The organism is Klebsiella sp. JN_Kp127, assembly GCF_040062505.1.
Taxonomy (GTDB): Bacteria; Pseudomonadota; Gammaproteobacteria; order Enterobacterales; family Enterobacteriaceae; genus Klebsiella; species Klebsiella quasipneumoniae.
This window is the reverse complement of record NZ_JBEAHS010000051.1, coordinates 55,834-166,746: the sequence shown is the minus strand read 5'-3', so window position 1 is coordinate 166,746 and position 110,913 is coordinate 55,834. Positions and strand designations below refer to the sequence as shown.

Genomic DNA, 110,913 nt, shown 5'->3' with positions numbered 1-110,913 from the left:
GGGCCGTTCGCGAAGCGCGGGTGCGCGAACTGCTGGAGCTGGTGGATCTCAGCGACAAGGCCGCCGCCTTCCCGTCTCAGCTTTCCGGCGGGCAAAAACAGCGCGTCGGCATCGCCCGGGCGCTGGCCGCCCGACCGGAGGTGCTGCTGTGCGATGAGGCGACCAGCGCGCTGGATCCCGAGACCACCGCCTCGGTGCTGGCTCTGCTGGCGGATATAAACCAGCGGCTCAATCTGACCATTGTGCTGATAACGCACCAGCTGGAGGTGGTGAAAACCATTTGTGACCACGCGGCGCTGCTGGAACAGGGCGAAATTGTCGAAAGCGGCAAACTCGCCGACCTGCTGGTGACCCCGTGGTCGCGGCTGCGTCAGTCGCTGCTGCACGACCCGCAGGCTGAACAGGATTTTCTTACCCGTCACGGCGTTCAGGGGAGGCCATTATGCGGAGTAGCATGAGCTGGGAAGATTTGTGGCCGTTATTACTCGACGGCACGCTGGATACGCTCTATATGGTGGGCCTGGCGGCCCTGTTTACCGTACTGATCGGGCTGCCCACCGGTGTGTTGTTATTTATTTCCCGCGCCAACGGCCTCGCGCCGATGCCGAAACTGAACGCGCTGCTGGGGGCGGTGATCAACATCGGCAGATCGTTACCGTTTATCGTGCTGCTGATCGCGCTGATCCCTTTTACCCGCCTGATCGTCGGCACCACGCTGGGCAGCACCGCCGCTATCGTGCCGGTGACCATCGGCGCCTTTCCGTTCTTTGCCCGCCTGACGGAAAACGCGCTCGACGAGGTGGATTACGGGAGAATCGAAGCCATTCTGTCGATGGGCGGCAACGTCTGGCACGTGATTTTTAAATCTCTGCTGCCGGAAGCCCTGCCGACGCTGCTGGCCGGGATTACGCTGACCATCGTGATGCTGATTGGCTTTTCGTCGATGGCCGGGGTGATCGGCGGCGGCGGACTCGGCGACCTCGCCATCCGCTACGGCTATCAGCGGTTCAATAATGAGGTGATGTTTGGCACGGTGCTGATCCTGGTGGCGATGGTTCAGGGCGTACAAATGGCCGGCGATCGGCTGGTGCGCCGCCTGGCACACCGCCGCTAACCGTCAGACATTAATTCCAGCCGCACTCTGCCGCCAGCTGGCGGACCAGACTGGCGGCGTCACACTCGCGGATCAACCCCACACCCTGCCCGGCCCAGTGCGCGCCATACTCATGGACGCCCTGGGCTTTCGCGGCGGCGGCCAGCGCTTTGCCGATATCATATGCCAGCGGATAATCCGGCACAGCGCTCGCCGGACAGGCTTCCCCCACTGCGCAGAAGGTATTCGCCAGACAACGTGCCGGACGCCCGGATATCGCTGAGGTCAGTACCGTACGCCCGTCAATGCTGTTAGCGATCGCCGCGCGGTAGCCGGCGTCGGCGGCCGATTCCGGACAGAGTAAAAACGCCGTGCCGAGCTGAGCGCCCTGCGCCCCCAGCTGCATCACGCTGGCGATCCCCGCGCCGTCCATGATGCCCCCGGCGGCGACCACCGGGATGGTCAGCCGACGCCGCAGATGTTGCACCAGAGTAAAGGTGCTCATCTGCGCATCTGGCTCCTGCGGGTCGAAGATCCCCCGGTGCCCGCCCGCCTCAAAGCCCTGAGCGACCACCACGTCAATCCCCTGCTGCTCAATGACCTGCGCCTCCTTAAGCGACGTCGCCGTGGCCAGAGTGACGATCCCCTGCTGTCGCAGGCGCTGGATCGCCTCGCGCTCAGGAAGGCCGAAATGAAAGCTCACCACCGCGGGTGAGAGATCGAGAAGCAGCTCCAGCATGGCGGTGTGGCCGATAAACGTCTGGTATATCTCCCTAAGCGACGCCGGAGGGAGACTGCCAAAGCGGGTAAAATGGGGGCGCAGCGTCTCAGCCCAGTCCGCCTCCCGTCGGGCGTCGCGCCGGGGCGGCGCATGGCAAAACAGATTGACATTGAACGGCCGGTCCGTCAGCTGGCGGGTGGCGACGATCATCGCTTCCGCCTGGGCAACGGTTGAAGCGCCCAGCCCCAGCGAACCCAGCGCCCCGGCATGACTCACCGCGGCAGCCAGCGCGGGGGTGGAGACGCCCGCCATCGGGGCCTGGATCAGGGGGTAGTCAATATCAAGAAGCGAAAGCAGTGAATTTTGCATGGGTTCCTCGTACATGAGCGATGCCGGAGGCTTACCATCTCTTTTAAAGATGATAAGATCAACATCATTATCATATTGAGAATAAAAATATGAACCACAGCACACTGCAGATTTTTATCCAAGTGGCCGACATGCAAAGCGTCACTCTGGCAGCAAAACGACTTGGCCGCGCCCAGTCCAATATCACCACCCGTATTCAGCAACTGGAGGAGGAGCTTGCCGTGGAACTCTTTGTCCGCGGCAACAAAAAAATGGTGCTGTCGCCGGCAGGCGTTCAGTTTCTCAGCTATGCCAGTCGGATCCTGAGCCTGGCGGAAGAGGCAAAGCAGAGCCTGCATCCAACCACGCCCGGCGGCAGCCTGCGGCTGGGCGCGATGGAGGCGACCGCCGCCAGCCGTCTGCCGCCGCTGCTCACCCGCTTCCAACAGCGGTGCCCGCAGGTGGATGTCACGCTCAGCACCCGGCCGACCCGCCAGTTAACCGAGGGGGTATTAACCGCCGCCCTTGATGCCGCGCTGGTCTGCCTGCCGCCAGGGACGGATGGCCAACCGGCATGCCCGCCAGGCCTGGGATCTGTCCCGGTGTTTCAGGAAACCCTGATGCTGGTCCGTCCGCAGAGCGCTGGCCCGCTGCGGTTCGCGGCATTTGCCAGCGGCTGCAGCTATCGGGCGCTGGGAGAGCGCTGGCTGGCGGAACAACAGGCGGCCGTCGAGGTGCATGAGGTGAGCTCCTATCACAGCATGCTGGCCTGCGTGGCCTCCGGGCGCTACGCCTGCCTGTTGCCGCAGAGCGTGCTGGCGCTGATGACGCTTCCCGAAAACAGCTTAAGCGAACCGCTGTGCGAGGCGACCACCCAGCTTATCTGGCGCCAGGGGTTCAGCACCTCCGCCCTCAGCGAGTGGCGCATCCTGTTGCAAAGCGCCGCGAACGGCTAAGCTAAAAGAGGAAACCGCGACGCACTCGCCGGAGGCGAACCTGAGCTCTTACCGACAAACGCAGAGGCGTTTTGCCGCTACAGTATCCACCCGAGCGACAAAATCGTTTTCGCCAGGTCGCGGCCATGATGCCGCTTTTTTGCCGGGTGGCGGCTGCGCCTGACCCGGCCTACTGGCGGCGCTTAGCCGGCTAAGGGCGCCTCCGCTCCTTAGGCCCGCGCAAGCGCAGCGCCGCCGGGCGACGGGTCGCGGCCATGATGTCGCTTTTTGCCGGGTGGCGGCCGCGCCTGACCCGGCCTACGCCTTTTGGGAGTCATTATGTCGTTCTGCCACATGCGCATCGCCAGACCGGTCAGCGAACTGGAGAGCACCGCCAGCATGTATTGCGCCGGGCTGGGGCTGCAGCAACTTGGGAGCTTTACCGATCATGAAGGATTCAGCGGGATGATGATCGGTTCGCCGGATGCCAGCTGGCATCTGGAATTCACCCACTGCCGCCACCATCCCGTTACCCCCTCGCCAGGAGATGAAGATCTGCTGGTGCTGTACTATCCGCAGCCTGAGGCCTGGAAGGCACAATGCAGCGCCATGGACGCCGCCGGGTTTCTGCGCGTCACGGCATTCAACCCCTACTGGGAGGTCAACGGCGTCACTTTCGTCGACCGCGACGGCTATCGCACCGTGCTGCAAAACCGCGCCTGGGGGGAAGTGCGAAACGTTTCACATCACGAGGAGCCTCAATAACCTCCCTGAGGTGACCCGCACCGCGCCCGGCGGGGGCGTTAAGCCTGTTCCGCCCGCAGCCACGGCGTCACGGTAAGCCCGGCCAGCAGACCTTCCGGACTGAGCAGACGGGTGACGGTCTGCCCCCACGGCTCGTCGCGCGCGGCAACAAGGAGGTGGTACCCCTGCTGCTGCAGCCGCGCCGTCGCCGCGGCAAGGTCGCGGACCTCAAATTCAATCCACGCCTGCGGCACCGGCTCCGTCTCCGGCCACTGCTCCTGACCAAAACAGGACTGCGCCGCCTGCGCCAGCGGCCACAGCGCAAAATGCTTCACCCCGCCGATGGCATCCTGCTCGCTGAGCAGATACGCCTCGTTACCCGGCATCGGCTTCAGCGGCAATCCCAATGCCTGACAATAGAAATCACGGCTTTGCGCGGTGCTTTGGGTAATAGGGCCGAAGCCCGCAATGAACATAACGTCAATATCGGCGAATTCCTGGGACATATTCTCTCCTCAAGGCGGCGGCAAGATACCGTCATCATGCCCCGAAGCCGGCGTCAGCGGCAACACCGTTAATGACGGCGGCGAGGCCATCGATCACGGATAAAACGCCCTCGCCACTCGCCAGCCTCTTCGCGGCGCGTTATGCTAAACATCCCTATGTATTAACCCTTTATCCCTATGAGCACTTCCGTCAGCACCACGCAACTTAATCTGCGCATCATTTCGATCGTTGTTTTTACCTGTATCTGTTATCTCTCTATTGGTCTGCCGCTGGCCGTTCTGCCGGGTTATATTCACTATCAGCTGGGCTACAGCACCTTTGTCGCCGGGATCGTGATCAGCCTGCAGTACATCTCGACGCTGATAAGCCGGCCGCACGCCGGGCGCTACACCGATATCTGGGGCCCGAAAAAAGTGGTTAGCCTCGGGATCGTCTGCTGTCTGCTCAGCGGTGCCTTCACGCTGCTGGCGGTAATGTTGCAGGCGATGCCGATGCTGGCGATTGCCGCGCTGTTGGCGGGCCGGGTGTTTCTTGGCGTCGGCGAAAGCTTTACCGCCACCGGCGCCACGCTATGGGGGATCAAAACCGTCGGCGCGATCCATACGTCGCGGGTGATCTCCTGGAACGGCGTGGCAACCTATGTGGCGATGGCGGTCGGCGCGCCGCTGGGGGTCACCCTTAACCAGTATTTCGGCATCAGCGGCTTTGCCACGGTGGTGGTGCTGGTCGCCGCCATCGGACTGCTGTTCGCCCGCACGCGGCAGGACGTCAGCGTGACCGCCGGCGTCAGAGCGCCCTTTCACGCGGTGGTGCGCAAAATCTGGCCTTATGGGCTGGGGCTGGCCTTTGGCACCGTCGGTTTCGGCGTTATTGCCACCTTTATCACCCTCTACTTTGCCGCGCACAGCTGGCAGGGCGCCGCGTTTACCCTCTCGCTGTTCAGCGTCGGCTTTATCTGTGTTCGCCTGGTGCTGGGGAACACCATCACTCGCTATGGCGGGGTCCCGGTATCCCTGGCCTGCTTCGTCATCGAATGTCTCGGCCTGCTGCTTATCTGGCTGGCGCCGTCGGCCTGGGTGGCGGGGATCGGCGCCTTTCTCACCGGCTCGGGTTTTTCGCTGGTCTTCCCGGCGTTGGGGGTTGAGGCGGTAAAACAGGTGGAAGAGCAAAACCAGGGGACCGCCCTTGGCACCTACTCGGCGTTCCTTGATCTCGCGCTGGGGCTGACCGGGCCGCTGGCCGGCTGGGTCGCCGGGTACTACGATCTCGCCACCCTGTATCTGCTGGCGGCAATCGTCGTAGTGTTCGCTTTCCTGCTGATTTTACGCGTATATCTGCAACAGCGGGCCGCGGTCAGGACGTAGCCAGGCCTGGCTCGCGGAACGCCGCGGGCCGCCGACACCGGCAAAAAACGAATCGGCAATTGACGACGATTCGGCTTCCGTGCCAACATCCCCTTCAGCGTCTGGCGACAGATGCAAGGACGGTGGCGGAAAACAACAGAGATCGCGCAACGATCCGGCCCGCCGCCGTAGTCCAATCCGAATCACTGACCCACACGGTGAATTCCTGATTCTGGCGGGAAACACAGACATGCACCAAAGTTTTAATCAGCGCGTTCATTTCTATTACTGCGTCCTGGTCGCGCTGAAGATGCACGGAAAGTCGAAAAAGTCGGGCGGTATCAGAGGAAAGAACAACTTTCTGCTGAAATGGCTGCGCCGGGCGCAGGATAACAACATTTTCCCTCCCGATATCACCAGTGAAATCGAATGGCTGCGCGGGAAGATTATTCAGGCCGGCTACGATACCGATCTCGAGCCGATGCTGGATTTTGTTTACGCCACCGCCAGCCGCGCCGAAGCGCTCAAGAACGCCGAATAAGCCACTGCGCCCGCTGCGGGCGCAGATGCTGCCCAATCCGCTTACTCCCTGACAATGTGCCCATTACGCACGGGATAGCCTGCTGAGGTTATTTTATCGGTGACACTGTCACGCAAGGCAGATGCTGCAGTGGATCATTTCCCCCTGACAGGCGGCCCCGGGCGTTCTATGCTTTGCCCTGTCTCCCTTACACAGGACAACGCCCGATGGCCGACTGGAACCCCACGCTGTATCTGCAGTTTGACGCTGAGCGCACCCGCCCGGCGGCTGACCTGCTTTCCCGTATCGCTCACCTGCAGGTCGAGAGCGTCGTTGACCTTGGCTGCGGGCCGGCCAACAGTACCCGCCTGCTGCGTGCCGCCTGGCCGCTGGCGGCGATCGTCGGTATCGATAACTCCCCGGCCATGCTGGACCAGGCGACGCAGGCCTTACCTGACTGTGAGTTTATCGAGGCCGATATCGCCAGCTGGCGGCCTGCGCAACCGCCAGACGTGATCTATGCCAACGCCTCGCTGCAGTGGCTGGCGGATCATGAGACGCTGTTTCCGCATCTGGTGAACCAGCTGACGGAGAACGGTACGCTGGCGGTGCAGATGCCGGATAACTGGCAGGAGCCCTCCCATACTCTGATGCGTCAGGTCGCCAGCGAGCTGGGATTACCGGACCGTGGTCGCCAGCCCTTGCTTCCGCCGGACGCCTGGTACGATCTGCTCACCCGTCAGGGCTGTGAAGTTGATATCTGGCGCACCACCTATTTTCATCCGCTCGCTTCCCATCAGGCGATCGTCGACTGGCTGCAGGGCACCGGACTGCGACCTTATCTGACGGGCCTCGATGAACCGGCCAGGAGCGCCTTTCTGACCCGCTATTTGGCATTGCTGGCCGACCACTATCCGTTACAGTGTAACGGAATGGTGCTTCTGCGCTTCCCGCGTCTGTTTATCGTGGTGCGAAAAAGAGCCGCCTGACGGTTGGCCTGAGCAAGTCGTAAAACATAACCAACACAAAAATAAGAGCGGGCCAGCTGACCATCCTGATTTTCAGGATTAACTATCCTGAACATTGCGATATTCAACATATTCCTCAGAGTGCGACAGTGACGACCACTTCAACCTGTAACGGGAATCACTATGCATACCCCCCCTGTCGATCGCCACACGCTGGCAGCCATTGCGCCAAAACTGGCCGAACTGACCGAAACGGTGCTGTTTGGCGATATCTGGGCGCGCAGCGAGCTGTCGCTCCGCGAACGCAGCTTAATCACCCTCTCCGCCCTGACGGCGCTGGGCAAAACGGAGCAACTGCCCTGGCATATCGCCTACGGCTATCAAAATGGCCTGAGCCAGGAGGAGATGGTCGAAATGTTTACCCACCTGGCGTTTTACGCCGGCTGGCCGGCGGCGGCCAGCGCCCTGACCTGCCTGAACGCGCAGGAGGCGCCATGCCTCTGACGCGTATTTCGCTTGGCGCGGCCTGGCGCCCCGCGGAGTTTGCTCAACTGTCGGCGCTATTCCATGAATGCCTGGTGGCGGAGTTTGACGTGCCGCCGGCGGACAAATTTCAGTTTATCGAGCAGACCGCCGACGGACAGCGCATTTACGACCCGCATTATCTCAGCGGCGGGCGCAGCGCCCGCTTCGTGCTGTTTCATATTTTCGCCGGGAAGCCGCGCCGCCGGGCGCAGAAACAGGGGCTCTACCGTCGGCTGTGCGCGCGGTTAGCCGATGAGATGGCGGTCAGCCCGCAGGACGTGATGGTGGTGATCCAGTTTAACCAGCTGGAGGACTGGAGTTTCAGCGCCGGCATAATGGCGGGTGAATAAGACAGGCGGCGCCTGCAGGGCGCCGCGATTCAGGCTATTTTGTTGCTACCAGGCGAGATGATGCACCAGTGACAGATCCCAGGCCGTCGCCAAGAGCGAAAGAAACATTATCAGATTGACCACTGTTTCGAGACGTTTTTCCATCGTTGCTTCTCCTGAGCCTGTTTCCCCTGTTATAGCGGGAAAAGCTTAACAACATCTTATCGCTTCAGGAGTCGAGGGTGATCCTGTAGCGCACATAATCGTCAGCCGGGGTGAATTCATCATACAGGTGGCGGGCGGGATTATCACGGCGAGTATGCCAGTACAGACGTGACCAGCCTTTCTCAGCCCCTTCGGTTTGCAGCGACTTAATCAGCGTTCTGGCAATGCCTTGTCCGCGGAAGGCAGGATCGACGAACAGATCCTCCAGATAGCAGATCGGCGTGGTAACCCAGGTGCCTTCGTGCAGAATGCAGATAGCGAACCCCACCACGGTATCATCCACCACCGCGACTCTGCCCAGCACGGATGAGTTCACCTCCAGCATCCGCTGCCAGGTGTATTCGGTCACCTCTTCCGGCTGCGGGCTGCCGTAGAAGCGGGTATAGCCTTCCCAGAGCTGAAGCCATTCGGCTTTGTCATGCGGCCGAACTTCCCGGATATCGATGACCATGCGAGTTTCCTTACAGATGAATGAATTAGCCTGCGAACATTGGCAGGAAATATGTGATATGTGTTAAGGCCATTATTTTCCTGCGCAGGTATTTGTTCAAGCGGCTTAACCACAATTCTCCCCCTGCGCAGGGCGATTTGGCACTAAAAAGCCTTTTGCAGCGAGGCTGCCGACCGGCTAAATCTGGTTAATAAAAAAGTATGTTGTAACTAATTCGATTGCGATTAAACCCGGCCGCAGCCGGGTGAATAGACTCCGCTATCAGCAGAGCGGCCTGACGGCGTCGCGCATACCGCGGGTCAGGATAGCGTCAAGGTCAGCGGCGACCTGCTCCACCAGGCCGGGGATCTGGCTGAGATCCTGCTCCCAGTGGGACTCCACGCTGAGCACAGCGGACACCAGCTCGCGGTTGCATATCTGGCCGTCACGATGGCGCGCCCAGAGCGTCTGGTAGCGCGTCAACCATTCCGCATCATCCTGTACCGGATAGCTTGTCCCCTCCCGCTCTCCCCGGTAGAAGGCGATCAGCGCCGCCAGGGCGAAGGTCAGGCGCGGCGGCAGCGCGCCATGCGCCTTCTGCCCTGCCAGCAGCTGCGGCAGAATACGGGTGCGGTATTTGGTCATGCCGTTGAGAGCGATCGAGAGCAGCTGATGTTTGATATAGGGATTACGGAAGCGCCCGGTCACGGCGCTGGCGAATGACACCAGCTCATCGCGCGGCAGATCCAGCACCGGAATTATCTCGTCATAAATCGCCTTTTCGACAAACGCGCAAATTTCCGCATCGTTCATCGCCTCGCCGACGGTGTCGATCCCGGCCTGGAAGGCCACCGGCACCAGGGCGGTGTGCGCCCCGTTGAGGATCGCCACTTTGCGCTCTTTATAGGGCTTGATATCGTCCACGATGCGCACATTGAGCGGCAGCTTATCGAGTCGCAGCTCGCTGGCTAATGAGGCGGGCCCCTGAATAACGAACAGATAAAAGTGCTCGGCAGTATCGAGGAAAGCGTCCTGATAGCCGGTTTGCGCCTCCAGAGCCGCCACTTCATCGCGCGGGTAGCCGGTCACTATGCGATCCACCAGCGTGGAACAGAAGGTATTTGCCGACGTCAGCCAGTTGATAAAGGCCTGCGGCAGCTGCCACTCGGAGGCATAGCGCAGCACCAGCGTCTGCAATGCCTCGCCGTTATAATCGATCAGTTCGCAGGGGATGATCACCCATCCCTTATCGGCTGCGCCGGCAAAATGCTGGTAGCGTTCAAACAGCAGGCGGGTCAGTTTTGCCGGATAGCTTACCGGCGGCGCGTCATCAAACCGATCCCCGGCATGGTAGCTGATGCCCGCCTCAGTGGTATTGGAAAAGACAAACCGCATCTGGGGGTTATGCGCCAGACGTAAAAAAGCGTCGTAGTCAGCGTAAGCGCTGATTTCCCGATTGACCGAGCGGATCAGCCGCGCGTCGCTCACCGCTTCGCCCTGCTCGTTGAGACCGCGAATGATGGTGGTATAGAGGCCGTCCTGGGTATTCAGGGAGGGGGGGAAATCGGTGGCGATAGGACGTACGACCACGATGCCAGCATTCAGGTCGGTATGCGTGTTGAGCAGGTCAATCTGCCAGTCAACGAATGCGCGCAGGAAGTTACCTTCTCCAAACTGGATGATACGGTCAGGGTACTGCGCGCCGGGGAAATCACGACGGTTTAACGTTTTCACAATGGGTTCCCTCTAAGAGTAGTCATACAACCTGAGTAATTGGTCCAATAACTTATCAGGTTTTACTACCAGTGAAACCCTGTTTTGATCAAAGGATTCTGTAATAACCGCCGTCAGGGAAGAAACTTATAGAACAGTGAAGTGGCGGTCATCGCACCGTCAGGCATCAGCGCATAGCGCGGAATTTCGCCCACTTTTTCCCAGCCACAGCGGACATAGAACTGTTCCGCCCCGCTGCCGGTCGCCGTGTCCAGCACCAGCACCGTCTTACCTACCCGCCGCGCGGTTTGCTCCAGCTCCGCCATCAGCGCGTTGGCAATCCCCAGGCGGCGGGCATTTTGGTGAACCAAAAGTTTGGCCACGTCCGCACGATGGGGCTGGTTTTCCGGTTGGCTGGTGATAAGTTGCACGGTGCCGACGGGACGTTCCTCAGCGTCAAGGGCGGCCAGCACGATGCGCTCCCCGGCCGCCACGCTGTTGGCGACATGTTGCCAGAAGGTCGTCGCCGTCTGCTGACTGAAAGGCAGCATAAAGCTCACCGAGGCGCCGCCGTTCACGCAGCTCGCCAGGATATCGCTTAATGCCGGAAGGTGATGAAGAATATCGTCGCGCGATAACGTGCGCAGTGAAAATGATGTGATCATAAAAGCTCCTTGTTTTTGACCACATCACTATATTTTAACCAAGCATTAACACAAGCATAACACCTATAGGATTTTCTTATGGTGCGCTTTCCGTCAGCGTCGGCATACAGATGCGGTTACGGCCTGTCTGTTTGGCTTTGACCATTTCATCGTCCGCCGCCAGCAGCAGCTGGTTAAACAGCTCGGTAATACGGGCCTGGCCCACCTCGCGTGTCTCCAGCCCCATACTGATGGTCAGGTGGATCGGGTTATGTCCCCAACCGAAAGCTTGCGACTCTACGCCGTGGCGGATCTTCTCCGCCAGCAGGTAACCCTGCTGGGTACTGTCGACCACGGCGGCGACCGCAAACTCCTCGCCGCCGATACGGGCGACCATACCCTGCTCGCCCACCAGTTGTCTGACCTGCTGGGCAAACTGAGTCAGTACGCAATCTCCGCCCTCATGGCCCAGGGCATCGTTCACCCTTTTGAAGCCATCGATGTCCAGCACCATCACCGTCAGCAGTTTATCGGCCGGCAAGGCCTGACGTTTCAGCGCCTCGCTCAGCCCGGAACGGGAATATACCCGGGTCTGGAAATCAAAATCGGCGCGCAGGGCCAGCTGTTTCACCAGCATGTTGATCGCCTCGACGCTGGAGGCGACGATCACCGGACTTATCAGCATCGCCGCGATCCCCAGGCGAGTGGAGAACAGCTGCCACGGCTGCATTCGCGTATCCGGCGAAAAGTGAATTAACGAGTTGGCCACCAGCAGTATCTCGCCGATGCCGGTGAGAAAGGTCAACAGGCAGGTCAGCGGCAGCGGATAGCGCACGGCGCACCAGATCAGGGCCGGTAGCGGGAAGGTAATGCTGCCGGCGCCGCCCACCGCCACGCCGAGGGCAATCGACAGCACCAGCGCCAGCGCGGGCAGCAGCTGGCGAAAGCGAAAACCGCTTAACGCGGAGGGCAACGTCAGGGTCAGAATAAACGGCAGAATAAGCACCGCCGTCGAGAACTGCTCGCTAAACCAGTCCGCCAGCTGGGGAATAAAGGTGGCGCGCTCGACGTCCACCGACCCCAACGCGCCGACCGCTGCGCACAGCAGCGCGGCTAACAGACAGAAACAGAATAAATTAAGCGCGTTAATCGGGCCGGGCATCGAGTCGGCGCGTCGTTTATCCCACAGCACCAGCTGCGCCAGGGTCACAATAAAGACAATATTGGAGAAGTTAATCAGCAATGAGGCAAAGCCCATTCCCCAGCGCGAGGTTAATCCGTCATAGACCAGCATTGCCGCAAAGCAGACGGCATAAAAATAGCTGCGATTAAGCCATACGTAGCGCGCAAAGATCCCGGCCATCACTGCGTTGAGCGGCCAGAAGAAAGAGAGCTCCTGCACCAGACGCAGCATCGCGCCCAGAAAATGCAGCAATAGCGTTAACGTAAATAAGACCAGTGCATCGCGCACGGGTTGTTCTTCACGAAACAGCGTAAATGACCGAATCGACAGTGAAGACATTCAGTAATTATCCGTCTAATTGTTTCAGGCAATTATTATGTTAATAGTTAGTTAGCGGATTATCATAACATGAGAATATTTATCAGGCATACTCCGGCGCCGATCAAATGCAAATTAGCGCACAGACGGGCCATTCATCTGCAGCACCAGCCAGCGGTGGATCACCTGCACAATATAGCGCTGCTCCTGCTCGCTCAGCGCGCGGCCGTGGGGAATGGCGTGCCATTTTTCCAGGCAGCCGCGACAGCAGGTGGCGGTCGCGTGCTGGGCGATAAACACCGGGTGACCGCGCATCGGCGTCTGCTTGCCATCATTGGCCGGCGCGGCGGACGCCAGCCGCTGACGGATAAAATCGGCGGCATGCTGGTCGATGACCTCCGGCCCTTTATCGAGGCAGTATTGCCGCTCTTTCATTCCCAGCCGGAAGCGTGAACGAAACGTCGAACGCGCCAGGCGAGCAAATAATCGATCCTGATCGACCATCAGAACACCGACCTCCCCAGCCGCTGAGTCAGTTTCTCCAGCAGCGCCACGCCGGCCAGGGAGTTCCCCGCCTCGTCAAGCTCCGGGCTCCAGACCGCGATCGCCATCTCCTGCGGCACAATCGCCACAATTCCGCCGCCGACGCCCGATTTCGCCGGCAGACCGACGCGCCAGGCAAACTCGCCGGCGTTCTGGTACATGCCGCTGGTCATCATCAGGGCATTCACCTGGCGGGACTGTATCGGCGCGATAACCGGCGTTTCGAGATGCGGGGCGATGCCGCGGTCGGCGAGAAACAGAAAGGTTCGCGCCAGCTCGACGCAGCTCATCTCCAGCGAACAGTAGTGGAAATAGTTCTGCAGCACGGTGGCGACATCATTATGGAAGTTGCCGAAGGATTTCATCAGCCAGGCGATAGCGGCGTTGCGCGCCGAATGCTCAAACTCAGAGCGGGCCACCAGCGGATCGTAGGCGATATCGGTCACGCCGCTCAGGCGGCGGACAATCTCCAGCATTCGCTGGCGCGGCGCGCTGAGCCGGCTCTGCAGCATGTCGCAGACAACCAGCGCCCCGGCGTTAATAAACGGGTTGCGCGGTTTGCCCTGCTCGATCTCGAGCTGCAGAAGCGAGTTAAAGGGCTGACCGGAGGGATCTTTCCCCACCCGCTGCCAGATCTCCTCTTCCTGATAGTGGTTCATGGCCACCACCAGACTCAATACCTTGGAGATCGACTGGATGGAGAATCGTTCATGGGCATCGCCAGCGGCAAAATGTTGCCCGTCCACCGTACAGATAGCGATGCCAAGCTTATCGCCGCTGACGCTGGCCAGCGCCGGAATATAATCCGCCACTTTACCGCGGCCAATCAGCGGCCTGATTTCTGCCAGAATGGCTTCCAGCATTGCGTTATTGATCACCGTCGCCACACGCGGCTCCTTGCCCACCGTCGAATTTTGGTGGGCGAGTATAGCAGACGAGAACGACGGTCGTCAGGGGCAAACGCAGATTAGCGACGGTCTTTCCAGACGGTCTGCGCATTGCAGAACTCATGCAGGCCAAAATGCGACAGTTCGCGACCAAAACCGCTCTTCTTCACGCCGCCGAAAGCCACCCGGGCGTCGCTGGCGCAGTAGCCATTAAGGAAGACACCGCCGCACTCCAGCTCGCGGGCAAAGCGCTGGGCCTGCGCCTCGTCGGTGGTGTAGACCGTTGCCGACAGGCCAAATTCGCTGTCGTTAGCGAGGGCCAGCGCATGGTCTGCGTCACGGGCGGTGGTCAGGGTCGCGACCGGACCAAACAGCTCCTGGCGGAAGCCGGTCATGCCGGCGGTGACGTTGCCCAGGACCGTTGGCGCATAGTAATTGCCCGCCCCTTCGATTTTTTCCGCCCCCAGCAGCAGGGTTGCGCCTTCATCGAGGGTCGCCGTTACCTGCTGGTGCAGTTCATCGCGCAGATCGAATCGCGCCATCGGCCCGACGTAATTCTGCTCGTCGCGCGGATCGCCCATCTTCAGCGCCGCGACGGCGTCGACAAATTTGCGGGTGAAGGCCTCGGCAATGCCGGCTTCGAGGATAAAGCGCTTCGACGCGGCGCACACCTGGCCGCTGTTCTGATAGCGGCCGGTGACGGCGGCCTTCACCGCTTCATCCAGATCGGCATCGTTCAAAACGATAAAGGGATCGGATCCCCCCAGCTCGAGCACGCATTTCTTCAACGCTGCGCCCGCCTGAGCGCCAATCGCTTTCCCGGCGCGGACGCTGCCGGTGACGGTCACCGCCGCGATGCGGTCGTCATTGATAATCTGCGAAACGCCGTCATTGGTGGCGTTGACCCAGCCAAACACGCCCTCCGGCAGGCCGGCGGCGGCAAAAATCTCGCCCAGCAGGCGGGCGCTGCCCATCACGTTCGGGGCGTGCTTCAGCAGGTAGCTGTTGCCGGCCAGCAGGATCGGCACCGCGCCGCGCAGCACCTGCCAGACCGGGAAGTTCCACGGCATCACCGCCAGAATGGCCCCCAGCGGACGATATTCGATCACCGCCTGGTTATTTTCCACCAGGGTGGCTTCGGTCGCCAGCATCGCCGGGCCATGTTCGGCATACCAGTCGCAGAGATTGGCGGATTTCGCCACCTCGCCGCGAGCCTGAGCAATCGGTTTGCCCATCTCGAGAGTGATCGTCTGGGCCACCTCTTCACCGCGGGCGCGCAGCTCGGCCCCGATGCGGTGCAGCGCGTCGGCGCGTGCGGCGAGCGGCGTCTGACGCCACTGGCGATAGCCCGCCGCGGCGAGAGCGATAGCCGCGTCGACCTCGCGTTCGCTGGCCCACGGCAGCGAGGAGACCACCTCGCCGGTAGTCGGGTTGACGGAGACGGCGTGCGTTGCAGATAAATTCATCGTTATTCTCTCTCTCGTTGCTTGCGAAGTGAACGTATTCTGGCTTACCTTTCCATTCATTGAAAATGAATAATATTAAGCAACGCATTCACAAAAGAAGAATAGTATGGACCTGACTCAGCTAGAGATGTTTAACGCCGTCGCCAGCACCGGCAGCATTACCCAGGCAGCGCAGAAAGTGCATCGCGTGCCGTCCAACCTCACCACCCGCATCCGCCAGCTGGAGGCGGATCTTGGCGTTGAGCTGTTTATCCGCGAGAACCAGCGGCTGCGCCTCTCGCCCGCGGGCCACAGCTTCTTACGCTACAGCCAGCAGATCCTCGCCCTGGTGGACGAGGCGCGAATGGTAGTGGCGGGCGACGAACCCCAGGGACTCTTCTCTCTCGGTTCGCTGGAGAGCACCGCGGCGGTGCGGATCCCCACCACCCTGGCCCACTTTAATCAGCGCTACCCGAAAATACATCTCGCCCTGTCCACCGGCCCCTCCGGGACGATGATCGACGGCGTGCTGGAGGGAGCCCTGAGCGCCGCGTTCGTTGACGGACCGCTGGTGCACCCGGGCCTGGAGGGGCTGCCGGTGTTCCCTGAAGAGATGATGATCGTCGCCCCCTACGGCCACGCGCCCATCGCCCGCGCCAGCGAAGTGAACGGGGCTAATGTCTACGCTTTTCGCGCCAACTGTTCCTACCGCCGGCATTTTGAGAGCTGGTTCCATGCCGACAGAGCCACTCCGGGCCGGATCCATGAGATGGAGTCTTATCACGGGATGCTGGCCTGCGTGATCGCCGGCGCCGGGCTGGCGCTGATCCCGCGCAGTATGCTGGAGAGTATGCCGGGTCATCAGCAGGTTTCCGCCTGGCCGCTGGCGGAAGAGTGGCGCTGGCTCACCACCTGGCTGGTGTGGCGTCGGGGCGCCAAAACCCGCCAGCTGGAAGCGTTTATAGCGCTGCTGAACGAAGATCGGCAAACAGCGGTTTCTCCATAAAGACGCTGAGCGGATCGGGCTGGTAGGGAGCAAACGCGCAGCGGGTCTGATAGCCGTTGCGCGTATAGAGGGTGATGGCCGCATGCTGATGGATGCCGGTCTCCAGGCGCAGAGTATGGCAGTCGCGCTGGCGCGCTTTCGCCTCCAGGGCCACCAGCAGTTTTTCTCCCAGCTGTTGCCCACGATGCTGTGGATCAATATAGACCCGCTTCATCTCGCCAAAACCTTCATCGCTGAGGACGATAGCCCCGCAGCCAACGGCTTCGCCCTGCGGACTGCGGATCGCCAGGGCGATCACTGTCTCCGGCGGCAGTTGACCGAGGTCCAGCAGATGGTTGCTCTCCGCCGGGTAGAGTGTCTCCTGCCAGGCGTCGAGGGCGGCAATCAGGGCGGTAAATTCGGCGTCGGTGGGGGCGATGTCGGTGATGGTATACATAGGTGAGCTCCTTTTTTTACGCCACTGTAGCGTGCCCCGGAACGTTTTCCGCCATAGCATTAACTTATATTGCCGCCCGCCACTTGCGCTAACTAACTGAAACGAAGTAACTTTATCCCCTGCCGTCCGTTTTTGAGACCTGAATATGCGCACCAAAGCCCGTAAAGTGATGATTATTGGCGCCGGTAACGTCGGCGCGTCAGCGGCCTACGCCCTGCTCAACCAGAGCATTTGTGAGGAGCTGATCCTCGTCGACCTTAACCAGCCGCGCGCCGAGGCCCACGCTCAGGACCTCAGCGACGCCGCGGCCTATCTGCCGGGGATGATGACCATCTCCACCCGCGAGGCCAGCGACTGCGCCGATGTCGACATCGCGGTGATCACCGTCTCCGGCGGCGCGCTGCGCCCCGGCCAGAGCCGTCTCGATGAACTGACCACTACCGCGAAAATCGTCAAGAGCATTGTGCCGACCATGATGGCCAACGGGTTTAACGGCATCTTCCTGGTGGCCACCAACCCGTGTGACATCATCACCTGGCAGGTATGGCAGCTCTCCGGCCTGCCGCGCAGCCAGGTGCTGGGCACCGGCGTCTGGCTGGATACCACCCGCCTGCGCCGTCTGCTGGCGCAGGAGCTGAACATTGGCGCCCAGAGCATCGACGCTTTTATCCTCGGCGAGCACGGCGACACCCAGTTTCCGGTATGGTCGCACTCCTCGGTATATGGCACGCCGATCGCCGACCTCTACCAGCAACGCACCGGCCGGCCGCTCGACCGGGAGGCGATGGCCGACAAAGTGCGCAAGCTGGGGTTTGAGATCTACGCCGGCAAAGGCTGTACGGAATATGGCGTGGCAGGCACCATCGCCGAGATCTGCCGCAATATTTTTACCGGCAGCCACCGTGCGCTGGCGGTCTCCTGCATTCTTGACGGTGAGTACGGGGTCAGCGGCGCGGCGGCTGGGGTGCCGGCGGTGCTGGCCCAGGGGGGCGTGGAGCAGATTATCGAACTGCGGCTGGCGGGCGAAGAACAGGCGAAGTTCAGCCAGTCGATTGCGGTGATCAAAGCCAATATCGCGCGTCTGCCCTGACGGCAGACGGCGACGTCTGGATCATTCGGCAATGATCAGCTGAGGGGAAAGGATCACCAGCGCCTCGCGGGTCGCTTCCGGCAGGTGGCCGTCGGTGACGATATCGGTCAACGACTCCAGCGGGGCAATGTTGAAGAGTGACCAGGCGCCGTATTTGGAGCTGTCCGCCAGCAGAATGCGCCGGCGAGCATTGGCCATCAGATCGCGTTTCAGGGCGGCCTTCTCCTCCGTCGGGGCGGTGATCCCTTTCTCAAGGTCCCAGCCGTTGCAGCTGACGAAGGCGAGATCGGGCCAGATGGTCTGCAGCAGGCGGCGGCCGTGATCGCCGATGCACGACTGGCTGCTGTCATCGATGCGCCCGCCGATAATCGTCACTTCAATCTGCTTAAATTCCGACAAAAACAGGGCGATATGTAAATCGCTGGTGATCACCCGCAGCGGCAGATGGGTGATCTGCCGCGCCAGCTCAATCATGGTGGTGCCGGCATCGAGCACAATGGCGTCGCCGGCTTTCACCAGCGCTGCCGCCGCGCTGGCGATCGCCTGCTTTTCCAGCGGGCTGCGCTGGGCTTTCTCCAGCGTCGTCGGCTGGGCAGGAATAAACCGGTTCAACGTCACCCCGCCGTGCGTGCGGCTGATCACCCCTTCCTGATCGAGTTTGATCAGGTCGCGGCGAATGGTGGCTGGCGAGGCGTTGGTCGCCGCCACCAGCTGGTCGACTGTCACCAGATTATGGCTTTTCAGGAAGTCCATAATCTGCTCTAACCGGTTATATCCCTTCATGTTATTCCTGCGCGATGTGCATGGCGAGCTCAATGGAGGTTGCCATGCTCTCAGACTTCGCTTTACCTGTCCAGGCAATATCAAACGCGGTGCCATGATCCGCAGAGGTGCGGATAAACGGCAGCCCGGCGGTGATATTGACCCCATCATAGAATCCCAGCAGCTTCAGCGGAATATGCCCCTGGTCGTGATACATCGCCACGACCATGTCGTACATCCCCTCATGACACTGCATAAACACCGTGTCCGGCGGACAGGGGCCGGTTACCTCCACTCCCTGCTCCCGCATGGCGGCAACCGCGGGGGCGACGATGCGGATCTCTTCATCACCAAACAGGCCGTTCTCCCCGGCGTGCGGGTTCACGCCGGCGACCGCAATGCGCGGACGCTGATAGCCGACGCGGCGCAGAAAGCGATCCGCCACGCCGATCACTGTCTCGATCCGCGGCTGGTTGAGGGTGTCAAGGAACTGGCGCAGGGCGATATGGGTGGTGATATGGATAACCTTAAGCTTTTCGGTGTACAGCACCATGGCGTAATCGGTGGTTTGCGTCAGGTGGGCCAACAGTTCCGTATGACCGGGAAAAGCATGCCCCGCCAGATGCAGCGCCTCTTTATTCAACGGCGCGGTGGCGATGGCCGCGACGGCGCCCTCCAGCGCGAGGCGGGTCGCCCGCTTAATGCAGCGAAACGCCAGATCCCCGGCCTGGGCCTGCACTTCGCCAGGACGCAGCCCCTGCGGGTCGCTCAGCGGCTCATCGATGACGTTAATCGTCGCCGGGGCAAAGCTTGCCTCGGCGGGATGGTCAATGATGCGCAGCTCCGCCCGCGGGGTGATGTTCAACGCCAGGATACGCCGCAGCGTCTGCGCGCAGCCCACCACCACCACCGGCGCGCCGTTCAGCGCCCCTTCGGCGAGGGATTTGATAATAATCTCCGGACCAATCCCTGCCGGGTCGCCCATTGTGACTGCAATGATGTTAGACACTCAGTTTCTCCTCAATAAAATTCACAACATGTAATAGCGTGGTGTCGGTGCCGAATCCTCCGGCTTTAGTCATCACCGGCCGCGACCAGCGGCCGCCGAGGAAGTATCCGTATGGGACGCACTCCGCGACCCGGCCGCGGATCTGAAAACCGCTGGCGCCGAGCGCCTGAGCCACGGCGATGGCCACATCGCCACCGGAGAGATACAGCGCGCCAGGGGGGCACAGCGCCACCGCCTGTGCCGTAACGTCGGCAAGCCAGGCGCAGATGTGCTCCCCGTAGGCCGCACGGCTGAGACCGCGTTCGCGGCACTGGGCTTCAATCCCGTGCCGGACGGCGTTATTCGGGCGGGTGGTCACCACGCAGTGATCACCCTCACGCAGCACCTCGGCGATCCGCGAGGCTTCCTCCTTCGGCGATCCGCTAAAGGCCTGTTCGACATCAATTTCGATCTTTCTCACTCGGGAATGAGCCTGCAGCGCCGCGACCTGGCGCTGCGCCATCTCGCTCATCGAGCCGACCACCGCCAGCAGCGGCCCCTGCTCGCTGCGGCGCAGGCGGCGCGCCAGCGCCTCGCAAAGGCCTGCCGAGCCGACCAGCAGGGTCTCCTGCGCATGAGGAGCGACGGCGTCAATGACCTGATCCAGATGACGCTCTTCCCAGGCGTCGATAATCAGTACCTGCCTCGCATCGCCTGCCGTCGCTAACGCTCCCGGAAGCTGGGCGGCGCTCAGCGACCGGCTCGGCAGCCGGCTCTGCATGGCGAGAATGCCGGCAATATCCGCCCGGCTAACCGGCGTCTTCGGATCGCTGGCAAATTCGGTGTGATCGAGGGGTATCCCGTGTACATAGCAGCGTCCGTCCCGGGTATGCCGCCCGGCCGCCGGGTAAGCCGGCGCCACAACCGCCACCCGGCAGCCCTGCGCCGTCATCATCGCTTCCAGTTCGGCGCCGGGGTTGCCGCGCAGCGTGGAGTCGATCTTCTTTATCTGCCAGCGCGGGGCGAATCGCGCCGCGCCGCGCAGCAGAGCGGTGACCTTGTCGGCGGCCGCGCCGGCGGTCATCGCCCGGCTGTCGCTGTTGAGTATTAACGCCCGGGCGGATGACGCCTGCCCGGCGGAGAATGCCACTTCTACCGACATGCCCGCCTCCGCCAGGCTGACCCCGGCGTCATTGGCTCCGGTAAAGTCATCTGCCAGCACCAGCACGCTGTTATTGCCGTCTTTCATTGTCCTGCCTTGTGGTCGTTGTAAACGTTGCAAATCTGAATTTGATTATATTCAATCATATTTGATTAAATGTGAGCAAGCTCAAGTTATTAAACCGCCGTATAAATTATAACTTTTCCCCACCAGACGAGTAGAACGACTCGTGAATGATTGAATTCAATCAACCACTACCAAGGAGAAACGCGTGGCGACGATACACAGCACGATCATCAGCGGGGCTGGCGCCTCATCGGCCCTGCTCCCGCTGCTGGCAGATAAAACCCGTATCCTGCTGGTGACCGACAAGAACGTCGGGGCGCTGGAGGCGACCCGGGCGATCCATCGCCTGCTGGCGGCTGACGGGCGCCAGGTTGAGGTCATTAACAGTGTGCCTGCCGAGCCCAGTCATCAGGATGTGGCGGAGATCGTCAGCCAGCTGGGCGCTTCTCAACCGCAGATGGTCGTCGGCATTGGCGGCGGGAGCGTACTGGACGTGGCGAAACTGCTGTCGGTGCTGCTGCATCCGCAAGCCCCCACTCTGACGGCCCTGCTGGCGGGTGAACAGCCGCAACGACGGCTATGCTCCCTGCTGATCCCTGCCACCGCCGGGACCGGCTCCGAAGCAACGCCGAACGCTATTCTGGCGATCCCCGAGCAGCAGACCAAAGTGGGGATCATCTCCCCGGTGCTGCTCCCGGACTACGTCGCCCTGCTGCCGGAGCTGACCACCAGCATGCCGGCCAGCATCGCAGCCTCGACCGGGATCGATGCTCTGTGCCATCTGCTGGAGTGTTTCACCTCCACCGTGGCCAACCCGGTAAGCGATAACGCGGCGTTAATCGGTTTACACAAGCTGGTGCGTCATATCGAACGCTCGGTGGATCAGCCGCAGGATCTGACGGCGAAGCTGGAGATGCTCTGGGCCTCGTGGTACGGCGGCGCGGCGATCAACTATGCCGGCACCCATCTGGTGCATGCGCTCTCCTATCCGCTCGGCGGCACCTGGCACCTGCCGCACGGGGTGGCCAACGCCATTCTGCTGGCGCCCTGCATGCGGGTGGTCCGCCCCCACGCGGTGGCGAAGTTCGCTCAGGTCTGGGATCTGATCCCCGACGCGGACCTCACCCTCAGCGAGGAAGAGAAATCCCATGCGCTGGTGGCATGGCTGGCGGCGCTGGTCAAACGCTTACCGCTGCCCGATAACCTCGCCGCGCTCGGCGTTCCCGCAGACAGTATCCCCGCCCTCAGCGCGGCGGCGCAGAACGTTAAGCGCCTGATGAATAACGCCCCCTGCAGCGTCAGCCGTGAAGAGATCGCGGCTATCTACCAGACGCTTTTTCCGGAACATGCCTAACAGGAGAAAATCAAATGAGGAAAGCCATTAGCGGCGTACTCACCGCCATCGTTACCCCCTTTACCACCGAGGGAGCCCTTAACCTGCCAGCGCTGCAGCAGCAGGTGCAGCGCCAGATCGCCGCGGGCAACGGCATATTCTGCGGCGGCACCAACGGCGAGTTTTTTGTCCTCAATGAGGAAGAGAAGATCGCCGTCGCCAGAACCTGCGTGGAGGCGGCCGCCGGTCGCGCGCCGGTGGTAGCCCACATCGGGGAGGTTTCCACCCGGGAGACCCGCCGGCTTGGCCAGCAGATCGCCCGCCTCGGGGTTGACGCGGTATCGGCCATTACCCCGTGGTTCGTGCCCCTGAAGCAGGAAGAGCTGATAAACCACTATACGGCGATCGCCGACGCCCTGAGCGTCCCGCTCTTTCTTTACAACATTCCCGCCCGCACCGGTAACACCCTTGCGCCGGAGACAGCGCGTAAGCTGGCGCAGCACGACAATATCATTGGCATCAAGGATAGCGCCGGCAGCTACGACAGTCTGAAAGGATTTCTTGACGCGGTACGCGACATTGACGGTTTCGACGTTCTCAACGGCCCGGACTCGCTTATCCATCAGGGGTTTGTCGACGGCTGCTCAGCCTGCATCTCGGGGCTTGCCAACGTCGCGCCTGCCGAGATCAACGCTATCTGGTCGCTGTTCCATGCTGGAGATATCGCCGGATCGCGCCAGGCGCAGGAGCGGGTAACGGGCCTGCGCACCGACCTGTACAACGTAGCGTTCTCACCCGCGGCGGTGAAAAAAGCGCTGCAGCTGATGGGCCATGAGGTGGGCGACAGCCGCTACGCGGTGCAGTTTAGTGACCAGCAGCTGCAGGAAATACGCGGCATCATTGCCCGTTATTTAGCGTAATACCCGCTGCGTTTCGTAAATAAAACAGACCGGGTACCGCCGTACCCAGGATTCGTACGCCCAGAGAGAGGCTAAGATGAATCATTTTACCGCTGAAGATACCTTTATTATTGTCGGCATTGTCATTGCCTATATTCTGTTTACCACCTGGCTGACATTCCGTATTCGTAGTAAGAATTCCGGGGATTTTATGGAAGGCTCGCGCGCCATGCCGGCCTTTATTGTCGGTATATTACTGATGTCGGAATATATTGGTGCCAAATCAACCATCGGTACCGCTCAGGCCGCCTTTGAGAGCGGAATTGCCGCCTCATGGTCCGTGCTGGGGGCGGCCATCGGCTTCCCGCTGTTCGGTTTGATTCTGGTAAAGCGCATCTATAACACCGGGAAAATCACCATATCCGGGGCTATCGCTGAGAAATATGGCACCAGTACCAAAAATATTATCTCCCTGATCATGATTTATGCGCTGTTGCTGGTTAACGTGGGCAACTACGTCAGCGGCGCCGCGGCTATTTCCACCGTCTTAAAAGTCAACTTACCCGTGGCCGCCTTTATTACCGCCATCGTCAGTACCTTCTATTTCGCCTTCGGCGGCATGAAAGGCGTCGCCTGGGTCACCATGTTACACAGCGCGTTAAAATACGCTGGTCTGCTGATCATTCTGGGTTTTGCTCTATCCAAAACCGGCGGCTTCACGCCGATGATTGAGAAGATGCCGGATTACTACTGGACGTGGGATGGCAACATTGGCGCTGGCACTATCTTCGCCTGGCTTATCGGCACTATCGGCTCCATCTTCTGCACCCAGTTTGTTATCCAGGCGATCAGCTCCACCAAAGACGTCCGGTCAGCAAAGCGCTCCACGTGGATCGCCTTCTTTTTCTGCCTGCCCATCGCCCTTGCCATCGCCATCATCGGCGTGGCGGCGAAGTATCTGCATCCGGAAATCAACAGCCTGTACGCCCTGCCGGTATTTCTGCAGGACATGAATCCCTGGCTGGCGGGACTCGTGACAACGTCACTTGTGGCCTCGATATTCGTCAGCGTAAGTACCGTTGCTCTGGCCATTGCCTCGCTGGTGGTGAAAGATTTCTACGTGCCATGGCGTAATCCGACCCCGGACCAGGAGTTCAGAGCCACGCGCTGGGCATCGTTAATTATCGGCTTCCTGCCGCTGATCTTTGTGCTGCTGGTGCCGGAAGTGCTGAAACTCTCCTTCTTCACCCGCGCCATCCGCCTGTCCATTACCGTAGTAGCGGTCATCGCCTTCTATGCCCCCTTCTTCAGGAGCACCCGCGGCGCCAATGCCGGTCTGATCGGCGCCTGCGTGGTGACCTCCGTCTGGTATTTACTTGGCGATCCGTTCGGCATCAATAACATGTATATCGCCCTGGCGACCCCGGCGATCATTATGGTCATCGATCGCCTGATCCCGAATAAATCACAATCATCCCCTGCCCCTGTTGAGCAACGTGGAGTCTAAAACATGTCCGCAATTCCTTCTTTCGACGGCGTCATTCGCCAGCACCAGCAAGATGAACATATCGCATGGGCGATGCTCCCCAACGCCTGCCCGCAAAATCATGCCGCCAACCTGCTTCAGCTGGATGATGGCTGCCTGATGTGCGTCTGGTTCGGCGGCTCCCAGGAGGGGAAAGCCGACATTTCGATCTGGGGTTCGCGGTTAGCCCCCGGCAGCGATCGCTGGAGCGAAGCGGTTAAGCTCTCCGACGATCCTGACCGCTCGGAACAAAATCCGGTGCTGTTTCAGGCGCCGGACCATGTAGTGTGGCTGTTATGGACGGCGCAATTCGCCGGCAACCAGGATACTGCCATTGTGCGCTACCGCCAGTCACACGACGGCGGGCAAAGCTGGGGACCCATCGATACCCTGTTGGATCAGCCCGGTACCTTTATTCGCCAGCCGATTAGCGTCATGCCTGACGGCAGCTGGCTGCTGCCGGTGTTTTACTGCCGCACTGCACCCGGCGAGAAATGGGTGGGTAACAATGACGTCAGCGCGGTGAAGATCTCCTCCGACGGCGGCAGAAGCTGGCGCGACGTGGCGGTCCCGGAGAGTCTTGGCTGCGTCCATATGAGCATCACCGCGCATCCCGACGGCGGACTGGCGGCCTTCTTTCGCAGTCGCTGGGCGGATCACATCTGGTTCAGCCGCTCCAGCGACCAGGGTGAAAGCTGGTCTGCGCCGGTGCCAACGACGCTGCCGAACAACAACTCGTCCATTCAGGCGACGACTCTCGACAATGGCGAACTGGCGCTGGTGTTTAATAATATGAGCGCCGCCGGGGCCACCGAACGCCGAGCCTCACTGTACGATGAAATTGCGGATGACGATGGCCGTAAGGAGCCGGAAACAACCGGAAAAAGCGCCTTCTGGGGCGCGCCCCGCGCGCCGATGACGGTGGCGATCTCGCCTGACGGCGGCAAAAGCTGGCCGTGGCTGCGTAATCTTGACGAGGGCGACGGCTACTGCATGACCAATAATTCGGAGCAGAAGCTGAACCGGGAGTTCTCCTACCCCAGCATCAAACAGGGAGCAGACGGTAATTTGCATATCGCCTACACCTGGTACCGCCAGGCGATCAAGTATGTTCGCGTTTCGCCACAGTGGGTGAAAGGAGAAAGCGCATGATTATCGGTACCCTGCAGGCGCTGCACCAGGCTGGTCTGCCGCCGGCGTTAAAGCAGCTTTTGAGCAGCGAGGCCTGTTCGCTGGCCGCACTGAGCGCCAGAGAGGATGGCCGCTTCCAGCCCGACGGCGCGCCGTGGTTCTGCACCCTCGGCGTGGCGCAAACCCAGCCTGCGGCCGAGCGGCATACGGAATATCATCGCCAGTGGGCGGATATTCAGGTCATCCTGGCCGGCGAGGAGCGGATCCAGGCGGGCATGGCTGCCGTGATGCGCCCGCAGGATAATGAGCTTAAGCCCGACCTCTATCTCTGTCAGCCGGCCCCGGAGAGTGTCTCTATTCTGCTGCGTCCCGGCGACTTCGCGGTCTTTTACCCCGGCGAACCGCACCAGGCGCTGTGTGCGGTTTCGACGCCAGCGCCGGTCAGAAAGGCGGTATTCAAGATACCGGCAGCGATGCTGGAGGCGCAATGAAGCGGGCCATAGTCACCGGGGCCAGCTCCGGGATCGGCGCCGCGGTGGTGAGGCAATTGCTGGAGGACGGCTGGCAGGTGGTCGGCATGAGCCGTTCGCTGCCGCCCTTCTCACAGCCGAACTTTCGCCATCTGGAGATCGATGTCAGCCAACGCAGCGCGCTGCTGGCGGCGCTGGAACAGATTGAGCCTCCTCAGGCCATCATCCACGCCGCGGGTTCGATGACCGCCGCGCCCCTGGGCAATCTTGATCCACTGCGCGGCGAGTCGCTGTGGCGTTTACATGTCGACGCGGCCCAAACGCTGGTCAATCACTTCGCCCCGGCCATGGCGCCGGGCGGGAGGGTTGTTCTGCTGGGAAGCCGAACATCACGAGGTGCAGCGGGTCGTTCCCAGTATACGGCCACCAAAGCCGCGCTGGTCGCCCTTGCCAGAAGCTGGGCGGCAGAGCTGGCGCCCGCTGGGGTGACGGTCAACGTGGTGGCGCCCGGGGCAACCGATACGCCGATGCTCCATCAGCCTGGTAGGGAAAGCTCTCCGCCGCGGCTGCCGCCGCTGGGGAGGCTCATTACCCCGCAGGAGGTGGTCTCGCTGATAAGCTGGTTATTGAGTGAGGGCGCATCGGCGATGACCGGACAGGAGCTGGTGATGTGCGGTGGCGCCTCCCTTGCCTGATGACGCACGCCGCGCCGCCCCCGGACAACGGAACGACGCGGCGGTGAGGATTAACGCAAATAGACAGTCCCGCGCAGATAGGTGGTGGCCTGGCCGCCGATCAGCACCCGGTCGCCCTGCCACTGGCAGCGCAGATCCCCGCCGCGGGCGGAGACCTGGCGCGCCATCATGGTGGTTTTCCCCAGCTTGTCGCCCCACCAGGGGATCAGCATGCTGTGGGCGGAGCCGGTCACCGGATCCTCCGGCACCCCTTCTCCCGGGCAGAAGAAGCGGCTGACAAAGTCATATTCCTCATCCGGCGCGCTCACGCAGATCATTTTGCCGAGCGTCTGCAGGCGCGCCATGTCCGGTTGCACCGCTTCAACCTGCCGGCGATCCGCCAGCAGCACCAGATAATCGCGCCCTTCCCGTACCTCGACGGCCGCCTCGAGGCCCAGCCCGGCCAGCAGGTCCGCCGGCGGATTGGCCACCGGGGTGGTCGTCCACGCCGGGAAGTCGAGCGTCAGCCAGTCGCCGCTGCGGGTCACCCGCAGGTCGCCGACAAAACGGGTGCTAAAGGTAATCGTCGCCGAGGGATGGTCGAGATATTCAAAAATAACGTGCGCCGTCGCCAGGGTGGCGTGGCCGCAGAGGTTGATCTCGCCAAGGGTGGTAAACCAGCGCAGCTCATAGCCTTCGTCGGTGCGGACGAAGAACGCCGTTTCGGACTGGTTATGCTGTTGGGCCATTTTCAGCAGCACATCGTCGGCTAACCACTCGCTGAGGGGGCAAACGGCCGCGGCATTGCCGCCGAAGTTTTTATCGCTGAAGGCATCGACCAGATAAAATTGAATTTCCTGCATACACTGTCCTTATTTTTTTTACTTTCCTTCAACATGACATAAAAGCGCCCCCCTGACACTATCCATAGCAAAATTAATTGCTTAACCGCACCTGGGCGTTTGCAGTGAAATGAGATGCAGATCACAAAATGATTGTCTTTTCGCCAGCAAACGTTTTAAGATCAGCGTCACATCTTCCCCTGAATCACCAGTCCAGAGCTTATGACTACGAATACGGTCTCACGCAAGGTAGCGTGGCTACGTGTCGTGACGTTGGCCATCGCCGCGTTTATTTTTAACACCACAGAATTTGCCCCGGTCGGTCTGCTGTCGGATATTGCCGACAGCTTCGGCATGGAAACCGCCCAGGTGGGCATGATGCTGACCATCTACGCATGGGTGGTGGCGTTAATGTCGCTGCCGTTTATGCTGCTGACCAGCAAAGTGGAGCGTCGGCGGTTGCTCATCGGCCTGTTTATTCTGTTTATCGCCAGCCATGTGCTGTCGTTCTTTGCATGGAATTTTGACGTGCTGGTCATCAGCCGCATCGGCATCGCCTTCGCCCATGCGGTGTTCTGGTCGATAACGTCGGCGCTGGCCATCCGCATGGCGCCCCCGGGCAAACGGGCACAGGCGCTGAGCCTGATCGCCACCGGTACCGCGCTGGCGATGGTGTTTGGCATTCCGATCGGCCGCATCATCGGCCAGTATTTTGGCTGGCGGATGACCTTCCTGGCGATCGGCCTCGGCGCCTTAGCCACTCTGGCCTGCCTGGTGAAACTGCTGCCGACGCTGCCGAGCGAACACTCAGGCTCGCTGAAAAGCCTGCCGGTGCTGTTCCGTCGCCCGGCGCTGGTCAGCGTGTACATTCTGACCGTGGTGGTGGTGACCGCCCATTATACCGCCTACAGCTATATCGAACCCTTCGTCCAGACGGTGGCGGGTCTGAGCGGCAATTTTGCCACCGTACTGCTGCTGATCCTCGGCGGGGCCGGGATTATCGGCAGCATTCTGTTCGGCAAGCTCGGTAACCAGCACGCTTCGGGGCTGATAAGCCTCGCCATCGGCCTGCTGCTGGCCTGTCTGCTGCTGCTTTTGCCGGCCTCGCATAACCCGCACCACCTGATGCTGCTCAGCATCTTCTGGGGGGTGGCGATCATGATTATCGGTCTCGGCATGCAGGTGAAAGTGCTGGCCTCCGCCCCGGACGCCACCGACGTCGCCATGTCGCTGTTCTCGGGCATCTTTAACATCGGCATTGGCGCCGGCGCGCTGGTAGGCAGCCAGGTGAGTCTGCACCTCTCTATGGCCTCCATCGGCTACATCGGCGCCATCCCGGCGCTGGCAGGCCTGATCTGGGCCCTGCTGATCTTCCGTCGCTGGCCGGTATCGCTGGAAGAGCACCAGCCGCACCACTCTTGATTGAGCCGCAAAAAAAAGCCCGTCGGTATCGCTCCGGCGGGCTTTTGTCTCTCTGCGCATCACCGCGGTCAGGGATGCCAGGTCGAAATAATCTCCAGCACGCCGTTAATAATGAACTGCACGCCCATGCAGACCAGCAGGAAGCCCATCAGCCGCGAAATGGCCTCAATGCCGCCTTTGCCTACCAGACGCATAATCGCCCCCGAACTGCGCAGGCAACCCCAGAGAATGATCGCCAACAGGGCAAAGATAATCGGCGGCGCCGCCAGCACCACCCACTCCGGGAAGTCCACGCCGTGCTTCACGGTTGAGGCGGAACTGATGATCATCGCGATGGTGCCCGGACCGGCGGTGCTTGGCATCGCCAGCGGCACAAAGGCGATATTGGCGGTTGGCTCATCCTGTAGCTCTTCCGATTTGATCTTCGCTTCCATCGAATCGTGGGCTTTTTGCTGGGGGAACAGCATGCGGAAACCGATAAAGGCCACAATCAACCCCCCGGCGATACGCAGCCCAGGTATTGATATGCCGAATGTATTCATCACCACCTGGCCGGCATACCACGACACCATCAGGATGGCGAAGACATACACCGAAGCCATCAACGCCTGTTTGTTCCGCTCGGCGTTGTTCATATTGCCCGCCAGGCCAAGGAACAGCGCCACGGTAGTCAGCGGATTCGCCAGCGGTAACAGCACCGCCAGGCCGAGCCCTATCGCTTTAAACAAATCAAACATAGTTAAAAAAAGCCCCGTAAATATTCATTTTTTAAGGATGGTTTCACGCCGTGAGTATACCGGCTTCAACAATTCCAACGCCAGCCTGCTGATAAATCACCTTCGCCAAAAATTAACAAGCGTTAGAAAATTCACAAACAGTGACCCGTGTCGAATTTTCTTGTTTTAGCAAATCGTGGCATCGGCCAATTCATAATGTTGACTTATGATTGCCTGGGCAATAGTATCACTCGCAACTAAATCATTGCCTGGGCAACCATCATGAAAAGTACCAGCGACCTGTTCAACGAGATGATCCCGCTGGGCCGCTTGATCCAGATGGTTAACCAGAAAAAAGATCGCCTGCTCAATGACTACCTCTCACCCATGGATATTACCGCGACCCAGTTCCGGGTGCTCTGTTCCATTCGTTGCGAGGTATGTATTACCCCCGTTGAGCTGAAAACCGTGCTTTCCGTCGACCCGGGCGCGATGACGCGTATGCTCGACCGCCTGGCGTGTAAAGGCTGGATTGAACGGTTACCCAACCCCGCTGACAAGCGCGGCGTGCTGGTGCAGTTGACGCCAGACGGCGCAGCCCTTTGCGAGCAGTGTCATCAGGTTGTGGGTCAGAAGTTACACCAGGAGTTAACAAAAAATCTGTCGGCGGACGAAGTCGCCATGCTTGAGCAACTCCTCAAGAAGGTCCTGCCGTAAAAATAAGAAGAGGTAAGATGATGTCCAGACGTAATAATGACGCCATCACTATCCATAGTATTTTGTCGTGGATCGAGGATAACCTGGAATCGCCCCTGTCGCTGGAAAAAGTGTCTGAGCGCTCAGGTTACTCCAAGTGGCACCTGCAACGTATGTTTAAGAAAGAGACCGGCCATTCCCTCGGCCAGTACATCCGCAGCCGTAAGCTGACGGAGATTGCGCAAAAGCTCAAGCAGAGCAATGAGCCAATCCTGTACCTGGCGGAACGCTACGGTTTCGAATCGCAGCAGACCCTGACGCGAACGTTTAAAAACTATTTCGATGTTCCGCCCCACAAATATCGCATAACGAATGTACCTGGCGAATCCCGCTATCTGCATCCGCTAAATAACTGTTGTTAATCGCCTGCATTATTAAAGACGTATTGAGGAAATCATGAAACTATTCGCTGCCGCAGCCATCGTCGTTATGTCGCTGGCATCCAGCTTCAGCTATGCGGAGCAAACCACCACGCCGGTGCGGCAAAACCAGCGTGACACAATGATTATCCCTTCGGAACATAACGACTCGCCGTTTGATTTCAATCATATGGCGGCCGGCAATGATAAATCTGACGAACTTGGCGTGCCGTACTACCAGCAGCACGACCTGTGATGCCATTACACGCATACTTGTGTATAGCCCCGTCTCCGGGGCTTTTTTTTACCCGCGCGCCATGCCCGGCCGCACCAGACGCAGACCGAAAACGTTGATATAGAGCCCGGCCATGATCAGCGCCGCCCCGGCGAGCTGCAGCCCGCTCAGCGTCTCTCCCAGCAGCAGCGCGGCGCTGGCCATCCCCACCACCGGCACCAGCAGCGACAGCGGCGCCACCCGCCAGGTTTCATACCGCCCCAGCAGCGAGCCCCAGATACCGTAGCCGACAATAGTGGCGATAAACGCCAGGTAAAGCAGCGAGAGAACCGTCAGCACATCGATCTGGCGCAGACTCGCCAGCATCAACTGCGGGCCATCGATCAGCCACGAGGCGAGCATAAACGGCAGCACCGGGATCAATGCGCTCCACACCACCAGCGACATGATCGGCGGCCGGGTCGCCTGGGACATGATTTTCTTGTTAAAAATATTGCCGCAGGCCCAGCTGAGCGCCGCCGCCAGGGTCAGCATAAAGCCCACCAGCGGGACATGTTCCCCTCCGAGGCTCCCCTCCACCAGCACCAGCACGCCGAAGATCGCCAGAGCGATCCCCGCCAGCTGCTTGCCCTGCAGGCGTTCGCCAAAGACGAAGGCGCCGAGGATGATGGTAAAGAAGGCTTGCGCCTGCAGAACCAGCGACGCCAGCCCCGCCGGCATGCCCAGGCCGATAGCGCAGAACAGAAAGGCAAACTGGCCAAAGCTAATGGTCAGGCCATAGCCCAACAGCAGGCGCAACGGAATGGCTGGCCGGGCGACAAACAGCAGCGCTGGAAAGGCCACCAGCATAAAGCGCAGGCCCGCCAGCATCAGCGGCGGCATATTGTGCAATCCCAGCTTAATCACCACGAAGTTAAGCCCCCACACCACCACTACCAGCAGCGCCAGCAGTCCATCTTTCCTCGTCATACCCCTGCCTCTGTCGTTATTAGAATTTTTGTGAACAAAATCAAAGTAGCGAAAAAGCGGCCGCCAGGATAGATCATTATTTTTGGCAGGTTCAGAAGTGCCGATCGCGACCGGGGCGACCTGTACAAGGCGTGATGACCGTGTTATTTGTGATCGAAGACATAAAATTATAACAACATGACAGGCAAGGAAATCATGATCACCACACTCCGGCGCTCCACCATCGCGCTGCTGGCATCGTCGTTACTGTTGACTATCGGCCGCGGGGCCACACTGCCGTTTATGACCATCTACCTCACCCGACGCTATCAGCTGGAGGTGGATGTGATCGGCTACGCCCTGTCGCTGGCCCTGGTGGTCGGCGTGCTGTTCAGCATGGGCTTTGGCATCCTCGCGGACAAGTTCGACAAAAAGCGCTATATGGTGTGGTCAGTGCTGGTATTTATCCTCGGTTTCAGCGCGATACCGCTGGTCCATAACGCGACCCTGGTGGTGATCTTCTTTGCGCTGATCAACTGCGCCTATTCGGTCTTTTCCACCGTACTGAAAGCCTGGTTCGCCGACCGGCTGACGGCGGAGAAAAAAGCGCGCATCTTCTCGCTGAACTACACCATCCTCAACATCGGCTGGACCGTCGGGCCGCCTATCGGCACGCTGCTGGTGATGCACAGCATTAATCTGCCCTTCTGGCTGGCGGCGGCCTGCGCCGCCTTCCCGCTGGTGTTTATTCAGCTGTTTCTCCAGCGGGATGGGGCCGCCGCCGCCCAGCCGGGAGCTGCCGCCTGGACGCCTTCGGTGCTGCTGCGCGACCGCGCGCTGCTGTGGTTTACCTGTTCCGGGCTGCTGGCCTCCTTCGTCGGCGGCGCCTTCGCCTCCTGTATCTCGCAGTACGTGCTGGTGGTCGCCAGCAGCGACTTCGCAGAGAAAGTCGTGGCCGTAGTGCTGCCGGTTAACGCCGCGGTGGTCGTCGCCCTGCAGTACGCCGTTGGCCGGCGGCTGAGCGCGAGAAATATCCGCCCGCTGATGACCTTCGGTACCCTCTGCTTTGTGATCGGCCTCGTGGGCTTTATGTTCTCCGGCGCCAGCCTGTGGGCGTGGGGGATCTCGGCGGCGATCTTCACCCTTGGCGAGGTGATTTATGCCCCCGGCGAGTATATGCTGATTGACCATATCGCCCCGCCGGGAATGAAGGCCAGCTACTTCTCCGCTCAGTCGCTGGGATGGCTGGGCGCGGCCTTCAACCCGATGTTCACCGGGTTGATCCTCACCCATCTGCCGCACTGGTCGCTGTTTGTCATTCTTATCGCGGCTATTGTCGCCGCCTGGCTGATGATTTTCCAGGGGATCAATGCCCGTCCCTGGCAGCCGGATTCTCCGCTAGCCAGGGCCTGACGCCAGCTGACATGCGGCTGTCAGGTTGCTGTCGGGCCGTTGTCGGGTCGCTGTCGTGGTGGCTGGCGGCCCGCTTTTCCATACTCCATCACAGGTTTACATCCGCAGAACGTCATGGAGCATATGAATATGAACAGCATCAATCAGGTCAAACAATTACGGCTGCAGCGCGCCTGGTCCCAGGAACAGCTGGCCGAAATGGCGGGGCTCAGCGTCCGCACGATCCAGCGCATTGAGAATGGCGAACGCCCGGGGCTGGAGACCCTCAGCGCCCTCGCCGCGGTCTTTGAGGTGACGGTGGCCGAGATCGGCGGCGAAGCCTCGCGGGAGGGCGCGCCGGGTCCGCAAGCTTCGCTGGATCTGCGTATAGAGGAAGCGAAAGCGCGGGTGCAGCAGGAGAGTCGCTTTTTTCGTTCGCTGTCGGTGGCGCTGGTGGTCTGCGTGCTGCTGGCGGTGCTCAACCGGTACACGAACCCGCAGTACTACTGGTCCGGCTGGGTCGCCCTGATCTGGGGCGCTCTGCTGGTGGTGAGAGGATTACGTCTGTTCGTCTTTGGCGAATGGATCAAAAACTGGCGCCAGGCGCGCCTGCAGCGGCTGCTGCGTAAATAGCATGGAAACCGGCGGCGCGCGCCGCCGGCCCGATCAGATAGTCACCAGGGCGCGCACGCCGTCGGTTTCCATATCTCCGCCCTTTCCCTGCTGGACGATGGCGCCGCGCGACATCACCAGGTAGTGGTCCGCCAGCCCGGCGGCAAAGTCATAGAATTGCTCCACCAGCAGAATGGCCATATCCCCGCGGCTCGCCAGTTGACGGATCACCTCGCCAATCTCTTTGATGACCGAGGGCTGGATCCCCTCGGTGGGCTCATCGAGGATCAGCAGCTGCGGACGGCTGGCCAGCGCGCGGCCGATCGCCAGCTGCTGCTGCTGACCGCCGGATAAGTCACCGCCCCGCCGCTGCTTCATGGTCTTGAGCACCGGGAAAAGCTGGAAAATCTCCTCCGGCACCTGCTGCGCCTCGCGGGCGGGAAAGCGCGACAGCCCCATCAGCAGGTTTTCTTCCACCGTCAGGCGAGGAAAAATCTCGCGTCCCTGGGGGACGTAGGCCACCCCGGCCTGCACCCGCTGGTGCGGTTTACGGTGGGTGATGTTCTGATCCTGCCAGCGCACCTCGCCGCTACGCGCCGGAATAAGCCCCATCAGACATTTCAGCAACGTGGTCTTACCGACGCCGTTGCGCCCCAGCAGGCAGGTGACCTCGCCCTGACGGGCGGTAAAATCCACCCCGCGCAAGATGTGGCTCCCGCCGTAGTACTGATGTAACTGACTCACCTGTAACATTGGCGCTCCTTAACGTCCCAGATAAACTTCAATGACCTGCTCATTGGCCTGCACCTCCCGCAGCGACCCCTCCGCCAGCACCTGGCCCTGATGCAGGACCGTCACCCGGTCGGCAATGGTCTCGACAAACCCCATGTCGTGCTCCACCACCATCAGGGAGTGCTGTCCGGCCAGCGTGCGAAACAGCTCCGCGGTATATTCGGTTTCCGCATCGGTCATGCCGGCCGCTGGCTCATCAAGCAGCAGCAGATGCGGTTCCTGCACCAGCAGCATGCCGATCTCAAGAAACTGTTTCTGGCCATGGGACAGCAGACCCGCCTGGCGGTAGCGTTCGCCGTCGAGGCGCAGCAGGCGCAGCACCTCATTCAGCCGATCGTCCTGTTCGCTGCTCAGCCGGGCGCGCAGGCTGGCCCACACCGATTTATCCCCCTTCATCGCCAGGGCGAGATTTTCCGCCACCGTCAGCGCTTCGAAGACCGTCGGCTTTTGAAACTTGCGCCCGATACCCTGGCGGGCGATGGCCACCGGGTCGAGAGTGGTCAGATCCACCGACTGGTCATAGATCGCTTTGCCGCTCTGCGGCCGGGTTTTGCCGGTGATCACGTCCATCAGGGTGGTCTTGCCCGCGCCGTTGGGGCCGATCACGCAGCGCAACTCGCCGACGCCTATCGCCAGCGACAGATCCGTCAGCGCCCGGAAACCGTCAAAGCTGACGTTAATGTTCTCCAGCTGCAGTACCGGGTCGGTCTGCGCACGGAAGCGATCTCCGGGCAGCTGGCGGGTAAACAGTCCTTCATCCGGTTGCATTAGCGGTCTCCTCGACGCAGCAGACCCATCACCCCGCGGGGTAGAAACAGGGTCACGATGATGAACATGAGGCCAAGAAACAGCTGCCAGTACTCCGGCATCGCCACGGTGAAAATGCTTTTCGCGCCATTGACCAGTCCGGCGCCAAGCACCGGGCCGATCAGGGTGCCGCGCCCGCCGAGCGCCACCCAGATGGCGGCCTCGATGGAGTTGGTCGGCGACATTTCGCTGGGGTTGATGATCCCCACCTGCGGGACGTATAACGCCCCCGCCAGGCCGCAGAGCACCGCCGACAGCGTCCACACCAGCAGCTTGAAGCCGCGCGGGTCGTACCCGCAGAACATCAGGCGGTTCTCGGCATCCCGCACCGCGGTGAGGATGCGGCCAAACTTACTCTGCGCCAGCGCCGAGCCCAGCCACAGGGTCAGCAACAGCAGCAGGACCGTGGCCATAAACAGCGCCGCCCGGGTGCCGGTGGCGGTGACCGGAAAGCCCAGCAGCGTGGTAAATCCGGTGAAGCCGTTGTTACCGCCAAACCCGGTCTCGTTGCGAAAGAACAGCAGCATACCGGCATAGGTCAAGGCCTGGGTCATGATCGAGAAATAGACCCCTTTGATCTTCGAGCGGAAGGCGAACCAGCCGAAAACCAGCGCCAGCAGGCCGGGAACCAGCACCACCAGCGCCATCGCCCAGGCGAAATGCTGCGTGCCCCACCAGAACCAGGGCAGCTCGTTCCAGGAGAGAAAAGACATGAACGCCGGCAGACCGTCCCCCGCCGCCTGGCGCATCAGGTACATGCCCATGGCGTACCCGCCGAGGGCAAAGAAAATCCCGTGGCCAAGGGATAGCATACCCGCGTAGCCCCAGACCAGATCCAGCGCCACCGCCACGATGGCGTAGCAGAGGATTTTACCGCTCAGGGTCAGCAGCCAGCTCGGCACCGCCAGCGGATGGGAGGCCGGCAGCAGCGCCAGGAATGGCATGCTCAGCAGCCCCAGCACTAACAGGATCCCCAGCCAGCGCAGAGGCCGCGGCGCGCGCTGCGCCAGCGTTAAGGTAATGGGTTGGCTCATCAGTCAATCACCCTCCCTTTCAACGCGAACAGGCCCTGCGGGCGTTTCTGAATAAACAGAATAATCATCACCAGGATCAGGATCTTGCCAAGCACCGCGCCCATCTGAGGTTCAAGAATTTTGTTGAAAATGCCCAGCCCAAAGGCTGCCGCCACGCTGCCGGCCAGCTGGCCGACGCCGCCCAGGACCACCACCAGGAACGAGTCGATGATATAGCCCTGACCCAGCTCCGGGCCGACGTTGCCAAGCTGCGACAGCGCCACGCCGCCCAGCCCGGCAATACCGGATCCAAGACCAAAGGCCAGCATATCCACCCGCCCGGTAGGCACGCCGCAGCAGGCGGCCATTGCCCGGTTCTGCGTCACGGCGCGGACGTTCATTCCGAGGCGGGTGCGGTTCAGGATGAGCCAGGTGAAGCACAGCACCAGCAGGACGAACGCCAGCACCGCCAGCCGGTTCCACGGCAGGATCAGGTTCGGCAGGACCTGCACGCCGCCGGAGAGCCAGGCGGGGTTCGCCACCTCCACGTTCTGCGCGCCGAACAGCATCCGCACCAGCTGAATAAGCATCAGGCTGATCCCCCAGGTGGCGAGCAGCGTCTCCAGCGGCCGACCATACAGATGACGAATAATGGTGCGCTCGAGCGCCATGCCGATCCCGGCGGTGACCAGGAAGGCCACCGGCAGCGCGACCAGCGGATAAAAGGCCAGCCACTGCGGCGCGAGCTGCGCCAGGACCTGCTGTACCAGCCAGCAGCTGTAGGCGCCGATCATCAGCATCTCGCCATGGGCCATGTTAATCACCCCCAGCAGGCCGTAGGTGATCGCCAGCCCCAGAGCGGCCAGCAGCAGCACCGAGCCCAGCGACAGCCCCATAAAGGCCTGGCCCAGCAGATCGCCGAGCAGCAGACGATGTTTGATCTTTTGCAGGCTGTCGCTGGCCGCCTCGCGCACCGCCGCATCCGGCTCATGCTGGGCATCAGTAAAGGGGATCAGCAGCGCCTGGGTTTCCGGGGCCGCGGAATGGCCGAGCAGCGTCACCGCGGCCAGCCGCGCGCTGGCCTCAGGCTGAGTCAACTGCAGGCGCGCCAGCGCCACCTCCAGCAGGCCCCGCACATTATCATCGCTTTCCGCCTTCAGCCGCTGCTGCAGCAGAGCGGCCATGGCCGGGGTCGCTTCCCGCTGCAGGGTGCGCGCCGCGGACGCTCGCTCTGTGACGTTGTCACTTAAAATAAGATGGCTGGCCAGCGCGCCGGCAGCCAGATTGCGCAGGCGGTTGGTCAGACGGACCGGCCGGGGGTCGCCCTGCGGCGCGGCGGCGGCGCCCAGCGGTTGTAAGCCGCCCTGTCGGGCGCGGAAGGCATGTTTTCCGTCGTCCATCACCAGGCTCTCGCTGGTTAACGCCCGCAGCAACGGCAGGCGATCGGCCTGCGGCGCCGCCGCCCACTGGGTCAACAGCTGCGCCTGCTGGCTGCGGCTGGCGGCGACGAAATCATCCGCCTCCGCAGCCTGCGCCCGCCATGGCAGCAAGCTCAGCAGCAGCGCCAACACACTCATGAGACGCAATGCGTTCATGTCGTTCTCCTCTGGTCAGCGGCCGACGGGCGCGACGCTCCCGCCCCGTCGGCCCTGGCGCTTACTGGCTGACGGTTTTCACCGGATGGTCAGGTTTCTTATCATTACCGGGGATCCACGGGCTCCACGGCTGCGCGCGGACGGGCTCATCGGTCTGCCAGACCACATTGAACTGGCCGTTGCCTTCGATTTCACCGATCATCACCGGCTTATGCAGATGGTGGTTGGTGGCATCCATCGTCAGGGTAAAACCGGACGGCGCTTTAAAGGTTTGCCCGGCCATGGCGTCGCGCACTTTGTCCACGTCGGTGGTGCCGGCTTTGGTCACCGCCTGCGCCCACATATGCAGACCCACCCAGGTCGCCTCCATCGGGTCGTTGGTCACCACCGTATCGGCATTCGGCAGCTTGTGCGCTTTGGCGTAAGCGCGATAGTCGGCGACAAAGGCTTTATTGGTCGGGTTATCGACCGACTCAAAGTAGTTCCATGCCGCGAGGTTGCCGACCAGCGGTTTGGTATCGATGCCGCGCAGCTCCTCTTCCCCCACCGAGAAGGCCACCACCGGCACGTCGGTCGCTTTCAGACCCTGGTTAGCCAGCTCTTTGTAGAAAGGCACGTTGGAATCGCCGTTGATGGTGGAGACCACCGCCGTTTTGCCGCCAGCGGAGAATTTTTTGATATTGGCGACGATGGTCTGGTAATCGCTATAGCCGAACGGGGTGTAGACTTCTTCGATATCTTTGTCCTGGATCCCTTTGGCATGCAGGAAGGCGCGAAGGATCTTGTTGGTGGTGCGCGGATAGACGTAGTCGGTTCCCAGCAGGAAGAAGCGTTTGGCGCCGCCGCCGTCCTCGCTCAGCAGGTATTCCACCGCCGGGATGGCCTGCTGGTTAGGCGCCGCGCCGGTATAGAAGACGTTGGGGGACATCTCTTCCCCTTCGTACTGTACCGGGTAGAACAGCAGGCCGTTCAGCTCCTCAAACACCGGTAACACCGATTTACGCGAGACCGAGGTCCAGCAGCCGAACACCACCGCCACCTTGTCCTGGGCCAGCAGCTGGCGCGCCTTCTCGGCGAACAGCGGCCAGTTGGAGGCCGGGTCGACCACTACCGGCTCCAGCTTCTTGCCCAGCACCCCGCCTTTGGCGTTGATGTCGTCGATGGCCATCAGGGCGACGTCCTTCAGCGGCGTTTCGGAAATCGCCATCGTCCCGGAGAGCGAATGCATAATCCCGACTTTAATGGTGTCGGCGGCATAGGCCTGGAATGAGAGACCCATAGCCATTACAGAGGCGGAGAGTGCAAAAGCTTTTAATAACGTTCTTCGTTGCATGATTCACTCCTGAGTAGCGCAAAAATAAAGAATTAACAGCTAACCAGAGGTGATAAGGCAAAAACGGTGCCAGGTTGTGAGAACAGCGGGACGCGGCGCAGGCGGAGGGCGGAGGTGAAGGAGATGGCAGCGTTGCCTCATCACGGTGCAACGCTGCGCTAAGAAAGGCATTACCAGACGTCGGCGGCGATGGCGGTCACCAGACGAACTTTTTGCCACTGCTGGTCTTCGCTGAGGGCGTTACCCTCTTCCGTGGAGGCGAAACCGCACTGCGGACTCAGGCAGATCTGCTCAAGCGGAACATACTGCGCCGCCTCGGCGAGACGCGCTTTGACCCCCTGCGGGTTCTCCAGCTCGCCGTTTTTGGTGGTGATCAACCCGAGGACCACCTGCTGATGGCCGGGACGAATAAAGCGCAGCGGCGCGAAATCCCCGGAGCGGTCGTTGTCATATTCGAGGAAGAAGGCATCGACATTGACGCCGCCAAACAGCACCTCGGCCACCGGCTCGTAACCGCCCTCCGAGATCCAGGTTGAGCGGAAATTACCCCGGCAGACGTGGAGGCCCACCGTCAGATCGGCCGGTTTGCCCTCCAGCGCCTGGTTCAGCACCCGGGCATAAATGCGCGCCAGCGCATCCGGATCGTCGCCGCGCTCGCGTACCTGCTGACGCTGGGCATCGGAGCACAGATAGGCCCAGACGGTATCGTCCAGCTGCAGATAGCGACAGCCGGCGTCATAAAAGGCGCGGATCGCGTCGCGCCAGGTGGTGGCCAGGTCGTCGAAGTAGTCGCTGAGATCCGGGTAAACGGTGGCATCAATATCTTTCCGACCGCCGCGGAAGTGCAGCACGCTCGGGCTGGGAATGGTCATCTTCGGCTGCGCGTCGCCGCTGATGCTTTTCAGATAGCGGAAATCCTCCAGCATCGGGTGGTCGCCGAACGCCAGCTTGCCGGTAACGCGCACGCCGTGGGCTTTGGTCTGCACGCCGTTGAACTGGATCCCCTGCTCGGCATCGTAACGCTCAACGCCCTGCAGGCCGTCGAAGAAATCGAAATGCCACCATGCGCGACGAAACTCGCCGTCGGTGACCACGTGCAGGCCGCAGTCGCACTGCTGCTGGACCAGATGACGGATAGCGTTATTCTCAATTTCGCGCAGCTGACCGGCGTCGATAAGCCCCTCCGCCAGCTGCTGACGCGCCTGTTTGATACTGTCCGGACGCAAAAAACTGCCGACGATGTCTGCGCGGAACGGGGCCTGTTGACGTTGCATGCTGTCTCCTTAGCGGTGGGCGCGTTAGTTGCCCACCGTGATAGTTCATTATTTGAATTTTTAGACTTCTGGATGGCTATATGTCCAGATACTGGCATGCAGGTCGACGGGCCGCAAACGAGAATATTTCATGGTACATGAAAAATATTCACTTACCGGCGACAAACGCATAACCCTCATCTTCCCAGCCGGTGATCCCGCCGAGCATCATTTTCACCGGCCGCCCCAGTTCGGCCAGCTTCAGCGCGGCTACGTCGGCACCGTTGCAGTGCGGCCCGGCGCAATAGACCACAAACAGGGTCTCCGCCGGCCAGGCCGCCATTCTCTCGGCGCTGATCTGGCTGTGCGGAAGATGCAGCGCGCCGGGCAGGTGACGCCTGGCGAAGGCCTCCTCGCTGCCGACCACGTGCAGCAGGACAAAGTCGACCTCGCCGGCACGCTGCGCGCTGTGCACATCGGCGCAATCGGTCTCGAGTTGCAGCTTATGGCGGAACCAGCGGATAGCCTCGGCGGAGGTGGCGGGGGTAAATTGGCTTACTACACTCATGGCGTCTTCTCCTTGTCTGTGATAACACTACTTTACTGACGCCCATCACCCTTATCTGCCGGCAACCATGACAGAAAACGCTAACATCCTGACAACCCCTTCGGTGACACCGTCACCTCACCGCGTGGTGGCCCTCGCCTACGATGGCCTGTGCACGTTTGAGTTTGGCGTGGCCGTGGAGATCTTCGGCCTGCCGCGCCCGGAAATGGGCGAGCGCTGGTACCAGTTCGCCGTCGCCGCCGTCGATGAAGGGCCTCTGAGAGCCACCGGCGGGGTCCGCCTGATGACCGACGGCGGCCCTGAGCTTCTCGCCCAGGCGCAGACCATCGTGGTCCCGGGCTGGCGCGGCATCGACGCCCCGGTCCCCGAAGCGCTGTGCGCCGCCCTGTCCGCCGCTCACGCCCGCGGATGCCGAATAATCTCCATCTGTTCCGGAGTGTTCGTTCTCGCCGCCGCCGGGCTGCTCAATGGCCGCCAGGCGACAACCCACTGGCGCTACACCGCGGCGCTGCAGTCCCGTTTTCCGCAGATCCAGGTGGTGGAGGATGTCCTTTACGTGGGCGATGATTTGCTGATGACGTCCGCCGGCAGCGCGGCGGGGATCGACCTCTGTCTGCATCTGGTGCGCGAGGATTTCGGCAGCGAGGCAGCGAATGTGGTCGCTCGCCGCCTGGTGGTCTCTCCCCATCGCGATGGCGGTCAGGCGCAGCAGGTCCTGCGTCCGGTGGCCCGCAGCCGGGAGAGTCTGCGCCTTGGCCAGCTGTTTGATTATCTGCACCAGCATCTCGCCGCCAGCCACACCGTCGCCTCCCTCGCGCAGCGCGCCGGCATGGGGACGCGCACCTTTTTGCGCCGCTTTGAAGAGGCCACTGGTAAAACCCCCGCCCGCTGGCTGCTGGAGGAGCGTCTGCTGCGCGCCCGTCAGCACCTGACGGAGAGCACGATGGGCATCGACCAGATCGCTGAGCGCTGCGGTTTTGCCAGCGCTGGCACCCTGCGCCACCATTTTCGCCTGCGCTTCGCGCTAAGCCCGCTGCAGTACCGTAAACAGTTTGCTACTTCTCCGATTGCAAAATCCTCGCAGCCACGGACAATAGACGACCACAGTAAACCGGTCGCCAGGATGGTCGATGATGAAGAAAGAGTGTCGGGTAGTGATCTATAAAGAGGGCCTGCTGGGCAGCCTGTTTTTTGGCGAAGCCAAAGCCGACCCTGACAAAATGAGCCAGTTTCTCAGCAGCTATACCCGCGAGGGCTGGGAGGTAAAAACCATGTCGGTGGAGCGCCGCCGTACCGCCCTGTTCTGGTCGCGGGAAGCGTATCTGTTTGTGCTTGAAAGGCCCCTGTAACGGAGCCTGCGCCTGGTTTACACGCTTAAGCCAGGCGTTGCCCGGCATCCGCGCTCAGGGCTGGCGGATATAGCCCTGCTCGTGCATTTTGCGCATGCCCTCCTCGCCAGCGCAGACCATCCCGGTGGTCAGCATGGCAAAACCAAAACGCTGATAGAACGCGATTTTATCGGCCACCGCATAGATAAAAATTTTGCCAAAGGGCAGCAGCTGCTCCCGGACCGCCAGCATCAGCTGTTGTCCGTAACCCTGCCCCTGTCGGTCGGGGACGATCGCCACATCCGACAAGTAGCTGCTCCAGGTGCAGTCGCTGATGGCGCGCGCCACGGCAATTAGCTGACCGTTCTCATAGCCGAACCAGCAGAAGGTGCTCTGGCGAAACGCCTGCTCCAGCTGCTGAACATCACGTTCATTCAGCCCGGCCTCGGCGACGATGGCCCGCACCCGCCGCCAGTCTACCCGCGCAATCGCCTCTTTGCCCTCAATCACCATCATGACCTTGTCTCCCGCCGTGTTCGGCATCTATCCCGGAAGAAAGATGTAGCATGCCGCCGCCGTGGATGCCAGGCGAAAAATCCAACGAAAGAACGCGGAAAACGGGAGTGAGGCAAAAAAAAACCGCCATGTGACTGGCGGTAAATCAATGCTTGCATGGATAGATTGTATTTTGCATTTTTCGCAGGCAGAGGATCCTGACCTCTCTACGTTTGATCCCGAGGTTAGCATGGTCAACCTCAATAAATCCTCAACGGCCTGCGGCTAAAGCTTTTCCACCAACGCTTTCAGCTGCGCCAGGGTCTGCTGCCGGTCCTCCGCGGCGGCGAGCGGCCACGCCGACTGGCGCACGATGAGCCGGGTCGGCAGCAGCTCGCGGATCCGCATCTGCGGGGCCGCCATCAGAGCAATCAGCCGCTCCACGGCCCGTTTGCCCAGCAGATCGAAGTCCTGCGCCACCGTGGTGAGCGGCGGCTGAAAGTAAAGACTGTCGGCGGTGTCGTCATAGCCGGTCACCGACACCGCCTGGCTGCCGCTGCGATTGAGCTGGGCCAGCGCGCTGAGTACCCCGAGCGCCATCTGATCGTTGGCCACCACAATGGCGCTGATCCGCGGCTGGAGGTGCAGCAGTTCGAAGGTTTTCTGCCAGCCGCTGGCGGCGCTCCAGTCACCGAACACCGTGGTTGAACGGGCAATGTTCAGGCTGTGCAGCGCCTCGCGCCAGCTGGCGAGACGCAGACGGGCGGAAACCGAACTTTCCGGCCCCGCCAGCAGGCCAAATTCGCGATGCCCGAGCTCCCAAAGATGGCGCACGCAGGCTCCGCAGCCGTCGCGATGGTCGAAGCGCACGCAGCAGACATCGGCCTCCGGGGAGACGTCAAGAAACAGGCAGGCCATATCCGGGTTCTCTTTAACCAGCCGCTCGGCGGTGGCGCTCTCCAGCGGCAGGCTGACGATCACCCCGCGAATATGCTGGGCGCGCAGTTCGTCCAGCCGGGCCTGCAGCGCGGCGAAGTCGGCCTGCGCTGGCATCGCTATCGCCACCTCCAGTTGGTGCAGGCTGGCATGGCTCTTTACCGCGGCGGCGATCTGCGAGGGGGCATGCAGGGTCAGCGAGGCGGTAATCAGCCCAATGGAGGGCGCCGCTTTGCCGGCGAGCAGCTGCGCCGAGCGGTTAGGCACGTAGTGCAGCGTCTGCATCGCGCGGATCACCTGCTCGCGGGTGCGGGCTGACACCACTTCCGGACGGTTCAGAACCCGGGAGACCGTCTGTTGGGAGACGCCCGCCGCGCGGGCGACATCCTCCAGGGTTGCGGTACGACGCGGCATAGTTTCTCCTCATCGACAAAATGTCGTGCGCTAACATTTTATGTTTAACGCACGACAAAAAACAGCGTATTACGCCCGCTTTCGTGATCGTCTGTTAATTTCATTTCCGCCGTCGTTGCTGGAAAAAACAAATTACCCGATAACGTTCTTCATCCTGTTTAGCGATCGACATTTTCTGACTTACCGGGGATTACTATGCCAATAAGCGATACCAGTCGCCGCCACGCGCCTGACTTCCACGCCGTCCTCGCCCGCGAAGACTGGCAGAACCAGACCATTACCCATCTCAACCGCCTGCCGGCCCATCCCGCGTTCGCCAGCTGGCGCGATGAGCTTGCCGCCCGCGATAATCATCCTTCGCCCCATCGTCGTCAGCTGGACGGCGAGTGGCAATTTGCTTACGCCCGCAGCCCGTTTGCCGTCGATGCGCAGTGGCTGACGCAGGACCTGCCGGGCAGCCGCGGTACGCCGGTGCCCTCCAACTGGCAGATGGAGGGCTATGACGCGCCGATCTACACCAACGTCCGCTACCCCATCGACACCACCCCGCCGCGGGTGCCGGAGGATAACCCAACCGGCTGTTACTCCCTGCACGTTGCGATCGATGACGCCTGGCGCGCGGACGGGCAGACGCAGATTATTTTCGACGGCGTTAACTCGGCCTTTCATCTCTGGTGCAACGGCGCCTGGGTCGGTTACTCCCAGGACAGCCGCCTGCCGGCGGCGTTCGATCTCAGCCCCTTTCTGCGTCCGGGCGACAACCGTCTGTGCGTGATGGTCATGCGCTGGAGCGCCGGCAGCTGGCTGGAAGACCAGGATATGTGGCGGATGAGCGGTATTTTCCGCTCGGTGTGGCTACTGAATAAGCCGCACCAGCGGCTGAGCGACGTCCAGCTGACGCCGACCCTTGACGCCCTCTGCCGCGACGGCGCTCTGCAGGTCCAGGCGACCGTCGAAGCGACAGAAGCGGCGCTTGCCGGGCTCAGCGTCGGGGTTAGCCTGTGGCGCGGCGAGCAGCCTGTCGTTGCCCACCGTCAGCCGTTAGGCACCCCGACGGTGGATGAGCGCGGCCGTTACGCCGAACGGGTCGATTTCTCCCTGGCGGTGGCGGCGCCGGCGCACTGGAGCGCGGAAACCCCGGATTGCTACCGGGCGGTGGTCACCCTGTGGCGCGGCGAGGCATTGCTGGAGGCAGAGGCGTGGGATATCGGTTTTCGCCGCATCGAGATCGCCGACGGCCTGCTGCGCCTTAACGGCAAACCGCTGCTGATCCGCGGCGTTAACCGCCATGAACACCACCATTTACGCGGTCAGGTGGTCAGCGAGGCGGATATGGTGCAGGACATTCTGTTGATGAAGCAGAACAACTTTAACGCCGTCCGCTGCTCGCACTACCCCAACGCCCCGCGCTGGTATGAGCTGTGCAACCGCTACGGTCTGTACGTGGTCGATGAAGCCAATATTGAAACCCACGGCATGGTGCCGATGAATCGGCTGTCCGACGATCCGGCGTGGCTGCCAGCCTTCAGCGCCCGCGTCACCCGGATGGTACAGAGCAACCGCAACCATCCGTGCATTATCATCTGGTCGCTGGGCAACGAATCCGGCGGCGGCGGCAACCACGAAGCGCTGTACCACTGGCTGAAGCGTAACGACCCGACCCGTCCGGTGCAGTACGAGGGCGGCGGCGCGGATACCACCGCCACCGATATTATCTGTCCGATGTACGCCCGCGTCGAACGTGACCAGCCGATCCCGGCGGTACCGAAGTGGGGGATCAAAAAATGGATCAGCCTGCCCGGCGAGCAGCGGCCGCTGATCCTCTGCGAGTACGCCCACGCGATGGGCAACAGCCTCGGCAACTTCGCCGATTACTGGCAGGCCTTCCGCGAGTATCCGCGGCTGCAGGGCGGGTTTATCTGGGACTGGGCCGACCAGGCGATCCGCAAAATCTTTGACGACGGCAGCGTCGGCTGGGCCTACGGCGGCGACTTTGGCGATAAGCCGAACGATCGCCAGTTTTGTATGAACGGCCTGGTGTTCCCCGATCGCACGCCGCATCCGTCGCTGGTCGAGGCGAAGCACGCCCAGCAGTATTTCCAGTTCGCCCTGCTGTCAACCTCGCCGCTGCGGGTGCGCATCGCCAGCGAATACCTGTTCCGCCAGACCGATAACGAAGCGCTGCGCTGGCAGGTGCAGGCGGCCGGTGAAACCCTGTACCACGGCAACCTGACGCTGGCGCTCCCGCCTGAGGGCAGCGACGAGATAACGCTGCTCGACAGTCTGATCCTGCCGCCAGGCGCCCGCGCCGTGTGGCTGACGCTGGAGGTGGTCCAGCCCCAGGCGACAGCCTGGTCCCCGGCGGATCATCGCGTCGCCTGGCAGCAATATCCCCTGCCGGCGCCGCTGGCGCTGCCTGCGCCCACGGTGCCAGCCGGCGCCCCGGATCTTATCGTCAGCGATGAGGCCTGGCAGATCCGCACCGGCACGCAGTGCTGGACCGTCGATCGCCGGACCGGTTTGCTGAGTGGCTGGTCGGTTGGCGGTCAGGAGCAGCTGCTGACCCCCCTGCGGGATCAGTTTATCCGTGCGCCGCTCGACAACGACATCGGGGTCAGCGAAGTGGAGCGCATCGACCCCAACGCCTGGGTGGAGCGCTGGAAAAGCGCCGGCCTGTTCGACCTTGAGGCGCGCTGCGTGCAGTGCGACGCCCAGCGTCTGGCGAATGAGACCCTTGTCGACAGCCGCTGGCACTACCTGCGCGGCGACGAGGTGGTGATTATCAGCCACTGGCGCCTGCGCTTTACCGCGGACGGAACGGTGCGGCTGGCGGTGGACGGCGAGCGCGCGGAAACGCTGCCGCCGCTGCCGCGGGTCGGGCTGCACTTCCAGGTGGCGGATCAGCAGGCGCCGGTGAGCTGGCTGGGGCTGGGGCCGCATGAGAACTACCCCGACCGGCGGAGCAGCGCCTGCTTCGCCCGCTGGGAGCAGCCGCTGGCGGCGATGACCACCCCCTACATCTTCCCGACGGAAAACGGCCTGCGCTGTGATACTCAGGCGCTGGACTGGGGACGCTGGCACGTCAGCGGTCATTTCCACTTCTCCGTTCAGCCGTGGAGCACCCGTCAGCTGATGGAGACCGACCACTGGCACAAGATGGAGGCCGAAGACGGCGTGTGGATCACCCTTGACGGTCTGCATATGGGGGTGGGAGGCGATGACTCCTGGACCCCAAGCGTGCTGCCGCAGTGGCTCCTGACCCAAACGCGCTGGCAGTACGAGGTCTCATTGCGTTGCCTTTAATCCGTGGGGGCGGCAGCCCCCACCCTACAAACAGAATAACAAGGGATCATGGTGATGAAATTCTCTGAACTGGCGCCGCGAGAACGGCATAATTTTGTCTATTTCCTGCTGTTCTTTTTCTTTTACTATTTCATTATGTCGGCCTATTTTCCGTTTTTCCCGGTGTGGCTGGCGGACGTTAACCATTTAACCAAAACGGAAACCGGGATCGTCTTCTCCTCCATCTCGTTGTTCGCGATTATTTTTCAGCCGGTATTTGGTTTAATGTCGGATAAGCTCGGCCTGCGCAAACATCTGCTGTGGACTATTACGGTGCTGTTAATTCTGTTCGCGCCGTTCTTTATTTTCGTTTTCTCCCCGCTGCTGCAGATGAATATTATCGCCGGTTCGCTGGTGGGCGGGATCTACCTGGGGATTGTTTTCTCCAGCGGCTCCGGGGCGGTGGAAGCCTATATCGAGCGCGTCAGCCGGGCAAACCGCTTTGAATATGGCAAAGTGCGGGTCGCTGGCTGCGTCGGCTGGGCGCTGTGCGCCTCGATAACCGGCGTGCTGTTCGGCATCGACCCCAATATTACCTTCTGGATCGCCTCCGGCTTTGCGCTGGTGCTGGGTCTTCTGCTCTGGCTGTCGCGTCCGGAAAGCAGCAACAGCGCCCAGGTTATCGAGGCGCTCGGGGCCAATCGCCAGGCCTTTTCGCTGCGTACGGCGGCAGAGCTGCTGCGTATGCCGCGCTTCTGGGGCTTTATCGTCTATGTGGTGGGGGTCGCCAGCGTTTACGACGTGTTTGACCAGCAATTTGCTAACTTTTTCAAAAGCTTCTTCGCCAGTCCGCAGCGCGGTACCGAAGTGTTTGGCTTCGTCACCACCGGTGGCGAGCTGCTCAATGCCGTGATCATGTTCTGCGCCCCGGCCATCGTTAACCGTATCGGGGCCAAAAACGCCCTGCTGACCGCGGGGATGATCATGTCGGTGCGTATTCTCGGGTCGTCTTTTGCCTCATCGGCGGTGGAAGTGGTGATCCTCAAGATGCTGCATATGTTTGAGATCCCCTTCCTGCTGGTCGGGACCTTTAAATATATCTCCTCCGCCTTTAACCCGCGGCTCTCAGCCACCCTGTTTCTGATCGGCTTTAACCTGTCGAAACAGCTGTCCGGGGTGGTACTTTCCGCCTGGGTGGGCCGGATGTACGACACCGTCGGCTTCCATCAGGCCTATCTGATCCTCGGCTGCATCACCCTGAGCTTTACCCTGCTCTCGTTCATCACCTTGCGCGGCGGCAAAAGCCTGCTGCCGGCAGCGGGGACGCAGACCCCCGCCTGACCGGGCGCGCCCGTCAGGGATGACGGGGTTCACTCCACAATGCGCGTCTCTCCGCCGCTATTCTCCAGCGCATAGCGCTGGCAGGCAGCCCCGGCGGCGATAAGATCCGCCAGCTCTGCCGAGTGGCTGGTCAGCCAGATCTGGCTGTAGCGGGAGGCCTCGACGATCAGCCTGGCCAGCGCCGGGAGCATGTCGCGATGCAGGCTGTTTTCCGGTTCATTGATCGCCAGAAAGGCCGGCGGGCGCGGGCTGAGCAGCGCGACGGCGAGGCAGAGAAAACGCAGCGTGCCGTCGGACATCTCCGCCGCCAGCAGCGGGCGGCGGATCCCCTCCCGGCGCATTTTCAGCGCGAAACGCGAGTGCTCGTTTTCACAGTAAAACTGGCAGCCGGGAAAGGCGTCGGCGAGGATCTCGTGCAAAATCTCCTCCGCGCCGATCTCGACAATGGTCTGAAAGGCGGCAGCCAGATTATGGCCGTCGCTGTCGAGCACCGGCGAACGGTAGCCGACGGCCGGCTGGCGCAGCGGTGAGTGGCGGCCGATAGCGAATTCATGGTAAAACCGCCAGCGGCGCAGGGTCTCGCGCACCCGCGAGACCTCAGGAAAACGGTGCGGCTCGCCAAGCTGACCGAACACCGACTCGTTTTCATAAATACTCTCGGTGAAGGTGCTTTTCTCCCCGGCGACATCGACGAGGAACGCCGCCTGATTCTTACGCTGCAGTACGCGGGAGGAAGGCCGACGGGAATAGCCCGCCAGCCAGATGTTCTCTTCTTTGACGATGGGATCGAGCATGAACTGCGTCGGATAGGGCAATTTTTCCGGGAAACCAACCTGCAGTTCATAATCAAAGCTCTCCGTCCGACAGGCGATTTGCAGCCGGCGGGGATGGCGATCGAGGGGAGAACGATCTCCGGACCACATCATATTTTCAAGGCCCCCCTCTTCGCTGATAAATCCCGACAGCCTGCCGTCGGCAGCCGCGGTCAACAGATGGATAGCGTTGTAAATATTGGATTTGCCGCAGCCGTTAGGGCCGAAGACAATGTTCAGCGGCCCCAGCTCCAGCGCGATATCCCTGACTGAGCGAAAGTTTTGAATACGGATGTACTGAATCATGATGCGTCCTGGCCCGGAGAGAGAAGGCTGCCACAGTAGCAAAGCCGCGGCAGGGATACTATCGCCCCCTCTCTCCGACCGGGTTTAACAGAACATTTTTTTCATTCCGCGGGTCAGCGCCACCCGCGTCAGCTTGTCGCTATCCTGATGGGCGTCACTGAAAACGCCAAAGAAATAGCGTTCATCGTCAATGGTTTGACTCACGATACGATAGCTGAGCGGCTGTCCGGACGGCGCACCGTATTGCGCAGGGGTCACTGAGACCTCGGTCGCATCGTCGGCGACGCTGACCAGCAGTCCATCCGCCTTACCGCCCACCAGCATGACCTTAATTATCGGGTGCACCAGTTCCTCCCGGGATGGCATAGATCATTGGCAAACCGCGCAGCGCGGCGGGCGTATCGTCAGCAAACAGCGGCGCCAGCCAGAGTGCGGTCTTAAGTATTTTCTTATAGTTCATTGCGGCCTTGAGTCAAAAAATAGCGTGCTTAGGCTGAGCTAAATATTGATTATTCGAAATAAAAGATGACAAATGATGAAGGAAAAAAGAGGAATTGTGAATCAGCAAAACGCCAGGTTATTCTATTTTATCACTCCTCTACTCGCCTTTAATGGCCCTGATTCAAGGAAGTATTGCGGTTATGCGTTATGTTCGCCTGTGCCTTTTCTCCCTGATTGCCGCCCTGCCACTGGCGGTATTCGCCAGCCCTCCGCCGCTTGAGCAAGTTACACGCAGCGAAAGTCAGCTGGCGGGCCGCGTGGGCTATGTTGAAATGGATCTGGCCAGCGGCCGCACGCTGGCCGCCTGGCGCGCCAGTGAGCGCTTTCCGCTGATGAGCACCTTTAAAGTGCTGCTCTGCGGCGCGGTGCTGGCCCGGGTGGATGCCGGAGACGAACAGCTGGATCGGCGGATCCGCTACCGCCAGCAGGATCTGGTGGACTACTCCCCGGTCAGCGAAAAACACCTTGCCGACGGGATGACCGTTGGCGAACTCTGCGCCGCCGCCATCACCATGAGCGACAACAGCGCCGGCAATCTGCTGTTGAAGAGCGTTGGCGGCCCCGCGGGATTGACCGCTTTTCTGCGCCAGATCGGTGACAACGTCACCCGCCTTGACCGCTGGGAAACGGAGCTCAATGAAGCGCTTCCCGGCGACGTGCGCGACACCACCACCCCAGCCAGCATGGCCGCCACCCTGCGCAAGCTGCTAACCAGCCACGCGCTGAGCGCCCGTTCGCAGCAGCAGCTGCTGCAGTGGATGGTGGACGACCAGGTGGCCGGCCCGCTGATCCGCGCCGTGCTGCCGGCGGGCTGGTTTATCGCCGATAAAACCGGGGCCGGCGAGCGGGGCTCACGCGGCATTGTCGCCCTGCTCGGCCCGAACGGCAAAGCGGAGCGCATCGTGGTGATCTATCTGCGGGATACGCCGGCGACCATGGCCGAGCGTAACCAGCAGATCGCCAGAATAGGCGCGGCGCTGATCGAGCACTGGCAGCGCTAGCCCGGCGAAGGCCGCGCGCCTTACCCGGCGCGCAGCACCTCGCAAGCGTGCCGGGCGATATGTGTGGCGGCAGCATCGGAGAGATGCCGGTCGGTAATGATGGTGGTAAAGCGGGTCAAGGGTAACGCCATAAACGTGGCCACCTGATTATATTTCGAACTGTCGCACAGCAGGATGCTTCTGGCGCTGACCTGGCTGACGGTCTCCTTGACGGTGACCTTGTTCTCATCAGGGGTGAAAATCCCGCGGCTGTCCCAGCCGCTGGCGGAGATAAAGGCCGTATCGATAGCCAGGTGGCGCAAGGTCCGCGCCGCCGACTCGCCGACGCAGGAGCGGTTCTCCCGGCACAGGGTGCCGCCGGTGTGGATCACGCCGCACTGGCTGGCATCGATCAGCAGCTGGGTTATCTCAAAATCGTTGGTGACCACCTGCAGGTCGTCCCGGTCGAGGATCGCCCGCGCCAGCGCCAGGGTGGTGGTGCCGGCATCGAGATAGATGCAGCTGTTTTTGGCGATGTGACTGGCCGCCAGCGCGCCGATGGCCTGTTTCTCTTCACTCTGTAGAGTGCTTTTCACCAGATGACTGGGCTCTGCGGCCAGGCGGCTGACGGCGCGCACGCCGCCCGAGACGCTGACCAGCAGCCCCTGTTCTTCCAGCTTACTGACGTCGCGACGGATAGTCATATGGGACACGCCGAGGATCTCCGTCAGCTCATTAATGCTCACCGCCCCACGCTGCTCCACCAGGGCTAAAATACGCTGATGACGTTCTATTGGAATCACCGCTCTCCCCTTACCATTTTTTCACACCAGAGCTTACCACTCACGCCGGGAACCTGAAGATCCCCTGTGCTGTCATCGCTGCTTGACCGCTGTTTTTACGCTATTTTAGGGCAAGAATCGCCGTCGCGCAGCCACTTTCCGTCTGTGAATTTTTTATATTCATGTGGGTTATTCGTGATAACTCTCACATAATTTCACATAGCAACGCTTTATTCTATCATTAAATCACATTAATTAACGAATATTCACAAGGAGACCGTCATGACTGCACACACTAACGTCTGCGTGATTGGACTGGGTTCGATGGGCATGGGCGCCGCCCGCGCCTGCCTGCAGGCGGGCCTGAACACCTGGGGGGTGGACATCAACCCCGACAACTGCCGCGCGCTGCTGGAGGCGGGCGCCAAAGGCGCAGGCCCCAGCGCGGTGCCTTTCGCCGCTGAACTGGATGCGGTCGTGCTGCTGGTGGTCAATGCCGCCCAGGTTCGGGGGATCCTGTTCGGCGAGAGCGGCCTCGCCGGCCATCTGAAGCCGGGTACCGCGGTGATGGTGTCATCAACCATCGCCTCCGCCGATGCCCAGGCGATTGCCGCGGCGCTGGCGGAATATCAGCTATTGATGCTCGACGCGCCGGTATCGGGCGGCGCGGTGAAAGCGGCCGCCGGCGACATGACGGTGATGGCCTCCGGGAGCGATGCCGTCTTCGCCCGCCTCGCGCCAGTGCTGGACGCGGTGGCCGGCAAAGTCTATCGCATCGGGAGCGACATTGGCCTCGGTTCGACGGTAAAAATCATCCATCAGCTGCTGGCCGGGGTGCATATCGCCGTCGCCGCCGAAGCGATGGCCCTCGCCGCCCGCGCCGGCATCCCGCTGGAGACGATGTACGACGTGGTGACCCACGCGGCGGGTAATTCGTGGATGTTTGAGAATCGTATGCAGCACGTCCTGGATGGCGATTACTCGCCAAAATCCGCCGTCGATATTTTTGTCAAAGATCTCGGCCTGGTGAATGACACCGCCCGGGCGCTGACCTTCCCGCTGCCGCTCGCCACCACCGCGCTGAATATGTTCACCTCCGCCAGCAACGCCGGATTCGGCCGGGAAGATGACAGCGCGGTGATCAAGATCTTCAACGGCATTACCCTGCCGGGCCATAAACAGTGAGGAGAGACAAGATGCAGCTTGGTGTCATTGCCGATGACTTTACCGGCGCCACGGATATCGCCAGTTTCCTCGTGCGCAACGGCATGGCGACGGTGCAGCTAAACGGCGTACCGCCCCACGAACTGCCGCTGACCAGCGAAGCGGTGGTGATCAGCCTGAAAACGCGCTCCTGCCCGGTGGAAACCGCCGTCAGCCAGTCGCTGGCGGCCCTGCGCTGGCTGCAGGCCCGGGGCTGTCAGCAATTTTATTTTAAGTATTGTTCCACGTTCGACAGCACCGCGCAGGGCAACATTGGCCCGGTACTGGATGCTCTACTGGCAGAGCTGGGCGAGACCCGGACGGTGATTTCCCCGGCGCTGCCGGTAAACGGCCGCACGGTCTATCAGGGGTATCTGTTTGTCGGCCAGCAGTTACTCAATGAGTCCGGGATGCGCCACCATCCGGTGACGCCGATGGAGGATGCCCACCTGGGCCGCTTAATCGAGCGCCAGGGCGGCGGAAAAGCGGCGCTGATCGCCTGGCCGATTATCGATCAGGGGCCGGAGGCGGTCGCTGCCGCGCTGGCGGCAATCAGCGACCCGGCGGTGCGCTATGTGGTGCTCGACGCCCTCAGTGAACAGCATTTGCTGACCCAGGGGGCGGCGCTGCGGGAAATGAAGCTGGTCTCCGGCGGCTCTGGTCTCGCCATCGGCCTCGCCCGCGACTGGGCGCAGCGCCACGGAACCCAGGGTGAAGGATCCCAGGCGGGCATGCCGCTGCCCGGCCCGGCGGTAGTGCTCTCGGGCTCCTGTTCGCTGATGACCAACAGCCAGGTGGCGGCCTATCGTGAACAGGCTCCCGCCCGCGCCGTCGACTTAAGCGCCTGCTTTACCGATCTGGAGGGCTATGCCGGGACGCTGGCGGCCTGGGTGGACGCAAACCGCGATTCGCCGCTGGCGCCGATGGTCTATGCCACGACTGAGCCGCAAACGCTGCAGCGGATCCAGGCGCAGTATGGCGACAAGGCCAGCAGCGAACGGATCGAACAGCTGTTCGCCGCCCTCGCCGCCGCGCTGAAGGAGAAAGGATTCACCCGGTTTATTGTGGCCGGAGGGGAAACGTCGAGCATCGTGGCGCAGACGCTGGGGGTCGAGGCGTTCCATATCGGGCCGACGATCTCCCCTGGGGTTCCCTGGGTGCGTGACACCCGCCAGCCGCTCTCCCTGGCGCTGAAGTCAGGTAATTTCGGCGATATCCAGTTCTTTGCCCGTGCCCAGCAGGAGTTTTGTCATGACTGAGCAACAGCTGCGAGATGAGATGGTGCAGATTGGCGCCTCGTTGTTTAACCGCGGTTATGCCACCGGCTCCGCCGGCAATCTGTCGCTCCTGCTGCCGGACGGCAACCTGCTGGCGACGCCGACCGGCTCCTGCCTGGGCGAGCTGCAGGCCCAGCGGTTGTCGGTGGTCACCCTGCAAGGCGAATGGATCGCCGGCGACAAACCGTCGAAAGAGATCGCTTTTCACCGGGCGGTCTATTTGCATAACCCGGCCTGCAAGGCGATCGTCCACTTGCATAGCCACTATCTGACCGCGCTCTCCTGCCTGCAGGGGCTCGATCCGCACAATTGTATTCGCCCCTTTACTCCCTACGTGGTGATGCGGGTCGGCGACGTCCCGGTGGTTCCCTACTACCGACCGGGCGACGACCGCATTGCCGAGGCGCTGGCCGGCCTGGCGCCGCGCTATAACGCCTTTTTACTGGCCAACCATGGTCCGGTGGTCACTGGCTCATCGCTGCGCGAAGCCACCAATAATACCGAAGAGCTGGAAGAGACCGCGCGGCTGATGTTTACCCTCGGCAATCGCGAGATCCGTTACCTGACCGCTGACGAAGTGGATGAACTGAGATAAAACCATGCCAAAATTCGCTGCAAATTTATCCATGCTGTTTACCGAACTGCCGTTCCTGGACCGCTTTGCCGCCGCCGCCCGCGCCGGTTTCGAAGCCGTGGAGTTTCTGTTCCCCTATGAGTATGCCGCCGGGGAAATTAAACAGCGCCTGCAGGAAAACCAGCTGCAGCTGGTGCTGTTCAATACCCCGCCCGGCGACGTTAACGCCGGGGAATGGGGACTCGCCGCCCTACCGGGCAGGAGCGCCGAGGCCCGGCGTGATATCGAGCTGGCGCTGGAGTACGCCTGCCAACTGGATTGTCCGCAGGTGCATATTATGGCCGGCGTGGTGCAGCCGGGGATGGATCGCGCGGCCTGCGAGGCGGAGCTTTTCGATAACCTGCGCTACGCCGCCGAGCGCTTTGCCCGCCACGGCAAGCGGGCGCTTATTGAAGCCCTGAATCCGCAGACCAAACCGGGCTATTTCTACCACAGTCAATATCAGACGCTGGAGATTGCGCAGCGGGTCGACCGGCCAAACATCGCCGTGCAATTAGATCTGTTTCATGCGCAGAAAGTGGACGGCAATTTAAGCCATCTTATTACCGAGTATGCCGGTCAGTACCGCCATATTCAGATAGCCTCCCTGCCCGACCGCCATGAACCGGACGAGGGCGAGATTAATTATTCATGGATCTATGCGTTGCTGGATAACGTCGGCTATGACGGTTGGATCGGCTGCGAATATATCCCCAGGGCGGATACCCTTTCCGGACTGGAATGGTTCTCGCCCTACCGGAAAAAATAAAGCGCGGTTCTAAAAATATAACTCTCTGTACACCTGTTAATACCCGAGGCAAAACTATGTCGACATCGGCGCTGTTACTTATTGCGTTAGCCAGCGTAGTGCTGTTGCTCCTGCTGGTGATCAAAGCGAAAGCGCATCCTTTTGTGGCGCTCCTGATCGTCAGCCTGCTGGTGGCGTTCGCCACCGGCATTCCGGCGGATAAAATCATTACCACCATTGAAAAAGGCATGGGCGGCCTGCTCGGCCACATCGCCAGCATAATTATTTTGGGATCAATGCTGGGGGTGCTTATTGAAATATCCGGCGGCGCCGAATCGCTGGCGAAAACGCTGACCGGCGTGCTGGGTTCTAAACGGACTATTGCCGCCTTAACCATCGTGGCTTTTATTCTCGGCACGCCAGTCTTCTTTGAAGTCGGCTTTATTATCATCATTCCGTTAATTTACGGCTTCAGTAAAGTCGCCCATCTGTCGCCGCTGAAATTTGGCCTACCGATGGCCGGAGTGATGTTAACCGTCCATGTGGCATTGCCAACCCACCCTGGCGCGGCGGCGGCGGCAGGTATTCTGCATAGCGATGTCGGCTGGTTGATGCTGGCGGGAATTGGAGTGTCGATCGTCGTGGGTATCGTGGGCTATTTTGTCGCCCGGTCTATCAATCAGCGCCATTATCATCTGTCGATTAACGTGCTGGAACAGCAGCAAACGGCCGAGGTGCCCGACCTCTCCGTCAACGCCCAGCAGACCCGACTGGCGCCGCCGAATGCGCTGGTTATCAGCGGGCTGATCGTGGTGCCCATCGTGCTGATTGTTTCCGGAACGCTGTGTCAGGCCCTGCTGCTGCCGGATAACGCGATTCGCCAGCTGATGACCGTCATTGGCACCCCGCCCGTCGCCCTGCTGATCTCCCTGGGGCTGGCCAGCTGGACGCTGGGCATCCGGCGGGGGATGAACCTGAAAAAGTTGGGAGAAGTCACCGGCAGCGCGATCCCCTCCTCGGCGGACGTGATCCTCGTCGCCGGCGCCGGCGGCGCCTTTGGCGGGGTGCTGGTCGCCTCCGGCATCGGCAATGCCTTAGCCGAGGCGCTGGAGACGATTCATCTGCCGCTGATGCCCGCCGCTTTCCTGCTGTCGCTGGTGCTTCGGGCCTCGCAGGGCTCGGCCACCGTGGCGATCCTTACCACCTCCGGCCTGTTGTCACAGGCGGTCGTCGGGCTGGAGCCGCTGCAGCTGGTGCTGGTGACGCTGGCGACCTGTTTCGGCTCGCTCGGGTTATCGCACGTTAACGACGCCGGGTTCTGGGTGGTCACGCGCTATCTCGGGCTCTCGGTGCCGGACGGACTCAAAACCTGGACCGTACTGACCACCATCATGGGGGTGACGGGCTTCCTGATCACCTGGCTGCTGTGGTTTGTACTGTAATATTCACCCGGGTGGCTCCGGCCACCTTATCGTGTCCCCTTCGCGGGGACTAACTCATTATCGCTGCCCGGCAGCTGGCCTCCCGCTGACAGCGTCACCGGTATAAAATAGCGTACGTGATAGCGCTTCTCCTCTGCCTCTCCTCCTTCCGCATGACGGGTCATAAAGCATTCAATGTCATGCCCATCCCGACGGCTTACCCCCAGCGTTGGCAACTGTTCCAGATAGAGATCGCTGGACAAACGGGCATAGCGTGACCAGCTGCCGTAGAATTCAACCCCCACATACAGCCCCGACCGGGTGGTCAACGCGGACGAAGGCTTTCGCGCCTCGTGACAACCGACAAAGGCGTTAACCTCGACGTTAAGCTCATTTTGACTCGCTGCCGCGTAATCGGAGAGTATGGAAAGCGAACCGCCTCCAGCGGCGAAAAAGCGGTCAACCTTTTGTCTGATAGCCGTCTTGGCGGTACTTTGCAACACCATATCCGACAGGCGCAGCTCATACTTCATCGGGTAGCCATAATAGACCCGCTCCGGCAGGGAACAGATCCGAGCCAAAGGCAGGCTCTCATCATCCGTGGGGAATTTTTTTAACAGTTTTGCCGTGTCCCAGTGCGCCGCGCAGCGGTACTCCCGTGGCGAAAGTGAGAAACGTTTCTTAAATTCCCGGGAGAAGGTCTGCGGCGAATCGTAACTTAACTGCCAGGCTATGGCGGCGATCGGTTGCCGCGTTAAACGCAGACTGACCGCTGCGATGGTCAACCGCCGCAGGCGAATATACTGCCCGATGGGTAACCGGCCATATTGATAAAACACCTCGTATACAAACCGACGCGAATAGCCCATATACTGCGCCAGGTCATCGATCGCCGGGTTACAGTAGATATTATCCTCCAGCCACGCCAGCATTTTTAAATAGAGCATTTGCTTCATAAGCACCACATACTTCCTGTAATCTTGTCCTCCGCTAATTTTAGCAACAGATACTGGCAACCACTAAGCTTTTTATGCATCGCAAAAATAAAAAATTACCAAAGCGCTTAAAACGCCTTCAAATATATGCTTATCATTTTGTTTATTAGGAACTTTCGCATACCAACACACCGTTATCTCACTTTTCCTGGCAGATATTGCATTAATGAAAAACATCCCTTAGATTACCCCAGCCAAAAAAGGCCTGCGCATCACCATTATATTCTTTAATTTATTCTGACACTTTTTTTCATACCCCACAGGGAAGTTATATGACAATTTTTTGATCAATATAAAAAATCACTATTTGCGAGTCGCTATTGCGGAGCTGGTGGATGAAGCGATGAAGACCTACGGGGATCAGCGTATCAGTTTTCTCAACAATGGAACGCGGATGGGATGGCGCAAGCTAATGTGATCTTCACGGAAATGGTGGCGGGAGAATGGTACCTGTGTCATGACCTGTTTCAGCATGCCCCAGAGCAATACACGCTTTTTATTTTTCAGGACAATGAACAAGCTACCGCCGAAGAGGGTTTACCCAACTGTCTGCGTCAGGCGGTGTTTATGCCTCCCCACGCTCCCGTTCAGCGTCTTAAAGATGAGATAGTCAGCGCGATTCAGCGCCCCTGGCCTCCTCAGCATGACCCGTCCTTCACTCGACTGCGGCGTTGCATCAATTGCGCCTGCAAGTCGGTCAGCGATGCGCAAACCAAAGTCATTTACGCGTTCAGTATTGGTCTAAGTCCGCATGAAGTCGCGGCGGCGCTAAAAATTAGCCACAAAACCATTCATTCACATAAAAAGAATATTATGAGCAAGTTCAATTTGCACAGCCGCCAGCAATTTAACAACCTCGTAAAACTACTCGCCAGACGTTAATACAATCGTCATTATATTACCTCTGCAGATTATCTTCTGGAACGGAAGACGTAGCGTCTTTTGCGTCTTTCCTGAATATAAGAAAGACCACTCCATAAAGAAATGACGGGACAAAAAATCAGACACAAAATAATAAATAAGTCGCTCATATCAGACCTGAAAAAAGGAATTAAACTTACGTTGATAATATGGATTTGCTTTTAATCAGGCAAGACCAGCATCTCTTTTTGAGAGCGGGCAATATAATGGCAGGATAATTCCTGGTGGCGAATGTTAACCGATAATTTAAGGCGGTGGATCAATACCGCAGGCGGAATGAGCGGCCTGTTTGCCCTTTTTTGCATTGGGAATGAGAAAATGATAGCTAAACCTCAGATTCCCTGTAGAGTGAAGGTAATCACAAAGTGAAGCCCCCGTTCCGCGTAGCGGACATCACGGTTGGTTAAATGTCGTAAAAAAACAGCCTCCCTTCTCCGAGGGGCTGGCCATACCTCCCTCAATACGCGCTGTACGGACCATCACGCTCTGCCGCAGCGACCGGAATGATTATGCTAACCACCCTGATATACCGCAGCCAGGTTAATCCTGCCCGCCCGCCCACCGATCTCGACGCTTTAATTCATCGCGCCAGCGGAAAAAACATGCCTCTTGGCATCACCGGTATTCTGCTGTTTAACGGGCTGCAGTTCTTCCAGGTGCTGGAGGGAAGCGAGGAAGATCTTGAGTCGTTATTCCACGAGATACAGAGCGATCCGCGCCATCGCGACGTGGTGGAACTGATGCGCGACTATTCGGCCTACCGTCGTTTTCACGACACCGGGATGCGCCTGCTGGATCTTCGTCTTTTCGAAGCCGACAGCGCGCTGGAGGAGCTCCTGCGCTTTAGCTCGTTTGGGGTCACCGAGCCGGTCAACGACCGGATGTTCCGCCTGATTAGCGCCTTTATCGCCGACGGTGGGCGCTATTGTCTGCCCGAGCCGCTGCAGCCTTCTCGCTGGACGATGATGCCTGCCCCGGCCACTGCCACGGCGCGCCACCTGCCCGATCAACCTTGCCAGTTTGCCCTGCAGGCCATCGTCGAGCCGGCCAAGAAGCGGGTCTCTTCCTTTGAAGCGCTGATCCGCAGCCCCACCGGCGGATCTCCTGTGGAGATGTTTGCCGCCATCCCGGCGGAGGATCGCTACCGTTTCGACCTCGAGAGCAAAGCGTATGCCTTCTCTCTCGCCGGGCAGTTACCGCTTGGTAAACATCAGCTGGCCATTAACCTGCTGCCCGGTTCGCTGTATAACCACCCTGACGCCGTAGGCTGGCTGATGAACAGCCTGCTGGCGGCCGGCCTCCGGCCGGACCAGGTGCTGATAGAGGTTACCGAAACGGAGGTGATCACCTGCTTTGACCAGTTCCGCAAGGTGCTCAAAGCGCTGCGCGTCGCGGGCATGAAGCTGGCCATCGACGACTTTGGCGCGGGTTACTCCGGCCTGTCGTTACTGACCCGCTTTCAGCCCGATAAAATCAAAGTGGATGCGGAGCTGGTGCGAAATATTCATATCAGCGGCGCCAAGCAGGCGATTGTCGCCTCGGTGGTGCGCTGCTGCGAGGATTTGGGCATCACGGTGGTGGCGGAAGGCGTCGAAAGCCTGGAAGAGTGGTGCTGGCTGCAGTCGGTGGGCATTCGCCTGTTTCAGGGGTTCCTTTTCTCCCGACCGTGCCTGAACGGCATCGGGGAAATTTGCTGGCCGATAGCGCGTCAGGCAACGGATCTGTAAGGCCGCGGTAGTCGGCAGCGTCACTGCCAGTGGGGGAGCTTTTCGCCCAGCGCCGCCAGGGCGAAGCGCACCGCTTTCGCCACCACTGTCTCACAGTCACCGGTAAAGCGCAGCCGTTGAGTTTCGATCTGGCCGCGAAAGTTCCAGGCAAACCATACCGTGCCGGCGGGGGTACCATCCTCTCCCCCCTCCGGTCCCGCATAGCCGCTGATGGCAATGGCGATGTCGGCCCCGGCTATCGCCAGCATACCGCTGGACATCTCCTTCACGCACGCTTCGCTGACAGCGCTGTGTTCCGCCAGGGTTTCCGCGCGCACCTGCAGCACATTGCGCTTGGCTTCATCGCTGAAGGTAACCACGCCGGTATCATAAAAGGCCGCGGTATCAGCCTGAGCGCAGAGCGCTGCCGCCAGATTGCCGCCGGTGCAGGATTCCGCAGTGGTGAGCCGCCAGCCGCGCGCGATAAGCGCGCGGGCCACCTCGGCGGTCAGTTGATGAGTATGTTGTGCGTCTTTATCGATCTCGTCAGCCATTCTCACTCCTCGCCGAATTTGAAAAGTATCACCGCCTCACTGCCCTGTTAACAGGATAGCATAGTGATTTCTCTCGTCGCCTGGAGGCCGTTTACGCCACCCTGAGTGGATAAAATAAAGGCCCGCAGCGCGGGCCTTGAAAGGAACTCCCTCGGCACAGAAGCGGGATCACACTTTGTGTTCGATCACCCGCCCCTGGTTCTCAATGGCAATTTTGCGCGGTTTTTCGCTCTCGGGGATCTCCTGATGGATAGCAATTTTTAAGATCCCGCTCTCCAGCTGCGCCTGATTAATCTGGGCGTGTTCGGGAAGCGAAAAACTAAGCTGGAAATCAGCCCGGCGAATGCCTTTATAAATCCAGCCCTGGCTGTTTCCGGAATGATTTTCGGTTTGCGCGCGTTTACCGGTAATATGCAGATTACCGCCTACGGTCTCTATTTCCAGTTCATCATCTTTCCAGCCAGGCACGCTGACGCTGAGCAGGAAATTACTGTCATCCACTTTCTGTAAATCGTAGGCTGGTAAGGTCCCCACCGGCGTATCGCCCGTTAACTGGCTGAAAAGACGGTCGATACGGTTAAAGCGATCGGCAAAAAGGGAATCAGCAAATACCGGGAGTGCTGACAAGGTTTTGAGTGCCATAATTAACCTCCTGAATATCCATTCAAAAGCTCAACATAAAGGCAAGCATTGCTTGTCCGCTTTATAAAATAATAGCTAAAGCGCGTTTTTCAAGACCCGAAATAAAAAATTTCATCGTCAGCCACAGAAAGAAATAACCAGGTCAGGTGGGAAAGTGACCCCCGCCAGACGGCGGGGGCTGGGGTGCTTCTGAGTCCCATAACTGATGCTGTTTAACATTCAATAAACAGAAGCGTCATGTATATATTACTTGTTCAAGGGGATGTCAACGCCCGAATCGCGCCCCCTCACCCGTCGCCCTGCAATAGCGCCACGAGAAATGCGGTTCCCCTGACGATCGTTTCGCCAACAGCGGCGGCCTCGACATCACTTTGGCCTCGCTGGCGCCAGCCGGAAGACCCTGGCGAAAATTTACGCCGTCAGGGAAGGAACCTTTCACCTCCCTCCGTGCCTAATAACCTGCATACGCACTTTCTGAGGCATCACTATGACCGGCATTTTTATCTCTACCACCCTGTTCGCCCTCTTCGCGTCGATGTTGATCGGTCTGGGGATGGTATGGAAAGGCATCTCCAACAACCCGGATAACTAATCCCTTTTGGACGCCGTTGCCATTCACCTGATGCAGCGGCGTGATAGCGCCCTCTACCGGCATCCGGTCAGGACCACTTCTGCTTCCGCTCAGGCATTATTGACAAGAGTATGCCCTAACCGAACCGTTTTTGAATAAATGATTCATGCACTAAATACATCACTTGAATTAATACATTCCAATCCAGAATTAATGTTTGTTATATGTACAATTTAAGCAGTTTGTGCCAAATCACCGGCTACAACAGGGCAAAGCCCAAAATCAACACATTGATTTATATGCTTTTTAAAGTCTTTTCCAGATAAAGTCTCAAAAATGGGTTTATTGATTTTATTAGCTATTAGAAATATCCTAATCCCATATACTGTAAATACTCTCCCCCTTAAAAATATTAATATTTTGACAATCGGCATTACTATGACTAATATTTTCATTAATACTGAAAACATATTTCTTAATCGAGGTGTTTGTGAACTTCTTATCGAGGTCGCAAAGGAAGAAAACATCTGTACACCTTTTTCCATTTTGCAATACTCACCAGATACTCTCGGTCAGATAGATATGCTGTTTACGGAAATGACGACCGGTGAACATTATCTATGCCACCCGGTTTTCAAAAAAATCCCCGAACACACATCTATTTTTATTTTCGTTCCCACCGATAGTGCTATGCAAGTTGATCGGATACCGTATTGTCTACGTGATGCTACTTTTATTAGTATCAACACCGGATTGCACCGTATAAAAAATCAGATTGCGAAACATCTGATGGAGTCAACAGCGTCGATTGCTAGTAGCCAGGTAAAAGACAGCAGACGCTGTGTAAAATGCCCTCGATTAACATTGACCAAATCACAACTTTATATTATCGATGCGATCAGAACGGGAATGAATAATCAGCAGATAGCGCAAGAACTAGGTATCAGCCATAAAACGGTCTTTTCCCATAAAATCAATATCATGAAAAAATTCCAAATAGCCACCAAACAAGAGTTGACGAAATTCTCATCCGTTGCTCTTGCGCTTTCCTCAGGAAGGATCGGTTAACGTCGAGTTTTGTTAAATCGCATCTTCATTTTTCTTCGATCTTTAACATAGGAGAGACCAAAAAATAATGATGTCAATAATAATACTACCGCCAGGGATAATAATAGCCAGTTACTCATAAACAACCTTTTCAAAGTAAAAGATGATTTTTAAATAATAAGGGGTAAAAGTTTTCAAACACAACCAAACGCCAACCATTTCAGACAAAGGTAAAGCCACATACGATAATTCTGAAAAGCAATAAAAAGAGAAGAAGCCTTCTCTCTAGCCCCGGTTATTAGGGTAATAAAGATTACTCGTAAAGAGAAAAAGCCAGGTACCACACCGAACGGTTATTGCAGAGACGTCTGGCAATATGATGGCCTGAAATTATAGCCTCTCCCTGTGGAATGATTGTGGTTTTTGGTAAGGCGTCCCTTTTTTCTGCTGTTCTATACTTTTAGTCAGACATCTGGCTGGAGGTGGCGATGTGCGGACGTTTTGCGCAAGCACAGACGCGGGAAGCATACCTGGCGTTTCTCGCAGAAGAGGCCGAAAGCGATATCCCCTGGGACCCGGTGCCCATTGGGCGATATAACGTCGCGCCCGGGACAAAAGTGTTACTCCTGAGTGAAAGGAATGAGCAACTCCACCTCGATCCCGTTCACTGGGGCTATGCGCCGGGATGGTGGGATAAATCACCGCTGATTAATGCCCGGGTTGAAACCGCTGCCACCAGCAGGATGTTCAAACCGCTGTGGCAGCACGGGCGGGCGATCTGCTTCGCCGATGGCTGGTTTGAATGGAAAAAGGTCGGAGACAAAAAGCAGCCCTACTTCATCCAGCGGAAGGATGGCCAGCCGATATTTATGGCCGCTATTGGCAGCCCCCCCTTCGAACGCGGGGACAGCGCCGAAGGATTTTTGCTGGTGACCGCTGCCGCCGATCGCGGTCTTGTCGATATACATGACCGCCGGCCGCTGGTCCTGACGCCGGAAGCCGCCCGGGAATGGATGAGGCAGGATCTCACCGGCGCGGAAGCGGCGGAGATTGCCAGGGTCGGAAGCGTCTCCGCCGACGATTTCATCTGGCACGCGGTATCGCGGGCGGTCGGCAATGTGAACAATCAGGGGCCAGCGTTAATTGAGCCAGTAGAGTGAGCACCTAACTCTGTGCCGATCCCCCGCCTGATGCGCCGGCTGCGGTGCGATCCAGCCTTGCCAATAAGCCCCCGCGAGTTATCCCGACTGGCTTAACCACTCGCTTAAGGTCAACGAATAAAGCAGACTCGGCGGCGCATTTTCTATATCGGCAATCTCGTTGATGAACCTCAAGCCTGCTTTCTCGAGCACTTTTCGCGAAGCCAGATGATTCGCCCTCACCACCGCTGAAATCTCCGTGAGTTTGATCGCCTCGAAGCCATATCTTACCGCCGAGGTCGCGAGGTCGGTGGCCAGCCCTTTTCCCCATGCCTCTGTTGCGAATCGATAGCCAAGATTGTTGATGATGACATCGTTATAGCGGCGAATACTTAAGCCGCCAAAGCCAATGATTTTTTCCGGGGCATCACGCGCCGATATGGCCCAGTTGCCAAACCCGCGATCGTGCCAGTGGGCAAGCCAGCGCTGGAGAACCGTACTGGCATAGTCAATATCCGGGTAGGGTCCTGCGGGGTTAAAGGTATTGGTCGCCGGATCGCCATAAATTCGGTAAAGATCGGCGACATCTTCAGCCATGACAGGGCGAAGACGCAGGCGATGAGTCTCAATATGCAAACGTATCTCCTTGACGAGTGAGGTGGCCCGCGACGCTTCGCGAACCCTCCCTGCCGTTGTGAATGCCTGGTACTCGTTCAAGCGGACCTGAGAAGCGCGATTAAACAGATACTTCCGGCAATAAAAATAGGATATGGTAATCCGGAAACGGGATCCCTTTTTATCGGCGCCACGCATATCGTTACCGCGTGAACACAGGACTGTAAATGATCGATGACATCCGCTACCTGATAGTCTTTGCCAAAATTGTCGAGAGCGGTTCTGTTTCAGGCGGCGCCGCGGCGTTAGGGTTGTCGACCGCAACAGCAAGCGCACATTTATCCAGGCTTGAGAAAAACCTTAACAGCGCTTTGCTCTACAGAAATACCCGAAAGCTTTCTCTAACACAAGATGGCGAAAGTGTGCTGGAGACCGCCAGATCGATGCTCGAGCTTTATGAAAAAGGCGTCATTGAGTTTAAGCAACGTTCGGTATCCACAGCCGGTAAGCTGCGTATCTCCATACCTGCCGTTTTTTTAAACAGCCCATTCACTCACCATCTTGCAAATTTCATTAAAGAGAACCCGGATATTGCTCTGAGCATTTCTTATAGTGACCTGCGCGAGGACATTATTGCCGACAGTATTGATGTCGCCTTTCGCATTGGCGAGCTCCCCGATAGCGCTCTCAAGGCACGGCACCTGTTTATTCTGCCGCGAAAGCTGGTGGCAGCAAAGGGCTTTCTCCTGCGCTATCCCCCCATTGATCATCCCGCTATGCTTGAATCAATGCCGTGGATTGGGCTGACGATGAGGGAGAATGTGCGCGAGTTCAGACATCGCAACGGCGAACGGGCGATAATAAAATATACGCCCGGCGTGTATGTCGATAGTGTTGAGGCCGCCTATGCCCTTGCCAGACAACAAATTGGCCTGGCCGCTCCGCCGCGTTTTCTCTGCGAAGAGGATATCCGCCGCGGCGACATGCAGGAACTACTCCCTGACTGGTCATTAGCCCCGCTAAAAGTGTATGCCCTATGGCCTGGCAATATTTCAGTTAGCGGCGCGGCCTATAAACTGATTAATTATATCTATAATGCCGTTGAACATCAGCCGCTATGAATAGGTAATAGACTGCGAATACAGTATGTAACCCGCAGTCATGCACAATAATCCGCCCATCACCAGATTAAACAGGCGGATCTGTGCTCTGCTTTTGAGAATCGCTGACATTTTATCACCGAATATCGCCCAGGCTGCCAGGGACAGATAGCAGACAAAAAAGTAGATGATAATAAATAGCGATATACTCAGGCGCGACGAGGGTTCAGAAAACAAGGCGACGCCAGAGGCACAGGCAGCCCAGGCTTTAGGATTGAGCCATTGCATTAAAAAACCCTGCGCAAACCCCGGCGCCTGTGCTTTTTTCAGTGACCATTCCGGATGTGAAGTAGCAATTTTATAGCCCTGAAACAAGATAAATAACGAACCAACGATATTCAGATAGCTAAAAAACCAGGGGTGCGTTGCGATGGCCGCGTAGAGTCCAAAACTAATTAAAACCAGTAACAATGTAAAACCAATAGTGGCGCCCGAGACGAAAGAAAATGTTTTTCTGAATCCATGCGCAGCGCCGGAAGAGATAATAACCATATTAACCGGACCTGGCGAAAATGACAGGGCCAGCGCAAACATAAGCATAGTAAGGATCAAAACCATTTATTTATCCGTTTTCCAGGGAGAGATATCGTGGCAGGTGGTTTTATTACCACCTGCATGACGTTATTGAAAGACTACCTCGATATCGCAACGGGATTAAGTGGCTTTTCTCTAAATGTGTATTTGATTATTTTCGTGCTATTTCTCCTGACCGGCGCCAGGCGAAATCTCCTGCGATCAAAGCATGGCCAGTGAAAAGCGCCTGATAAGGAAAACACCCAATCGATCGCTTCTCACCGCCCGATGGCCTATGCGCTCAACCCGCGATTTTTCAGCATCGGCTCAATCTGTGGATCGTGTCCGCGCCACTGGCGATACAGTTCAGCTAAATCAGTGCTATTGCCGCGCGACAGAATCGCTTCCCGAAAACGCTGACCGTTCTCACGGGTCAAACCGCCCTGCTCCACGAACCACTGATAGCCGTCGTCGGCCAGCATCTGGGTCCACAGATAGGCGTAATAGCCTGCCGCATAGCCGCCGCCGAAGATATGGGAGAAGTAGCTGCTGCGATAGCGCGGGGGAACGGCCGCCAGATCGAGGTGTTCTTCCCGGAGTACCCTCTGCTCAAATGCATCCACCTCGTCCGGAAACGCGGTGGTCGACAGCGTGTGCCAGCGCATATCGAGCAGCGCAGCAGCCAGCAGCTCGCTCATGTCGTACCCTTTATTGAAGGTTGCCGCACGCAACATATTGTCGCGCAGCGCCTCCGGCATCGGCTCTCCGGAGCGATAGTGCTTCGCATAGTGGGCGAATACCTGCGGATGGCTGGCCCAGTGTTCGAAGATTTGCGACGGAAACTCGACAAAATCCCGCGGGGTATTGGTCCCGGAGAGGCTGGCATAGCGCTGGCTGGCGAACAGTCCGTGCAGGGCGTGGCCAAACTCATGGAACAGGGTGATCACCTCATCCCATGACAACAGCGCGCTCTGTCCGCTCTGCGGCCGGGCATAATTGCAGACGTTGTAGATAACCGGGCGCTGCTCCCGCAGGGTCGACTGTTCGACAAACACGTCCATCCAGGCGCCGCCGCTCTTTGAATCGCGCGCGAAATAATCACCGTAAAACAGCGCCATCCCTTCGCCATTGTGGTCGAAGATCTCCCAAACCCGCACATCCGGGTGGTACACCGGGATGTCAAAGCGTTCCACGAAGCGGAGCCCAAAGAGCTGCGATGCCGTCCAGAAGACGCCGTCCTGCAGCACGCGCTCGAGGGCAAAATAGGGTTTGAGCTGTGCGTCATCAATGGCATAGGCAGCCCGCCGCACCTGCTCGCTGTAATAGAGCCAGTCCCATGCCTGCGCGCGAAACTCCCCGCCTTCGTTGTTGATCACCTGCTGGATGTCCGCCAGCTCACGTTCCGCCCTCGCCCGCGCCGCCGGCGCAATCTGACGCATAAAGCCCAATGCCTCCGCCGGAGAAGCCGCCATTTGATCGGTCAGCGCCCAGCTGGCGTAATTTGTCGCCCCCAGCAGTTCCGCCTGCTGCGCGCGGATCGCCGCCAGCCGCAGCACCAGACTACGGGTATCATGCTCATCGCCCTGTTGATTGCGCGTCCAGCCGGCGGCGAAGAGATTCTCCCGCGTTTGCCGGTCGCGCAGCGCAAGCAGCTGCGGCTGCTGGGTGGTGTTGGTCAGCGTCAGCAGCCAGCGATCGCCGAGCCCTTTTTCGCGCGCCGCGTCGGCCGCAGCCGCTATCTCCTCATCGGTCAGGCCATCCAGTTGATGCCGGTCATCGACCACCAGGCCACCGCTTTTCGCCGCCCCCAGCAGCCGCTGCTGGAACTGACTTTGCAAAGTGGCCGCTTCGGTGTTCAGGGCGCGCAGCACCGCCTTCTGCGCCGGGGCCAGCGTTGCCCCGGCGTGAACAAAGCGTTGCCATGTCAGGGTCAGAAGACGCCGGGATTCGCCGTCAAGCGAGAGCGTCTCGCGCTGCTCGTAGACGCTGTTCACCCGCTGGAATAAAGCCTCGTTGAGCCAGATATCATTCCCCAGCCCGGCGAGCTCGGCGGAAAATTGTTCATCCAGTGATTGCAGATAAGGGTTGGTATGGGCGCTGGCCATGGCGAAAAAGACCCGCGTCACCCGCGCCAGCAGCTGTCCGCTCTGCTCCAGCGCCTCGAGCGTGTTGGCGAAACTGGCAGGCTGCGGATTGTCGATAATGGCGCGGATCTCCTCGCGCTGCTGCCGGACGCCCTCATCAAACGCCGGCCGATAGTGACTGTCTTCAATCAGATCAAACCGCGGCGCCTGGTAAGGCAACAGACTGACGCTAAAAAAGGGGTTTTGTTCGGACATCTTTCTCTCCTGTACAGGCTTATCCTGTAAGATTAGGCTTCTCCTTAAGGGGTCGCAATGATTTCAGTTACCGGTCGCCGCCTGTGCGTGCTATGGTATGAAAACACAAAAAGCGTTGAGGAACAGTAAGATGATTATCATGGTCACCGGCGCCACTGCCGGTTTTGGTGAAAGTATTACTCGCCGTTTTGTCGCTAACGGTCATAAAGTGATTGCGACCGGACGTCGCGAAGAGCGCCTGAAGACGCTGAAAGACGAGCTGGGCGATAATCTTTATATCGCGCAACTGGACGTTCGCAACCGCGCCGCTATTGAGACGCTGATTGCCGACCTGCCCGCCGAGTGGCAGGCAATCGATGTGCTGGTGAACAACGCGGGTCTGGCGCTCGGTCTGGAGCCGGCGCACCGCGCCAGCGTGGAAGACTGGGAAGATATGATCGACACCAATAATAAAGGGCTGGTGTACATGACCCGCGCCGTCCTGCCGGGCATGGTGGCGCGCAATCGCGGCCACATCATCAACATCGGCTCCACGGCAGGCTGCTGGCCTTACGCCGGCGGTAACGTCTATGGGGCGACCAAAGCCTTCGTCCGTCAGTTCAGCCTCAATCTTCGCACCGACCTGCACGGCACCGCGGTGCGCGTCACCGACATCGAGCCGGGCCTGGTGGGCGGCACCGAGTTCTCGAACGTCCGCTTTAAAGGCGATGACGCCAAAGCCGGTAAAACCTACGAGAACACCGAAGCCCTGACGCCGGAAGATGTGACCGAGGCGGTCTGGTGGGTGGCCACCCTGCCGAAACACGTCAACATCAACACCCTGGAGATGATGCCGGTGAGCCAGAGCTTTGCCGGACTCAGCGTTCACCGCCAGGGCTAACCGTCAGCCACCCGGCCTGCTGGCCGGGTATGGGCGGAACCGCAAAAAACGCGTAAAATAGTGCGCATAACCCCATAAAAAGTAACCATCAATGGCCGCAGAATCGCAACTGAATCCGACGCAACCCGTCAATCAGCAAATTTACCGCATCCTCCGCCGGGATATCGTTCACTGCCTGATCCCGCCTGGCACGCCGCTGTCGGAGAAAGAAGTCTCCGTGCGTTTTGCGGTATCTCGTCAGCCGGTGCGCGAGGCCTTTATTAAGCTGGCGGAGAATGGACTTATCCAGATCCGTCCCCAGCGCGGCAGCTACGTCAACAAAATTTCCCTATCTCAGGTGCGCAATGGTTGCTTTGTCCGCCAGGCGATTGAATGCGCGGTGGTCCGCCGTGCCGCTGGTATGATTAACGATGAGCAAGTCTATCAGCTGGAGCAGAATCTTCATCAGCAGCGTATTGCCGTCGACCGTCAGCAGTTAAACGACTTTTTCCTGCTTGATGATGAATTTCACCAGAAGTTGTCAGTTATTGCCGATTGTCAGCTGGCCTGGGATACGGTGGAAAACATCAAAGCCGCTATTGACCGCGTGCGCTACATGAGCCTCGACCATGTCTCCTCCCCGGAGATGCTGCTGCGCCAGCATCATGAAATTTTCACCGCGCTGGAAAAACGCGACGCCGAGGCGGTCGAGAAAGCCATGAGTATTCATTTGCATGAAATCAGCGAATCCGTGCTGTTGATCCGCCAGGAGAATCGCGACTGGTTTAGCGAAGAGTAAGGATCAGACGGCTGCGAAATAAGGCAGACGCAGCCGTCGTAATGGAAAGGATTATCTGACCACCAGCACCGGCGTTTTGGCGTAGCGCAAAATGGATTCGGCGTTGGAGCCCAGCAGATGGGTGGAGATCCCCGGTTTGCGGGAGCCAATCACTATCACATCGAACGCTTCGTTGTTACTGATAGCCAGAATTTCATCGCGCACGTTACCAAAGACGACCCGGGTATGGATCCGCGACATCGGTATGTCGAACAGTCGCGCCACCTCGCGCATCTTTTTCTCCGACTCTTCCTGCATATAGGCTTCGAATTTACGAATATCCGCCGTAAACCCGCGTAATAACGAACGGCTGCTGTTCGGCAGAACGTTGAGCAAGGTGATTTCGCCATTTTCCGCCGACGCGAGAAATTCCGCGTGACGCACTGCCTTATCGCTTAAATCCATTTCAAAAACATCAACAGGCAATAAAATCTTTTTATACATGGCCCGCACTCCTTTTCCAGAGAAAGTGATTTTTCAATAACTTAACTATGCCATTTTTGCGGTGAATGACCAGACTTTATTCGGAAAAATAACAGCTAATTATCTTTAGTAAATCAGGGAAATATAGAGTTATGTAAGGACATTGCGTTCGATCATATTTTTAGTCTGCTAAAAGCGATCGACAGCAAAAAATGAAATATCAGCGGAACCGTGCGGAAACAGCAGAAGAGCCGGTGTCGACCCCATGACCGACACCGGGAATAAACGATTATTGCGCCTCAGCCCATGCGGCAACGGTGGCTTTGGCCCCCTGACGCTGCAGCGCAACATAGGCGCGGGTCACCGCCGAAACGAACCGCGCTTCCTGCGGCAGCTCACGGCCGAAGATGGCCTCAATGCCCAACAGCGCTTTGACGCGCGCTTCGCCATCGGCGCTGGCGGCTACCGCCTCCTTGATCACCGGCAGCAGCGGATCGCAAATTTCGATCGTCTGGCCGGCGTCGTCAACACCGCCGACATAGCGCATCCAGCCCGCCACGCCCAGCGCCAGCAGCGTGAAGTCATGCTGGTGCGCCAGGTGCCAGCGTACCGAGTCCAGCATGCGCTGCGGCAGCTTCTGGCTACCGTCCATGGCAATCTGCCAGGTACGGTGTTTGAGCGCCGGATTGCAGTAGCGGTCAATCAGCAGACTGGCATAGTGTGACAGATCCACCCCCTGCACTTTCAAGGTCGGAGCCTGCTCGTCCAGCATCAGCGCCAGCGCCGCGCGGCGGTAGTTGTCATCCTGCATACAGTCGTTGATATGCTGATAACCGGCCAGATAGCCGAGATAGGCGAGGAACGAATGGCTGCCGTTGAGCATCCTCAGCTTCATCTCTTCGAAAGGCACCACATCGGCGACCAGCTCCGCCCCCGCTTTCTCCCACTGTGGACGTCCGGCGACAAAGTTATCCTCAATCACCCACTGGCGGAAAGGCTCACAGGCCACGCCAGCCGGGTCGCGCACGCCGGCCAGCTGTTCAATTTTATCGAGGGTTTCCGCCGTCACCGCCGGGACAATACGGTCCACCATGGTCGACGGAAAGGTGACATTCTGTTCTATCCATGCGGCGAGGTCCGCGTCCAGCGCCCGGGCGTAGGCGCAGACGACGTTGCGCATCACATGACCGTTTTCCGGCATGTTATCGCAGGACATCACGGTAAAGGCCGACAGCCCGGCCTCCCGGCGACGCGCTAAGGCCGCCACCACCACGCCCACTGCCGATTTCGGCTGGCGCGGTTTAGCGAGATCGGCGGCGATCAGCGGGTGATCGAGCTGCAGCTCGCCGCTGGCTGGCGAATGGCAATAGCCTTTCTCGGTAATGGTCAGGGAGACAATGGCCACCTGTGGCTCACACATCGCCGAAAGCACGGCCTCGAGACCATCGACCTGGGCGTGCAGCGCCTGCTTCACCACCCCGACCACGCGCGCGGTCCACGCGTCGGCGGACATTTCTGCCACGGTGTACAGCAGATCCTGCTGCCGGAGATCGGCGATCTGCTGCTCGCCGCCAATCAGGTTGACTTCAGTGTAGCCCCAGTCGCTGCCGTGCTCGCTAGCCAGTATATCGGCGTAGACCGCCTGATGGGCGCGGTGGAACGCGCCAAAACCCAGATGGACGATACGGGGGACCAGCGCGCGGCGATCGTAGTCCGGCTGTATGGCGTTAGCGGTTAAGAGGGTGTTTTCCATGATGACTCTCGTTGTTATGTGGCTCATCAACTATTCTCTGGGAGAATTCTCGAGGAGAATGCCTTTGTGCCTCAACCATCTCACGCAATTGGTATAACATCTTTGATTTCTGTCAACTACCATACAAGAAGCTTTTGCCAGGTTGTGGTCGCTGGCGAGCGATCACAAAATCTCTGGGATGGCAGGAGAAAATCCGCCGCGAAGCGGTAAGAGAAGATGGAACATGGCGCAGGCCGCGCCTCCCTGCGGGCCTGTTGCTTCCTGGTCGGTTAATCGATGCGGGTTTTGACGATAAAGAAGTAGCACAGCGCCCCGGCGAAGGTCACCCCGGCGGCGATCACCAGCGCCAGATTGAAAGAATGGGTGGTATCCACGACCCAGCCGGTGACTATCGGCGCGAAGGAGGCAAACACAAAGCTGCCAAAGTTCTGGATCGCCGCCACTGACGCCACTTTATGTTCTGCCACCAGCACCTGTACCAATCCCCAGGCCGAGGTGCCAGCGAAATGGACGCAGAACAGCGCCATAGAGATAAATGCCACCGCCTGGGTCGGCGTGGACGATTGCACCACCAGCAGCGTTCCCAGCGCCGACAGCACCAGACCGGCAACGATCGCCGTTTTGCGGGTTTTCGCCAGGTCGTAGCCTCTGCGCGCCAGGGCGTCGACCACCAGACCATTGACCCACATCCCCACCGCCGCGGCGAGGAACGGGATCGCCGCCACCCAGCCGGTGCGCGCCAGGCTTAACCCCTGCTGAGCCTGCAAATAGCCGGGCAGCCAGGCGATATACAGCCAGCCGGTATAGTTCACCCCGGAGAAGCCGAGGATCATCCCCCAGGTGGTACGCCGTTTAAACAGCGCCAGCCATTCGCTCAGTTTCAGCGCCGGCCGGGCCGCCTCCTCGCTGGCCAGATAGCGTTGCTCCTCCTCCTGGAGGGTAAATTGCCGCCGGTTACGGTATCCCACATACCAGCACAGGCCGACCAGAATACCGGCCAAACCAATCACCACAAACATTGTCCGCCAGCCCCAGGCCAGCTGCATGATGACCAGGGCCGGCGGGGCAATGGCTTGCCCCAGCACCGTCGAGGAGTTAAATATCCCCACCGCCGTGCCGCGCTCTCTTTGCGCATACCAGTCGTTGATCGATTTCACGCCGGCGGGCATAAACGGCGCTTCACCGATCCCGAGGCCAATGCGCAGCAGAATAAAATGCGAGAATGAATTGACCATCCCGGTCAGGGCCTGCATCGCAGACCAGAATATCAGCCCGGCGCCCAGCACAACCCGCGGTCCGAGGCGATCCAGCAAAATGCCCGAGGGCAGTTGCGCGAAGCCATAGGAGAGCGAAAAAGCGGAGAGCAGCACCCCGAACTCGGTGGCGCTCAGACCCAGATCGGCGCGTATCGCCTCCCCGGCGACGCTCAGGGAAGAGCGGTCAAGAAAGTTAACGATCCCGGCGATAAACAGCAGCGTCAGAGTGATCTTCTGCACCCGACGGATGCGCAGCGGCGTCGCGCCCGCCTGTGGGGCAAATGTCTCAATAGCCATCGTGATTCCTTACAGAGTCATAACCCAATATGATGTCTGATAAGTAAGGCAACAGGTCGACTACCATACAAGAATTAGGGTTTAAAAAAGTGGCAGGGATCACACAAGACGGGCTTACGCTCGTCCCCAGCCGGCCACGATGATCAGCATGCCGCACAGGGCGATGGCCGCGCCCGCCCAGTCATAATGGGTTAATTTGACCCCATCAACGACCCGCAGCCAGAGCAATGCCGTACAAACATAGACGCCACCGTAGGCGGCATATACCCGCCCGCTGGCGGTCGGATGGAGCGTCAGGAGCCAGACGAACAGACCCAGCGCCAGGCCGGCGGGGATCAGTAGCAGCGGCGTGGCCCCGCGCTTTAACCATAGCCACGGCAGATAGCAGCCGACGATTTCACACAGGGCGGTGGCAAAGAACAGCAGCGTTGTTTTGAGCATTAAAAGATTCGTAAAAGAGACAAAGCGTTGAACTATTCTACGCGATAATAGCCCTTTCCCTACGCTGTTTCGTCGGCTATGCCCGGCAAAATAGCTGTAGTAAACTTAACCTGAGGGTTAACCCATCACTTAAAGGAAATCGTGATGAACATGACACTGAACAAACGCTGGTGCCTGACCGCCATTCTGGCGTTAAGCGCCGTCGTCTATACCTCCAGCTCGTTCGCGGCCACCGACCGGCTGGTGATTGAGTCCGGCGACAGCGCGCAAAGCCGTCAGCAGGCGTCGATGGAAAAAGAGCAATGGAACGACACCCGCAGCCTGCGCCAGAAGGTGAACAAACGGGCGGAAAAAGAGTGGGACAAAACCGATGTCGCCTTTGACGCGCAGGATAACTGCCAGAAGAGCGCCAACGTCAATGCCTACTGGGAACCAAACACCCTGCGCTGCCTTGACCGCCGCACCGGCCGGGCGATCAATCCCTGAGCACGCTGGCGCCTGCGGGCGCCGCCTTTCAGTCCCCTCTTTTCCGCTTTGACCACAGGAATTCCCATGACCGACGCGCTACACGTCAGACTCCGCCCCCTTGAGCGCGAAGATTTGCGCTTTGTTCACCAGCTCGACAACAACGCCAGCGTGATGCGCTACTGGTTTGAAGAGCCCTATGAAGCCTTCGTTGAGCTTTCCGATCTGTACGACAAGCATATTCACGATCAAAGCGAGCGTCGCTTTGTGATCGAATGCAATGGCGATAAAGCCGGACTGGTGGAGCTGGTGGAAATTAACCATGTGCACCGCCGGGCCGAATTTCAGATCATCATCTCACCCGACTTCCAGGGAAAAGGCCTCGCCACCCGCGCCGCGCGGCTGGCGATGGACTATGGCTTTACCGTGCTCAATCTGTATAAGCTGTATCTGATTGTGGATAAAGAGAATGAAAAAGCGATCCATATTTACCGCAAGCTCGGCTTTATGGTCGAGGGTGAACTGATCCATGAGTTTTTCATTAACGGCGAGTACCGCAACACCATCCGCATGTGTCTGTTCCAGCATCAGTATCTGGCGGAACACAAAACGCCGGGCCCGTCTCTGCTGAAGCCGACGGCTCAGTAATAATCAATGCGGTTTTTAATCGTGTAGTGACGGGTCAGCGGCGGCTGGACGCTTTCATCGATCACCTGCAGCTCACAGCTCAGCGGATTGTCATGGCGATCGTAGTCGCAGGTCTGGCGCACCGTGCCCAGCGTGCGGTCGTTGAAGGTGCTGATGGCGGTATAGTCCATTTTCTTGCGCGGATCCTTCGACGGCGTGGAGGCGACGGTAAATCGCTCCTCTTTGGCGGTGGTGGTTTTCCCCAGCGGATAGCCATCGCTGTCGTAACGGTAGGTGGCGGTAGTCTCTTTGCCGCGGGCGCTGATAATAAAGCCGTTATCATCCGTTTCCCAGCTCACGCCGGTGGCGGGCATCTCCGCCAGCTGACAGGCGGGCATCTCCGCCAGCTGACATTTCCCCTGCAGACGCAGCCGCTTTTCATGGGTGCGGCCATCGACGTAATAGTTGGCGTCCAGCAGCAGCGTGGCGCCGGTGTTATTCTCCACATCCTCCAGCGTCAGCAGATCGAAACATCCCTCTTTTGACAGCTGCGCGCTCACCTTCTTGACCACCACATCGTGTTCGTCCAGTAACGTCTGGCTAAAATCCTTCACCGGACCGCGCAGCGGATCGAACTCAAACTCATTGGAAAAACTCGCCATCTCCGGGGTGAAGGCTTCCGGGGCGCTTTCGCGGTCGCACGCCGTCAGCAGCAGCGCTGCCGGGATCAGCCAATACAGTCTTTTCACAGATGATTCCTTTTGTGTACATCCAATCATATTAGCAAATACAATTGTTTACACCAGTTCTGCTATGCTTAAATCTGGATACCATCGATAAGGAGCGTAAGATGAAACTATCCCTCTGGACAGGCGCCGCGCTGCTGCTGTGCTCCACGACCGTGCTGGCGGCCCCCGACTCCTGTGAACGGGTCAAAAATGATATTCAACAGAAGATCATTAACAATGGCGTACCGGAAACGGCCTTCAGTCTGGCCATCGTGCCAAACGACCAGGCGGACCAGCCCGGCGCTCAGGTGGTGGGTCATTGCGCCAACGACACCTTCAAAATCACCTACACCCGTAACAGCGACAATCCCGCCGAAAACGACGCTCAGTAAACCCGCCTCGCTTTCAAACGAAAGATCTTATCCCTGCATTGACCAGGGATAAGATCTGCCGGCTACCCATAACGTATTATCGCTCACCCCGGCGTCTGTTAATGACGCGGCGGACCTTCTCCGCCCAGCATAACTATCATGGAGTGAGCAATGTCGAATCAGGAATCTTCCGGCGGCGTCACCCGACGCGCGCTACTTAAATCCACAGCCCTCGGTTCTCTGGCGCTGGCCGCCGGCGGGCTTCCCCTGCCCTTTACGCTGCGCAGCGCCGCGGCGGCGGTCCAGCAGGCTGCCGGCGACAACACCCGGATTGTCTGGGGCGCCTGTTCGGTCAACTGCGGCAGCCGCTGCGCCCTGCGGCTGCACGTGCGTGATGATGAAGTGGTCTACGTGGAAACGGATAACACCGGCGACGACCGCTACGGCGATCATCAGGTCCGCGCCTGCCTGCGCGGGCGTTCGATTCGCCGGCGCATCAACCACCCGGATCGCCTTAACTATCCGATGAAGCGCGTCGGCAAACGCGGAGAAGGCAAATTTGAGCGTATCAGCTGGCAGGAAGCGCTGGATACCCTTGCTGACCGTCTGAAACGCGTCGTCGCGCAATATGGCAACGAAGCCGTGTACATTAACTACTCATCAGGAATCGTCGGCGGGAACATGACCCGCTCCTCGCCTTCCGCTTCGCCGGTGGCGCGGCTGATGAACTGCTACGGCGGCTCGCTTAACCAGTACGGTACCTACAGCACCGCGCAGATCGCCTGCGCCATGCCCTACACCTACGGCAGTAACGACGGCAACAGCACCTCGGATATTGAAAACAGTAAGCTGGTGGTGATGTTCGGCAACAACCCGGCGGAAACCCGCATGAGCGGCGGCGGCATTACCTGGTATCTGGAACAGGCCCGCGAGCGCTCCAACGCGCGGATGATCGTTATCGATCCGCGCTACACCGATACCGCCGCCGGTCGCGAAGATGAGTGGATCCCCATTCGCCCCGGCACAGACGCCGCGCTGGTCGCCGGTATCGCCTGGGTGTTGATTAACGAAAATCTGGTGGATCAGCCGTTCCTTGATAAATACTGTGTCGGCTACGATGAGAAGACGCTGCCGGCCGGGGCGCCGGCAAACGGCCACTATAAAGCCTATATCCTCGGCGAGGGCGACGACGGCGTCGCCAAAACGCCGCAGTGGGCTTCGCGTATCACCGGCATCCCCGCCGATCGCATCATTAAGCTGGCGCGCGACATCGGCATGAGCAAACCGGCCTACATCTGCCAGGGCTGGGGGCCGCAGCGCCAGGCCAACGGCGAACTCTCCGCCCGGGCGATCGCCATGCTGCCGATCTTAACCGGCAACGTCGGCATCAACGGCGGCAACAGCGGCGCCCGCGAATCGACCTACACCATCACCATCGAGCGTCTGCCGGTGCTGGAAAACCCGGTGAAAACCGCCATCTCCTGCTTCACCTGGACCGACGCCATCGCTCGAGGCCCGGAGATGACCGCCACCCGCGACGGCGTGCGCGGCAAAGAGAAGCTGGATGTGCCGATCAAGTTCCTGTGGAACTACGCGGGCAATACCCTCATCAACCAGCACTCCGACATCAATAAGACCCACGAGATCCTGCAGGACGAAAGCAAGTGCGAAACCATCGTGGTCATCGACAACTTTATGACCTCGTCAGCGAAATACGCCGACCTGCTGCTGCCCGACCTGATGACCGTTGAGCAGGAAGATATTATTCCCAACGATTACGCCGGCAATATGGGCTATCTGATTTTCATCCAGCCCGCCACCTCGGCGAAATTTGAACGCAAACCGATTTACTGGATCTTAAGCGAAGTGGCGAAACGGCTCGGCGACGATGTCTACCAGCGTTTTACCGAGGGACGTACTCAGGCGCAGTGGCTGCAGCATCTGTACGCCAAATGGTGGCGAAAGATCCGGCGCTGCCGGCCTACGATGAGCTGAAGCGAATGGGCATCTACAAACGCAAGGACCCGAACGGCCACTTCGTCGCCTATCGCGACTTCCGCCGCGATCCTGAAGCGTATCCGCTCAAAACCCCGTCCGGCAAAATTGAGATTTACTCCAGCCGGCTCGCCGAAATTGCCGCCCGCTGGCAGCTGGAGAAAGACGAAGTCATCAGTCCGCTGCCGGTCTATGCCTCCACATTTGAAGGCTGGGACGATCCGCTGCGCAGCCAGTATCCGCTGCAGCTGTTTGGATTTCACTATAAGGCGCGCACCCATTCCAGCTACGGCAACGTGGACGTGCTGCAGGCCGCCTGCCGTCAGGAAGTGTGGATCAACCCGCTGGACGCGGAAAAACGCGGGATTAAAAACGGCGATCTGGTGCGGGTGTTCAACCAGCGCGGCGAAGTCCGGCTGCCGGCGAAAGTGACGCCACGCATCATGCCGGGCGTATCGGCGATGGGCCAGGGCGCGTGGCACGACGCCAATATGGCCGGGGACCGGGTTGACCATGGCGCCTGCATGAATACCCTGACCACCCATCGCCCGTCGCCGCTGGCGAAAGGGAATCCGCAGCATACCAACCTGGTCGACATCGAGAAGGTTTAAGGAGTAAACCATGAGCACGCAATATGGATTCTTTATCGACTCCGCTCGCTGTACCGGGTGCAAAACCTGCGAGCTGGCCTGTAAGGACTATAAGAACCTGACTCCGGAGGTCAGCTTCCGTCGCATCTATGAGTACGCCGGCGGCGACTGGCAGGAGGACAACGGCATCTGGCAGCAGAACGTGTTCGCCTATTACCTCTCCATCGCCTGTAACCACTGCGCCGATCCGGCCTGCACCAAGGTCTGCCCGAGTGGAGCGATGCACAAGCGCGAAGACGGTTTTGTGGTGGTGGATGAAGAGGTGTGCATCGGCTGCCGCTACTGTCATATGGCCTGCCCGTACGGCGCGCCGCAATACAACGCCGACAAAGGCCATATGACCAAGTGCGACGGCTGTTATCAGCGCGTCGCCGAGGGGAAAAAACCGATCTGCGTCGAGTCCTGCCCGCTGCGGGCGCTCGATTTCGGCCCCATTGCCGAACTGCGCGCTAAGCACGGCCAGCTGGCGGCGGTGGCCCCGCTGCCCTCGGCGCACTTCACTCAGCCGAGCATCGCGATCAAACCTAACCGCAACGCCCGGCCGTGTGGCGATACCATCGGTTATCTGGCAAATCCGAAGGAGGTGTGAGATGGGAAGCGGATGGCAGGAATGGCCGCTGGTGCTGTTTACGGTACTGGGGCAATGCGTGGTCGGCGCGACCCTCGTCAGCGGTCTGGTCTGGCTGGCACTGGCGGACCAGCGCGAAGCGCGGCAGCGGCTGGTGCGCAGCATGTTTTTTATCTGGCTGCTGATGGGGATCGGTTTTCTCGCCTCAGTGATGCATCTCGGTTCGCCGCTGCGGGCGTTTAATTCGCTGAACCGCGTCGGCGCCTCGGCGCTGAGCAACGAAATCGCCAGCGGCGCCTTGTTTTTCGTCGTGGGCGGATTCTGGTGGCTGCTGGCCGTGCTGGAAAAAATGCCGGCGGCGCTGGGGAAAGTCTGGCTGGCGATCGCCCTGCTGTTGGGGCTGGTGTTTGTGCTGGCGATGACCCGGGTTTATCAAATCGATACCGTGCCGACATGGTACACTGGCTACACCACCAGCGCCTTCTTCCTGACGGTACTTCTCAGCGGGCCGCTGTTCGCCGCCCTGCTGCTGCGAATGGCGAAAGTCGACGTTAACGTCTGGTTTATAGCCGGGCTGAGCGTGGCCGCGCTGGTCATCAGCGCCGCGATTATCGTGATGCAAAGCGCCGGGCTCGGCGCCATTCACAGCGCCGTTCAGCAGGCGGCCACCCTGCTGCCGGATTACGGCAGACTGCAGGCCTTACGTCTGATCCTGCTGGCGCTGGGACTTGGCTGCTGGCTGTGTCCGCTGATCCGCCGTCAGCCGCCGCGCGCTGCGGGGCTGTTGGCCGGTCTGTTGCTGGTCCTGATCGCGGAATGTATTGGCCGCGGCCTGTTTTATGGGCTCCATATGACCGTCGGTATGGCGGTTGCCCGTTAATGAGACGGCGCGCCGGCGCGCGCCGCAGAAAGGAATAAGTGATGATGCCGTTCCCTCACCGCGACGCTGTCGCCTTAAGCGCCCGTACCCTGGGCGCGTTGTTCTCTTATGCGCCGAATAGCCCGCAAATCGCGCCGCTGGTGGCCGCCTTCCAGGACGGCAGCTGGCAGCAACAGTGGCCCTTCCCGGTTGCCGCCCCACTGGCATCGGGGTTTGCCGCGTCGGTTGAAGAGTCGTTGCCGGAAGCCTGGCAGCGCCTGTTTATCGGACCGTGGGCCCTGCCGGCGCCGCCATGGGGATCCGTCTGGCTGGATAAAGAGTCGGTGCTGTTCGGCGAATCCACACTGGCCCTGCGCGAATGGATGCGCGCGAACGGCATCGCACTGGACGCCGAACGCAACGAGCCGGAAGACCATTTCGGCACCCTGCTGCTGCTGGCGGCGTGGCTGTGCGAAACGGAACAGGAGGCGTTGTTTGCCCAGCTGCTGGCCTGGCATCTGCTGCCGTGGTCCGGGCGCTTCCTGAGCGTCTTTGTCGAACATGCCGCCCACCCCTTCTACCAGGCGCTGGGCCAGCTGGCGCAGGCGACCCTGGCGCAGTGGCAGGCAGGTCTGCCCCTCGCGGTGGCGGAAAAGCCGCTCTATCGCTAATCCCTTTGCCGCGCCGGGAGTCGGCGCGGTTTCCTTGCTGGCTTCGCTCTCCGTAACCCGCACTTATCGCTTTTGCATATAAGTTTATTCCCTATCACAATAAGGCCATGTTTTCCCAATCTCGCTGTGACCGATGCACCGTCTTCATCCCTATCCAGATGTGCAGGTGATGTTTCGTCGCCTGCTGATCGCCACGCTGATTGGCCTTCTCGCCGCCCTGGCGGTGGTCCTGTTTCGCCATGCCATGGTGGTGCTGGAAACGCTGTTTCTCGGTAACGACAGCGGGAGCCTGGTCAACGCCGCGCAGTCGCTGCCGGCGTGGCGGCGGCTGATTACCCCGGCGCTGGGGGGACTGGCGGCAGGGGCACTTCTATGGCTGTGGCAACGACGCCGCGTTGCCCGCCCGCACGCCGCCACCGATTATATGGAAGCCCTGGAGACCGGAGACGGTTGCTTCGATACGCCGGCAAGCCTGGTGAAGTCGCTGGCCTCGCTGCTAGTGGTGGTCACCGGCAGCGCGATTGGCCGGGAAGGCGCCATGATCCTGCTGGCCGCGCTGGCGGCCTCGCTGTTCGCCCGCCGCTTCACGCCGCAGGCCGAATGGAAACTGTGGGTCGCCTGCGGCGCCGCCGCCGGGATGGCCAGCGCCTATCATGCTCCACTGGCCGGCAGCCTGTTTATCGCTGAAATTCTGTTTGGCACGCTGATGCTGGCTTCGCTTGGGCCGGTAGTGATCTCGGCAGTGATCGCCCTGCTGCTGACCCAGTTTCTCAACGGCGGCGCCGCGCCGTTGTACCATGTCGTCCTGCAGCAGGATCTCAGCGCGCTGCACTATGGCCTGATGCTCGCCACCGGACTGCTGGCCGGACTGTGCGGGCCGCTGTTTATCTGGCTGATGGAATACAGCCACCGCGGGTTCGTTAGGCTGAAACTGGCGCCGCCGTGGCAGCTGGCGCTGGGCGGTCTGATCGTCGGCGGCTTATCGCTCATCACGCCGGCGGTGTGGGGCAACGGCTACAGCGTGGTGCAAAGCTATCTGCTGCTGCCGCCGCCCGGCGCGCTGCTGGTGGCGGTATTCCTGTGCAAACTGCTGGCAGTGCTGGCCAGCAGTGGCTCCGGCGCGCCGGGCGGGGTGTTTACCCCCACGCTGTTTGTCGGCCTGGCGATGGGCATGCTATTGGCCCGCTTCAGCGGGCTGTGGCTACCGGGGGGGCAGGAGATGGCTATGATGATGGGACTGACCGGCATGGCGGCGTTTCTTGCCGCCACTACCCATGCGCCAATCATGTCGACTCTGATGATTTGTGAGATGACCGGGCAGTATGTGCTGCTGCCCGGCCTGCTGATCACCTGCGTGGTGGCGTCGGTGCTGTCGCGGACGTTACGCCGGGATTCGATCTATCGCCATCACGTTGCCGAGCATGTCTAAGTCGACGTAGCGGCTTAGCTCACGCTGTTCGGCGCGCGGCAGATACGGTAGCTCGCCAATGAGCGGCGCCGGCAGCTTTTTGCTGAGCACATCGATGATTTCGGCGTAGTGCGCCAGACCGGGGTTGATGCGGTTGGCCACCCAGCCGATCAGCGGCAGCCCGTCATTGGCGATCGCCTGGGCCGTCAGCAGCGCATGGTTGATGCACCCTTCCTGGATCCCCACCACCATCAGCACCGGGAGCTGCTCCTGTACCACCCATTCGGAGAGCGGTCGCAGGTCGTTCATCAGGCTGCGCCAGCCGCCGGTGCCTTCAACCACCACGTGTTCAACTTGCCCGGCCAGCCGCTGCAAACCATCCGACAGCAAACCGTAGTTGATCGGGCAGCTGTGCGCCACGCTGCTTTCGTCTTCGCTTAAGGCGATGGGATTGACAGCCTCATAGGGTAACGCCAGCGTGGAGACGCTCTGCAGCACCAGCGCGTCTTTATTACGCAAACCGTCCGGCGTCTCTTTGCTGCCCTTCGCCACAGGCTTGTACCCGGCCACGCTTTTGCCTCTGGCAGCAAGTGCCTGCAACAGCGCACGGGAAACCACTGTCTTCCCGACAGAGGTGTCTGTACCTGTAATAAAGAAACGCTTAAACATCACTAACCCCACAGTTTTGTCGATGAAATATACGGGAGAGAAATAATCAACAGTGGGCAAAGTCTACGTGAAGCCGCTGGGGGTCAGCTTGAGATAGCGCAATTTTTGGTGTGACTATGAAAAAATGTTAACCCTGTAACAGTCGTATGAGTAAGGATCCGTTATAGAGCGCATCCTTGACCAGCGCCGCGCCAGCCATCGTTCCGCGGTTGGAGAACTGGGTGCTTTCAACTGCGATATGCTGGCTGTAGGCCGGGAGTGATTGTTGCCGAATGCAGCTGGAAATTGCCGGAAAAAGAATGTCTGCCGCCAGGTTAAACGGCGAGCCGATCAGGATTTTCTGCGGGTTAAACAGATTGACCATGATCGCCAGAATGCGACCGACGTGATGACCGACGCCGCTGATAATGTCCCGGGCCAGCAGGTCGCCCTGCAGCGCCGCCTGGCACAGCCACTCCACGCTCAGCGGACGCTGATGCAGCAGCGAGCTCATCGACTGCGCCATCCGCATCTGCGCCAGCTCCAGCACGCTCTCCACGCTGGCGATCGTTTCCAGACAGCCATGGTTGCCGCAGTAGCAGCGTTTGCCATAGGGGTCGACCTGGGTATGACCGATCTCCACGAGGCTGCTGCTGCCGGCGTGCAGCAGACGTCCGTCGGTGATAACCCCGGCGCCGACGTTATGATCGATCACCACCTGGATGACGTCCCGGGCGCCGCGCGAGGCGCCAAACAGCGATTCCGCCATGGTCCAGGCGCTAATGTCATGCTGAATATAGACCGGCACCCCGGTATGGTTGGCCAGCGTTTCGCCCAACGGGACGTCTTTGACCTCTTCATAAAACGGCATGCGATGAATAATGCCGTTTTCGGTATCAATGATACCCGGCATCGTTATGGCGATGGAGGTGAGGCGTTCCAGCTTCTTCTGGTGGCGAATAAAGAAGCGATCGATATGGTCGATAATCCGCGTCAGAAACGGCGTGCTGTCGGTAAGCGCCAGCTCCAGCTGCTCCTCCACCACCAGCTGGCTGCTTAAATCGCGCAGCGAAAGGTGGATCTCGCCGCGGCTGATGCGCACCGCCAGATAGTGCCAGGCCTCGGTTTCCACCATCAGACCCACCGCCGGGCGCCCGCGGCTGCCGGGCTCCTGAATCTCGGTCTCCTGCACCAGATGCGCTTCCAGCATCTCGCGGACAATTTTGGTGATGCTGGCGGGCGCCAGTTGCGCAAATCGGGAGAGGTCGATACGCGATACCGGGCCGAGCTGATCAATCAGGCGATAGACGGCGCCCGCATTGGTCTGCTTAATTTGATCGATATGGCCTGGTTGACTATCCGCTACCACCATTGACTCCCTTTATTTTCGCGCTTCGAAATAAACTTTCGGCTATGGTGAAGCACTTCGATGGTGAACGTCAAATTTTTGCTTAGCCTTGTGATTTACCGCACATTTCCAGCCCCTTTTTGCCTCAATTGCGCTCGTTTTTCCAGGCCAGCAGCGTGTCACGAAAGCGTTTTGCCAGCGCCCCCTGCTCATGGTGTTTCGACCACACCAGCCACATCTCCGACACCGCATCCTGTTCGTCAATTGGCAGCCAGCGCATTTCGCTGAGCTGCACGCGCTGAAAGGAGGCCGGCAGGATCGACACCCCCAGCCCGGCGGCCACCAGGCCAATAATGGTCATCGCCTCCCCCACCTCCTGGGCAATCACCGGCGTATGACCGTAGCGGCGCAGCAGGCCAAGGATATCGTCATACAGGCCGGTACCGACGTGCGGGTCGAAAAAGACGAACGGCTCCCGCGCCAGCGCCGCCAGGCTGACCGAGGGCTGGCGGGCCAGCGGATGGTCCGCCGGGACCATCGCCAGCAGCGGCTCGCGCAGCACTCGCTGCCACGCCAGGGTGTCCGGCAGTTGGGTATTGCGCAACAGGCCGAGGTCGAGGGCTCCCTCGCTCAGCGGGACAATCTGTTCGCGGGTATTGGTCTCGCGGGTGAGAATATGCACATCCGGGTAGCGCTGACGAAACAGGGACAGCGTATCGGATACCGCCTTGATAAAAGGGGCCGAGGAGGTAAAGCCGATACGCAGTTCGCCCGTTTCCCCATGGTGCAGACGGGCGGCGCGGGCGGCCGCGTCCTCCACCTGGGCGAGAATTTGTCGGCTGTCGGCGAGAAACTGTTTCCCCGCCGCCGTCAGGCTGACGCTGCGGTTGGTGCGGGCGAACAGGCGGGCGCCGGTCTGCTGCTCGAGGATCTGAATTTGCTGGCTTAACGGCGGTTGAGAGATGTTCAGTCGCGCCGCGGCGCGGCCAAAATGCAGCTCCTCGGCGACGGCGACAAAGTAGCGCAAATGACGCAACTCGATATTCATATTTAAAACGTCTTATTTGAGATTATTAATATATTAGACAGAATATTTACATTTTCATACCCTAAAAATGTGAGCTGAATGGTCACAACACTCTGTTGGTAAGCAGCAACTTCTACCCAAGGAATTCTCTGTGAGTCGTACAACAACCGTTGACACCGTGCCGGCGGGCGAGGTCAGCGTCGCTGGTGCATCCCGCCCGGATCCGTTTATTAAGCGCGGCACCCCGCAGTTTATGCGCGTCACGCTCGCGCTGTTCTCCGCCGGTCTGGCCACCTTCGCCCTGCTCTACTGCGTGCAGCCGATCCTGCCGGTGCTGTCGAACGAGTTCGGCGTATCGCCGGCCAGCAGCAGTATTTCTCTCTCCATTTCCACGGCGATGCTGGCGGTGGGCCTGCTGTTTACCGGCCCGCTGTCGGACGCCATAGGCCGCAAGCCGGTGATGGTCACCGCGCTGCTGCTGGCCGCCTGCTGCTCGCTGTTGTCGACCATGATGACCAGCTGGCACGGCATCCTGATTATGCGCGCCCTGATTGGCCTGTCGCTGAGCGGCGTGGCGGCGGTCGGTATGACCTACCTGAGCGAGGAGATCCACCCCAGCTTTGTGGCCTTCTCTATGGGACTCTATATCAGCGGCAACTCCATCGGCGGCATGAGCGGCCGCTTGCTCACCGGGGTCTTTACCGATTTTTTCGGCTGGCGCGTGGCGCTGGCGGTGATCAGCGGCTTCGCCCTGGCCGCGGCGATTATGTTCTGGCGAATCCTGCCCGAGTCGCGCCATTTCCGCCCGACCTCGCTGCGGCCAAAAACGCTGCTGATTAATTTCCGCCTGCACTGGCGCGATCGCGGCCTGCCGCTGCTATTCGTCGAGGGTTTCCTGCTGATGGGGGCCTTTGTCACCCTGTTTAACTACATTGGCTACCGTCTGATGATGTCGCCGTGGTCGTTAAGCCAGGCGGTGGTGGGTCTGCTGTCGGTGGCGTATCTCACCGGGACCTGGAGCTCGCCGAAAGCGGGCGCCATGACCGTACGCTATGGCCGCGGTCCGGTGATGCTCGGCTTTACCGGCGTGATGCTCTGCGGCCTGCTGATGACGCTCTTTTCTTCCCTGTGGCTTATTTTCCTCGGCATGCTGCTGTTCTCCGCCGGCTTCTTCGCCGCGCATTCCGTCGCCAGCAGCTGGATTGGCCCGCGCGCGCGCCGCGCGCGCGGTCAGGCGTCATCGCTGTATCTGTTCAGCTATTATCTTGGCTCAAGCCTGGCGGGGACATTAGGCGGGGTGTTCTGGCATCGCTACGGCTGGAACGGCGTCGGTGGATTTATCGCGCTGCTGCTCCTTGCCGCGCTGTTGACCGGCACTTGCCTGTATCGGCGACTCAAATAATCGCGCGTGACGTGGCCTGCGGGCCACGTTTCACCACATGCCCATGATAGATGACAAGCCCATCAGCTCTCTGACGGCATCAACGGACAGTAAGGCAATAAACAGCCAGGTGAACGGATTCATAAACCACCCCCGAACCTCCAGACTTGCGTTATCGATCACAGTTTAGTCACGATGCGTTACCGATTTCTGCAATACTGCTCACAGAGCCACGCTTTTTTTCCTGCTATCACGCGGCAAATGCTTTACCCCGCCCTCTGCGCGCCACGCTCGACCCGCCAGGCGTATCAGGATAGTGTAGAGGCATACCGATAATCTGTTCATTCACCTGTCACGGACCGAACGCTACTATGACTGAAAATACGCCTTATCAGCAGCTTACCCGCACCTTTCAGCGCCTGTCGCGCTTTTCGCATCTCTCCGCCATCGCCGGCTGGGATATGTTCGCCATGATGCCTCCGGGCGGTAGCGCCGCCCGCGGCGAAGCGCTGGCGGAACTCGGCGTGCTACAGCATCAGATCCTGACCGATAAAAAAGTGGGCCAATGGCTGCAGGCGGCCCGCCAGCAGGATCTCAACGACCTCGAACAGGCCAACCTGCGGGAAATGCAGCGCCAGTACGATCAGGCGGCGCTGCTGCCGGAGAGCCTGGTGGAGGCCAAATCGCTGGCCGGTAGCCGTTGCGAACATGCCTGGCGCAGTCAGCGGCCGGCTAATGACTGGGCTGGCTTTGCCGATAATTTGCGCGAGGTGGTCAGGCTGAGCCGCGAGGAAGCGCAGATCCGCGCCGACGCCCGGGGCGGCTCACGCTATGACGCGCTGCTGGATATTTTCGAACCGGATATGACCAGCGCCCGGCTGGACAGCCTGTTTGCCGATCTCAAGTCCTGGCTGCCTTCCCTGCTGCGACAAGCGGTCGATAAGCAGGCGACGCGAACCTTGATCGCCCCGCAGGGGCCGTTCCCGATCCCTGAGCAGCGCGAACTGGGTCTGCAGGCGATGCGCATCCTCGGCTTTGACTTTGACGGCGGGCGTCTGGACATCAGCGCCCACCCGTTTTGCGGCGGCGTCCCTCAGGATGTGCGCATCACCACCCGCTACAACGAAAACGACCTGCTCAGCGCTCTGTTCGGCGTGATCCACGAGACCGGCCACGCCCGCTATGAGCAGAATCTGCCTCGCCCGTGGGTCGACCAGCCGGTAGGACTGGCCCGCTCTACTGCTATCCATGAGTCGCAGAGCCTGTTCTTCGAAATGCAGCTGGGACGCAGCGAGCGCTTCCTGAAACGCCTGCTGCCGGCGGTGCGCGAACGCTTTGGCGATCGGCCGGCCTTTAGCGAGGAGAATTTCATCGCCTGGAACCAGCGGGTGAAACCAGGCTTTATTCGCGTTGATGCCGATGAGGTCAGCTATCCGGCGCATGTGATCCTGCGCTATGAAATTGAACGCGCGCTGATCGACGGCGAGATAGAGGTGGAAGATATTCCGTCGCTGTGGGATGAGAAAATGCAGCACTGGCTGGGACTGTCGACCACCGGCAACTACCGGGACGGCTGTATGCAGGATATTCACTGGACCGACGGCGGCTTCGGCTACTTCCCTTCCTACACGCTGGGGGCGATGTATGCCGCGCAGCTGATGGCCGCCGCCCGTCGCGCGCTGCCGACGTTAGACCGCGATATCGCGGAAGGGGATTTCAGCGCCCTTTTTGACTGGCTGCGGCAGAATATCTGGCAGCATGGCAGCCGCTTCACCACCTCGCAGCTGATCCAGCAGGCCACCGGCGAGGATCTTAACAGCCGCTACTTCCGCGACCACCTTACCGCCCGCTATCTGTGATCGTCCGCGCCGGGCTGCCCGGCGCCTCCTTCCACTCCCCGCCTTGTACATTCGGTTACACGCCGATACCAAACACTCACGGAAAGCCCGAAAAGACAAGCATATAGTGATTTCACCGGCCCCGCAGTGGGGTTGAAATTAAGAAAACTTTTCGAGGATATCAGAATGAAAAAAGTATTAGCTCTGGTCGTTGCCGCTGCTATGGGTCTCTCTTCCGCCGCTTTCGCTGCTGACGCAGTAAGCACCACTCAGGCGCCAGCTGCTACCCACAGAACTGCTGCCAAGACCACCCATCACAAAAAACACCATAAAGCCGCGGCCAAACCAGCTGCAGAGCAGAAAGCTCAGGCTGCCAAAAAACACAAGAAAGCAGAAGCTAAACCAGCCGCTGCCCAGAAAGCCCAGGCCGCGAAAAAGCACCACAAAGCTGCCGCTAAACCGGTAGCCCAGAAAGCTCAGGCAGCGAAAAAACACCACAAAACCACCAAACACCAGGCCGCTAAACCTGCTGCACAGCCGGCAGCCTAATTCCTCCCGGTGAACCAACCTTCTTAAATAATCGGCGCTGCTTCAGCGCCGTTTTTTCTGGAGAGCACTATGCTGCGGCGTTATCGTTTTGAGCTCATCCTGATCCTGTTAATCATTTGCGCAGTGGTTGCGACCCGCTTTTTCCTCTATTAATCATTTCGTCTTCTCTCCCGTTTTGCCGCCTGGCTCAGACTTCCCGCAAGGTGAAGGTCGCGCGAATATTGTTGCCCACCCTTATCACTCTCTTTTACCCTGCCGCTGCCAGCGGCGCAAATCATGCCCGGCGCCCGAAGACGCCAGACACGTTAGCAATAAACCATCGCGCGCCTGGCCCCCACGCGGCGGCCAGACTCATCACAACGCACGTACCGCTTCCATCACCAGATAGCCGGTTGCGCCCCAGATGGCCACCGAGACCAGGGAAACATAGACCAGTGCGCGAATACCTTTTTTAGACATATACCCTCCGAACGCCGGGGAAATAGAATTCAGGCTATCATCGCCGGTATTACCTCTCTATTTACTCAACGGCCGGGTGACGGTAACAACGTTTTCGGTGAGAAAATGTTTCGCATTGAAAATAATTACGTGAGGCGTAAAGAAGTGCGAATTCTGGTGAAGATCTGGCGGGTAAAAGTATTATTTTTGCGCATCATACTGCCAAACCAGGAATAACCTCAAAGAGGTATTGCTGCATTATTCGCCAATTTCAGTACGTTCTGATACACGAATGTGCTTGCGCCAGACCGTGCTTTCTGCGGAAATAGCAGCAGAAGGTTAATGGTATTAACCGATTGAAATCAGAAGGTTTTGCCCGCGCCAGAGCCCGTCGCGCGCAGATGAGACATGCCGTTTGGCCTGATTAGAATTATTGTTTACTTTCAAAAACTTAAATCTCCTGCTACTGTCAATAGACATCATAGCCTCCCCCAGAGAGTGATATGCGTAGAGACGTTCTGTTATTACTGTGTTCATTTTATCTGTTACCTCTGGGCGCACATGCCGAAGATAGCGGACTGAGCGCCAAAGATATTAAGACGTTGTTTTTCGGCCACGATGAGCGTAAAGCGGTGAGCCGCCCGGAGGAGAGTCCGTGGGACGCGATTGGCCAGCTGGAGACCGCCAGCGGCAATCTGTGCACGGCGACGCTCATCTCCCCCAACCTGGCGCTGACCGCGGGCCACTGCCTGTTAACGCCCCCGCGCGGCAAGCCGGACAAAGCGGTCGCTCTGCGCTTTATTTCCCGCAAGGGTAACTGGGTGTATGAGATCCACGGCATTGACGGACGCGTGGATCCCGAATTAGGCAAGCGTCTGAAAGCCGACGGTGACGGCTGGATCGTTCCCTCCGCCGCGGCGCCCTCGGATTTTGGCCTGATCGTGCTGCGCTATGCTCCCTCGGGCATCACGCCGATCCCGCTCTTCCCCGGCAGTAAGGCCGAGTTAACCGCCGCGCTGAAGGCGGCGGACCGGAAAGTGACCCAGTCAGGTTATCCTGAAGATCATCTGGACAATCTTTACAGCCATCAGGATTGCATCGTCACCGGCTGGGCGCAAAACAGCGTCCTGTCGCACCAGTGTGACACCCTGCCCGGCGACAGCGGCTCGCCGCTGCTGCTGAAAACCGCGGACGGCTGGCAAGTGATCGCCGTGCAAAGTTCGGCTCCCGGCCCGCAGGATCGCTGGCGGGCGGACAACCGCGCCATCGCGGTGACCGGCTTTCGCGATAAGCTGGAGGCGCTGGCCGGAGAGTAATTACTCCTGCTGCTGACGCCGCTGCAGCAGGTCGGCGATCGGCATCGGTTTACTGAAGTAAAAGCCCTGTAGCCGGTCGCAGCCGGCCCGCCGCAGCAGCGCCAGCTGTTGCGGATCTTCAACCCCCTCCGCCACGACCGTCATCCCCAGCGCGCGGGCGATGCGCACCGTGCCGCGCACCATCTCCGCCGCCTGCGCATCGCAATCCACCCGCCCGGCGAGGGATTTGTCAATCTTCAGGCTGTCAAAGCGAAAGCGGCGTAAATAGCCGATGCTGGAGTAACCGGTGCCAAAATCGTCCAGCGCCACGGCGATGCCCTGGGCCTTCAGATTCTCCACCACCGCCTGCGAACGTTCCGGATTTTCCAGCACATAACTCTCCGTCACCTCCACCTGCAGGCGCGACGGCGGAAAGCGGCAGGCAGCGACCGTTTCCATCACCCGGCTTTCAAACGCCGGATCGCGAAATTGCGCCGGCGAGATGTTCACCGACAGCAGCAGATCGCCCACCGGCTGCAGGTCGCTGCAGGCGCGTTGCAGGACGAACTGGCCGAGGGTGTCAATCAGGCCGCTACTCTCGGCAATGGCGATAAACGCATCCGGCGCCAGCGCACCCTGCGGGCGACGCGGCCAGCGCAGCAGCGCTTCAACGCCGGTCATCGCCAGCGTATCGGCATCGACCACCGGCTGATACCAGACCTCAAATTCATCCTGCTCCAGCCCCTGACGGATGCCATTCTCAATCATCAGCTGATGACGTCGCACGGCATCCAGCGCATCGTCATACCAGGCCGTCCGCCCCTTGCCGCTCTTCTTGGCGTGGTACATGGCGATATCCGCCCGGCGAAACAGTTCGGTACTGGAGCATTCCGCCGGAGTACCGCTGGCGATGCCGATGCTGGCGCCGATATAAATTGTGCGTTTGCTCAGCGCCACCGGCGCTTTAAGCAGCTCCAGCGCCGCCCACGCAAACGCCGCGGCCCGGTCGATCGCCTGTTCGCCGCTCACCGCCATGGCGAACTCATCCCCGCCCATTCTTGCCAGCATGGCCCCCGCCGGCACCCGTTTTTGCAGCGCGCTGGCGATATGGCGGATCAGAGTGTCGCCCACATCGTGGCCATAGTTATCATTCACATCCTTAAAACCGTCCAGATCGATAAACACCACGCACTGCATATCGTGCTTACTCGTGTCGCACACCTGGCTGAGCCGCAGCAGCAGCGCACGCCGGTTGGGCAGGCGGCTAAGCCAGTCAATCAGGGCGATCTCCCGCGCCTGACGTTCGCCGCGGGCCAGCTTATACATGCCGAGGCTGCTGAACAGAATAAACAGCAGGATCAGGCTGGCGGCCACCCCGGCGATGAGCCGCATACTGCCTGACGAGGCCAGGGCCGCTTCGGCGCCGGGCAGACGCGGCTGCCACGCCAGATAGCCCAGAACCTCGCCTCCCTGCGTGCGCAGCGGGATCCGGTGTTCGCCTGGGCCGTCGCTGAGATGCAGATGGCTTATCTGGAAGGTGTCGCCTAAACGCTCCAGCAGCTGAGGGCTGATGTGCCGGGTAATGACCAGATAGCGTCGGGTCTCGTCAGCCACCTGCAGCCGGCCGCTCGTCGGCCGTATCAGGCCGATGCCGACGAAAGCGATCCCGGCCTCGGTACGTGTGATGCCGGCGAAGGCGTTTTTCCCCTCGCGCAGAGCCTGTGCATGATAGCGGATCAGGCTGGTCAGCCCGGCGCCGAGAAATGAGAGGTCTGCCCGGGGCATAACCTGACTCTGAAAGGCGCCCCACAGGATGTGATAATGTTCATCAAGGACAAAGGTGCCGTCATACAGGTTGTTGATTTTGAAGCCGGATCCCCAGGAGTCGTACAGCCATTTTTGATCCAGGCTGGGAGCGTAAGTCTGGGTCACCGCATCGTCCCAGATGGCATTGTCCAGCACCAGCGACAGCACCCGGTTGACCGAGGTCTGCACCGCCCCTTCCACCGACAGGACCGAGCGCTGCTGATCAATTTCATTGGATTTGCTGGCAATGAGGTGTTGCGAGAGGTAAAGCAGGGAGATCACCGACGCGGTGAGGCCGAGCCCGGCGAGAAAAATCATTATTGACAACGTCCTGGCGGAAGGAATTTTCCGCCAGCCGAAAGCTGTGAGCATGCGCAGTCCTCATCGTCACCGGGCACAATACCTGCGGGGCCGGTCTTGAGTAAGCATACTACAGCGAACCCGTTTTGCCGCCGGGGTTTGCAGGCGGCGCGACGTCAGGCGAGTTTAATTAACACCATGCCGGCAACCAGCAGGATGACACCCGCCCAGCCTTTGTTATTCAGGCGCTGGCCAAACAGCACCCAGCCGGCGGCGATGGTCGCCGCGATACCGAAGCCGCCCCACAGCGCATAGGCGACCGACAGATCGATGCCTTTCACCGCCTGCGACAGGGCGCTGAACGCGCCCAGCACCGCCGCCAGCGACAGAATGCCATAGACCTTGCGGCGGAAACCGTCGGAAAACTTCAAAAAGACGTTGGCAATAATTTCCAGAACAATGGCGATAGCCAGCCAGATGGCGTGGATCCACTCAAACTGCTGCATGTGCCACCTCCTGCTTCGACGACGCTTTTTTCTGGGTGCCGGACTTAATTAAGACGATCCCCACCACCAGGGTGGTCAGACCGGCTATTTTCAGCAGCGACAGGCTTTCATCAAACAACAGTACGCTGAACAGGGTGATCAGCAGAATACCAATTCCTTCCCATAACGCGTAGGCCACGCCGAGGGCAATTTTTTTAACCGCAAAGGCGAGAAAAATATATGACAGGGCAATCATGGCCAGCATTAAAATAAAGCCGGTATGCCCACCGCTAATGCTTGCCCATTTCATCGACAAGGTGCCGGTAATTTCAGCAATAATCGCTAAAGCTAATAAAATCCAATAAAACATGATCCCTTCTCCTGCTTGAGAATATAATCCATTACCGTTTACGCGACACGTAAACAGGAAAATTTCTGACGTAGATTTCGCTGTGCGCTTGGCGCCAGCTCAGGCAGAAAGAAGGTGACTATAGCGCCGAATGCCAGTGCTGTTCGCCGGCAAAACGGGAAAAAGTGAGGGATACTGCGGGGTGATTTAAAATATACATCCTGAACTGATTGTCCATAAAATTACAATTATCCGCGGTGTTGCTTCTCGTCCGGTGCGGATGAAAATTGTCCTCAGTAGTTAAACACAGGTAGATTTGTAGCATAGTGCTACATTTTATTCAAAGACTTTGCAATTCTTTACGCCGCGGTTTTGCTGCAATGCGTTTTTTCTGAAAAAAAACGTCATTATGCTAATGTAACGCAACCTGTTAACAGGCAAGGAAGATTGAGGACGGGATCCTATGGCTAAACCTATTATTACACTTAACGGATTAAAGATGGTCATCATGCTGGGCATGCTGGTGATCATCCTGACCGGCATTCGCTTTGCGGCAGACATTATTGTCCCGTTTATACTCGCGCTTTTTCTGGCGGTGATTATTAATCCGCTGGTCCAGCTGCTGGTCCGCTGCCGGGTGCCACGCGTGCTGGCGATCTCATTGCTGATCGGCCTTATCGTCATGTTAGCCGTTGTGCTGCTGGCCTCGCTGGGAACCTCGCTTAACGAGCTGGCGCGCACCCTGCCGCAGTACCGCAACTATCTCTACGAACCGATGCAAACCATCGCTCCCTGGCTGCAGCGCCTGGGCTTTACCGTCTCGGTGGTGGAGCTAAACAAATACATCGACCCCAACGCCGTGATGACCCTGGTCACCGGTCTGCTCACTCAGCTGTCGAACGCCATGTCCTCGATTTTTCTGCTGCTGCTGACGGTGGTGTTTATGCTGCTGGAGGTTCCGCAACTGCCCGCCAAACTGCAGCAGCTGATGTCCCGCCCGGTAGAAGGCATGGGGGCCATTCAGCGCGCCATCGACAGCGTGTCGCATTATCTGGTGCTGAAGACCGCGATTAGCCTGGTCACCGGGCTGGTGGTCTGGGGCATGCTGGTTCTGCTGGACGTGCGTTTCGCCTTTATGTGGGGGCTGCTGGCCTTCGCGCTGAACTATATTCCCAATATTGGCTCCGTGCTGGCGGCCATCCCGCCGATCCTGCAGGTCCTGGTATTCGGCGGTCTGTACGAGGCGCTGGTGGTACTGGCCGGCTATCTGATCGTTAACCTGGTGTTCGGCAATATTCTCGAACCGCGGATCATGGGGCGCGGCCTGGGACTCTCCACCCTGGTGGTATTCCTGTCGTTGATCTTCTGGGGCTGGCTGCTGGGTCCGGTCGGTATGCTCCTGTCGGTGCCGTTGACGATCATCGTCAAAATCGCCCTCGAGCAGACCAGCGGCGGCCAGAGCATCGCATTCTTATTAAGTGATGTGAGCAAAGAGTAACCCTTCCCCGGGCCGGCGACTGGCCGGCCCCCTCTCCCTGACACCTGTGGTAGACCACTACGCCTTTCGTATTATTGATCCTCATCACAAAGGGCCAATCACAATTGTTACTCTCAGGCTAACGATTGGCCGCCGTGCTTAATTGATGCTCCGCGCCTCGCATCGCACACTACCCTCCACCAGGACAAACAAAACGATTTGTCGAATCAGGAGGTTAATAATGAATGCCGAACAAACGACGGGGCGGGTCTGGAACCGTCGCCGGACGGAAAAGCAGCGGCGGCTGGCCGAGGCCAACATCCCCGGCAAAGTCATCCCCACTGACCAGCTGGTCAGCGTACTGGAAAACCTGATCGCCCCCGGCGACCGGGTGGTGCTGGAAGGCAACAACCAGAAGCAGGCCGATTTCCTCTCCCGCATGCTGGCGGAAGTCAATCCGCAGAAAATCCACGATCTGCATATGATCATGCCGAGCGTCGGGCGTAGCGAGCATCTGGACCTGTTTGAAAAAGGTATCGCCCGCAAACTCGATTTCTCCTTCTCCGGTACCCAAAGCCTGCGCATTTCGCAGCTGCTGGAAGATGGCCTGCTGGAAATCGGCGCCATTCATACCTATATCGAACTCTACTCCCGCCTGTACGTCGATCTGTCGCCCAACGTCGCGCTGATCGCCGGCTACAAAGCCGACCGTAAAGGTAACCTGTATACCGGGCCGAGTACCGAAGATACCCCGGCACTGGTGGAAGCCGCCGCCTTCCACGACGGTATTGTTATCGCCCAGGTTAACGAACTGGTGGACGACGAGTGCGATCTGCCCCGTGTCGATATTCCCGGCTCGTGGATTGATTACGTGGTGGTCGCCGACAAGCCGTTCTTTATTGAACCGCTGTTCACCCGCGACCCGCGCCTGATTAAGCAAGAACACATTCTGATGGCGATGATGGCGATCAAGGGCATCTACGCCGAGCATCAGGTGCAGTCCCTCAACCACGGGATCGGCTTCAACACCGCCGCCATCGAACTGCTGCTGCCGACTTACGGCGAACAGCTCGGTCTGAAAGGCAAAATCTGTAAACACTGGACCCTGAACCCGCATCCGACGCTGATCCCGGCGATTGAGAGCGGCTGGGTGGAGAGCGTGCACTGCTTCGGCGGCGAGCTGGGGATGGAAGAGTACATCCGCGCCCGTCCGGATATCTTCTTTACCGGCCCGGACGGCTCCATGCGCTCCAACCGCGCCTTCTGCCAGCTGGCGGGGCAGTACGCGGTGGATATGTTTATCGGTTCGACCCTGCAGGTTGATGGTCTGGCTAACTCCTCGACCGTCACCCGCGGCCGCCTTTCCGGCTTCGGCGGCGCGCCGAACATGGGCCACGATCCGCACGGCCGCCGCCACGCCACCCCTGCCTGGCTCAATATGATCACCGAGCCAGACCCCATGCAGCGCGGTAAAAAACTGGTGGTGCAGATGGTCGAAACCTTTCAGGCCGGGGTGAAGCCGACCTTTGTTGAGACCCTCGACGCGGTCGACGTCGCCAAAACCTCCGGCATGCCGCTAGCGCCGGTGATGATTTACGGCGATGACGTCACCCACGTGCTGACCGAAGAGGGTATCGCCTACCTGTATCGTGCGGAAAGCCTGGAAGAGCGCCGGGCGATGGTCGCCGCCGTGGCCGGGATCACCGACATTGGCCTCGGAGTGGACGCGAAACGCGTGGCTGCCCTGCGTCAAAGCGGCAAAGTGGTCTACCCGGAAGATCTCGGCATTCGCCGTAGCGAGGCCACCCGTTCGCTGCTGGCCGCCGGCAGCGTCGCCGACCTGGTGGAATGGTCCGACGGACTGTACAACCCACCGGCAAAATTCCGGAGCTGGTAATGAAAATTCTCTCCCCCCTGCACGCAGAAAGCCGCGTCAGCTGGCTGGCGGATACCGCCAGCGCCTGTCTGATTGACGAAGCCCGTCTGAGCCCGAAACCGGGTCTGGTTGACAGCCGCGGCAGCGGCGCGCATCAGGACCTCACGCTGGCGCTGATGGAACGCTCCGCCCGCAGCCTGCAGCCGACCTTCCACGCGCTGGCCCAGCAAAGCTGGCGGCGCCCGGCGGATATCGCGCTGCGCGAAACCGTCGGCCGCCTCGGCCGGGAAGGCGAAGCGCAGATGATGCAGGCCACCGGCGGGGTCAACACCCACCGCGGCGCCATCTGGGCGCTGGGGCTGCTGGTCAGCGCGGTAGCGATGTTGGGGGGAGCGGGTCATTCACAGGCGATCGCCGACACCGCCGCCGCCCTCGCCCGCCTGCCCGACGGCCTGGCGCCGAAAAGCTTCAGTAAAGGGCTACGCGCCAGCCGCCGCTGGCAGGTGCCGGGCGCGCGCGAAGAGGCGCAGCGCGGTTTCCCGCATATCACCGCCCTGGCGCTGCCGCAGTTACAGCAAAGCCGCGCCCGGGGCGCCAGCGAGCCGCAGGCGCAACTTGACGCGCTGATGGCCATCATGACCTCGCTGAGCGATACCTGCGTGCTGTCGCGCGCCGGCATGACCGGCCTGCAGACCATGCAGCAGGGCGCCCGCGCGGTGCTGGCGGCCGGCGGGTGCGCCAGCGTCGCCGGACGCGCCGCCCTGGCGCGGCTTGACGCGCAGATGCTGGCGCACAACGCCTCGCCGGGCGGCGCCGCCGATCTCCTTGCCGCCACCCTGTTTCTCGACCGAGTTGCCGGCTAACGCATTCAGAGGATGTTATGGAACAGATTACATTGTCATTTCCTGCCAGCCGCGCCCTCCGCGGCCGAGCGCTGGCAGGGGTTGTAGGTTCAGGCGATATGGAAGTGCTCTATACCGCCGCCGGGAGCGATACGCTCAGCGTGCAAATTACCACCTCGGTGGATAACAGCCAGGCGCGCTGGCAGGCGCTGTTCGACCGGCTGAGCCTGATCAACGGCCTGCCCGCCGGGCAGTTGGTTATTCACGATTTCGGCGCCACGCCGGGCGTCGCCCGTATTCGTATCGAACAAGTCTTTGAGGAGGCCGCTCATGCGTAACGATCGCAGCTTTATCGAACTGCGCGCTCGCGAACGCGCCCACGCACTGCTGGACGACGGCAGCTACCGCGAACTGCTGGATCCGTTTGACGGCATTATGTCGCCGTGGCTCGGCGCGCAGGGCATTGTCCCGCAGTCCGACGACGGTATGGTGGTCGCCAAAGGCACTATCAACGGCCAGCCGGCGGTGGTGATTGCCATCGAAGGCACCTTCCAGGGCGGCAGTATGGGCGAAGTCTCCGGCGCCAAAATGGCCGCCGCGCTGGAGCTGGCGGCGGAGGATAACCGCAACGGTATTCCGACGCAGGCGGTCCTGTGCCTGGAAACCGGCGGCGTCCGGCTACAGGAGGCCAACCTTGGCCTGGCCGCCATCGCCGATATTCACGCCGCGATTGTCGATCTGCGCCGCTACACCCCGGTAGTCGGCATCATCGCTGGCACCGTCGGCTGCTTCGGCGGCATGTCCATCGCCGCCGCGCTGTGCAGCTATCTCATCGTCACCCGAGAAGCCCGTCTCGGCCTCAACGGCCCGCAGGTTATCGAGCAGGAAGCCGGCATTGAAGAGTACGACTCGCGTAACCGGCCGTTTATCTGGAGCATGACCGGCGGCGAAATTCGCGCCGCCAGCGGCCTGGTCGACGCGCTGGTTAACGATGGCGTCAAGGCCGTCAAAACCGCGATGAACGAGGCGATCGCCAAAGGCGTACCGGCGCAACACCGCAGCGACAATTATGACGACTATCTGCGCCGTTTGAGCCAGTTCGACACCCGCCAGCAGGCGGATACCGCGCAGATTAAACAGCTTTTTGCCCGGGAGGAAAAATAATGAGTCAGTTCCCAAACCGCGCCGCGCTATGGCTGAACAAACTGGCGCCCGAGGCGCCGCTGATGAGCGGCCTGTGCCCTTCCGTGCAGGTGGCAGACGGCCAGCTTAATGGCGAAAAGGTGCGTTTTATCGCCGTAGTGCCTGACGCCAATAACCATTACCCGCGCGCTGCCGGTGGCGAAGTCGGTCTGCTGGAAGGCTGGACGCTGGCGAAAGTGGTCAATGAAACCATCGCCGCCGACGCCGACCAGGCCCGCAAACGGCCGATCGTCGCCGTGATCGATGTGCCGAGCCAGGCCTATGGCCGTCGCGAAGAAGCCTTTGGTATTCACCAGGCGCTGGCCGGAGCGGCAGGCGCCTACGCCAAAGCCCGTCTGGCCGGCCACCCTGTGATTGGCCTGATCGTCGGCAAAGCGATGTCCGGGGCGTTTCTGGCCCACGGCTACCAGGCCAACCGTCTGATCGCCTTTAACGACAGCGGCGTACTGGTTCACGCGATGGGTAAAGCGTCGGCCGCGCGCATTACCCTGCGCAGCGTGGAGGCGCTGGAGAAACTGGCGGCGACCATCCCGCCGATGGCCTATGACGTCAGCAACTACGCCACGCTCGGCCTGCTCTCCGCTCTGCTTGATATCAGCCATCCTGACGCCCCTGACGACCACGATCTGGCGCTGGTGAGCCACACCCTGTGCGACGCCATCGCTGACGCGCGCCAGGATCCCTCGCTGAAGTGCCGCCTGGGTGCGGAAAACCGCCGCAGCTCGCAGCGGGTCCGCGACCTGATGCGCGCCAGCTGGTAACACGTTCGTACGTAAGTAGTAGAAGAAAACCTGCCGGAAGCCGTCCCCCGGAGCGCGTCATAACCGCGCCGGGTAGGGACGGCTTTTAGAAAAAATAACAATCGCGCCAGTACTCTATTTTATTTACAGGTGATTTATGACTTATGTGATTATTCATGCTCTTGCCCCGATTTTCGTCATTATGCTGCTGGGCTTCTGGGCCGGTAAGGCCGGGATGGTAGATAACAAAAATGTCTCCCTGCTCAATATCTTTGTAATGGACTTTGCCTTACCCGCTACGCTGTTCAGCGCCACGGTACAAACGCCGTGGGCCGGTATCGTCGCCCAGTCGCCGCTGGTGCTGGTGCTCACTGGCGCGATGTGGATCACCTACGCCGGGATTTACTTCCTCGCCACCAGCGTCTTCAAACGCACCCCGCAGGATGCCGCGGTGCTGACCCTCACCGTCGCCCTGCCGAACTATGCCGCGCTGGGCCTGCCGATCCTTGGCAGCGTGCTGGGTGAAGGCGCATCGACCTCGCTGTCGGTGGCGGTCTCTATCGCCTGCGGTTCGGTACTGATGACCCCCTTCTGCCTGCTGATTCTGGAACGTGAAAAAGCCCGCGCCGCGGGGGAAACCACCGGTTCTACGCTGGCGATGCTGCCGGTGCTGATGTGGCGTTCGGTGAAAAAGCCGATCGTCTGGGGCCCGCTGCTCGGGGTGGTGCTTTCCGCTATCGGCATTAAAATGCCGGACCTGCTGCTGGCCGCCATCAAACCGCTGGGCCTGGCCGCCACCGCCGCGGCGCTGTTCCTCACCGGGGTGATCCTCTCGGCGCGTAAACTGCAGCTCAATGCGCTGATCGCCACCTCCACCATCGTGAAACTGCTGGTGCAGCCGTTTATCGCCTGGGGTCTGGTAATACTGCTGGGTCTGCACGGCGCCATCGCCATCACCGCGATCCTGATGATTGCCCTGGCCGCCGGCTTCTTCGGCGTGGTCTTCGGCAACCGCTTCGGCGTGCAGTCCCCGGATGCTGAAGCCGTGCTGCTGTTGAGCTCGGTTCTGTGTATCCTGTCGCTACCGCTGTTTATCTCTTTGACTTCAGGACTGTAAACCATGTCATCAACGCCGCGTCCCCACGATTTAGTGTGGTTAAACCACGCCAGCGCCCTGGAAGATATAGTCGAGCCGTGGGTGGCTCAGCAGTGGCGAGCCGCGCTGCCGGTGGTGGTGAGGCGCGATGTTGACGGTCAGGCCCGCATCCCGGTCGGGGTGCGGGGCATGAAGCGCGAACAGCGCGCCGCCGGCTGGGTACAGGCGCACAATATCGTGCGCAGCGTCACCCCGGAGATGCTGGTGGAGCGCGAGCGCCTGCTGGGCTCCCCTTTTGTTTCGCAGCCGCCGGTCCAGGCGGCTATCGCCCTGACGCTGGGCGACTGGCCCTGGCGCTGGGGCGTCACCGGCAGCACCGGCTACGCGCTGGCGACCGAAATCCCGGTACTCCATGCGGCAAGCGATCTGGATCTACTGATCCGCGCCCCGCAGCCGCTGGCCCGCGAGGCGCTGCTGGAATGGCAGTCCCGGGTCGCCCAGCTCCCGTGCCGCGCCGATACCCAGATCGAAACGCCATACGGCGCCTTCGCCCTCAATGAGTGGCTCCGCGATGGGCGAGCGCTGCTGAAAACGTCCCGCGGCGCGCGCTTAACCGCTGCGCCGTGGCGCAGGGAGGAATGATGAAGATTTTGTTTACTTTTCCCGGACAGGGTGCCCAGCGTCCCGGCATGCTGGCGGCTATCCCCGACCGCGAAGCGATCCTCAGCCAGGCGCGCGCCGTGCTGGGGAATGAAGTCGAGGCCCTCGATAGCGCCGGATCGCTAAAACATACCCGTGCGGTCCAGCTCTGCCTGCTGATCGCCGGGGTAGCCTGGGCGCGCGAGCTACAGCGCCAGGGCGTCAATCCGCAGATTGTCAGCGGCCTGTCCATCGGCGCCTTTCCCGCAGCGGTGATTGCCGGCGCGCTCGATTTCGCCAGCGCGCTGCGCCTGGTGGCCCTGCGCGGCGATCTTATGGAGCAGGCCTATCCCGAAGGTTACGGGCTGACGGCGATCATGGGCCTGACCCGCCCGCGGGTTGAGGCGCTGATGCAGGGTCACGAGGTCTATCTTGCCAACCTGAACGCCGAAACGCAGATCGTGATCGCCGGACGCGATGAAGCCATGGCCGAGGTGGCGCAGCTGGCGCTGCAGGCGGGCGCCAGTAAGGCGCAGCGGCTGGCGGTCAGCGTCCCGTCGCACTGCGCGCTGCTGGATAAACCCGCCGCCGCGCTGGCAACAGCCTTTGCCGACGTGACCTTAACGCGCCCGCAGTGCGCCTATTTAAGCGGCTCGACGGCGCGCGTGCTGTGGGATCCGCAGCGGATCGCCGACGATCTGGCGATGAACATGGCGCGCACCGTCCACTGGCAGGAGGCGATGATCGCCGCCGATGAGCGCGACGCGCGCTTAGCCATTGAGATGCCCCCCGGCGGGGTATTGACCTGCCTGACCCGCCAGGCGGGCTGGCGCGGAGAGACCCTTTCGCTGGAACGCAGCGGCGTGGATGTCGCCCGCCATCTGGCGCAGCGGCTTAGCGATTAAGGCTCCGGGCGTACATTCTCCCTTCCGCCGCCAGCGCCAGCAGGTCGGCATCGCGTTCGCGATGGTGTGAATAGACAATCGAGATCAGCTGGCGCATCTGGTACGGTTCCGCCAGCTTTAACAGCTGTACATCTTTTTCATAGACTTTTTTCATCCGCCCCGGCAACAGCGCAAACCCGACGCCCGCCTGCACCAGGCTAATCATCGAAAAGATGTCATTCACCCGGGTGACGATCGTCGGCTCGAAGCCAGCGATATGAAACGCTTCCCGGAACCCGGCATAGGTGGCGAACCCCTCCGCCAGCGAGACGAATTTCCGGTCGGCGTAATCGCGCAGGTCAGCAAGCTGTGTGCTATCCAGCTGCGCTGTCGCCGGGGCGGCGAGAAAGATATCGTCCTCAAACAGCGGCACCACGTCGAAAGCGGTATTGTTGAACTCCCCTTCATTGGTGGCGATCAGGATAGCGTCGAGAGCGTCATCTTCCAGCATATCCAGCAGCATCTGGTTAGAGCCCATGGTGAGATCCAGCTCCAGCTCCGGGCGACGCAGCTTCATACCCATGATAATGCGCGGGACGGTTTCCAGGGTCAGGGAATAGAGGGTGCCGATGCGCAGCCGCCCCTGGCCGACGCCGGCGACTTTGCGCGTCGCCTCAAGGCCGCGGCTCATCAGACTCATCACATCCTGACAATATTCCAGCAGCGTCCACGCCGCCTGCAGCGGCAGCAGATTGCGCCCTTTATGGACAAACAGCGGGCAGCCCACCCCCTCTTCCAGGGTATGCAGCGCGCGGTGAACGCTGACGCTGCTAAGCTTCATCGCTTCGGCGGTTCTGGCGATATTGCCCTTCGCCATAAACATCATAAAGACCGACAGCTTGCGGAAGGTGATCTCCTGGTTGATATCGTCTTGCATAGCCCTTCCACACTCCTGATTTGCTTTTCTTTTTTCAATTCAAATCAGTATATCGTTTATGACGGCAAAGTTGCAGGCAGAGAGCGGCTTAGGCCGGCAAGGAACGCAAAAAAGGGAAGACCGTGGTCTTCCCTTTTGTTCTCTATCGAGTTTGCTTTTACAGCGCCATATCGTGCTGCGGCGAGGCGTCGCGCTGCGGCTCAGCCGGCTTCGCGGTCGCGGTGGGCGCAGCCGCTGGCATCTGGATCACCGGCGGTTTCGTCAGCTGCAGGGTCGCGGCGGTATCATCCCAAACCTGCTGGGTCAGCGCCACGTTACCGTTCAGCTTCTGGCCGTAGCTCGGCACGATCTGGTGGATACGGGTCTGCCACTCCGGCGAGTTAAACTGCGTCGGGAACATCTGCTTGAGCACATTGAGGGTGATCGGCGCGGCGGTGGAAGCCCCCGGCGACGCGCCGAGCAGCGCGGAAATGGTTTTCTGCTGATCGACCACCACTTCGGTGCCCAGTTTCAGCACGCCGCCCTTCTCTGCGTCTTTCTTAATGATCTGCACGCGCTGGCCGGCCTGGATCAACTTCCAGTCCTCTTTACGCGCGTCCGGGTAGTACTCTTTCAGCGCGGCGAAGCGGTCATCATCGCTGAGCATCACCTGGCTGACGAGATATTTCACCAGGTCGAAGTTATCGAGTCCGACGTGGGTCATCGGCAGCACGTTGTCAGTGGTGGTGGTGCTCAACAGGTCGAAGAAGGAACCGTTTTTCAGGAACTTGGTCGAGAAGGTGGCGAACGGCCCAAACAGCACCACGCGCTTGCCATCCAGGTAGCGGGCGTCAAGGTGCGGTACCGACATCGGCGGCGCGCCGACCGAAGCCTGGCCATACACTTTCTCGAGGTGCTGCGCGGTGACCGCCGGGTTATCGGTCATCAGGAACGAACCGCCCACCGGGAAGCCAGCATAGTTGTCCGCTTCCGGAATACCGGTTTTCTGCAGCAGCTTCAGCGCGCCGCCGCCGGCGCCGATAAAGACGTATTTCGCGTCAATAGTCTGCGCTTCCCCGCTCTGCACGTTCTTAATGGTCACGTGCCAGGAGTTATCGGCATTGCGTTTGAAATCGGTGACCTCAGAGGAGGTTTGCAGGGTGAAATGGCTGTTTTTCTTCAGGCTGCCGATCAGCTGCCGGGTGATTTCGCCATAGTTAACGTCGGTACCTACCGGCGTCCAGGTGGCAGCGACTTTTTGCTGCGGATCGCGGCCTTCCATCACCAGCGGCGCCCACTGTTTAATTTGCGCGTGGTCGGTGGAGAATTTCATCCCCTGGAATAAGGTGGTCTGCTGCAGCGCGGTATAACGCTTCTGTAGATAGTCGACATTATCGCCCCAGACGAAACTCATATGCGGCGTGGAATTAATAAAGGAGTGCGGATCGTGCAAAATACCGCGCTTCACCTGTGCCGACCAGAACTGACGGGAGATCATAAACTGTTCGTTAATATCCAGCGCTTTGCTGACGTCAATCGATCCGTCGGCCCGCTCCGGCGTATAGTTCAGCTCCATATTCGCCGAGTGACCGGTACCGGCGTTATTCCAGCCGTTGGAAGATTCCAGGGCCACGCCGTCCAGTTTCTCCACCATCGTCAGGTCCCAGTCCGGCTGCAGCGCCTGCAGCCAGGTGCCAAGCGAGGCGCTCATGATCCCGCCGCCAATCAGCAGGAAGTCAGTTTTTTTAGAGGTATCCGCTTCAGCATGCGTCGCCGCGCTGACGAACATCGCTAATGCGGTAAAGGAAATAATCGTTTTTTTCATTGCAGGCATAATAGAATTATCACGTAGCACACGGTAATAAGAGGCAGCATATTAACGCACTTTTACTTTATTTTAAAATATCATTTACACTCTCGCATTTTTAATCAAATAATTATTTAACTTAAAAAATCAGAACGACGCAAAAAATAAAAGTCGCCGTAAAATTATCGCTGAAAATTCAGCGCGATTGCCGGGGAAAATAGAAAAGAGGGATTTCTTTAGTTAATTAAGTCCAGACGCGCACACCGTTGGTGCGCGCCTGGCGACAGGCTTAATGGGCGGGAGTGACAGCGCTGCGCTGGGCTTCGCGCAGGGCAAGACGCAGATGATCGTGATGTTTGGTCAGCAGCTCCCGCGCGTGCCAGGCGTCCAGCCCGCTAAGCAGCATCAGGATCGCGGTGCGGCAATGGTGGTGGCAGCTGGTCAGCGCGGCTTTTGCTTCGCTGCGCGTGCAGTCGGTGGCCGCCATGACAATCGCCACCTGCCGCTCCGCCCAGTGCGGAGTGTCAGCCTGCAGATCCACCCGCAGGTTGCTGTACACCCGGCCGTCACGGATAGCGAGGCCCGTCGACACCATGTTAAGGATCTGCCGCTGGGCCAGCCGGGCCTTCGGATTGGTCAAACCCGCCACCGCTTCCGGCCCGGTCTGCGGAGCAATAACAATATCCGCCAGCTGCGCCGCCTCGCTGGCCGCCTGCTGGGTCACCACCGCGATCGGGGCCCCCAGCGACCAGGCGTGGCGCATCGCCCCCCAGACCCACGGGGTCTTGCCGCTAACGGTCAGCGCCAGCAGCATATCGTGGCTGGAAAAGTCCAGCGACTGCAGCTCGAAGGCGCCAAGATCGTAATTATTCGCCGCCGTCTCCCGCTCGGCCATCGCCGCCGTCTGGCCACCGGCAATCAGCCCCACCAGCGCGTGTTTGCCTTCCGGAGAGTAGTCGCTGACCGCCTGGACTGCCGTGCGGCCTGATTCCCCGGCGCCGATAATGACCAGACGCCCTCCCCGGCTCATTGTCGCGGTGGCGATATCAATCAACCGGGCGATATCCGGCAGACAGGCGCCGACCGCATCCGATATCTGCTTATCATCCTGATGCAGCATCGCCAGCATGTCGGCGGTGGCGAGGCGATCGATGTGGGTGGTATCCGGGTGACGACGTGCCTGCATTGACGCGGTTAGCGAACTGCTCATAACAACCTCCATTTACGACAGAAAAAGCGCATCTCGGCGAAATCAGCGGCCTGATGCATATCCTTATATTCATCAGAACTATTTAAGCTCTGTCGCCACTATAAGGGGAATCTTCCGCGCTTTACCGCCGTCGGGGTCACAGTTTACCGTCCCGATCGCCCGTTCACGGGCAATTGCCGATTATCTGAGCAATCCTGTCTCAGGTCTTATCTTCGCCTTCCGCCTGCATGGCCAGCCAGAAGGATTGCTGACAGAGGTTATAAAATTGTTTGCGCATTGGCTTCACCTCCAGGCCGGCGCTATCGATAACCTGCCAGTCGATCCAGCACTCCGGGCAGGAGGCGGCATCCTGTTGCGGAAGCTCGAGCTCGTAGCGGTGCTGGATCACCACCCCGCTGCGATGCCGCCAGCGCGCGATCTCCCACTCTGCTTCCGCTTCACGGTCCTGTTCACGATGCTGCGTCAGTCGTTCAACGTGCTGTTGCCGGAGGATATCCCGGACCAGAGATGCCAGTTCCATCATGTCTGCCTTAAGCCTGTGGCGAAAAGCGACAGTTTATCGTGGTCGGGCCGAGGCTACCGTAGCAAAAGCGGCCTTTTGCTTTGATTACACGGCTTTATGAATGCCGCGCTATCAGCGATAATAATCGTTCACTGAATCTATCCGGGATCGTCATGAAGGCATCAGAGCACCCGCCTCGCGTTCGTCAACGCGCCTTACCGCTAAAGCTGAGCACCGCCGTCTCCTTGATGATTGGCAGCGTGATCGGCGCCGTGCTGCTGCTGGTCTATGCCCTGTGGTATATGCAGATCAGCAATGCCACCCGCGACGGCCTGAAAGAGACCGCGCTGGCGGTGGCGCGTACCATGGCTGATATGCCGCAGGTGAAGCGCGGACTGGCGGCGCCGCCGCAGCAGCAGATTATTCAGCCGCTGGCGCAGGCCATCACCCGGCGCAACGACCTGCTGTACGCTATCGTCACCGATATGCACGGTATTCGCTATTCGCATCCGGACAGCTCAATTATTGGCAAACCCTTCATCGGCCACGATATCCAGCCGACGCTGCAGGGAAAAGAGAACGTGGCCATTAACCACGGGGTGCTGGCCCCGGCGCTGCGAGTGTTTACCCCGGTGTTCAACGACCAGCATCAGCAGATTGGCGTGGTGGTGGTCGGCATTTCGCTGAGTAAAGTGGACGAGCAGATCGCCAACAGCCGCTGGGACGTGCTGCTGACCATCCTGTTCAGCGCGCTGGTCTGCGCCATCGGCACCTGGAGCCTGGTGCGCGGCCTGAAGCGCGTCCTGCTGGGGCTGGAGCCGCACGAAATCTCCACTCAGTTTCAGCAGCGTCAGGCCATGCTTCACGCCCTCAAGGAGGGGGTGGTGGCCGTCGATGCCCATGGTGAGGTTAACCTGATCAACCCGGCGGCGCGCGAGATACTCTTTTCCGGGCCGGACAAGACGCTCGCGCATACCCCGCTGCTCGCCGACCTGCAGACGGTTTTGCACAGCGGCGAGCCGATGTACGACCGCGAGCTGGGGTGCAATGGCCTGTTGCTCATCAGCAATACGGTGCCTATCCGCAGCCAGGAGGCGGTGGTCGGCGCCATCTGTACCTTCCGCGATAAGACCGAAGTCAGCCAGCTGCTGCAGCGGCTGGACGGCATGATGAGCTATGTGGATGCCCTGCGCACCACCTCTCATGAGTTCATGAACAAACTGCACGTGATCCTCGGCCTGCTGAATATGAAAAGCTATGGCAAACTCGAGGAGTACGTGCTGCAGACCGCCCACCGCTACCAGGCGGACATCGGCGATATTCAGCACCGCATTAAATCCCCGGTGGTGGCCGGCTTTCTGATAAGTAAAATGCAGCGCGCCACCGAGTGCGGCTTTACCCTTAAGCTGGCGGAAGAGAGCCTGGTGCCGGATTGCCCGAATGAGAAGCAGGTCACCGTGCTGGTGACGGTGCTGGGCAACCTTATCGAGAACGCGCTGGACGCCATGAGCGGTCAGGCGGAGGGCGAAATCGGCCTGCTGCTGCACTATCAGGACGGCTGGCTAAGCGGTGAAGTGAGCGACGACGGGCCGGGGATCCCGGAAAACAACATCGACGCTATCTTTAACAAAGGCTTCTCCACCAAAGGCGAAAATCGCGGCGTCGGGCTGTTTCTCGCCAACCAGCAATTACGCGAGCTGGGCGGCACCCTCGCCGTCGAGTCGGAACCCGGCGTATTTACCCAATTTTTTGTTCATCTCCCCTGGGATAGTAAAAGGAAACGTGCGTGATAAATGTGTTG

116 protein-coding genes and 2 pseudogenes (2 of these 118 cut by a window edge) are annotated in these 110,913 nt (G+C 59.8%); 65 read left to right on the top strand and 53 right to left on the bottom strand.

Annotated elements, in window-relative coordinates; all coding sequences use genetic code 11:
• A protein-coding gene (locus ABLV04_RS19950) for a methionine ABC transporter ATP-binding protein (protein ID WP_180265946.1) crosses the window boundary here: on the top strand, positions 1–458 show its 3' portion. Its footprint begins 334 nt before the window's first position; the window shows 458 of its 792 coding nt (coding positions 335–792); its start codon lies beyond the left edge, outside the window; it ends in the stop codon at positions 456–458.
• A complete protein-coding gene (locus ABLV04_RS19945; protein WP_021440109.1) occupies positions 455–1,114 on the top strand; it encodes a methionine ABC transporter permease in 660 nt (219 codons plus the stop codon). The genes ABLV04_RS19950 and ABLV04_RS19945 overlap by 4 nt, the downstream gene beginning before the upstream one ends.
• A 10-nt stretch (positions 1,115–1,124) precedes the next feature.
• Here ABLV04_RS19945 and ABLV04_RS19940 read toward each other — a convergent pair whose 3' ends face one another.
• Positions 1,125–2,198 (bottom strand): nitronate monooxygenase, encoded by a 1,074-nt coding sequence (locus ABLV04_RS19940; protein ID WP_077263836.1) that lies wholly within the window; start codon positions 2,196–2,198, stop codon positions 1,125–1,127.
• A 74-nt stretch (positions 2,199–2,272) separates the two neighbouring features.
• On the opposite strand from ABLV04_RS19940, the gene ABLV04_RS19935 reads away from it, so the two are divergent.
• A complete protein-coding gene (locus ABLV04_RS19935; protein WP_101989746.1) occupies positions 2,273–3,118 on the top strand; it encodes a LysR substrate-binding domain-containing protein in 846 nt (281 codons plus the stop codon).
• Positions 3,119–3,436: 318 nt separating this feature from the next.
• Positions 3,437–3,862 carry a VOC family protein gene (locus ABLV04_RS19930; RefSeq protein WP_032452805.1) on the top strand — a complete coding sequence of 142 codons (426 nt, stop codon included), beginning with the start codon at positions 3,437–3,439 and terminating at the stop codon, positions 3,860–3,862.
• A 38-nt stretch (positions 3,863–3,900) separates the two neighbouring features.
• On the opposite strand, the gene ABLV04_RS19925 is transcribed toward ABLV04_RS19930, so the two are convergent.
• Positions 3,901–4,347, bottom strand: a complete 447-nt coding sequence (locus tag ABLV04_RS19925; protein WP_023289647.1) for a VOC family protein — start codon at positions 4,345–4,347, stop codon at positions 3,901–3,903.
• Positions 4,348–4,524: 177 nt separating this feature from the next.
• Here ABLV04_RS19925 and ABLV04_RS19920 point away from each other — a divergent pair, with 177 nt between their 5' ends.
• The 5 genes from ABLV04_RS19920 to ABLV04_RS19900 all read left to right on the top strand — a co-directional run bounded on the left by ABLV04_RS19920 (position 4,525) and on the right by ABLV04_RS19900 (position 8,054).
• On the top strand, positions 4,525–5,712 hold the full coding sequence (locus ABLV04_RS19920; protein WP_023289646.1) for an MFS transporter: 1,188 nt from the start codon (positions 4,525–4,527) through the stop codon (positions 5,710–5,712).
• 229 nt (positions 5,713–5,941) lie between these two features.
• Positions 5,942–6,232, top strand: a complete 291-nt coding sequence (locus ABLV04_RS19915) for a hypothetical protein (protein WP_008804940.1) — start codon at positions 5,942–5,944, stop codon at positions 6,230–6,232.
• A gap of 206 nt (positions 6,233–6,438) precedes the next feature.
• Positions 6,439–7,200: a trans-aconitate 2-methyltransferase gene (gene tam, locus ABLV04_RS19910; RefSeq protein WP_180265947.1), complete on the top strand. Its 762-nt coding sequence runs from the start codon at positions 6,439–6,441 to the stop codon at positions 7,198–7,200.
• 162 nt (positions 7,201–7,362) lie between these two features.
• Positions 7,363–7,683: a carboxymuconolactone decarboxylase family protein gene (locus ABLV04_RS19905; RefSeq protein WP_023289644.1), complete on the top strand. Its 321-nt coding sequence runs from the start codon at positions 7,363–7,365 to the stop codon at positions 7,681–7,683.
• Positions 7,674–8,054 (top strand): tautomerase family protein, encoded by a 381-nt coding sequence (locus ABLV04_RS19900; protein ID WP_023289643.1) that lies wholly within the window; start codon positions 7,674–7,676, stop codon positions 8,052–8,054. The genes ABLV04_RS19905 and ABLV04_RS19900 overlap by 10 nt, the downstream gene beginning before the upstream one ends.
• Before the next feature lie 208 nt (positions 8,055–8,262).
• Here the strand turns inward: ABLV04_RS19900 and ABLV04_RS19895 are convergent, their stop codons facing one another.
• The 7 genes from ABLV04_RS19895 to sad form a co-directional block, all read right to left on the bottom strand.
• A complete protein-coding gene (locus ABLV04_RS19895; RefSeq protein ID WP_180265948.1) occupies positions 8,263–8,709 on the bottom strand; it encodes a GNAT family N-acetyltransferase in 447 nt (148 codons plus the stop codon).
• A 261-nt stretch (positions 8,710–8,970) separates the two neighbouring features.
• On the bottom strand, positions 8,971–10,422 hold the full coding sequence (locus ABLV04_RS19890; protein ID WP_348816106.1) for a tagaturonate reductase: 1,452 nt from the start codon (positions 10,420–10,422) through the stop codon (positions 8,971–8,973).
• A 113-nt stretch (positions 10,423–10,535) separates the two neighbouring features.
• Positions 10,536–11,066, bottom strand: a complete 531-nt coding sequence (locus ABLV04_RS19885) for a GNAT family N-acetyltransferase (protein ID WP_023289640.1) — start codon at positions 11,064–11,066, stop codon at positions 10,536–10,538.
• 76 nt (positions 11,067–11,142) lie between these two features.
• Positions 11,143–12,567, bottom strand: a complete 1,425-nt coding sequence (locus ABLV04_RS19880) for a GGDEF domain-containing protein (RefSeq protein ID WP_065812512.1) — start codon at positions 12,565–12,567, stop codon at positions 11,143–11,145.
• Between the two features lie 114 nt (positions 12,568–12,681).
• On the bottom strand, positions 12,682–13,050 hold the full coding sequence (locus tag ABLV04_RS19875) for a DUF4186 domain-containing protein (protein WP_023289638.1): 369 nt from the start codon (positions 13,048–13,050) through the stop codon (positions 12,682–12,684).
• Entirely contained in the window at positions 13,050–13,976 is a 927-nt protein-coding gene (glsB, locus tag ABLV04_RS19870) for a glutaminase B (RefSeq protein WP_180265949.1), read from the bottom strand. The genes ABLV04_RS19875 and glsB overlap by 1 nt, the downstream gene beginning before the upstream one ends.
• An 80-nt stretch (positions 13,977–14,056) precedes the next feature.
• Positions 14,057–15,442: a succinate-semialdehyde dehydrogenase gene (gene sad / locus ABLV04_RS19865; protein WP_180265950.1), complete on the bottom strand. Its 1,386-nt coding sequence runs from the start codon at positions 15,440–15,442 to the stop codon at positions 14,057–14,059.
• A 106-nt stretch (positions 15,443–15,548) separates the two neighbouring features.
• Here sad and ABLV04_RS19860 point away from each other — a divergent pair, with 106 nt between their 5' ends.
• Positions 15,549–16,427 carry a LysR family transcriptional regulator gene (locus tag ABLV04_RS19860; protein ID WP_023289635.1) on the top strand — a complete coding sequence of 293 codons (879 nt, stop codon included), beginning with the start codon at positions 15,549–15,551 and terminating at the stop codon, positions 16,425–16,427.
• Here ABLV04_RS19860 and ABLV04_RS19855 read toward each other — a convergent pair.
• Complete coding sequence (locus ABLV04_RS19855; RefSeq protein WP_050534211.1) at positions 16,381–16,863, bottom strand: GNAT family N-acetyltransferase; 483 nt, start codon at positions 16,861–16,863, stop codon at positions 16,381–16,383. The two genes, ABLV04_RS19860 and ABLV04_RS19855, sit on opposite strands and share 47 nt — an antisense overlap.
• Before the next feature lie 145 nt (positions 16,864–17,008).
• Between ABLV04_RS19855 and ABLV04_RS19850 the strand changes: the two genes are divergently transcribed.
• Entirely contained in the window at positions 17,009–17,953 is a 945-nt protein-coding gene (locus ABLV04_RS19850; RefSeq protein WP_180265951.1) for an L-lactate dehydrogenase, read from the top strand.
• Between the two features lie 21 nt (positions 17,954–17,974).
• On the opposite strand, the gene ABLV04_RS19845 is transcribed toward ABLV04_RS19850, so the two are convergent.
• Genes ABLV04_RS19845 through ABLV04_RS19835 form a run of 3 tightly spaced genes read right to left on the bottom strand, consistent with a single transcriptional unit; the run spans position 17,975 to position 20,952 of the window.
• Positions 17,975–18,736, bottom strand: a complete 762-nt coding sequence (locus tag ABLV04_RS19845) for a DeoR/GlpR family DNA-binding transcription regulator (protein ID WP_124074076.1) — start codon at positions 18,734–18,736, stop codon at positions 17,975–17,977.
• Between the two features lies 1 nt (position 18,737).
• Complete coding sequence (locus ABLV04_RS19840) at positions 18,738–19,724, bottom strand: D-threonate 4-phosphate dehydrogenase (RefSeq protein ID WP_180265952.1); 987 nt, start codon at positions 19,722–19,724, stop codon at positions 18,738–18,740.
• Positions 19,717–20,952: a four-carbon acid sugar kinase family protein gene (locus tag ABLV04_RS19835; RefSeq protein WP_023289630.1), complete on the bottom strand. Its 1,236-nt coding sequence runs from the start codon at positions 20,950–20,952 to the stop codon at positions 19,717–19,719. Before ABLV04_RS19835 ends, ABLV04_RS19840 begins: the two co-directional genes overlap by 8 nt.
• A gap of 184 nt (positions 20,953–21,136) precedes the next feature.
• On the opposite strand from ABLV04_RS19835, the gene ABLV04_RS19830 reads away from it, so the two are divergent.
• From ABLV04_RS19830 to ABLV04_RS19805, 6 genes are all read left to right on the top strand, one after another.
• A complete protein-coding gene (locus ABLV04_RS19830) occupies positions 21,137–22,285 on the top strand; it encodes an iron-containing alcohol dehydrogenase (RefSeq protein WP_101861576.1) in 1,149 nt (382 codons plus the stop codon).
• 14 nt (positions 22,286–22,299) lie between these two features.
• Complete coding sequence (locus ABLV04_RS19825; protein WP_180265953.1) at positions 22,300–23,184, top strand: dihydrodipicolinate synthase family protein; 885 nt, start codon at positions 22,300–22,302, stop codon at positions 23,182–23,184.
• A gap of 76 nt (positions 23,185–23,260) precedes the next feature.
• On the top strand, positions 23,261–24,670 hold the full coding sequence (locus tag ABLV04_RS19820; RefSeq protein WP_032452778.1) for a sodium:solute symporter family protein: 1,410 nt from the start codon (positions 23,261–23,263) through the stop codon (positions 24,668–24,670).
• 3 nt (positions 24,671–24,673) lie between these two features.
• Positions 24,674–25,840, top strand: a complete 1,167-nt coding sequence (locus ABLV04_RS19815; RefSeq protein WP_180265954.1) for an exo-alpha-sialidase — start codon at positions 24,674–24,676, stop codon at positions 25,838–25,840.
• Complete coding sequence (locus ABLV04_RS19810; protein ID WP_048297479.1) at positions 25,837–26,310, top strand: YhcH/YjgK/YiaL family protein; 474 nt, start codon at positions 25,837–25,839, stop codon at positions 26,308–26,310. Before ABLV04_RS19815 ends, ABLV04_RS19810 begins: the two co-directional genes overlap by 4 nt.
• Positions 26,307–26,984: an SDR family oxidoreductase gene (locus ABLV04_RS19805; RefSeq protein WP_180265955.1), complete on the top strand. Its 678-nt coding sequence runs from the start codon at positions 26,307–26,309 to the stop codon at positions 26,982–26,984. The genes ABLV04_RS19810 and ABLV04_RS19805 overlap by 4 nt, the downstream gene beginning before the upstream one ends.
• A 50-nt stretch (positions 26,985–27,034) precedes the next feature.
• Here the strand turns inward: ABLV04_RS19805 and ABLV04_RS19800 are convergent, their stop codons facing one another.
• Positions 27,035–27,826 (bottom strand): PhzF family phenazine biosynthesis protein, encoded by a 792-nt coding sequence (locus ABLV04_RS19800; protein ID WP_023289623.1) that lies wholly within the window; start codon positions 27,824–27,826, stop codon positions 27,035–27,037.
• A 201-nt stretch (positions 27,827–28,027) separates the two neighbouring features.
• On the opposite strand from ABLV04_RS19800, the gene ABLV04_RS19795 reads away from it, so the two are divergent.
• A complete protein-coding gene (locus tag ABLV04_RS19795; RefSeq protein ID WP_032452773.1) occupies positions 28,028–29,227 on the top strand; it encodes a sugar transporter in 1,200 nt (399 codons plus the stop codon).
• A 68-nt stretch (positions 29,228–29,295) separates the two neighbouring features.
• Here ABLV04_RS19795 and ABLV04_RS19790 read toward each other — a convergent pair whose 3' ends face one another.
• Positions 29,296–29,964: a MarC family NAAT transporter gene (locus tag ABLV04_RS19790; protein WP_004205969.1), complete on the bottom strand. Its 669-nt coding sequence runs from the start codon at positions 29,962–29,964 to the stop codon at positions 29,296–29,298.
• Positions 29,965–30,225: 261 nt separating this feature from the next.
• On the opposite strand from ABLV04_RS19790, the gene marR reads away from it, so the two are divergent.
• Genes marR through marB form a run of 3 tightly spaced genes read left to right on the top strand, consistent with a single transcriptional unit; the run spans position 30,226 to position 31,314 of the window.
• Positions 30,226–30,660, top strand: coding sequence for a multiple antibiotic resistance transcriptional regulator MarR (gene marR / locus ABLV04_RS19785; protein ID WP_004143563.1), 435 nt, complete (start codon positions 30,226–30,228; stop codon positions 30,658–30,660).
• 20 nt (positions 30,661–30,680) lie between these two features.
• Positions 30,681–31,061: an MDR efflux pump AcrAB transcriptional activator MarA gene (gene marA / locus ABLV04_RS19780; RefSeq protein WP_004205971.1), complete on the top strand. Its 381-nt coding sequence runs from the start codon at positions 30,681–30,683 to the stop codon at positions 31,059–31,061.
• Between the two features lie 34 nt (positions 31,062–31,095).
• Positions 31,096–31,314 (top strand): multiple antibiotic resistance protein MarB, encoded by a 219-nt coding sequence (gene marB, locus ABLV04_RS19775; protein ID WP_032452772.1) that lies wholly within the window; start codon positions 31,096–31,098, stop codon positions 31,312–31,314.
• 48 nt (positions 31,315–31,362) lie between these two features.
• Here marB and eamA read toward each other — a convergent pair whose 3' ends face one another.
• Positions 31,363–32,262, bottom strand: coding sequence for an O-acetylserine/cysteine exporter (eamA, locus tag ABLV04_RS19770; protein WP_023289620.1), 900 nt, complete (start codon positions 32,260–32,262; stop codon positions 31,363–31,365).
• 195 nt (positions 32,263–32,457) lie between these two features.
• Between eamA and ydeE the strand changes: the two genes are divergently transcribed.
• Positions 32,458–33,654, top strand: a complete 1,197-nt coding sequence (gene ydeE, locus ABLV04_RS19765) for an efflux MFS transporter YdeE (protein WP_180265956.1) — start codon at positions 32,458–32,460, stop codon at positions 33,652–33,654.
• Positions 33,655–33,783: 129 nt separating this feature from the next.
• Positions 33,784–34,266, top strand: coding sequence for a helix-turn-helix domain-containing protein (locus tag ABLV04_RS19760; protein WP_023289618.1), 483 nt, complete (start codon positions 33,784–33,786; stop codon positions 34,264–34,266).
• Positions 34,267–34,299: 33 nt separating this feature from the next.
• Here ABLV04_RS19760 and urtE read toward each other — a convergent pair whose 3' ends face one another.
• The 7 genes from urtE to ABLV04_RS19725 form a co-directional block, all read right to left on the bottom strand.
• Positions 34,300–34,998, bottom strand: coding sequence for an urea ABC transporter ATP-binding subunit UrtE (urtE, locus tag ABLV04_RS19755; RefSeq protein ID WP_110237655.1), 699 nt, complete (start codon positions 34,996–34,998; stop codon positions 34,300–34,302).
• Positions 34,999–35,007: 9 nt separating this feature from the next.
• Positions 35,008–35,805 carry an urea ABC transporter ATP-binding protein UrtD gene (gene urtD / locus ABLV04_RS19750; RefSeq protein WP_023289616.1) on the bottom strand — a complete coding sequence of 266 codons (798 nt, stop codon included), beginning with the start codon at positions 35,803–35,805 and terminating at the stop codon, positions 35,008–35,010.
• The gene (gene urtC, locus ABLV04_RS19745; RefSeq protein ID WP_044522890.1) at positions 35,805–36,878 is read right to left on the bottom strand and encodes an urea ABC transporter permease subunit UrtC; all 1,074 of its coding nucleotides are present in this window, start codon (positions 36,876–36,878) and stop codon (positions 35,805–35,807) included. The genes urtD and urtC overlap by 1 nt, the downstream gene beginning before the upstream one ends.
• Positions 36,878–38,452 carry an urea ABC transporter permease subunit UrtB gene (urtB, locus tag ABLV04_RS19740; RefSeq protein ID WP_180265957.1) on the bottom strand — a complete coding sequence of 525 codons (1,575 nt, stop codon included), beginning with the start codon at positions 38,450–38,452 and terminating at the stop codon, positions 36,878–36,880. Before urtB ends, urtC begins: the two co-directional genes overlap by 1 nt.
• A 61-nt stretch (positions 38,453–38,513) precedes the next feature.
• Positions 38,514–39,785 carry an urea ABC transporter substrate-binding protein gene (gene urtA, locus ABLV04_RS19735; protein WP_004205981.1) on the bottom strand — a complete coding sequence of 424 codons (1,272 nt, stop codon included), beginning with the start codon at positions 39,783–39,785 and terminating at the stop codon, positions 38,514–38,516.
• A gap of 170 nt (positions 39,786–39,955) precedes the next feature.
• On the bottom strand, positions 39,956–41,059 hold the full coding sequence (locus tag ABLV04_RS19730; protein ID WP_004205982.1) for a cobalamin-independent methionine synthase II family protein: 1,104 nt from the start codon (positions 41,057–41,059) through the stop codon (positions 39,956–39,958).
• Positions 41,060–41,207: 148 nt separating this feature from the next.
• A complete protein-coding gene (locus ABLV04_RS19725) occupies positions 41,208–41,606 on the bottom strand; it encodes a rhodanese-like domain-containing protein (protein ID WP_180265958.1) in 399 nt (132 codons plus the stop codon).
• Between the two features lie 67 nt (positions 41,607–41,673).
• Between ABLV04_RS19725 and ftrA the strand changes: the two genes are divergently transcribed.
• Both ftrA and ABLV04_RS19715 read left to right on the top strand, forming a co-directional pair.
• Positions 41,674–42,771, top strand: coding sequence for a transcriptional regulator FtrA (ftrA, locus tag ABLV04_RS19720; protein ID WP_180265959.1), 1,098 nt, complete (start codon positions 41,674–41,676; stop codon positions 42,769–42,771).
• The gene (locus ABLV04_RS19715; RefSeq protein WP_004205985.1) at positions 42,740–42,955 is read left to right on the top strand and encodes a DUF4177 domain-containing protein; all 216 of its coding nucleotides are present in this window, start codon (positions 42,740–42,742) and stop codon (positions 42,953–42,955) included. Before ftrA ends, ABLV04_RS19715 begins: the two co-directional genes overlap by 32 nt.
• Positions 42,956–43,009: 54 nt before the next feature.
• Here the strand turns inward: ABLV04_RS19715 and ABLV04_RS19710 are convergent, their stop codons facing one another.
• Together ABLV04_RS19710 and ABLV04_RS19705 are read right to left on the bottom strand one after the other, a co-directional pair.
• Positions 43,010–43,450, bottom strand: a complete 441-nt coding sequence (locus ABLV04_RS19710) for a GNAT family N-acetyltransferase (protein ID WP_131096243.1) — start codon at positions 43,448–43,450, stop codon at positions 43,010–43,012.
• A 264-nt stretch (positions 43,451–43,714) separates the two neighbouring features.
• A complete protein-coding gene (locus ABLV04_RS19705; protein ID WP_065806123.1) occupies positions 43,715–44,779 on the bottom strand; it encodes a LacI family DNA-binding transcriptional regulator in 1,065 nt (354 codons plus the stop codon).
• Positions 44,780–44,974: 195 nt separating this feature from the next.
• Between ABLV04_RS19705 and ABLV04_RS19700 the strand changes: the two genes are divergently transcribed.
• Together ABLV04_RS19700 and ABLV04_RS19695 are read left to right on the top strand one after the other, a co-directional pair.
• Positions 44,975–48,082 carry a beta-galactosidase gene (locus tag ABLV04_RS19700; protein WP_348816098.1) on the top strand — a complete coding sequence of 1,036 codons (3,108 nt, stop codon included), beginning with the start codon at positions 44,975–44,977 and terminating at the stop codon, positions 48,080–48,082.
• 54 nt (positions 48,083–48,136) lie between these two features.
• On the top strand, positions 48,137–49,402 hold the full coding sequence (locus ABLV04_RS19695) for an MFS transporter (protein ID WP_348816096.1): 1,266 nt from the start codon (positions 48,137–48,139) through the stop codon (positions 49,400–49,402).
• Between the two features lie 29 nt (positions 49,403–49,431).
• Here ABLV04_RS19695 and ABLV04_RS19690 read toward each other — a convergent pair whose 3' ends face one another.
• From ABLV04_RS19690 to ABLV04_RS19680, 3 genes are all read right to left on the bottom strand, one after another.
• Complete coding sequence (locus ABLV04_RS19690; RefSeq protein WP_023289607.1) at positions 49,432–50,520, bottom strand: AAA family ATPase; 1,089 nt, start codon at positions 50,518–50,520, stop codon at positions 49,432–49,434.
• An 84-nt stretch (positions 50,521–50,604) separates the two neighbouring features.
• Positions 50,605–50,865 carry a hypothetical protein gene (locus ABLV04_RS19685; protein WP_004205993.1) on the bottom strand — a complete coding sequence of 87 codons (261 nt, stop codon included), beginning with the start codon at positions 50,863–50,865 and terminating at the stop codon, positions 50,605–50,607.
• Complete coding sequence (locus ABLV04_RS19680; protein WP_348816094.1) at positions 50,849–50,980, bottom strand: hypothetical protein; 132 nt, start codon at positions 50,978–50,980, stop codon at positions 50,849–50,851. Before ABLV04_RS19680 ends, ABLV04_RS19685 begins: the two co-directional genes overlap by 17 nt.
• Positions 50,981–51,161: 181 nt before the next feature.
• Here ABLV04_RS19680 and ABLV04_RS19675 point away from each other — a divergent pair, with 181 nt between their 5' ends.
• Positions 51,162–52,022: a broad-spectrum class A beta-lactamase OKP-A-17 gene (locus ABLV04_RS19675; RefSeq protein ID WP_023289605.1), complete on the top strand. Its 861-nt coding sequence runs from the start codon at positions 51,162–51,164 to the stop codon at positions 52,020–52,022.
• A gap of 20 nt (positions 52,023–52,042) precedes the next feature.
• Here ABLV04_RS19675 and ABLV04_RS19670 read toward each other — a convergent pair whose 3' ends face one another.
• Complete coding sequence (locus ABLV04_RS19670; protein ID WP_023289604.1) at positions 52,043–52,804, bottom strand: DeoR/GlpR family DNA-binding transcription regulator; 762 nt, start codon at positions 52,802–52,804, stop codon at positions 52,043–52,045.
• 261 nt (positions 52,805–53,065) lie between these two features.
• On the opposite strand from ABLV04_RS19670, the gene ltnD reads away from it, so the two are divergent.
• Genes ltnD through ABLV04_RS19645 form a run of 5 tightly spaced genes read left to right on the top strand, consistent with a single transcriptional unit; the run spans position 53,066 to position 58,066 of the window.
• The gene (gene ltnD / locus ABLV04_RS19665; RefSeq protein ID WP_032452756.1) at positions 53,066–53,968 is read left to right on the top strand and encodes an L-threonate dehydrogenase; all 903 of its coding nucleotides are present in this window, start codon (positions 53,066–53,068) and stop codon (positions 53,966–53,968) included.
• Between the two features lie 11 nt (positions 53,969–53,979).
• Positions 53,980–55,245, top strand: a complete 1,266-nt coding sequence (gene otnK, locus ABLV04_RS19660; protein ID WP_110237649.1) for a 3-oxo-tetronate kinase — start codon at positions 53,980–53,982, stop codon at positions 55,243–55,245.
• Positions 55,238–55,858: an aldolase gene (locus ABLV04_RS19655; protein ID WP_065806325.1), complete on the top strand. Its 621-nt coding sequence runs from the start codon at positions 55,238–55,240 to the stop codon at positions 55,856–55,858. The genes otnK and ABLV04_RS19655 overlap by 8 nt, the downstream gene beginning before the upstream one ends.
• 4 nt (positions 55,859–55,862) lie before the next feature.
• Positions 55,863–56,645, top strand: a complete 783-nt coding sequence (locus ABLV04_RS19650; RefSeq protein WP_032452753.1) for an HPr family phosphocarrier protein — start codon at positions 55,863–55,865, stop codon at positions 56,643–56,645.
• A gap of 56 nt (positions 56,646–56,701) precedes the next feature.
• Positions 56,702–58,066: a GntP family transporter gene (locus ABLV04_RS19645; RefSeq protein WP_180265961.1), complete on the top strand. Its 1,365-nt coding sequence runs from the start codon at positions 56,702–56,704 to the stop codon at positions 58,064–58,066.
• A gap of 26 nt (positions 58,067–58,092) precedes the next feature.
• Here ABLV04_RS19645 and ABLV04_RS19640 read toward each other — a convergent pair whose 3' ends face one another.
• Positions 58,093–59,001, bottom strand: coding sequence for a helix-turn-helix domain-containing protein (locus ABLV04_RS19640; protein WP_044522848.1), 909 nt, complete (start codon positions 58,999–59,001; stop codon positions 58,093–58,095).
• A gap of 322 nt (positions 59,002–59,323) precedes the next feature.
• Between ABLV04_RS19640 and kbvR the strand changes: the two are divergent.
• Positions 59,324–59,922, top strand: a pseudogene (gene kbvR / locus ABLV04_RS19635) (LuxR family transcriptional regulator KbvR).
• Between the two features lie 29 nt (positions 59,923–59,951).
• Here kbvR and ABLV04_RS19630 read toward each other — a convergent pair.
• Positions 59,952–60,071, bottom strand: a complete 120-nt coding sequence (locus tag ABLV04_RS19630) for a small membrane protein (RefSeq protein ID WP_137910593.1) — start codon at positions 60,069–60,071, stop codon at positions 59,952–59,954.
• A gap of 399 nt (positions 60,072–60,470) precedes the next feature.
• On the opposite strand from ABLV04_RS19630, the gene ABLV04_RS19625 reads away from it, so the two are divergent.
• Positions 60,471–61,688, top strand: a complete 1,218-nt coding sequence (locus ABLV04_RS19625) for a diguanylate phosphodiesterase (protein WP_180265962.1) — start codon at positions 60,471–60,473, stop codon at positions 61,686–61,688.
• 20 nt (positions 61,689–61,708) lie between these two features.
• Here ABLV04_RS19625 and ABLV04_RS19620 read toward each other — a convergent pair whose 3' ends face one another.
• The 3 genes from ABLV04_RS19620 to ABLV04_RS19610 form a co-directional block, all read right to left on the bottom strand.
• Complete coding sequence (locus ABLV04_RS19620; protein ID WP_023289595.1) at positions 61,709–62,221, bottom strand: 2-oxo-tetronate isomerase; 513 nt, start codon at positions 62,219–62,221, stop codon at positions 61,709–61,711.
• Positions 62,222–62,389: 168 nt separating this feature from the next.
• Positions 62,390–62,863: an Hsp20 family protein gene (locus tag ABLV04_RS19615; RefSeq protein WP_023289594.1), complete on the bottom strand. Its 474-nt coding sequence runs from the start codon at positions 62,861–62,863 to the stop codon at positions 62,390–62,392.
• A gap of 435 nt (positions 62,864–63,298) precedes the next feature.
• Positions 63,299–63,400, bottom strand: a complete 102-nt coding sequence (locus ABLV04_RS19610) for a hypothetical protein (protein WP_224222711.1) — start codon at positions 63,398–63,400, stop codon at positions 63,299–63,301.
• On the opposite strand from ABLV04_RS19610, the gene ABLV04_RS19605 reads away from it, so the two are divergent.
• The 3 genes from ABLV04_RS19605 (at position 63,351) to ABLV04_RS19595 (ending at position 65,641) form a co-directional block, all read left to right on the top strand.
• Positions 63,351–63,455: a YnaM/YnfT family protein gene (locus ABLV04_RS19605; RefSeq protein ID WP_022065603.1), complete on the top strand. Its 105-nt coding sequence runs from the start codon at positions 63,351–63,353 to the stop codon at positions 63,453–63,455. The genes ABLV04_RS19610 and ABLV04_RS19605 overlap by 50 nt on opposite strands.
• Before the next feature lie 411 nt (positions 63,456–63,866).
• A complete protein-coding gene (locus ABLV04_RS19600; protein WP_072420480.1) occupies positions 63,867–64,502 on the top strand; it encodes a LuxR C-terminal-related transcriptional regulator in 636 nt (211 codons plus the stop codon).
• 467 nt (positions 64,503–64,969) lie between these two features.
• Complete coding sequence (locus ABLV04_RS19595) at positions 64,970–65,641, top strand: SOS response-associated peptidase (protein ID WP_348816093.1); 672 nt, start codon at positions 64,970–64,972, stop codon at positions 65,639–65,641.
• 78 nt (positions 65,642–65,719) lie between these two features.
• Here the strand turns inward: ABLV04_RS19595 and ABLV04_RS19590 are convergent, their stop codons facing one another.
• Positions 65,720–66,256: a GNAT family N-acetyltransferase gene (locus ABLV04_RS19590; protein WP_102006430.1), complete on the bottom strand. Its 537-nt coding sequence runs from the start codon at positions 66,254–66,256 to the stop codon at positions 65,720–65,722.
• Positions 66,257–66,462: 206 nt separating this feature from the next.
• On the opposite strand from ABLV04_RS19590, the gene ABLV04_RS19585 reads away from it, so the two are divergent.
• Entirely contained in the window at positions 66,463–67,356 is an 894-nt protein-coding gene (locus ABLV04_RS19585; RefSeq protein WP_348816091.1) for a LysR family transcriptional regulator, read from the top strand.
• Here the strand turns inward: ABLV04_RS19585 and ABLV04_RS19580 are convergent.
• Positions 67,351–67,953, bottom strand: a complete 603-nt coding sequence (locus ABLV04_RS19580; protein WP_348816089.1) for a LysE family translocator — start codon at positions 67,951–67,953, stop codon at positions 67,351–67,353. The two genes, ABLV04_RS19585 and ABLV04_RS19580, sit on opposite strands and share 6 nt — an antisense overlap.
• A 248-nt stretch (positions 67,954–68,201) precedes the next feature.
• On the bottom strand, positions 68,202–70,247 hold the full coding sequence (dcp, locus tag ABLV04_RS19575; RefSeq protein WP_135719499.1) for a peptidyl-dipeptidase Dcp: 2,046 nt from the start codon (positions 70,245–70,247) through the stop codon (positions 68,202–68,204).
• 130 nt (positions 70,248–70,377) lie between these two features.
• Between dcp and ydfG the strand changes: the two genes are divergently transcribed.
• Positions 70,378–71,127, top strand: a complete 750-nt coding sequence (gene ydfG, locus ABLV04_RS19570) for a bifunctional NADP-dependent 3-hydroxy acid dehydrogenase/3-hydroxypropionate dehydrogenase YdfG (protein ID WP_023289559.1) — start codon at positions 70,378–70,380, stop codon at positions 71,125–71,127.
• A 91-nt stretch (positions 71,128–71,218) separates the two neighbouring features.
• Entirely contained in the window at positions 71,219–71,905 is a 687-nt protein-coding gene (locus ABLV04_RS19565; RefSeq protein ID WP_004206025.1) for a GntR family transcriptional regulator, read from the top strand.
• A gap of 51 nt (positions 71,906–71,956) precedes the next feature.
• On the opposite strand, the gene ABLV04_RS19560 is transcribed toward ABLV04_RS19565, so the two are convergent.
• The 4 genes from ABLV04_RS19560 to ABLV04_RS19545 form a co-directional block, all read right to left on the bottom strand.
• Positions 71,957–72,388 carry a universal stress protein gene (locus tag ABLV04_RS19560; RefSeq protein ID WP_048334875.1) on the bottom strand — a complete coding sequence of 144 codons (432 nt, stop codon included), beginning with the start codon at positions 72,386–72,388 and terminating at the stop codon, positions 71,957–71,959.
• 268 nt (positions 72,389–72,656) lie between these two features.
• Positions 72,657–74,120, bottom strand: coding sequence for a fructuronate reductase (locus ABLV04_RS19555; RefSeq protein ID WP_348816085.1), 1,464 nt, complete (start codon positions 74,118–74,120; stop codon positions 72,657–72,659).
• 269 nt (positions 74,121–74,389) lie between these two features.
• Entirely contained in the window at positions 74,390–75,673 is a 1,284-nt protein-coding gene (locus ABLV04_RS19550; RefSeq protein WP_023289556.1) for an MFS transporter, read from the bottom strand.
• 114 nt (positions 75,674–75,787) lie between these two features.
• Complete coding sequence (locus ABLV04_RS19545) at positions 75,788–76,150, bottom strand: YnfA family protein (RefSeq protein ID WP_072140454.1); 363 nt, start codon at positions 76,148–76,150, stop codon at positions 75,788–75,790.
• A 108-nt stretch (positions 76,151–76,258) separates the two neighbouring features.
• Between ABLV04_RS19545 and ABLV04_RS19540 the strand changes: the two genes are divergently transcribed.
• The gene (locus ABLV04_RS19540; protein WP_004206035.1) at positions 76,259–76,600 is read left to right on the top strand and encodes a DUF1283 family protein; all 342 of its coding nucleotides are present in this window, start codon (positions 76,259–76,261) and stop codon (positions 76,598–76,600) included.
• A 66-nt stretch (positions 76,601–76,666) separates the two neighbouring features.
• Entirely contained in the window at positions 76,667–77,227 is a 561-nt protein-coding gene (speG, locus tag ABLV04_RS19535; protein WP_004206037.1) for a spermidine N1-acetyltransferase, read from the top strand.
• On the opposite strand, the gene ABLV04_RS19530 is transcribed toward speG, so the two are convergent.
• Positions 77,221–77,955 (bottom strand): YnfC family lipoprotein, encoded by a 735-nt coding sequence (locus ABLV04_RS19530; RefSeq protein ID WP_348816083.1) that lies wholly within the window; start codon positions 77,953–77,955, stop codon positions 77,221–77,223. The two genes, speG and ABLV04_RS19530, sit on opposite strands and share 7 nt — an antisense overlap.
• A gap of 101 nt (positions 77,956–78,056) precedes the next feature.
• Here ABLV04_RS19530 and ABLV04_RS19525 point away from each other — a divergent pair, with 101 nt between their 5' ends.
• The 6 genes and pseudogenes from ABLV04_RS19525 to clcB all read left to right on the top strand — a co-directional run bounded on the left by ABLV04_RS19525 (position 78,057) and on the right by clcB (position 84,477).
• Positions 78,057–78,326, top strand: a complete 270-nt coding sequence (locus ABLV04_RS19525; RefSeq protein ID WP_117136711.1) for a DUF1161 domain-containing protein — start codon at positions 78,057–78,059, stop codon at positions 78,324–78,326.
• 150 nt (positions 78,327–78,476) lie between these two features.
• A pseudogene (ynfE, locus tag ABLV04_RS19520) lies at positions 78,477–80,911 on the top strand (selenate/tellurate reductase subunit YnfE).
• A gap of 10 nt (positions 80,912–80,921) precedes the next feature.
• Entirely contained in the window at positions 80,922–81,539 is a 618-nt protein-coding gene (locus ABLV04_RS19515; protein ID WP_233672997.1) for a DMSO/selenate family reductase complex B subunit, read from the top strand.
• Between the two features lies 1 nt (position 81,540).
• The gene (locus ABLV04_RS19510) at positions 81,541–82,398 is read left to right on the top strand and encodes a DmsC/YnfH family molybdoenzyme membrane anchor subunit (protein WP_044522798.1); all 858 of its coding nucleotides are present in this window, start codon (positions 81,541–81,543) and stop codon (positions 82,396–82,398) included.
• A 41-nt stretch (positions 82,399–82,439) separates the two neighbouring features.
• A complete protein-coding gene (gene dmsD, locus ABLV04_RS19505; RefSeq protein ID WP_023289550.1) occupies positions 82,440–83,048 on the top strand; it encodes a Tat proofreading chaperone DmsD in 609 nt (202 codons plus the stop codon).
• 133 nt (positions 83,049–83,181) lie between these two features.
• Complete coding sequence (gene clcB / locus ABLV04_RS19500) at positions 83,182–84,477, top strand: voltage-gated ClC-type chloride channel ClcB (protein ID WP_180265968.1); 1,296 nt, start codon at positions 83,182–83,184, stop codon at positions 84,475–84,477.
• On the opposite strand, the gene bioD is transcribed toward clcB, so the two are convergent.
• From bioD to ABLV04_RS19485, 3 genes are all read right to left on the bottom strand, one after another.
• A complete protein-coding gene (bioD, locus tag ABLV04_RS19495; RefSeq protein ID WP_023289548.1) occupies positions 84,430–85,125 on the bottom strand; it encodes a dethiobiotin synthase in 696 nt (231 codons plus the stop codon). The genes clcB and bioD overlap by 48 nt on opposite strands.
• Positions 85,126–85,252: 127 nt before the next feature.
• Positions 85,253–86,473 carry a sugar metabolism global transcriptional regulator Mlc gene (gene mlc / locus ABLV04_RS19490; protein WP_048298665.1) on the bottom strand — a complete coding sequence of 407 codons (1,221 nt, stop codon included), beginning with the start codon at positions 86,471–86,473 and terminating at the stop codon, positions 85,253–85,255.
• Between the two features lie 124 nt (positions 86,474–86,597).
• Entirely contained in the window at positions 86,598–87,500 is a 903-nt protein-coding gene (locus ABLV04_RS19485) for a LysR family transcriptional regulator (protein ID WP_023289546.1), read from the bottom strand.
• Positions 87,501–87,630: 130 nt separating this feature from the next.
• On the opposite strand from ABLV04_RS19485, the gene ABLV04_RS19480 reads away from it, so the two are divergent.
• A complete protein-coding gene (locus ABLV04_RS19480) occupies positions 87,631–88,881 on the top strand; it encodes an MFS transporter (protein ID WP_023289545.1) in 1,251 nt (416 codons plus the stop codon).
• A gap of 30 nt (positions 88,882–88,911) precedes the next feature.
• Here the strand turns inward: ABLV04_RS19480 and ABLV04_RS19475 are convergent, their stop codons facing one another.
• The gene (locus ABLV04_RS19475; RefSeq protein ID WP_004206050.1) at positions 88,912–89,004 is read right to left on the bottom strand and encodes a hypothetical protein; all 93 of its coding nucleotides are present in this window, start codon (positions 89,002–89,004) and stop codon (positions 88,912–88,914) included.
• 227 nt (positions 89,005–89,231) lie between these two features.
• On the opposite strand from ABLV04_RS19475, the gene ABLV04_RS19470 reads away from it, so the two are divergent.
• From ABLV04_RS19470 to ABLV04_RS19460, 3 genes are all read left to right on the top strand, one after another.
• Entirely contained in the window at positions 89,232–90,719 is a 1,488-nt protein-coding gene (locus ABLV04_RS19470) for a carboxypeptidase M32 (RefSeq protein WP_023289544.1), read from the top strand.
• A gap of 165 nt (positions 90,720–90,884) precedes the next feature.
• Entirely contained in the window at positions 90,885–91,247 is a 363-nt protein-coding gene (gene asr, locus ABLV04_RS19465) for an acid resistance repetitive basic protein Asr (RefSeq protein WP_180265969.1), read from the top strand.
• A 941-nt stretch (positions 91,248–92,188) separates the two neighbouring features.
• Entirely contained in the window at positions 92,189–93,001 is an 813-nt protein-coding gene (locus tag ABLV04_RS19460; RefSeq protein ID WP_348816079.1) for a serine protease, read from the top strand.
• Here ABLV04_RS19460 and ABLV04_RS19455 read toward each other — a convergent pair whose 3' ends face one another.
• Positions 93,002–95,158, bottom strand: coding sequence for a bifunctional diguanylate cyclase/phosphodiesterase (locus tag ABLV04_RS19455; protein WP_180265970.1), 2,157 nt, complete (start codon positions 95,156–95,158; stop codon positions 93,002–93,004).
• Between ABLV04_RS19455 and ABLV04_RS19450 the strand changes: the two genes are divergently transcribed.
• Positions 95,118–95,207, top strand: coding sequence for an ArsR family transcriptional regulator (locus tag ABLV04_RS19450; RefSeq protein WP_258315333.1), 90 nt, complete (start codon positions 95,118–95,120; stop codon positions 95,205–95,207). The two genes, ABLV04_RS19455 and ABLV04_RS19450, sit on opposite strands and share 41 nt — an antisense overlap.
• 55 nt (positions 95,208–95,262) lie before the next feature.
• Here ABLV04_RS19450 and kpnF read toward each other — a convergent pair whose 3' ends face one another.
• The gene (kpnF, locus tag ABLV04_RS19445; protein ID WP_023289540.1) at positions 95,263–95,592 is read right to left on the bottom strand and encodes a multidrug efflux SMR transporter subunit KpnF; all 330 of its coding nucleotides are present in this window, start codon (positions 95,590–95,592) and stop codon (positions 95,263–95,265) included.
• Positions 95,579–95,941 carry a multidrug efflux SMR transporter subunit KpnE gene (gene kpnE / locus ABLV04_RS19440; protein ID WP_023289539.1) on the bottom strand — a complete coding sequence of 121 codons (363 nt, stop codon included), beginning with the start codon at positions 95,939–95,941 and terminating at the stop codon, positions 95,579–95,581. Before kpnE ends, kpnF begins: the two co-directional genes overlap by 14 nt.
• Positions 95,942–96,383: 442 nt before the next feature.
• Here kpnE and ABLV04_RS19435 point away from each other — a divergent pair, with 442 nt between their 5' ends.
• The 9 genes from ABLV04_RS19435 to mdcH all read left to right on the top strand — a co-directional run bounded on the left by ABLV04_RS19435 (position 96,384) and on the right by mdcH (position 104,698).
• On the top strand, positions 96,384–97,418 hold the full coding sequence (locus ABLV04_RS19435) for an AI-2E family transporter (RefSeq protein WP_023289538.1): 1,035 nt from the start codon (positions 96,384–96,386) through the stop codon (positions 97,416–97,418).
• Positions 97,419–97,638: 220 nt separating this feature from the next.
• On the top strand, positions 97,639–99,294 hold the full coding sequence (gene mdcA / locus ABLV04_RS19430) for a malonate decarboxylase subunit alpha (RefSeq protein WP_023289537.1): 1,656 nt from the start codon (positions 97,639–97,641) through the stop codon (positions 99,292–99,294).
• A complete protein-coding gene (locus ABLV04_RS19425) occupies positions 99,294–100,136 on the top strand; it encodes a triphosphoribosyl-dephospho-CoA synthase (RefSeq protein WP_080819672.1) in 843 nt (280 codons plus the stop codon). Before mdcA ends, ABLV04_RS19425 begins: the two co-directional genes overlap by 1 nt.
• Positions 100,137–100,153: 17 nt before the next feature.
• On the top strand, positions 100,154–100,453 hold the full coding sequence (gene mdcC / locus ABLV04_RS19420; protein WP_023289535.1) for a malonate decarboxylase acyl carrier protein: 300 nt from the start codon (positions 100,154–100,156) through the stop codon (positions 100,451–100,453).
• A complete protein-coding gene (locus tag ABLV04_RS19415) occupies positions 100,446–101,279 on the top strand; it encodes a biotin-independent malonate decarboxylase subunit beta (protein ID WP_032452728.1) in 834 nt (277 codons plus the stop codon). The genes mdcC and ABLV04_RS19415 overlap by 8 nt, the downstream gene beginning before the upstream one ends.
• On the top strand, positions 101,279–102,079 hold the full coding sequence (gene mdcE / locus ABLV04_RS19410) for a biotin-independent malonate decarboxylase subunit gamma (RefSeq protein WP_348816076.1): 801 nt from the start codon (positions 101,279–101,281) through the stop codon (positions 102,077–102,079). Before ABLV04_RS19415 ends, mdcE begins: the two co-directional genes overlap by 1 nt.
• Before the next feature lie 136 nt (positions 102,080–102,215).
• The gene (locus tag ABLV04_RS19405; RefSeq protein ID WP_348816074.1) at positions 102,216–103,175 is read left to right on the top strand and encodes an AEC family transporter; all 960 of its coding nucleotides are present in this window, start codon (positions 102,216–102,218) and stop codon (positions 103,173–103,175) included.
• Between the two features lie 3 nt (positions 103,176–103,178).
• A complete protein-coding gene (locus tag ABLV04_RS19400; protein WP_348816072.1) occupies positions 103,179–103,796 on the top strand; it encodes a malonate decarboxylase holo-ACP synthase in 618 nt (205 codons plus the stop codon).
• Positions 103,796–104,698, top strand: a complete 903-nt coding sequence (mdcH, locus tag ABLV04_RS19395; RefSeq protein WP_072420263.1) for a malonate decarboxylase subunit epsilon — start codon at positions 103,796–103,798, stop codon at positions 104,696–104,698. Before ABLV04_RS19400 ends, mdcH begins: the two co-directional genes overlap by 1 nt.
• On the opposite strand, the gene ABLV04_RS19390 is transcribed toward mdcH, so the two are convergent.
• The 4 genes from ABLV04_RS19390 to ABLV04_RS19375 all read right to left on the bottom strand — a co-directional run bounded on the left by ABLV04_RS19390 (position 104,688) and on the right by ABLV04_RS19375 (position 109,130).
• Positions 104,688–105,614: a LysR substrate-binding domain-containing protein gene (locus ABLV04_RS19390; RefSeq protein ID WP_023289529.1), complete on the bottom strand. Its 927-nt coding sequence runs from the start codon at positions 105,612–105,614 to the stop codon at positions 104,688–104,690. The two genes, mdcH and ABLV04_RS19390, sit on opposite strands and share 11 nt — an antisense overlap.
• A gap of 157 nt (positions 105,615–105,771) precedes the next feature.
• Positions 105,772–107,382, bottom strand: coding sequence for a malate dehydrogenase (quinone) (gene mqo / locus ABLV04_RS19385; RefSeq protein WP_348816153.1), 1,611 nt, complete (start codon positions 107,380–107,382; stop codon positions 105,772–105,774).
• Between the two features lie 307 nt (positions 107,383–107,689).
• Entirely contained in the window at positions 107,690–108,610 is a 921-nt protein-coding gene (locus tag ABLV04_RS19380) for an N-acetylmuramic acid 6-phosphate etherase (RefSeq protein WP_348816070.1), read from the bottom strand.
• A gap of 199 nt (positions 108,611–108,809) precedes the next feature.
• The gene (locus ABLV04_RS19375; RefSeq protein ID WP_032428815.1) at positions 108,810–109,130 is read right to left on the bottom strand and encodes a hypothetical protein; all 321 of its coding nucleotides are present in this window, start codon (positions 109,128–109,130) and stop codon (positions 108,810–108,812) included.
• 155 nt (positions 109,131–109,285) lie between these two features.
• Between ABLV04_RS19375 and ABLV04_RS19370 the strand changes: the two genes are divergently transcribed.
• Both ABLV04_RS19370 and dcuR read left to right on the top strand, forming a co-directional pair.
• Positions 109,286–110,902 carry a sensor histidine kinase gene (locus ABLV04_RS19370; RefSeq protein WP_023289525.1) on the top strand — a complete coding sequence of 539 codons (1,617 nt, stop codon included), beginning with the start codon at positions 109,286–109,288 and terminating at the stop codon, positions 110,900–110,902.
• Positions 110,899–110,913, top strand: the 5' portion of a protein-coding gene (dcuR, locus tag ABLV04_RS19365) for a two-component system response regulator DcuR (RefSeq protein ID WP_023289524.1). The gene runs 705 nt beyond the window's last position; only the first 15 of its 720 coding nucleotides appear in the window; the start codon lies at positions 110,899–110,901; its stop codon lies off the right edge, out of view. The genes ABLV04_RS19370 and dcuR overlap by 4 nt, the downstream gene beginning before the upstream one ends.

What these genes read in the sequence shown, in the direction of transcription:
- ABLV04_RS19860 (WP_023289635.1), top strand. Translation starts at nt 15,549, where the DNA reads ATGGACCTGACTCAGCTAGAGATGTTTAACGCCGTCGCCAGCACCGGC.
- ABLV04_RS19595 (WP_348816093.1), top strand. Translation starts at nt 64,970, where the DNA reads ATGTGCGGACGTTTTGCGCAAGCACAGACGCGGGAAGCATACCTGGCG.
- ABLV04_RS19695 (WP_348816096.1), top strand. Translation starts at nt 48,137, where the DNA reads ATGAAATTCTCTGAACTGGCGCCGCGAGAACGGCATAATTTTGTCTAT.
- ABLV04_RS19515 (WP_233672997.1), top strand. Translation starts at nt 80,922, where the DNA reads ATGAGCACGCAATATGGATTCTTTATCGACTCCGCTCGCTGTACCGGG.
- speG (WP_004206037.1), top strand. Translation starts at nt 76,667, where the DNA reads ATGACCGACGCGCTACACGTCAGACTCCGCCCCCTTGAGCGCGAAGAT.
- ABLV04_RS19650 (WP_032452753.1), top strand. Translation starts at nt 55,863, where the DNA reads ATGCCAAAATTCGCTGCAAATTTATCCATGCTGTTTACCGAACTGCCG.
- ABLV04_RS19900 (WP_023289643.1), top strand. Translation starts at nt 7,674, where the DNA reads ATGCCTCTGACGCGTATTTCGCTTGGCGCGGCCTGGCGCCCCGCGGAG.
- urtA (WP_004205981.1), bottom strand. Translation starts at nt 39,785, where the DNA reads ATGCAACGAAGAACGTTATTAAAAGCTTTTGCACTCTCCGCCTCTGTA.
- ABLV04_RS19645 (WP_180265961.1), top strand. Translation starts at nt 56,702, where the DNA reads ATGTCGACATCGGCGCTGTTACTTATTGCGTTAGCCAGCGTAGTGCTG.
- ABLV04_RS19555 (WP_348816085.1), bottom strand. Translation starts at nt 74,120, where the DNA reads ATGGAAAACACCCTCTTAACCGCTAACGCCATACAGCCGGACTACGAT.
- ABLV04_RS19680 (WP_348816094.1), bottom strand. Translation starts at nt 50,980, where the DNA reads ATGAACTATAAGAAAATACTTAAGACCGCACTCTGGCTGGCGCCGCTG.
- ABLV04_RS19930 (WP_032452805.1), top strand. Translation starts at nt 3,437, where the DNA reads ATGTCGTTCTGCCACATGCGCATCGCCAGACCGGTCAGCGAACTGGAG.
- ABLV04_RS19405 (WP_348816074.1), top strand. Translation starts at nt 102,216, where the DNA reads ATGACTTATGTGATTATTCATGCTCTTGCCCCGATTTTCGTCATTATG.
- ABLV04_RS19825 (WP_180265953.1), top strand. Translation starts at nt 22,300, where the DNA reads ATGAGGAAAGCCATTAGCGGCGTACTCACCGCCATCGTTACCCCCTTT.
- marB (WP_032452772.1), top strand. Translation starts at nt 31,096, where the DNA reads ATGAAACTATTCGCTGCCGCAGCCATCGTCGTTATGTCGCTGGCATCC.
- ABLV04_RS19380 (WP_348816070.1), bottom strand. Translation starts at nt 108,610, where the DNA reads ATGAGCAGTTCGCTAACCGCGTCAATGCAGGCACGTCGTCACCCGGAT.
- ABLV04_RS19710 (WP_131096243.1), bottom strand. Translation starts at nt 43,450, where the DNA reads ATGATGGTGATTGAGGGCAAAGAGGCGATTGCGCGGGTAGACTGGCGG.
- ABLV04_RS19920 (WP_023289646.1), top strand. Translation starts at nt 4,525, where the DNA reads ATGAGCACTTCCGTCAGCACCACGCAACTTAATCTGCGCATCATTTCG.
- ABLV04_RS19880 (WP_065812512.1), bottom strand. Translation starts at nt 12,567, where the DNA reads ATGTCTTCACTGTCGATTCGGTCATTTACGCTGTTTCGTGAAGAACAA.
- ABLV04_RS19835 (WP_023289630.1), bottom strand. Translation starts at nt 20,952, where the DNA reads ATGAAAGACGGCAATAACAGCGTGCTGGTGCTGGCAGATGACTTTACC.
- mdcH (WP_072420263.1), top strand. Translation starts at nt 103,796, where the DNA reads ATGAAGATTTTGTTTACTTTTCCCGGACAGGGTGCCCAGCGTCCCGGC.
- ABLV04_RS19690 (WP_023289607.1), bottom strand. Translation starts at nt 50,520, where the DNA reads ATGATTCAGTACATCCGTATTCAAAACTTTCGCTCAGTCAGGGATATC.
- marA (WP_004205971.1), top strand. Translation starts at nt 30,681, where the DNA reads ATGTCCAGACGTAATAATGACGCCATCACTATCCATAGTATTTTGTCG.
- ABLV04_RS19845 (WP_124074076.1), bottom strand. Translation starts at nt 18,736, where the DNA reads ATGAAGGGATATAACCGGTTAGAGCAGATTATGGACTTCCTGAAAAGC.
- ABLV04_RS19435 (WP_023289538.1), top strand. Translation starts at nt 96,384, where the DNA reads ATGGCTAAACCTATTATTACACTTAACGGATTAAAGATGGTCATCATG.
- ltnD (WP_032452756.1), top strand. Translation starts at nt 53,066, where the DNA reads ATGACTGCACACACTAACGTCTGCGTGATTGGACTGGGTTCGATGGGC.
- ABLV04_RS19820 (WP_032452778.1), top strand. Translation starts at nt 23,261, where the DNA reads ATGAATCATTTTACCGCTGAAGATACCTTTATTATTGTCGGCATTGTC.
- urtD (WP_023289616.1), bottom strand. Translation starts at nt 35,805, where the DNA reads ATGCAACCGGATGAAGGACTGTTTACCCGCCAGCTGCCCGGAGATCGC.
- ABLV04_RS19760 (WP_023289618.1), top strand. Translation starts at nt 33,784, where the DNA reads ATGAACAGCATCAATCAGGTCAAACAATTACGGCTGCAGCGCGCCTGG.
- ABLV04_RS19675 (WP_023289605.1), top strand. Translation starts at nt 51,162, where the DNA reads ATGCGTTATGTTCGCCTGTGCCTTTTCTCCCTGATTGCCGCCCTGCCA.
- asr (WP_180265969.1), top strand. Translation starts at nt 90,885, where the DNA reads ATGAAAAAAGTATTAGCTCTGGTCGTTGCCGCTGCTATGGGTCTCTCT.
- marR (WP_004143563.1), top strand. Translation starts at nt 30,226, where the DNA reads ATGAAAAGTACCAGCGACCTGTTCAACGAGATGATCCCGCTGGGCCGC.
- ydeE (WP_180265956.1), top strand. Translation starts at nt 32,458, where the DNA reads ATGATCACCACACTCCGGCGCTCCACCATCGCGCTGCTGGCATCGTCG.
- kpnF (WP_023289540.1), bottom strand. Translation starts at nt 95,592, where the DNA reads ATGCAGCAGTTTGAGTGGATCCACGCCATCTGGCTGGCTATCGCCATT.
- ABLV04_RS19935 (WP_101989746.1), top strand. Translation starts at nt 2,273, where the DNA reads ATGAACCACAGCACACTGCAGATTTTTATCCAAGTGGCCGACATGCAA.
- ABLV04_RS19580 (WP_348816089.1), bottom strand. Translation starts at nt 67,953, where the DNA reads ATGGTTTTGATCCTTACTATGCTTATGTTTGCGCTGGCCCTGTCATTT.
- ydfG (WP_023289559.1), top strand. Translation starts at nt 70,378, where the DNA reads ATGATTATCATGGTCACCGGCGCCACTGCCGGTTTTGGTGAAAGTATT.
- ABLV04_RS19400 (WP_348816072.1), top strand. Translation starts at nt 103,179, where the DNA reads ATGTCATCAACGCCGCGTCCCCACGATTTAGTGTGGTTAAACCACGCC.
- ABLV04_RS19790 (WP_004205969.1), bottom strand. Translation starts at nt 29,964, where the DNA reads ATGTTTGATTTGTTTAAAGCGATAGGGCTCGGCCTGGCGGTGCTGTTA.
- ABLV04_RS19925 (WP_023289647.1), bottom strand. Translation starts at nt 4,347, where the DNA reads ATGTCCCAGGAATTCGCCGATATTGACGTTATGTTCATTGCGGGCTTC.
- ABLV04_RS19470 (WP_023289544.1), top strand. Translation starts at nt 89,232, where the DNA reads ATGACTGAAAATACGCCTTATCAGCAGCTTACCCGCACCTTTCAGCGC.
- bioD (WP_023289548.1), bottom strand. Translation starts at nt 85,125, where the DNA reads ATGTTTAAGCGTTTCTTTATTACAGGTACAGACACCTCTGTCGGGAAG.
- ftrA (WP_180265959.1), top strand. Translation starts at nt 41,674, where the DNA reads ATGACAGAAAACGCTAACATCCTGACAACCCCTTCGGTGACACCGTCA.
- ABLV04_RS19700 (WP_348816098.1), top strand. Translation starts at nt 44,975, where the DNA reads ATGCCAATAAGCGATACCAGTCGCCGCCACGCGCCTGACTTCCACGCC.
- ABLV04_RS19550 (WP_023289556.1), bottom strand. Translation starts at nt 75,673, where the DNA reads ATGGCTATTGAGACATTTGCCCCACAGGCGGGCGCGACGCCGCTGCGC.
- ABLV04_RS19630 (WP_137910593.1), bottom strand. Translation starts at nt 60,071, where the DNA reads ATGAGCGACTTATTTATTATTTTGTGTCTGATTTTTTGTCCCGTCATT.
- kpnE (WP_023289539.1), bottom strand. Translation starts at nt 95,941, where the DNA reads ATGTTTTATTGGATTTTATTAGCTTTAGCGATTATTGCTGAAATTACC.
- ABLV04_RS19565 (WP_004206025.1), top strand. Translation starts at nt 71,219, where the DNA reads ATGGCCGCAGAATCGCAACTGAATCCGACGCAACCCGTCAATCAGCAA.
- ABLV04_RS19620 (WP_023289595.1), bottom strand. Translation starts at nt 62,221, where the DNA reads ATGGCTGACGAGATCGATAAAGACGCACAACATACTCATCAACTGACC.
- ABLV04_RS19455 (WP_180265970.1), bottom strand. Translation starts at nt 95,158, where the DNA reads ATGCTCACAGCTTTCGGCTGGCGGAAAATTCCTTCCGCCAGGACGTTG.
- eamA (WP_023289620.1), bottom strand. Translation starts at nt 32,262, where the DNA reads ATGACGAGGAAAGATGGACTGCTGGCGCTGCTGGTAGTGGTGGTGTGG.
- ABLV04_RS19415 (WP_032452728.1), top strand. Translation starts at nt 100,446, where the DNA reads ATGCGTAACGATCGCAGCTTTATCGAACTGCGCGCTCGCGAACGCGCC.
- ABLV04_RS19560 (WP_048334875.1), bottom strand. Translation starts at nt 72,388, where the DNA reads ATGTATAAAAAGATTTTATTGCCTGTTGATGTTTTTGAAATGGATTTA.
- ABLV04_RS19915 (WP_008804940.1), top strand. Translation starts at nt 5,942, where the DNA reads ATGCACCAAAGTTTTAATCAGCGCGTTCATTTCTATTACTGCGTCCTG.
- urtE (WP_110237655.1), bottom strand. Translation starts at nt 34,998, where the DNA reads ATGTTACAGGTGAGTCAGTTACATCAGTACTACGGCGGGAGCCACATC.
- mqo (WP_348816153.1), bottom strand. Translation starts at nt 107,382, where the DNA reads ATGTTCGTCAGCGCGGCGACGCATGCTGAAGCGGATACCTCTAAAAAA.
- mdcE (WP_348816076.1), top strand. Translation starts at nt 101,279, where the DNA reads ATGAGTCAGTTCCCAAACCGCGCCGCGCTATGGCTGAACAAACTGGCG.
- ABLV04_RS19885 (WP_023289640.1), bottom strand. Translation starts at nt 11,066, where the DNA reads ATGATCACATCATTTTCACTGCGCACGTTATCGCGCGACGATATTCTT.
- sad (WP_180265950.1), bottom strand. Translation starts at nt 15,442, where the DNA reads ATGAATTTATCTGCAACGCACGCCGTCTCCGTCAACCCGACTACCGGC.
- ABLV04_RS19940 (WP_077263836.1), bottom strand. Translation starts at nt 2,198, where the DNA reads ATGTACGAGGAACCCATGCAAAATTCACTGCTTTCGCTTCTTGATATT.
- ABLV04_RS19855 (WP_050534211.1), bottom strand. Translation starts at nt 16,863, where the DNA reads ATGTATACCATCACCGACATCGCCCCCACCGACGCCGAATTTACCGCC.
- ABLV04_RS19640 (WP_044522848.1), bottom strand. Translation starts at nt 59,001, where the DNA reads ATGAAGCAAATGCTCTATTTAAAAATGCTGGCGTGGCTGGAGGATAAT.
- mdcC (WP_023289535.1), top strand. Translation starts at nt 100,154, where the DNA reads ATGGAACAGATTACATTGTCATTTCCTGCCAGCCGCGCCCTCCGCGGC.
- otnK (WP_110237649.1), top strand. Translation starts at nt 53,980, where the DNA reads ATGCAGCTTGGTGTCATTGCCGATGACTTTACCGGCGCCACGGATATC.
- urtB (WP_180265957.1), bottom strand. Translation starts at nt 38,452, where the DNA reads ATGAACGCATTGCGTCTCATGAGTGTGTTGGCGCTGCTGCTGAGCTTG.
- ABLV04_RS19625 (WP_180265962.1), top strand. Translation starts at nt 60,471, where the DNA reads ATGCTAACCACCCTGATATACCGCAGCCAGGTTAATCCTGCCCGCCCG.
- dcp (WP_135719499.1), bottom strand. Translation starts at nt 70,247, where the DNA reads ATGTCCGAACAAAACCCCTTTTTTAGCGTCAGTCTGTTGCCTTACCAG.
- clcB (WP_180265968.1), top strand. Translation starts at nt 83,182, where the DNA reads ATGCACCGTCTTCATCCCTATCCAGATGTGCAGGTGATGTTTCGTCGC.
- ABLV04_RS19390 (WP_023289529.1), bottom strand. Translation starts at nt 105,614, where the DNA reads ATGCAAGACGATATCAACCAGGAGATCACCTTCCGCAAGCTGTCGGTC.
- ABLV04_RS19585 (WP_348816091.1), top strand. Translation starts at nt 66,463, where the DNA reads ATGATCGATGACATCCGCTACCTGATAGTCTTTGCCAAAATTGTCGAG.
- ABLV04_RS19895 (WP_180265948.1), bottom strand. Translation starts at nt 8,709, where the DNA reads ATGGTCATCGATATCCGGGAAGTTCGGCCGCATGACAAAGCCGAATGG.
- ABLV04_RS19425 (WP_080819672.1), top strand. Translation starts at nt 99,294, where the DNA reads ATGAAAATTCTCTCCCCCCTGCACGCAGAAAGCCGCGTCAGCTGGCTG.
- dmsD (WP_023289550.1), top strand. Translation starts at nt 82,440, where the DNA reads ATGATGCCGTTCCCTCACCGCGACGCTGTCGCCTTAAGCGCCCGTACC.
- ABLV04_RS19730 (WP_004205982.1), bottom strand. Translation starts at nt 41,059, where the DNA reads ATGCAACGTCAACAGGCCCCGTTCCGCGCAGACATCGTCGGCAGTTTT.
- ABLV04_RS19605 (WP_022065603.1), top strand. Translation starts at nt 63,351, where the DNA reads ATGACCGGCATTTTTATCTCTACCACCCTGTTCGCCCTCTTCGCGTCG.
- ABLV04_RS19375 (WP_032428815.1), bottom strand. Translation starts at nt 109,130, where the DNA reads ATGGAACTGGCATCTCTGGTCCGGGATATCCTCCGGCAACAGCACGTT.
- tam (WP_180265947.1), top strand. Translation starts at nt 6,439, where the DNA reads ATGGCCGACTGGAACCCCACGCTGTATCTGCAGTTTGACGCTGAGCGC.
- ABLV04_RS19475 (WP_004206050.1), bottom strand. Translation starts at nt 89,004, where the DNA reads ATGAATCCGTTCACCTGGCTGTTTATTGCCTTACTGTCCGTTGATGCC.
- ABLV04_RS19815 (WP_180265954.1), top strand. Translation starts at nt 24,674, where the DNA reads ATGTCCGCAATTCCTTCTTTCGACGGCGTCATTCGCCAGCACCAGCAA.
- ABLV04_RS19510 (WP_044522798.1), top strand. Translation starts at nt 81,541, where the DNA reads ATGGGAAGCGGATGGCAGGAATGGCCGCTGGTGCTGTTTACGGTACTG.
- ABLV04_RS19810 (WP_048297479.1), top strand. Translation starts at nt 25,837, where the DNA reads ATGATTATCGGTACCCTGCAGGCGCTGCACCAGGCTGGTCTGCCGCCG.
- ABLV04_RS19460 (WP_348816079.1), top strand. Translation starts at nt 92,189, where the DNA reads ATGCGTAGAGACGTTCTGTTATTACTGTGTTCATTTTATCTGTTACCT.
- ABLV04_RS19945 (WP_021440109.1), top strand. Translation starts at nt 455, where the DNA reads ATGAGCTGGGAAGATTTGTGGCCGTTATTACTCGACGGCACGCTGGAT.
- ABLV04_RS19850 (WP_180265951.1), top strand. Translation starts at nt 17,009, where the DNA reads ATGCGCACCAAAGCCCGTAAAGTGATGATTATTGGCGCCGGTAACGTC.
- ABLV04_RS19655 (WP_065806325.1), top strand. Translation starts at nt 55,238, where the DNA reads ATGACTGAGCAACAGCTGCGAGATGAGATGGTGCAGATTGGCGCCTCG.
- ABLV04_RS19725 (WP_180265958.1), bottom strand. Translation starts at nt 41,606, where the DNA reads ATGAGTGTAGTAAGCCAATTTACCCCCGCCACCTCCGCCGAGGCTATC.
- ABLV04_RS19805 (WP_180265955.1), top strand. Translation starts at nt 26,307, where the DNA reads ATGAAGCGGGCCATAGTCACCGGGGCCAGCTCCGGGATCGGCGCCGCG.
- ABLV04_RS19540 (WP_004206035.1), top strand. Translation starts at nt 76,259, where the DNA reads ATGAACATGACACTGAACAAACGCTGGTGCCTGACCGCCATTCTGGCG.
- ABLV04_RS19525 (WP_117136711.1), top strand. Translation starts at nt 78,057, where the DNA reads ATGAAACTATCCCTCTGGACAGGCGCCGCGCTGCTGCTGTGCTCCACG.
- ABLV04_RS19705 (WP_065806123.1), bottom strand. Translation starts at nt 44,779, where the DNA reads ATGCCGCGTCGTACCGCAACCCTGGAGGATGTCGCCCGCGCGGCGGGC.
- urtC (WP_044522890.1), bottom strand. Translation starts at nt 36,878, where the DNA reads ATGAGCCAACCCATTACCTTAACGCTGGCGCAGCGCGCGCCGCGGCCT.
- mdcA (WP_023289537.1), top strand. Translation starts at nt 97,639, where the DNA reads ATGAATGCCGAACAAACGACGGGGCGGGTCTGGAACCGTCGCCGGACG.
- ABLV04_RS19370 (WP_023289525.1), top strand. Translation starts at nt 109,286, where the DNA reads ATGAAGGCATCAGAGCACCCGCCTCGCGTTCGTCAACGCGCCTTACCG.
- ABLV04_RS19485 (WP_023289546.1), bottom strand. Translation starts at nt 87,500, where the DNA reads ATGAATATCGAGTTGCGTCATTTGCGCTACTTTGTCGCCGTCGCCGAG.
- ABLV04_RS19795 (WP_032452773.1), top strand. Translation starts at nt 28,028, where the DNA reads ATGACTACGAATACGGTCTCACGCAAGGTAGCGTGGCTACGTGTCGTG.
- ABLV04_RS19715 (WP_004205985.1), top strand. Translation starts at nt 42,740, where the DNA reads ATGAAGAAAGAGTGTCGGGTAGTGATCTATAAAGAGGGCCTGCTGGGC.
- ABLV04_RS19875 (WP_023289638.1), bottom strand. Translation starts at nt 13,050, where the DNA reads ATGGTCGATCAGGATCGATTATTTGCTCGCCTGGCGCGTTCGACGTTT.
- ABLV04_RS19615 (WP_023289594.1), bottom strand. Translation starts at nt 62,863, where the DNA reads ATGGCACTCAAAACCTTGTCAGCACTCCCGGTATTTGCTGATTCCCTT.
- ABLV04_RS19800 (WP_023289623.1), bottom strand. Translation starts at nt 27,826, where the DNA reads ATGCAGGAAATTCAATTTTATCTGGTCGATGCCTTCAGCGATAAAAAC.
- ABLV04_RS19905 (WP_023289644.1), top strand. Translation starts at nt 7,363, where the DNA reads ATGCATACCCCCCCTGTCGATCGCCACACGCTGGCAGCCATTGCGCCA.